109 protein-coding genes, 11 pseudogenes and 1 riboswitch (1 of these 121 cut by a window edge) are annotated in these 99,541 nt (G+C 41.7%); of the genes and pseudogenes, 18 read left to right on the top strand and 102 right to left on the bottom strand.

Features of this window, described 5'->3' with window-relative positions; genetic code table 11:
• Positions 1–366, top strand: a 366-nt coding sequence (locus BLT91_RS04590) for a transposase (protein WP_141224926.1), incomplete at its 5' end; no start/stop codon positions are given.
• 180 nt (positions 367–546) lie between these two features.
• Here BLT91_RS04590 and BLT91_RS04585 read toward each other — a convergent pair.
• From BLT91_RS04585 to BLT91_RS04575, 3 genes are all read right to left on the bottom strand, one after another.
• A complete protein-coding gene (locus tag BLT91_RS04585) occupies positions 547–984 on the bottom strand; it encodes a hypothetical protein (protein WP_090817102.1) in 438 nt (145 codons plus the stop codon).
• Between the two features lie 235 nt (positions 985–1,219).
• The gene (locus BLT91_RS04580) at positions 1,220–1,636 is read right to left on the bottom strand and encodes a hypothetical protein (RefSeq protein ID WP_141224925.1); all 417 of its coding nucleotides are present in this window, start codon (positions 1,634–1,636) and stop codon (positions 1,220–1,222) included.
• A 124-nt stretch (positions 1,637–1,760) separates the two neighbouring features.
• Positions 1,761–2,123 carry a hypothetical protein gene (locus BLT91_RS04575; protein WP_090817096.1) on the bottom strand — a complete coding sequence of 121 codons (363 nt, stop codon included), beginning with the start codon at positions 2,121–2,123 and terminating at the stop codon, positions 1,761–1,763.
• A gap of 274 nt (positions 2,124–2,397) precedes the next feature.
• Here BLT91_RS04575 and BLT91_RS04570 point away from each other — a divergent pair.
• A pseudogene (locus tag BLT91_RS04570) lies at positions 2,398–2,828 on the top strand (transposase); the annotation flags it as partial.
• A gap of 323 nt (positions 2,829–3,151) precedes the next feature.
• Here BLT91_RS04570 and BLT91_RS30560 read toward each other — a convergent pair.
• From BLT91_RS30560 to BLT91_RS04555, 4 genes are all read right to left on the bottom strand, one after another.
• A complete protein-coding gene (locus BLT91_RS30560) occupies positions 3,152–3,586 on the bottom strand; it encodes a hypothetical protein (protein WP_141224924.1) in 435 nt (144 codons plus the stop codon).
• Positions 3,587–4,655: 1,069 nt separating this feature from the next.
• Positions 4,656–5,771 carry a hypothetical protein gene (locus BLT91_RS04565; RefSeq protein WP_090817093.1) on the bottom strand — a complete coding sequence of 372 codons (1,116 nt, stop codon included), beginning with the start codon at positions 5,769–5,771 and terminating at the stop codon, positions 4,656–4,658.
• Between the two features lie 703 nt (positions 5,772–6,474).
• Positions 6,475–6,915 (bottom strand): GNAT family N-acetyltransferase, encoded by a 441-nt coding sequence (locus BLT91_RS04560; RefSeq protein ID WP_090817090.1) that lies wholly within the window; start codon positions 6,913–6,915, stop codon positions 6,475–6,477.
• 474 nt (positions 6,916–7,389) lie between these two features.
• Complete coding sequence (locus BLT91_RS04555; protein ID WP_090817086.1) at positions 7,390–9,192, bottom strand: S53 family peptidase; 1,803 nt, start codon at positions 9,190–9,192, stop codon at positions 7,390–7,392.
• 1,767 nt (positions 9,193–10,959) lie between these two features.
• Between BLT91_RS04555 and BLT91_RS04545 the strand changes: the two genes are divergently transcribed.
• The gene (locus BLT91_RS04545; RefSeq protein WP_090817080.1) at positions 10,960–11,346 is read left to right on the top strand and encodes a hypothetical protein; all 387 of its coding nucleotides are present in this window, start codon (positions 10,960–10,962) and stop codon (positions 11,344–11,346) included.
• Positions 11,347–11,350: 4 nt separating this feature from the next.
• On the opposite strand, the pseudogene BLT91_RS04540 reads toward BLT91_RS04545, so the two are convergent.
• From BLT91_RS04540 to BLT91_RS33435, 9 genes and pseudogenes are all read right to left on the bottom strand, one after another.
• Positions 11,351–11,674 (bottom strand): annotated as a pseudogene (locus BLT91_RS04540) (NAD(P)H-dependent oxidoreductase); the annotation flags it as partial.
• 954 nt (positions 11,675–12,628) lie between these two features.
• A complete protein-coding gene (locus BLT91_RS04535; protein ID WP_090817077.1) occupies positions 12,629–13,450 on the bottom strand; it encodes an SDR family oxidoreductase in 822 nt (273 codons plus the stop codon).
• 251 nt (positions 13,451–13,701) lie between these two features.
• Positions 13,702–13,893, bottom strand: a complete 192-nt coding sequence (locus tag BLT91_RS32630) for a MerR family transcriptional regulator (protein ID WP_254776780.1) — start codon at positions 13,891–13,893, stop codon at positions 13,702–13,704.
• Positions 13,894–13,905: 12 nt separating this feature from the next.
• A complete protein-coding gene (locus tag BLT91_RS32625) occupies positions 13,906–14,001 on the bottom strand; it encodes a MerR family DNA-binding transcriptional regulator (protein ID WP_254776779.1) in 96 nt (31 codons plus the stop codon).
• A 291-nt stretch (positions 14,002–14,292) separates the two neighbouring features.
• Positions 14,293–14,655 carry an NAD-dependent epimerase/dehydratase family protein gene (locus BLT91_RS32265; protein ID WP_217635178.1) on the bottom strand — a complete coding sequence of 121 codons (363 nt, stop codon included), beginning with the start codon at positions 14,653–14,655 and terminating at the stop codon, positions 14,293–14,295.
• A 29-nt stretch (positions 14,656–14,684) separates the two neighbouring features.
• Complete coding sequence (locus BLT91_RS32260; protein WP_217635177.1) at positions 14,685–15,212, bottom strand: NAD-dependent epimerase/dehydratase family protein; 528 nt, start codon at positions 15,210–15,212, stop codon at positions 14,685–14,687.
• Positions 15,213–15,250: 38 nt separating this feature from the next.
• Positions 15,251–16,198: an aldo/keto reductase gene (locus BLT91_RS04520; RefSeq protein WP_090817074.1), complete on the bottom strand. Its 948-nt coding sequence runs from the start codon at positions 16,196–16,198 to the stop codon at positions 15,251–15,253.
• Positions 16,199–16,508: 310 nt separating this feature from the next.
• Positions 16,509–16,628, bottom strand: a pseudogene (locus BLT91_RS30555) (hypothetical protein); the annotation flags it as partial.
• Positions 16,621–16,746, bottom strand: coding sequence for a hypothetical protein (locus BLT91_RS33435; protein ID WP_302847455.1), 126 nt, complete (start codon positions 16,744–16,746; stop codon positions 16,621–16,623). The gene BLT91_RS33435 and the pseudogene BLT91_RS30555, both read right to left, overlap by 8 nt.
• Before the next feature lie 125 nt (positions 16,747–16,871).
• Here BLT91_RS33435 and BLT91_RS04515 point away from each other — a divergent pair, with 125 nt between their 5' ends.
• On the top strand, positions 16,872–17,360 hold the full coding sequence (locus BLT91_RS04515; RefSeq protein ID WP_090817071.1) for a LysM peptidoglycan-binding domain-containing protein: 489 nt from the start codon (positions 16,872–16,874) through the stop codon (positions 17,358–17,360).
• Positions 17,361–17,446: 86 nt separating this feature from the next.
• On the opposite strand, the gene BLT91_RS04510 is transcribed toward BLT91_RS04515, so the two are convergent.
• The 7 genes from BLT91_RS04510 to BLT91_RS04485 form a co-directional block, all read right to left on the bottom strand.
• Complete coding sequence (locus tag BLT91_RS04510; RefSeq protein WP_090817069.1) at positions 17,447–17,704, bottom strand: hypothetical protein; 258 nt, start codon at positions 17,702–17,704, stop codon at positions 17,447–17,449.
• A gap of 647 nt (positions 17,705–18,351) precedes the next feature.
• On the bottom strand, positions 18,352–18,666 hold the full coding sequence (locus BLT91_RS04505) for an MATE family efflux transporter (protein ID WP_090817066.1): 315 nt from the start codon (positions 18,664–18,666) through the stop codon (positions 18,352–18,354).
• Positions 18,636–18,902: an MATE family efflux transporter gene (locus tag BLT91_RS04500; protein ID WP_090817063.1), complete on the bottom strand. Its 267-nt coding sequence runs from the start codon at positions 18,900–18,902 to the stop codon at positions 18,636–18,638. Before BLT91_RS04500 ends, BLT91_RS04505 begins: the two co-directional genes overlap by 31 nt.
• 166 nt (positions 18,903–19,068) lie before the next feature.
• A complete protein-coding gene (locus BLT91_RS30550) occupies positions 19,069–19,251 on the bottom strand; it encodes a hypothetical protein (protein ID WP_141224923.1) in 183 nt (60 codons plus the stop codon).
• The gene (locus BLT91_RS04495; RefSeq protein WP_090817060.1) at positions 19,251–19,592 is read right to left on the bottom strand and encodes an MATE family efflux transporter; all 342 of its coding nucleotides are present in this window, start codon (positions 19,590–19,592) and stop codon (positions 19,251–19,253) included. The genes BLT91_RS30550 and BLT91_RS04495 overlap by 1 nt, the downstream gene beginning before the upstream one ends.
• A 22-nt stretch (positions 19,593–19,614) precedes the next feature.
• Entirely contained in the window at positions 19,615–20,013 is a 399-nt protein-coding gene (locus BLT91_RS04490; protein WP_175532080.1) for a YkvA family protein, read from the bottom strand.
• A 28-nt stretch (positions 20,014–20,041) separates the two neighbouring features.
• Positions 20,042–20,599, bottom strand: coding sequence for a Chromate resistance protein ChrB (locus BLT91_RS04485; protein WP_090817057.1), 558 nt, complete (start codon positions 20,597–20,599; stop codon positions 20,042–20,044).
• Between the two features lie 136 nt (positions 20,600–20,735).
• On the opposite strand from BLT91_RS04485, the gene BLT91_RS04480 reads away from it, so the two are divergent.
• Positions 20,736–21,332, top strand: a complete 597-nt coding sequence (locus BLT91_RS04480) for a DedA family protein (RefSeq protein ID WP_090817055.1) — start codon at positions 20,736–20,738, stop codon at positions 21,330–21,332.
• Positions 21,333–21,404: 72 nt separating this feature from the next.
• On the opposite strand, the pseudogene BLT91_RS04475 reads toward BLT91_RS04480, so the two are convergent.
• The 8 genes and pseudogenes from BLT91_RS04475 to BLT91_RS04445 form a co-directional block, all read right to left on the bottom strand.
• A pseudogene (locus BLT91_RS04475) lies at positions 21,405–21,656 on the bottom strand (YmaF family protein); the annotation flags it as partial.
• 690 nt (positions 21,657–22,346) lie between these two features.
• Positions 22,347–22,865 carry a GNAT family N-acetyltransferase gene (locus tag BLT91_RS04470; RefSeq protein WP_090817053.1) on the bottom strand — a complete coding sequence of 173 codons (519 nt, stop codon included), beginning with the start codon at positions 22,863–22,865 and terminating at the stop codon, positions 22,347–22,349.
• Positions 22,866–23,135: 270 nt separating this feature from the next.
• A pseudogene (locus tag BLT91_RS04465) lies at positions 23,136–23,507 on the bottom strand (cytochrome c biogenesis CcdA family protein); the annotation flags it as partial.
• Between the two features lie 393 nt (positions 23,508–23,900).
• A complete protein-coding gene (locus tag BLT91_RS04460; protein WP_175532079.1) occupies positions 23,901–25,961 on the bottom strand; it encodes a stalk domain-containing protein in 2,061 nt (686 codons plus the stop codon).
• A gap of 612 nt (positions 25,962–26,573) precedes the next feature.
• Positions 26,574–27,446 (bottom strand): sugar phosphate isomerase/epimerase family protein, encoded by an 873-nt coding sequence (locus BLT91_RS04455; protein ID WP_090817044.1) that lies wholly within the window; start codon positions 27,444–27,446, stop codon positions 26,574–26,576.
• A gap of 203 nt (positions 27,447–27,649) precedes the next feature.
• Positions 27,650–28,387: an alpha/beta hydrolase gene (locus BLT91_RS04450; RefSeq protein WP_090817040.1), complete on the bottom strand. Its 738-nt coding sequence runs from the start codon at positions 28,385–28,387 to the stop codon at positions 27,650–27,652.
• A gap of 63 nt (positions 28,388–28,450) precedes the next feature.
• Entirely contained in the window at positions 28,451–28,609 is a 159-nt protein-coding gene (locus tag BLT91_RS32255; protein WP_217635176.1) for a hypothetical protein, read from the bottom strand.
• 714 nt (positions 28,610–29,323) lie between these two features.
• Positions 29,324–29,758 carry a hypothetical protein gene (locus BLT91_RS04445; RefSeq protein WP_090817037.1) on the bottom strand — a complete coding sequence of 145 codons (435 nt, stop codon included), beginning with the start codon at positions 29,756–29,758 and terminating at the stop codon, positions 29,324–29,326.
• Positions 29,759–30,024: 266 nt separating this feature from the next.
• Here BLT91_RS04445 and BLT91_RS32620 point away from each other — a divergent pair, with 266 nt between their 5' ends.
• A complete protein-coding gene (locus BLT91_RS32620) occupies positions 30,025–30,111 on the top strand; it encodes a sporulation protein YjcZ (protein ID WP_141224929.1) in 87 nt (28 codons plus the stop codon).
• 127 nt (positions 30,112–30,238) lie between these two features.
• Here the strand turns inward: BLT91_RS32620 and BLT91_RS32615 are convergent, their stop codons facing one another.
• Positions 30,239–30,352, bottom strand: a complete 114-nt coding sequence (locus BLT91_RS32615; protein WP_090817034.1) for a sporulation protein YjcZ — start codon at positions 30,350–30,352, stop codon at positions 30,239–30,241.
• Between the two features lie 604 nt (positions 30,353–30,956).
• Between BLT91_RS32615 and BLT91_RS04435 the strand changes: the two genes are divergently transcribed.
• Together BLT91_RS04435 and BLT91_RS04430 are read left to right on the top strand one after the other, a co-directional pair.
• On the top strand, positions 30,957–31,295 hold the full coding sequence (locus BLT91_RS04435; protein ID WP_090817032.1) for a hypothetical protein: 339 nt from the start codon (positions 30,957–30,959) through the stop codon (positions 31,293–31,295).
• A 498-nt stretch (positions 31,296–31,793) separates the two neighbouring features.
• A complete protein-coding gene (locus BLT91_RS04430; protein WP_090817029.1) occupies positions 31,794–32,111 on the top strand; it encodes an NIPSNAP family protein in 318 nt (105 codons plus the stop codon).
• 190 nt (positions 32,112–32,301) lie between these two features.
• Here the strand turns inward: BLT91_RS04430 and BLT91_RS04425 are convergent, their stop codons facing one another.
• The 22 genes and pseudogenes from BLT91_RS04425 to BLT91_RS04335 form a co-directional block, all read right to left on the bottom strand.
• Positions 32,302–33,420 carry an NADH:flavin oxidoreductase gene (locus tag BLT91_RS04425; protein ID WP_090817026.1) on the bottom strand — a complete coding sequence of 373 codons (1,119 nt, stop codon included), beginning with the start codon at positions 33,418–33,420 and terminating at the stop codon, positions 32,302–32,304.
• Positions 33,421–33,873: 453 nt separating this feature from the next.
• The gene (locus BLT91_RS04420; protein ID WP_090817024.1) at positions 33,874–34,716 is read right to left on the bottom strand and encodes an RMD1 family protein; all 843 of its coding nucleotides are present in this window, start codon (positions 34,714–34,716) and stop codon (positions 33,874–33,876) included.
• A gap of 157 nt (positions 34,717–34,873) precedes the next feature.
• Positions 34,874–35,341, bottom strand: a complete 468-nt coding sequence (locus BLT91_RS04415; RefSeq protein ID WP_090817021.1) for a GNAT family N-acetyltransferase — start codon at positions 35,339–35,341, stop codon at positions 34,874–34,876.
• 241 nt (positions 35,342–35,582) lie between these two features.
• A complete protein-coding gene (locus BLT91_RS04410) occupies positions 35,583–36,083 on the bottom strand; it encodes a hypothetical protein (protein ID WP_090817018.1) in 501 nt (166 codons plus the stop codon).
• Between the two features lie 349 nt (positions 36,084–36,432).
• Complete coding sequence (locus tag BLT91_RS04405) at positions 36,433–36,888, bottom strand: hypothetical protein (RefSeq protein WP_090817015.1); 456 nt, start codon at positions 36,886–36,888, stop codon at positions 36,433–36,435.
• Between the two features lie 311 nt (positions 36,889–37,199).
• On the bottom strand, positions 37,200–37,406 hold the full coding sequence (locus BLT91_RS04400; protein ID WP_090817012.1) for an aspartyl-phosphate phosphatase Spo0E family protein: 207 nt from the start codon (positions 37,404–37,406) through the stop codon (positions 37,200–37,202).
• 286 nt (positions 37,407–37,692) lie between these two features.
• Positions 37,693–37,821 (bottom strand): hypothetical protein, encoded by a 129-nt coding sequence (locus BLT91_RS33430; protein WP_302847451.1) that lies wholly within the window; start codon positions 37,819–37,821, stop codon positions 37,693–37,695.
• Positions 37,822–38,010: 189 nt separating this feature from the next.
• A complete protein-coding gene (locus tag BLT91_RS04395) occupies positions 38,011–38,667 on the bottom strand; it encodes a YheC/YheD family protein (RefSeq protein ID WP_090817009.1) in 657 nt (218 codons plus the stop codon).
• A 274-nt stretch (positions 38,668–38,941) separates the two neighbouring features.
• Positions 38,942–39,439 (bottom strand): DinB family protein, encoded by a 498-nt coding sequence (locus BLT91_RS04390; protein WP_090817007.1) that lies wholly within the window; start codon positions 39,437–39,439, stop codon positions 38,942–38,944.
• A 98-nt stretch (positions 39,440–39,537) separates the two neighbouring features.
• A pseudogene (locus BLT91_RS32610) lies at positions 39,538–39,657 on the bottom strand (cell wall hydrolase); the annotation flags it as partial.
• A 42-nt stretch (positions 39,658–39,699) separates the two neighbouring features.
• Entirely contained in the window at positions 39,700–40,485 is a 786-nt protein-coding gene (locus BLT91_RS04380; RefSeq protein WP_090817004.1) for a phytanoyl-CoA dioxygenase family protein, read from the bottom strand.
• A 30-nt stretch (positions 40,486–40,515) separates the two neighbouring features.
• Entirely contained in the window at positions 40,516–41,703 is a 1,188-nt protein-coding gene (locus BLT91_RS04375) for a GntR family transcriptional regulator (protein ID WP_090817002.1), read from the bottom strand.
• A complete protein-coding gene (locus BLT91_RS04370) occupies positions 41,669–42,877 on the bottom strand; it encodes a trans-sulfuration enzyme family protein (RefSeq protein WP_090817000.1) in 1,209 nt (402 codons plus the stop codon). Before BLT91_RS04370 ends, BLT91_RS04375 begins: the two co-directional genes overlap by 35 nt.
• Positions 42,877–43,707, bottom strand: a complete 831-nt coding sequence (locus tag BLT91_RS04365; protein WP_090816997.1) for a carbohydrate ABC transporter permease — start codon at positions 43,705–43,707, stop codon at positions 42,877–42,879. The genes BLT91_RS04370 and BLT91_RS04365 overlap by 1 nt, the downstream gene beginning before the upstream one ends.
• The gene (locus BLT91_RS04360; protein ID WP_175532077.1) at positions 43,708–44,589 is read right to left on the bottom strand and encodes a carbohydrate ABC transporter permease; all 882 of its coding nucleotides are present in this window, start codon (positions 44,587–44,589) and stop codon (positions 43,708–43,710) included.
• Positions 44,590–44,647: 58 nt separating this feature from the next.
• Positions 44,648–46,024, bottom strand: coding sequence for an ABC transporter substrate-binding protein (locus tag BLT91_RS04355; protein ID WP_254776777.1), 1,377 nt, complete (start codon positions 46,022–46,024; stop codon positions 44,648–44,650).
• 108 nt (positions 46,025–46,132) lie between these two features.
• Positions 46,133–46,266 (bottom strand): annotated as a pseudogene (locus tag BLT91_RS32605) (ATP-binding protein); the annotation flags it as partial.
• Between the two features lie 6 nt (positions 46,267–46,272).
• A pseudogene (locus BLT91_RS04350) lies at positions 46,273–46,530 on the bottom strand (PAS domain S-box protein); the annotation flags it as partial.
• Between the two features lie 179 nt (positions 46,531–46,709).
• The gene (locus BLT91_RS04345) at positions 46,710–47,672 is read right to left on the bottom strand and encodes a S8 family peptidase (protein WP_090816990.1); all 963 of its coding nucleotides are present in this window, start codon (positions 47,670–47,672) and stop codon (positions 46,710–46,712) included.
• Between the two features lie 284 nt (positions 47,673–47,956).
• Positions 47,957–48,040, bottom strand: a complete 84-nt coding sequence (locus BLT91_RS33800; RefSeq protein ID WP_368086773.1) for a putative holin-like toxin — start codon at positions 48,038–48,040, stop codon at positions 47,957–47,959.
• A gap of 210 nt (positions 48,041–48,250) precedes the next feature.
• Positions 48,251–48,331, bottom strand: a riboswitch (cyclic di-GMP riboswitch).
• Between the two features lie 340 nt (positions 48,332–48,671).
• Positions 48,672–49,184, bottom strand: a complete 513-nt coding sequence (locus tag BLT91_RS04340; RefSeq protein ID WP_090816987.1) for a type VI secretion system tube protein Hcp — start codon at positions 49,182–49,184, stop codon at positions 48,672–48,674.
• Between the two features lie 44 nt (positions 49,185–49,228).
• Entirely contained in the window at positions 49,229–50,497 is a 1,269-nt protein-coding gene (locus BLT91_RS04335) for an ATP-binding protein (RefSeq protein ID WP_090816983.1), read from the bottom strand.
• Between the two features lie 372 nt (positions 50,498–50,869).
• Between BLT91_RS04335 and BLT91_RS04330 the strand changes: the two genes are divergently transcribed.
• Positions 50,870–52,294: an aminotransferase-like domain-containing protein gene (locus BLT91_RS04330; RefSeq protein ID WP_302847450.1), complete on the top strand. Its 1,425-nt coding sequence runs from the start codon at positions 50,870–50,872 to the stop codon at positions 52,292–52,294.
• A gap of 95 nt (positions 52,295–52,389) precedes the next feature.
• Here the strand turns inward: BLT91_RS04330 and BLT91_RS04325 are convergent, their stop codons facing one another.
• From BLT91_RS04325 to BLT91_RS31265, 5 genes are all read right to left on the bottom strand, one after another.
• On the bottom strand, positions 52,390–52,953 hold the full coding sequence (locus BLT91_RS04325) for a TetR/AcrR family transcriptional regulator (protein ID WP_090816980.1): 564 nt from the start codon (positions 52,951–52,953) through the stop codon (positions 52,390–52,392).
• A gap of 178 nt (positions 52,954–53,131) precedes the next feature.
• Complete coding sequence (locus tag BLT91_RS04320) at positions 53,132–53,824, bottom strand: NAD(P)H-dependent oxidoreductase (RefSeq protein ID WP_090816977.1); 693 nt, start codon at positions 53,822–53,824, stop codon at positions 53,132–53,134.
• A 245-nt stretch (positions 53,825–54,069) separates the two neighbouring features.
• Positions 54,070–54,711: an NAD(P)H-dependent oxidoreductase gene (locus tag BLT91_RS04310; protein WP_090816972.1), complete on the bottom strand. Its 642-nt coding sequence runs from the start codon at positions 54,709–54,711 to the stop codon at positions 54,070–54,072.
• Positions 54,712–54,953: 242 nt separating this feature from the next.
• The gene (locus tag BLT91_RS04305; RefSeq protein WP_090816969.1) at positions 54,954–55,172 is read right to left on the bottom strand and encodes a hypothetical protein; all 219 of its coding nucleotides are present in this window, start codon (positions 55,170–55,172) and stop codon (positions 54,954–54,956) included.
• A 6-nt stretch (positions 55,173–55,178) separates the two neighbouring features.
• The gene (locus BLT91_RS31265) at positions 55,179–55,373 is read right to left on the bottom strand and encodes a hypothetical protein (RefSeq protein WP_175532076.1); all 195 of its coding nucleotides are present in this window, start codon (positions 55,371–55,373) and stop codon (positions 55,179–55,181) included.
• Between the two features lie 213 nt (positions 55,374–55,586).
• Between BLT91_RS31265 and BLT91_RS04300 the strand changes: the two are divergent.
• Positions 55,587–55,822: pseudogene (locus BLT91_RS04300) on the top strand (spore germination protein); the annotation flags it as partial.
• A gap of 330 nt (positions 55,823–56,152) precedes the next feature.
• On the top strand, positions 56,153–56,908 hold the full coding sequence (locus BLT91_RS04295; protein WP_090816966.1) for a GTP cyclohydrolase II: 756 nt from the start codon (positions 56,153–56,155) through the stop codon (positions 56,906–56,908).
• 132 nt (positions 56,909–57,040) lie between these two features.
• On the opposite strand, the gene BLT91_RS04290 is transcribed toward BLT91_RS04295, so the two are convergent.
• Complete coding sequence (locus BLT91_RS04290) at positions 57,041–57,622, bottom strand: CBO0543 family protein (RefSeq protein WP_175532075.1); 582 nt, start codon at positions 57,620–57,622, stop codon at positions 57,041–57,043.
• Between the two features lie 175 nt (positions 57,623–57,797).
• Between BLT91_RS04290 and BLT91_RS04285 the strand changes: the two genes are divergently transcribed.
• Positions 57,798–59,129 carry an MFS transporter gene (locus BLT91_RS04285; RefSeq protein WP_090816963.1) on the top strand — a complete coding sequence of 444 codons (1,332 nt, stop codon included), beginning with the start codon at positions 57,798–57,800 and terminating at the stop codon, positions 59,127–59,129.
• A gap of 175 nt (positions 59,130–59,304) precedes the next feature.
• Here BLT91_RS04285 and BLT91_RS04280 read toward each other — a convergent pair whose 3' ends face one another.
• The 3 genes from BLT91_RS04280 to BLT91_RS04270 form a co-directional block, all read right to left on the bottom strand.
• Positions 59,305–60,285: an aldo/keto reductase gene (locus tag BLT91_RS04280; protein ID WP_090816960.1), complete on the bottom strand. Its 981-nt coding sequence runs from the start codon at positions 60,283–60,285 to the stop codon at positions 59,305–59,307.
• Positions 60,286–60,527: 242 nt separating this feature from the next.
• Positions 60,528–61,343, bottom strand: a complete 816-nt coding sequence (locus tag BLT91_RS04275; RefSeq protein ID WP_175532074.1) for a nicotianamine synthase family protein — start codon at positions 61,341–61,343, stop codon at positions 60,528–60,530.
• A 223-nt stretch (positions 61,344–61,566) separates the two neighbouring features.
• Positions 61,567–61,824, bottom strand: a complete 258-nt coding sequence (locus tag BLT91_RS04270) for a hypothetical protein (protein ID WP_090816952.1) — start codon at positions 61,822–61,824, stop codon at positions 61,567–61,569.
• A gap of 512 nt (positions 61,825–62,336) precedes the next feature.
• On the opposite strand from BLT91_RS04270, the gene BLT91_RS04265 reads away from it, so the two are divergent.
• On the top strand, positions 62,337–63,173 hold the full coding sequence (locus BLT91_RS04265) for a DUF2935 domain-containing protein (RefSeq protein WP_090817306.1): 837 nt from the start codon (positions 62,337–62,339) through the stop codon (positions 63,171–63,173).
• A gap of 132 nt (positions 63,174–63,305) precedes the next feature.
• Here the strand turns inward: BLT91_RS04265 and BLT91_RS31260 are convergent, their stop codons facing one another.
• From BLT91_RS31260 to BLT91_RS04230, 8 genes are read right to left on the bottom strand one after another with little or no spacing between them, the layout of a single operon-like run.
• Positions 63,306–63,479 (bottom strand): hypothetical protein, encoded by a 174-nt coding sequence (locus BLT91_RS31260; protein WP_175532073.1) that lies wholly within the window; start codon positions 63,477–63,479, stop codon positions 63,306–63,308.
• 14 nt (positions 63,480–63,493) lie between these two features.
• On the bottom strand, positions 63,494–64,576 hold the full coding sequence (locus BLT91_RS04260; protein ID WP_090816949.1) for a GerAB/ArcD/ProY family transporter: 1,083 nt from the start codon (positions 64,574–64,576) through the stop codon (positions 63,494–63,496).
• A 4-nt stretch (positions 64,577–64,580) separates the two neighbouring features.
• The gene (locus BLT91_RS04255; RefSeq protein WP_090816946.1) at positions 64,581–65,681 is read right to left on the bottom strand and encodes a GerAB/ArcD/ProY family transporter; all 1,101 of its coding nucleotides are present in this window, start codon (positions 65,679–65,681) and stop codon (positions 64,581–64,583) included.
• 4 nt (positions 65,682–65,685) lie between these two features.
• Positions 65,686–66,783 carry a GerAB/ArcD/ProY family transporter gene (locus tag BLT91_RS04250; protein ID WP_090816943.1) on the bottom strand — a complete coding sequence of 366 codons (1,098 nt, stop codon included), beginning with the start codon at positions 66,781–66,783 and terminating at the stop codon, positions 65,686–65,688.
• Positions 66,784–66,799: 16 nt separating this feature from the next.
• Complete coding sequence (locus BLT91_RS04245) at positions 66,800–67,033, bottom strand: hypothetical protein (protein ID WP_090816940.1); 234 nt, start codon at positions 67,031–67,033, stop codon at positions 66,800–66,802.
• 6 nt (positions 67,034–67,039) lie between these two features.
• Positions 67,040–68,260 carry a Ger(x)C family spore germination protein gene (locus BLT91_RS04240; RefSeq protein WP_217635174.1) on the bottom strand — a complete coding sequence of 407 codons (1,221 nt, stop codon included), beginning with the start codon at positions 68,258–68,260 and terminating at the stop codon, positions 67,040–67,042.
• Positions 68,261–68,292: 32 nt separating this feature from the next.
• On the bottom strand, positions 68,293–69,870 hold the full coding sequence (locus tag BLT91_RS04235) for a spore germination protein (RefSeq protein WP_090816937.1): 1,578 nt from the start codon (positions 69,868–69,870) through the stop codon (positions 68,293–68,295).
• Positions 69,871–69,914: 44 nt separating this feature from the next.
• The gene (locus BLT91_RS04230) at positions 69,915–70,238 is read right to left on the bottom strand and encodes an aldo/keto reductase (protein WP_090816934.1); all 324 of its coding nucleotides are present in this window, start codon (positions 70,236–70,238) and stop codon (positions 69,915–69,917) included.
• Between the two features lie 181 nt (positions 70,239–70,419).
• Here BLT91_RS04230 and BLT91_RS04225 point away from each other — a divergent pair, with 181 nt between their 5' ends.
• Entirely contained in the window at positions 70,420–71,913 is a 1,494-nt protein-coding gene (locus BLT91_RS04225) for a peptide MFS transporter (RefSeq protein WP_090816931.1), read from the top strand.
• A 349-nt stretch (positions 71,914–72,262) separates the two neighbouring features.
• On the opposite strand, the gene BLT91_RS04220 is transcribed toward BLT91_RS04225, so the two are convergent.
• Entirely contained in the window at positions 72,263–72,466 is a 204-nt protein-coding gene (locus BLT91_RS04220) for a hypothetical protein (RefSeq protein ID WP_090816928.1), read from the bottom strand.
• 212 nt (positions 72,467–72,678) lie between these two features.
• Here BLT91_RS04220 and BLT91_RS31255 point away from each other — a divergent pair, with 212 nt between their 5' ends.
• Positions 72,679–72,843 (top strand): hypothetical protein, encoded by a 165-nt coding sequence (locus BLT91_RS31255; RefSeq protein WP_175532071.1) that lies wholly within the window; start codon positions 72,679–72,681, stop codon positions 72,841–72,843.
• Positions 72,844–73,011: 168 nt separating this feature from the next.
• On the opposite strand, the gene BLT91_RS04215 is transcribed toward BLT91_RS31255, so the two are convergent.
• The 8 genes from BLT91_RS04215 to BLT91_RS04180 form a co-directional block, all read right to left on the bottom strand.
• The gene (locus tag BLT91_RS04215; RefSeq protein ID WP_090816925.1) at positions 73,012–73,566 is read right to left on the bottom strand and encodes a GNAT family N-acetyltransferase; all 555 of its coding nucleotides are present in this window, start codon (positions 73,564–73,566) and stop codon (positions 73,012–73,014) included.
• 197 nt (positions 73,567–73,763) lie between these two features.
• Entirely contained in the window at positions 73,764–73,967 is a 204-nt protein-coding gene (locus BLT91_RS31250) for a hypothetical protein (RefSeq protein WP_090816922.1), read from the bottom strand.
• 97 nt (positions 73,968–74,064) lie between these two features.
• Positions 74,065–74,865, bottom strand: coding sequence for a pyruvate, water dikinase regulatory protein (locus BLT91_RS04205; RefSeq protein WP_090816919.1), 801 nt, complete (start codon positions 74,863–74,865; stop codon positions 74,065–74,067).
• A gap of 13 nt (positions 74,866–74,878) precedes the next feature.
• The gene (locus tag BLT91_RS04200) at positions 74,879–75,487 is read right to left on the bottom strand and encodes a helix-turn-helix transcriptional regulator (protein WP_090816916.1); all 609 of its coding nucleotides are present in this window, start codon (positions 75,485–75,487) and stop codon (positions 74,879–74,881) included.
• A gap of 80 nt (positions 75,488–75,567) precedes the next feature.
• Positions 75,568–78,249: a pyruvate, phosphate dikinase gene (gene ppdK / locus BLT91_RS04195; protein ID WP_090817299.1), complete on the bottom strand. Its 2,682-nt coding sequence runs from the start codon at positions 78,247–78,249 to the stop codon at positions 75,568–75,570.
• Complete coding sequence (locus tag BLT91_RS04190; RefSeq protein WP_090816913.1) at positions 78,249–78,425, bottom strand: GapA-binding peptide SR1P; 177 nt, start codon at positions 78,423–78,425, stop codon at positions 78,249–78,251. Before BLT91_RS04190 ends, ppdK begins: the two co-directional genes overlap by 1 nt.
• On the bottom strand, positions 78,404–79,459 hold the full coding sequence (gene gap, locus BLT91_RS04185; protein WP_090816910.1) for a type I glyceraldehyde-3-phosphate dehydrogenase: 1,056 nt from the start codon (positions 79,457–79,459) through the stop codon (positions 78,404–78,406). Before gap ends, BLT91_RS04190 begins: the two co-directional genes overlap by 22 nt.
• A gap of 411 nt (positions 79,460–79,870) precedes the next feature.
• Positions 79,871–80,950: a glycoside hydrolase family 172 protein gene (locus tag BLT91_RS04180; RefSeq protein WP_090816907.1), complete on the bottom strand. Its 1,080-nt coding sequence runs from the start codon at positions 80,948–80,950 to the stop codon at positions 79,871–79,873.
• Positions 80,951–81,159: 209 nt separating this feature from the next.
• Here BLT91_RS04180 and BLT91_RS04175 point away from each other — a divergent pair, with 209 nt between their 5' ends.
• The gene (locus BLT91_RS04175) at positions 81,160–81,786 is read left to right on the top strand and encodes a C40 family peptidase (protein WP_175532070.1); all 627 of its coding nucleotides are present in this window, start codon (positions 81,160–81,162) and stop codon (positions 81,784–81,786) included.
• Between the two features lie 55 nt (positions 81,787–81,841).
• Here the strand turns inward: BLT91_RS04175 and BLT91_RS04170 are convergent, their stop codons facing one another.
• On the bottom strand, positions 81,842–82,765 hold the full coding sequence (locus tag BLT91_RS04170) for a S66 peptidase family protein (protein WP_090816902.1): 924 nt from the start codon (positions 82,763–82,765) through the stop codon (positions 81,842–81,844).
• 282 nt (positions 82,766–83,047) lie between these two features.
• On the opposite strand from BLT91_RS04170, the gene BLT91_RS04165 reads away from it, so the two are divergent.
• Positions 83,048–83,284, top strand: a complete 237-nt coding sequence (locus BLT91_RS04165) for a hypothetical protein (RefSeq protein ID WP_090816898.1) — start codon at positions 83,048–83,050, stop codon at positions 83,282–83,284.
• A gap of 17 nt (positions 83,285–83,301) precedes the next feature.
• Positions 83,302–83,676, top strand: coding sequence for a hypothetical protein (locus tag BLT91_RS04160; protein ID WP_090816895.1), 375 nt, complete (start codon positions 83,302–83,304; stop codon positions 83,674–83,676).
• A gap of 256 nt (positions 83,677–83,932) precedes the next feature.
• Here the strand turns inward: BLT91_RS04160 and BLT91_RS32600 are convergent.
• From BLT91_RS32600 to icmF, 21 genes and pseudogenes are all read right to left on the bottom strand, one after another.
• Positions 83,933–84,025: pseudogene (locus tag BLT91_RS32600) on the bottom strand (GrpB family protein); the annotation flags it as partial.
• Between the two features lie 285 nt (positions 84,026–84,310).
• A complete protein-coding gene (locus BLT91_RS32250; RefSeq protein WP_090816889.1) occupies positions 84,311–84,535 on the bottom strand; it encodes a hypothetical protein in 225 nt (74 codons plus the stop codon).
• A 1-nt stretch (position 84,536) separates the two neighbouring features.
• Entirely contained in the window at positions 84,537–84,644 is a 108-nt protein-coding gene (locus BLT91_RS33795) for a hypothetical protein (RefSeq protein WP_368086772.1), read from the bottom strand.
• Positions 84,645–84,760: 116 nt separating this feature from the next.
• Positions 84,761–85,240: an AAC(3) family N-acetyltransferase gene (locus BLT91_RS04140; protein ID WP_254776775.1), complete on the bottom strand. Its 480-nt coding sequence runs from the start codon at positions 85,238–85,240 to the stop codon at positions 84,761–84,763.
• On the bottom strand, positions 85,227–85,442 hold the full coding sequence (locus BLT91_RS32590; protein ID WP_254776774.1) for an AAC(3) family N-acetyltransferase: 216 nt from the start codon (positions 85,440–85,442) through the stop codon (positions 85,227–85,229). The genes BLT91_RS04140 and BLT91_RS32590 overlap by 14 nt, the downstream gene beginning before the upstream one ends.
• 26 nt (positions 85,443–85,468) lie before the next feature.
• Entirely contained in the window at positions 85,469–85,933 is a 465-nt protein-coding gene (locus tag BLT91_RS04135; RefSeq protein ID WP_090816883.1) for a YdeI/OmpD-associated family protein, read from the bottom strand.
• Positions 85,934–86,246: 313 nt separating this feature from the next.
• Complete coding sequence (locus BLT91_RS04130) at positions 86,247–86,444, bottom strand: hypothetical protein (protein WP_090816880.1); 198 nt, start codon at positions 86,442–86,444, stop codon at positions 86,247–86,249.
• A 126-nt stretch (positions 86,445–86,570) separates the two neighbouring features.
• Positions 86,571–86,831 (bottom strand): hypothetical protein, encoded by a 261-nt coding sequence (locus BLT91_RS04125; protein ID WP_090816877.1) that lies wholly within the window; start codon positions 86,829–86,831, stop codon positions 86,571–86,573.
• A gap of 124 nt (positions 86,832–86,955) precedes the next feature.
• Positions 86,956–87,345 carry a hypothetical protein gene (locus tag BLT91_RS04120; protein ID WP_090816874.1) on the bottom strand — a complete coding sequence of 130 codons (390 nt, stop codon included), beginning with the start codon at positions 87,343–87,345 and terminating at the stop codon, positions 86,956–86,958.
• A gap of 13 nt (positions 87,346–87,358) precedes the next feature.
• Positions 87,359–88,402: a rod shape-determining protein gene (locus BLT91_RS04115; protein ID WP_090816871.1), complete on the bottom strand. Its 1,044-nt coding sequence runs from the start codon at positions 88,400–88,402 to the stop codon at positions 87,359–87,361.
• Between the two features lie 174 nt (positions 88,403–88,576).
• Positions 88,577–89,485, bottom strand: coding sequence for an S-layer homology domain-containing protein (locus tag BLT91_RS04110; protein ID WP_090816868.1), 909 nt, complete (start codon positions 89,483–89,485; stop codon positions 88,577–88,579).
• A 134-nt stretch (positions 89,486–89,619) separates the two neighbouring features.
• Complete coding sequence (locus BLT91_RS04105; protein ID WP_090816865.1) at positions 89,620–89,955, bottom strand: GNAT family N-acetyltransferase; 336 nt, start codon at positions 89,953–89,955, stop codon at positions 89,620–89,622.
• Positions 89,948–90,352 (bottom strand): HIT family protein, encoded by a 405-nt coding sequence (locus BLT91_RS04100; RefSeq protein ID WP_090816863.1) that lies wholly within the window; start codon positions 90,350–90,352, stop codon positions 89,948–89,950. The genes BLT91_RS04105 and BLT91_RS04100 overlap by 8 nt, the downstream gene beginning before the upstream one ends.
• A complete protein-coding gene (locus tag BLT91_RS04095; protein WP_090816860.1) occupies positions 90,339–90,563 on the bottom strand; it encodes a hypothetical protein in 225 nt (74 codons plus the stop codon). Before BLT91_RS04095 ends, BLT91_RS04100 begins: the two co-directional genes overlap by 14 nt.
• Positions 90,545–91,402, bottom strand: a complete 858-nt coding sequence (locus BLT91_RS33425; protein ID WP_090816857.1) for a GNAT family N-acetyltransferase — start codon at positions 91,400–91,402, stop codon at positions 90,545–90,547. Before BLT91_RS33425 ends, BLT91_RS04095 begins: the two co-directional genes overlap by 19 nt.
• A 192-nt stretch (positions 91,403–91,594) precedes the next feature.
• Positions 91,595–92,452: a 3-hydroxybutyryl-CoA dehydrogenase gene (locus tag BLT91_RS04085; RefSeq protein WP_090817296.1), complete on the bottom strand. Its 858-nt coding sequence runs from the start codon at positions 92,450–92,452 to the stop codon at positions 91,595–91,597.
• 26 nt (positions 92,453–92,478) lie between these two features.
• Positions 92,479–93,657 (bottom strand): acetyl-CoA C-acetyltransferase, encoded by a 1,179-nt coding sequence (locus BLT91_RS04080; RefSeq protein WP_090816854.1) that lies wholly within the window; start codon positions 93,655–93,657, stop codon positions 92,479–92,481.
• A gap of 20 nt (positions 93,658–93,677) precedes the next feature.
• Positions 93,678–94,355, bottom strand: a pseudogene (locus tag BLT91_RS04075) (dihydrolipoamide acetyltransferase family protein); the annotation flags it as partial.
• A 67-nt stretch (positions 94,356–94,422) separates the two neighbouring features.
• Entirely contained in the window at positions 94,423–95,403 is a 981-nt protein-coding gene (locus BLT91_RS04070) for an alpha-ketoacid dehydrogenase subunit beta (RefSeq protein ID WP_090817293.1), read from the bottom strand.
• 1 nt (position 95,404) lies between these two features.
• Positions 95,405–96,415 (bottom strand): thiamine pyrophosphate-dependent dehydrogenase E1 component subunit alpha, encoded by a 1,011-nt coding sequence (locus tag BLT91_RS04065; protein WP_090816847.1) that lies wholly within the window; start codon positions 96,413–96,415, stop codon positions 95,405–95,407.
• A gap of 21 nt (positions 96,416–96,436) precedes the next feature.
• On the bottom strand, positions 96,437–99,541 hold the 3' portion of the coding sequence (gene icmF / locus BLT91_RS04060) for a fused isobutyryl-CoA mutase/GTPase IcmF (RefSeq protein ID WP_254776773.1). The gene runs 168 nt beyond the window's last position; the window shows 3,105 of its 3,273 coding nt (coding positions 169–3,273); its start codon lies off the right edge, out of view — the gene reads right to left on this strand; the stop codon is at positions 96,437–96,439.

The following is a 99,541-nucleotide window of genomic DNA, read 5'->3' as shown; positions in this document are numbered from 1 at the left end:
ATACCCGGGATTGGTACTAAAATTGCTGCAACAATTTTAGCTGAGATCGGGGAAATCGATCGGTTCAATCACGCAAAGAAACTTGTTGCCTTTGCTGGTATAGATCCAAGTGTTTTTTCCTCAGGCAAGTTTACAGCAACCATAAATAAAATAACTAAGCACGGTTCCAGGAGGCTTCGTACTGCCCTATATCAAGCTGTACGATGTGGTATTCGTAGTAATAGAAATAAAAAACTAAGAGCTTATTATGATAAAAAGCGTGCTGAAGGAAAGCTGTTCAAAGTAGCGATAATTGCTTGTGTGAATAAACTCATCCACTGGATTTTTGCCATCTTGACTACTAAGGAAGCGTTCCGTTTAGAGTAAGCAGCAAGAAATAGAAATATATGGAATGTCTTTCCGTGCTTTATGGGACGGTTCTTTCCCATGCACTTTTTTAAGTATACCACTTCATGAATCCGCCATTAATAATTAAATATTGACAAGCTATTAGCTGGAATAGCTCAACGCCCAGTAGGACATTTGTATAAAATATATTACAAACATTCATTTATACATATACCACGGAATCCACCCTTTTTCTTTACTCTTAGTAACAAAGAATATTCCAGAGGATGCACTTCCACTGGGTAAAAACTTAGGGAATTGTAACTTAACAATCCACGATTTTTCTCCTACATCTTCACCACAACGATTGATTGCCATTCTATAATAAACTTCATCAAATCCAACCAGTAGCGGTAATGCGTTAGCTTCTTTAACCACCCAAACATCATATCCCACATCGCCGTATACTTCTGGAACGATATCTTTTAATGCCTTGAGGAGTTCTTCTTTATCTTTAGATGAAGTTTCCATCAAATCGGCTACTTTTGGGCATTTGGGAGTTATATAATTATATGGAGAAGGTTGCTCTGCAAATCCATGTGCTCCTGATACCGTACATAACCAAAATAATACTGTAATTACTAAAAAATTTTTCAACAGTTGATCACCTCAAGGTCGTTTTTCCTACTATTTTCCCACGTTAAAATAAATTTAAATCAGATTATGTACAAAACCCCGAAGAAGCAAAAGGAGCTGCCGCGGCAGCTCCTTCATCGTTTGTATGGAGTCCTTTATTCAACTAACGTTCTGCGTTAGCTTAACGAACAATTTGATTAAAACTAATATTAACAGCTTCATCAAAAGTGTATTTAAGATAATTCTTTGCGTATTCTCAAAATTCATTTACTTTTATCCAAGTCGAATTGTCCGTACTAATTGTGCCATTCGTTCTTTCAGCAATTAATATAGCAGACCTATAAAAAGCCCTTTTATCTACAAACAAGGCGTCTTCATCGACATCAATTATGATTAGTCTTTTATTTTGAAATTCAAAATTGATGTGTTCAAATGACTTTGGAATACCATCACTCCAGCGTTTATCATCAATCCATTTATCCCATGACAACGTTAACGAATTAAATTCTTGAAGGTCTAATGCATGAGATACACTCAATGCTTTCTCCCACATTGCCTTTTTTATCTCGTCACGACTTGGCAAGGTATTTGCATTTTTAATACTTATAAATAATTGCATATCAGTTCCCCTTAAAAACCAATTATCCAACATTGCTACTCGCAAATATTCCATACAAAATTCCATTATGCTGCCCGATAGTTGAGTGGAGCGACAGAAACGAAAAACAAGCGATGGATCGGTTCCAGCGCCGCGTTAACGTTTACCGTTAATTGAATAACTTGTTGCAGAAATCACCTTAATTGCCTTGTATTAAATCATTTTTAGCTAAATCGAAGGCTACTGCGATTTTAATCTGGAACGTTTTACTAAGTCCCTTCATCCAATTCTCAATTGGATACACATCTACTATCGGAGCAATTGTTTTATCATAACGGTCCAGCTCAATCTTAATAACTGAGTGAGTATCTACAAGAAAGCTAATGATATCCTCACCTTGTTCGGGTGTCCAAGATAAAACGTGTGCAGTCTTCATCGCGGGAAATGTCTCTCTAATTATATTTAAAAACCTACACATGGATATATCATTGAACAAATGAGATTTTGATGCCATTAATTGTTCTCGATATGCCTGTTCAGTCAAAGTCCCTTTGAGTTTCATATGGTGCCTGCTTTCCTTAAAGATGCGACCCATTCGCGATTACGGTTAATTAACTTTGCCCTTTTATATTCAAGGTAGGCACCACGCAATCCTGCCCGTTAACGTAACGAAGCTGCCGATCGTTCCGGCAGCTTCGTCATTCAACTATAGTTTCCGTTAGAATTCCTGTGGAACGAATAATTTGGACTTTGAATAAAAAAGAGCGCTCCTGTACGATGGGAGTACGTAACGGGTCTACAGCCCTTAAAATCCCACATCAGGAGTTCGCTCTACTATGAAGTTTAAGTCACAATACAAACAAAATCAACTCATTGAAAACATTACCGTTAATCACCTTGTTGTCGGTGTAGATATCGCTCAGGAGACCCACGTTGCTAGAGCCGTTAACTTCCGTGGTATTGCTTTGGGTAATCCATTGGAATTTAGTAATGATGAAGTGGGCTTCCTGGCTTTCGATCGATGGATCAGAGACTTGCTAGCTTCGTACAAGCTAAACAAGATGATGGTCGGTATGGAGCCGACAGGCCACTATTGACTCAGCCTTGCTCATTGGCTTAAAGATAAATAGATTGAAGCTGTACTTGTTAACCCTCACCTGGTCAAGAAGAACAAAGAAAACCGCGACAATACACGATCTAAAAGTGACAAAAGGATGCGCTTGTAATTGCAGACATGGTCAAAAACGGCTATTATTCACCTGTCCGTTTCCATTCCGGCAATTAATGGGACTATGTTCTTGTCACCCGACACTAATTTTTTGTGGTGTCTCCCTCTAACGACACAAATGTTCAGACTTAAATGACATAAATGTTGGGACATTCAATACTCTTGTTATCTGATAATAAAGTTGTTTAAAATAGCTGCTATAAATGCAGTAAACCCGGCTTGGGTTACGGCCGGGTTAGAAATAAAGTTGTTTAAAACGGCATTTAACTAATTTAATTAACATGCGGGACTTCAATGAGCTAAAGACTAATCCCCGATTCATATTGACCGAGGATTCCCGTTAACTAGTAAAGGTATGGCATTTACCTATATACATAACAAGAGCAATATGGATGGAGTCCATAAAAATAGTGTGGGTAATATCCAAATGCCGGTGGATAGTACACTGGATTATGACCGGGATTAAAACCCGGATTATGACTGTGCGGAGTCGTCGGCGTCACTGGCTGCGTCGGTTGCAACATTTGTGTCATCTGTAGAATTTGCTGTGGCGTAAGCTGAACTCCTGGGGCTAAATGTAATGGTATTGCACTAGGTATGTGAAATGGAGCGGTTGGCGTAACTGGAGCGGTTGGCACGGCGGGTTGGGCTGGAGGCACCGCCCATGGCAATAACAGCGCGCCCGGGATCGGACCACCCGGTGCAGCTAGTCCCAATCCTTCCAATTCGGCGATGGTAAGTGACCTATTTAACGTATTTTCGTTTTTTTCCACGGAATTCATCCTCTCGGTTTTCATACTGTGTAACTCACACATATACTATGCTTTTGATGGGTTAACGTAACGGGTACAGCCGCCTATTTGGGCGGATTGCGTTAATTGATTTACTCCAAAACTGCAACGGGGGCTTTATTGCAGTAAACTGCGCATTTAGTTGAGCGATCTGGCCAATTTTTAAACAACTTTATTTTAAATTCAACAACTTTATTATCAGACAACAACTCTTCTGTTTTGATCAATTAAATAAAACAAATGCCACCCTACGTTTTCAACGTGGGTGGCATTTGTTTGCCCAGTTTTCCAGCTACTCGATATTATAAACTCTTCTGTAAGTATTTTGATTTTTAATCCATATATGCGTGGTTTGCGAGATTACGAGAATCAGTCCGCAGCCAGCCCGACCGCTACGGTCGTGGCAACGAGTATGTGTTGGAGCCGATCCGCCTGCACAGTGGACCCTCCTTCAGGCTTTACGTCTTCTTACCTCTCGGATCAGCGAAAATTGGATCGTTTTTTCTAAATCTTGCGTAGCCATAGCCATTGCTATGTGGTGAATGCCATACCACTCCATAGTTTCACGTCCTTTATCGATATGTTCGGAGCGCGCAAATATTTCAATATCAGTATAAGTTACGTACACGGAGAAGTCTGTCGATTGAAGATCTTCTTTCTCTTAAGAGGATCAGCTTGAGTCGGACGCCAAATGTTTAGCTTCCGCAACCAAGCCGAATTTAACGCTTCTTGGCTTATTCTGCCCGTTACTTCAATAAAAAAAGGAACAGTTCCTGGCCCGCGGCAGCTTGGTAAGATATATTCTCTTTTTATACGCTCATATAAGATGATATACAAGCTTTGCACTGTGATATATACGGGTAGCGAATAGTAAATTTGCCAGCCAGTATAATGAAAAACGCCTACTTTTACCGTTACCCCTTTTACCTTCGGATCCAGAAAAATGTAAGATTGACGTACGAAAAACGGTTATACGAAGAGATCGCCTTGAAAGTGCCACCACCGTACATGCAAGTCCGCAAACGGTAACATCCACGAACATCTGGGCGAGGGGATCCTGTATATTTCCTCCTTATCACGTTCGAGTAGGCAGCATAACCGACGGCAAAATCGTCTCCGGAGTCATATGCTCCCGCGATCCGGACCACGGTGCAGGTACCGCCACGACAAAGTCGGCTAGCCTATAAGCGAGATACTCGTATTGGAGCCGCCATCCGACGAATTCCTCCCAAACCTCCTCCAAAGACCGATCAATCGGGAAGCCGGATCGTTCGAGTTGATCGATGCCATATTTGAATTCCTCAAAGGCAAGAGAGACTAATGGAATAGCTCCTTTATCCATTCCCGCACGCTTTGATCCACCGATCATTATTTCATGCGAGTTTGTCAAGGTTCGCATGCAAGTTATTCCGGCTCGCAAGCATTGTTTAGCCTGTGGCGGAGCCGAGGGAGGGTCCAACACGAGATAAAGCGATGCGGCGTCCATCATGGCAAGCAGGCTCACAACCCATGAATTCATTTTATTCGGCGAACGGAAGACCTTCAGCCAAGGATAGCTTACATGGGATTCGGTTATATCCGCCGCCCAAATTTCCCAAGCGGCAAACAGTTCGGGCAGGGTACGCATTTGCCCTTCTCTATAATGGTGCGCAAGGATGCCGGGGCCCCAAGCTATGCGTCGAGTACGGATTCCTAGCGCAGTAACGAGCGTTTCTCTTCGATTATAAGCGCTGTATAGCGTAGGAAGATATCCGATCTGCAGAGCAACTGTGATCATCCCGGACGCGGCGGCGGCAAAAGACAATAACATGGGAAGCCCCCGCGGCGCCTGAAAAATACCAAGGGTAAAAAAAGAGGACCCCGCCAGTTCCAGCGCTGCCATAAAATCTTTGTCAATAAGCGGCCACAGCATTAAGGCATAGCCGAGAATAAACAGCCCCATCCAAGTTACCAAGTTGGTCAACAGCGCCAATGGACCAAGATAAGAAAGCAGGCGGTCCTTATGCTCGTAACTAGAAGTCCGGTAGGTGAGCACTTTGAACAAGTACCGGATTCCCTCCCCCGTGGTAATCGAAATGCGTGATTTCACACGGCGGGTCAAAATCAACGTGTCGATAATGCTGCCTATTGTCGTTATAACAATGTACAATCCGAGAAGGAATGAGGGCAAGCGGACGAGGGCGTACAACATAAAGCACGGCTCCTTTGTGCTCTTTCGATGGATTTCCATCCTTTTAGCTTGGATCAATTCGACTTTCCTATACCATATTTAACAACACTATTATCACAAATGAGAAGACAGTCGATCAATTGCGGCCAGTTGCCTAGCACGACGAAACAATAAATTCTTTCAACTATGCTGCTGGCTGTAATTGTAGTATTAGACTGGATATGCTGTTCTCATGCAGATTATTGATTTTCAAAATCGTTAGACTTTGTATATGTGTTTTAGACACATTTCCTAAATTGAAATAGTGGCAACCTCGGTCGAGAAAATAAAGTCTTAGACTGCCGCTGGGTTTTTAACTATAGTGTCCCGTTAGCGAAATGAACTCACCATTTCCACTCCTTAAAAAAAGTCCATCCGCCATTATTTCGAGCAAAAATTGACTTACACTTTTTGCATGAAGGATATTTCGGATTATCTAAAACGAGTTTAGTTGTACATTAGGCGTAACCACATTTTGGACAACTTGATTCATATCTTTTCGAAATTTCATCTATTACTCCTCGGGGCATTTTCTTATTACCTAAATCTTAACATACTTATTCCAACTATCCTGCCTTGTTAGCTGAATAAGCCGCCGAGTGAATAATGTGGCAGCCTAGGTAGTACAATATTATGGAGCTACCGTTATCCGTTAGCTCAATCATCAGGTCCTGGACAAAGAACTTTAACGGTACATTTGGACAAACCACATTTTAAAACCATGTTTCTCATAAAAACGAATTATTTTTTGCCACTGCTTACTAGCTGAATAAACGATAGACCGAGTTATACCATTTAGTTCCGCTGTTTGGAGAAGTTTGTCGACCATCATATGTCCAACATTTTCATTTCGATAATCTGGATGAGCGTACACCTCATCGATTTCAAGGTAACGCTCACCTTTCTCGATTACAGCCAACCCATCGCTTTCATGAATGCTGCCAGTTATATAACCTACAACTTCAGAATTGATTTCTGCAACCCAGAAGTACTCTCCAATATTGTTCCTTAACAATTCTACAGTATTTGCTCCCAACCCGTAAGTTATAGCCTCAGCCACCCATAATTCAGAAAGTTTAGCCACTTTTGAAAGGTCGTTTTCAGTTGCTTTTCTTATAGTAACCATTTATATTCACCGCCAATATTTACACGAACTCATGGTTAATTTTCATTGTAGTTTAATCTTGCTTCAACAAACGTTTTTTGAACCCTAATGGATGGTTAACTGAAAAAATCTGCCCGTTAGCGTAGTAAGGCTATCAGAAAAATGAATCGTTAACTGCCGTTCCATCCTTACTCGCGATTATGCGCATATGTTTGTGTCGTAAAACGATTATGCACATATGTTTGTGTCGCCGGAAAGGAATCAATATATGTTGAGAAACAAATTTGGTCCCTTTTACGACACAAATGTATTCCCATTGAATAATGCGACATAAATATAGTCCCATTTATTTATAATAACGGTCTGTACAGTTAAAAAACACGGAACCTACGATAAAACGAATGGAATCATGAAAAGCCAGACGAGAATGATTTCTCTTCTGGCATTTTGTACATACCGATTTGTTGGCAATCACCGAAATTCAATACATTGGAGTTAGTTCGCGTTTGCCAAGTAATTCACCACGCTGGAAACGTCAGGTGTACCCAATCCAGTCGCATCATCCCAGCCTGGGCCAGCCTGGAGTGAAGAGTCAGCTCCCATCAAGACATTCCATGGCTTTGCATTACCTCCCGGGAAAAGGGGTGCCCAAAAGAAGTAGGATAAGTTATCATGTTGCACATCATGGAATGTAGATGTATTCATCGAATACAACAGTGGATTGATGAACGGCAAAGGACTGCCCGTTTTTTGCATGTGCCCTTGGTTGGCAAGTGCACAAATGGCTGCCCACTGTGGTGCAGCGTCGCTTGTTCCACCCCAACCATTTTTGACAACACCGTTTTGGACTATTGAAAAACCTGTAAAGGGGTCGGAGTTAAATGCTACATCAGGAAGCTGACGGTGTGATATGGTGCTGTCTAGTCCCTGAACACCAGTCTGCCAACTTGGCTTAGCAAAGACGTTACTCACACCGCCGCCTGTGCCCATCCAAAATGCATTCTTTGGCAACTGTAAGATTCCACCAGCCCATCTATTGGTCGCACCCCACTCGAATTCATTCTGATAGGAGTTATCACTATTCGTGAACAATGATGTACCACCCACTGCGATCACATTTGGGTCGGATGCGGGGAATGAGACATCCGTTTGTCCAAGCTGTTTTGAAAAGTCACCGTCATCACCCGATGAAACAAATACGTTGATGCCTTCAGCGGCTCCTTGAGCAAACATTTGATCCACCGCATGTTTCTGTGAGGTAGAAATATATTCCTCCGGCATTCCCCATGATAGCGATATCTGGTTTGCCAACTCTTTGTCGATCAACTTATTTACAGCAATAAACAGTGAATTACCATCATCTTTCGTTACAACCAACAAAATCTTTGCACCAGGTGCAACAGCGTGCGCCAACTCGACGTCCATGCTTGTTTCGCCGGCCCAATCGGCTGCAACGCTGCTGTTAACGGGCTGCTTTGCTTGTCCTGGTGGAGGAGACATGACCTCTAAATTAAGCGGTTCATCTGCACCGAACGCCCCTTGCTCTACTTTTTGATTGTACGTTTGTAAATCTGACTGAATCGTCGGACTACCGTATGCATCAACAATGGCAATGGTTTGTCCCGCTCCATCAAGCCCACTTTTGTATACTGGTGAAAAGTTATAAGCCTGTTGAATTTTTGCACTGTTGTTACCATCAAAGAAATTGCTTGGTTTCCCCTGGCCGATTGTTAAGTCGGTACCTTCAGTTGACTTAATCATCGGTTTCGCAGTGGCCAATTGGTTCACCCCGGAGGTTCCGGCTAAATGATTGGCAAGTGGACCTGTGACATGATAATCTGTCGTGTTCGCCAAAAAGGTGTTGCCGCTGCTGTCCTGAAACTGATGAATGTCAGTCCCAAGAACAGACTCAATTTGCGCAACTGTTCCAGACGCGTCAATCACTAGATTATTATCCGTTGTTCCGTTAACGATTAGTCCAGCATTTTGCAATTGATTCACTACTGCGTGATAGTCGTTCCCTTTTGGAGAGAACTGGGAGTGAAACTGCGCAGCCGTTAGTTTTTTATGACTCGCAAGGACTTGGTCTAACTGATTTTTATTTTGTAATTGCATGTAAAAGTTCACATTTAATGTCGCATCTGGAGATGCTTCACCTAAGTCAGTAAAGTTGGAAATCCCAGGAGTGGCACTTTCTGGGATAACTGTCGTACTTTGAGCGAAACTAGGTATGGCAAATGAACCGCCTAATGCCAATGCCACACACATTGCACTGGACAATACATATTTCTTTTTCATATGTCTTCCTCACTTTTCATCAATTATTTTGTTTTGATCGCGGGCTAATTAAATCTTCAATAAAAACGTTTATTCTAGGTGTTTTTTGAATTTCATTGCTGAAGAAGATCGGTGTACTTAGTAGAGAAATTTCATAAAAACATTGGCAAGTACTTCCGGGAAATCTTCAGCTAGGATTGAACAGACAATATATTCCTTTACTGTCAATTTTTACGAACACTTTACTCATCATATCACCTCCTTTTTTCCAATAAACAGAAAAATCAAATCTATTTACTCCTCATATAACCTCCTTATTTTCCAATAAACAGAAAAATCAAATCTATTTTTCGAATTAATTAAATATTTTAACAATACACTTGTTCCATGAATATACTTTATTACCATATAAACTCCAATGGGTATTCAGAATCATCTTTACATGTCGTTTTTTGTATACTTCGGTTTAATCAGGTACCAGTTTAAGCAACTCCTAATGAGTTATTTGTCGTTCTCGGATAAAAAAAGCTAATTATGAAGGAATTAGAGTAATTTTTTTTCTTAATGTACGTTTTTCGGGTTGTTGGCGGTATCTTTATTTAGGTTTTGTCAACATTTCCATAGCTCACGCTCTGAGCAGAAAAGGAGTATATTACTGTCGTATCGATAGAAAGGGAGTACATTTGTGTCAAAATATTACGACACAAATGTACTCCCTTTAATGCAATAAATGGCTCAGTTACAATAATTTAAAAAGGACTATGTTTGTGTCGCTGCACAATATACGACCTATCCCCTTTGATGGAATGATTCCTTGATCCAATAATTTTTTAACCAATTGCCGTTTATTTATCAAAGAATCGGAAGGAAATTTTTGAATGTATTTTTTCATGATTAATCAGCGGTAAACCTTATCGTAATTGATAATCGGTGCAAGATATTTTTTAATTGCGTTCGGCGATGACTGGTATGAGGTTACTTCCATTTTGTTGCAAAGGATCCCTTTTTGAGACTTAGCTATCTTTATAACATAGCCATTACCTAAATCGTAAACAACGCGCGTTGCGCCGGATCCAAAAATTTTTTCCCTCTTATCATCCTTTTCATGTAGTCATTCATTTTAATCAAGGTGTCATTTCTTGCGGATTTTAATGACAGTATATTATAAATGATCTGATTGGTTTTGGACTTAACGGGAAATTGGGTACCTGTTACCAGTGTTGGGCTGCGGAAAAATAAAGAATTGATGATAGCCTTAACGTACAACTTGTCCATGCCAAATAGCTTCCATATTCACCTTATGAAGGGTACCAAAATATGGAGGTGCAAACGTTTTTGAGCAGCTGCCTTAAATGTAAATGCCATGCTGTCATTTATAACCAAGATTATTCAACCCTCATTTATAGGTTCCTTGCTAAACTTGAGTCTATTCGTTTGCCCGATACATGTGCAAACTATATGTCTATGTTATCCGCGCTGACTGTAACGGCAAGTTTTTGGGCCATCCTTTGCGGGATGGCCCTTTCTTTGAGCGCTTTCTTCAACTATCGTTCACCGTTAGCCTACCATGCCTCTCGCAAGGCACCACGAATAATTAAAAATCTTCTAAGTGCTTTGTTCCAATAATCTTGGTGTTGTGAGTACCTGATGCTAAAAAATTGTCGCCCTAATAACCTACTGCTTCCAAGCCCGTTTTATGAAAATCTGCATTTACACTGACACAATATCCATACCGATTTCTTGAACAAGCATAAGATAAATTGAATCTTATTGTAAAGGAGAACAAATATGAACCTCAATGCCACGCTTATCGCATGGAACGCGGGTGCGCTGAACTACAGCGTTGCTGGCGTCACGCAGACGTCGATCGTCGTGGGGACGACGACCACGCACCTTGCAGCGCTCAATCACTACCCCAACGATCCAATTCTTCCAATCGTCACGCGTTGGAACGCACTCATCGAGGCGACCAAGGGACCGTCGACCTTCGGTCAGACGAACCTCGACCTCCCAAACACCTTCAGCGGGATTACAGGTGAGCTTGCGACCGCCGGTGCAAACATGCAGATCCATATTGAACCCCACAGCAATATCGTAGCCTCTCTCCGCCCTATTCCTGTTATTCCACCAAATCCAATAAAATCAATAAATAATCTTCTCAAAGAAAGCACTTGAATGATTAATGGTGCTTTCTTTTGTTTAAAAATCCCTGTTTTGAAAACCTACCGATACTTATTATTTTATTGAAGGTTTTCCCCGCAACGCATATAGAATCAATGTATGCTTTCATAACTGGTGGGAAAGAAAAATTCCACATTGGATTAACAAATACATATTTATCTGCAGCAACAAATTGGTCTACCAGTTCACCTAGACGACTTACTTTCGTTTTTTCTTCTGTGCTCAACTGATTAAAATGAGTGCCAGAACTTAATTTTCCCCATCCGCTAAATACATCTGCATCAATTTGCGGGATATTTACTTGATAAAGATCAAGATGCAAACTTGGTATTGATACAACAGAAAAATATAGACCGTAAGGTAACGACCAAACAAATACGATATACATTAAGATTCGATTTTTCAAAAATGAGGTAATGATGCCTAAAAATGCAGGAAAAATCAACATAATAAACATGGATGGCTAACGGGGCAATTTAGTTGAAGAAAATATTTTATTATTTCCATAATAATACAAGACGTGGTTAACATAGTGTTTTATAACGGACTAAAATATATAAAAGTGATGCCATTATACTTAAAAATTTCTATACTAATCTCTAATACCTTTTATGGTTTGAATTCCTATTCCTTAATGTGTAAATAACATTCTATAAAGGGGCTGGCTGCTTTGAATAGAAATAAAAAAATGCCTCTAATCATTTCCTTGTGTATCTCCTTATTAATAGTTCTTATTGTGAACGCAATCCTACATATTAAAATATACATTGTGTATAGCTCAGGTATTGGTTCTTTATTAATTATAGGAGTAATAATTTTAGCTATTATTATTCTTTACCTCAAAGGTTAAAAATAACGAAGATTTTATGAAGTTTGAGAAAGTGCATGTTAAACTAACCTGCCCGTCCCTCGGTTTTAATGGTTTATCTAACGTATACTCACTCATTCGCAGGATTTCATCACCTTGAAAATAACGATCGCTCCCCTCAAAATGTCATTCCTCTCGAAACACTGGAACGTATGCGGGTGGATACAATCGGCGACTACCGTGCCTTTATCCTTGGACATTTCCAGAATGCAAAAAGTACCGAGATAAGAAAGCTATCTACGGGCAAGAGCCGCCGACGGAGCAAGTAACTTACAAGCGCCGAAAATCGACCGGTAAGGACGAAGCGGATCTGGAACGTTTGCCGATTGAGAACGTGACCTAGGTCTGGGGCTATTGACGTTTACGTTTAAAGAGATTCCTAAGTAAACTGGAGAATCAAAAAAATATTTATTGGTTTAGTTTGCTGCGCATAAAATCGATAAAATCTTGATCGCTCAGCTCTTGTCTAGCCTTCACCAATGATTCCACATTGCCTGCAATGATATAACGAAGCTGGTTTTTGCCGTCTGTTGCAGCTTCGTAAACTACCTTCGCGACATCTTCAGACGTCGTACTTCGACTGCCTACAAGCGAAGCGAACAAGGCGCCAGTGTGAATTAAGAATGTGTTATACGGCTCAGACTCACCTGGTGTGGCTTTCATTTGAGCAGAGACATGATGAAAATTGCTTTGGAAGCCGCCCGGTTCAACAAGCTTTACGTAGATGTTTTGTGATGCAAGTTCATATGACAAAGCTTCAGAAAAGCCTTCAAGTGCAAATTTACTGCTGCTGTATACGGACATCGTAGGAAGACCAATGAGTCCCCCGCAAGAACTAATATTGATTATTGTGCCTCCGTTATTCGCTCTAAAATGTGGGAGGATTGCACGAATGACATCCATCAGACCAAATACATTGGTTTCATATTGGCTAATGATTTGTTCGCGGCTGACAGCTTCAAACAATCCATACTGACCGTAACCTGCACTGTTGACTAAAGTGTCAATCTGACCAAAACGATCGATTCCCCTTTGAATAGCGGTGGCTATACTATCGTGATCCAACACGTCCAACCTTGTGACAATAACATTTTGTAGCTCGTTCAGTTCCGATTCTTTTTCAGGTGCCCGCATGGTCGCAATGACATTCCAGCCTTTCGAAGCAAACATCTTTACAGCTTCGCGGCCAAGGCCAGAGGATGTTCCGGTAATTAATGTGGTCCTCTTCATTAAGTAGTCTCCTCTGATCATAGTTTGTTATCGGATTCACTAAACCATTAAACGCCTTAAAGTTCACTTTAACGCAATGAGAAGTATATTCGTTTGTTGTCTGACAAGCTAATCTGCCAATTTCCCTTGGGGTTAAAAAAGTCCGCATAAGCTGCGGTTTTTTTAATTGGCTTGATCGGATGTCATGTCAAATTCTGATTTAGCGTCTATATTTCCTTTTTGAATTGATTCATATTTCGATAACTTATAGTTTACGGCTTCAAATGCTTCATCCAACTCCATCTGCCTTTCTCGAGAATGGCTTTTCTCTCGGATATGGTTGAATCGCCTTGAACAGCTAAATTTACAATATTTCTTAAAGCGGCTACAGACATACCCGTCACACGAAAACAAGTCATTAATTTGATCCAATCCAGATCTTTTTGCTTAAAAGCGCGGTTCACATGCTCATCCCTTTAGATATCGGGGAGCAGTCCTTCTTTTTCATAGTATCGAATCGTATATGGGGGAATCCCAAGTTTTTCTGAAACTTCTTTAATAGAAAATCCCACATAAACACCTCCCTTTTGACATGGTTTTTCAACAAGCCTTACTTGCAGTCAACAACCTGTTAACATCGAGAAAGTATCCGTTTCTAGAATCTTACACCTTAAAGTATACTTTAAGTCAAGAATTTATGAAGTGATTTATGAATGGCAAAAGCCGAATCTCCCATTCCCAGCCTTTCTCTTGATAGGAAAACAGAATCTATTGAAGACCGCAAGGCACAATTTGCTTACTTTTAAACCGGAACGTCCCAAGTAGCTGTATTTCATCTGTATCTCCTCCAGTAATTTTTTCGATTACATTCCCCACCAAGGCAGATTAGCATAAGGATAATGGTTAACATTACCTTCTTTACAAGCAGCATAAAACTCAGGAAAGTTATAATTCGGTTTGTATCCTAACCTTTCTTTTGCCTTATCAATCGACCAATAGGTGTAGCCCCACTTCCGCAAAAGATTTTCCGGGTCTTCATCGTGCTGCACCATTAGTTCGGCAAAGCCGAGAAAACGCTCCTCTACAAGCGCCAAAGGTTCTTTTCGCCATCTGGCAAACTCATTCTCCGAAAAAGGAATGTCTGCCATAATGTTGAAGGCATCAAAATCAATCGCGGTGTTTTCCAGTCCAAGCATGAAAGCTTGCGCCACATCACGGTCATCCACTCCGCCCTTCAGCAAACGGATCCCATAATTTATAAAGCTTTCGGGAACAAACATACCAAGACGGTAAGCGATCGACTGAATGTGTCCTTTCGGCTGTAAAATTGTGCGATTTGCTCGCACAACACTTTACTTTCCCCGTAAAAATCACCTGCCAGCAGAGGAAGATTTTCCGTCACCTCAGCGAAGCTATCCGGAACTTCACGAATACTTTCGCCATAAACGCCCATTGTGCTGCATAATAAGACTTTAGATACTCCTTTTTGCCTGGCCGCTTCATAGACGTTATAGGTCCCTTGTACATTAAGACTCCAAAAATCATCCCGCTTATATTTCGAGAGATGGATCCCATGCAGAGCGGCTGCATGAACGATTGCATCCACGCCTTCACAAGCATTCAAAACATCCGTTTGGTTGGTTATATCCCCTTGGATAAACGGATATGAGGTTTCTATGCTGCGGTAATCCATCATGATCGGTTCGTGCCCTCTTTCCGACAAAGCGGGTGCGAGAACTCGACCCAGATTTCCGCCTGCGCCGGTTATTAGTACTTTCATCATGCACTTCCTTTCTACGGATAAAGTCTTTCTCCTTCGATTTAGATTAAAGCCGGTGATGGAGAAAACTGATCAATTAATTTATACTCCTCTTCGGAAAGCAGAGGCCTTACTGAAGCTTCCACATTGTCCGCAACTTGAGCAGGCGTTTTGGCACCAGGAATGGCTACGGAAACGGCAGGATGGGATAATACAAAACGCAGCGCAGCCTGTCCCATAGTTTGATTCGCTTTTTCTAAAATACGCAAACGCTCCACTTTGTTCAAGTTGTCCTTGAACCATTGCTCGTTTGGCCAATTTTTTCGGACATCGCCCTCCGGGAACGTTGTTTCCAGGTTGAACTTTCCGGTTAATAATCCCATTCGGAGCGGCCCGCGAACAACAACGGCGATTCCATTCTCCTGCAAATAAGGTAGGACTTCCTTCTCCGTTGAACGATTGAGTATGCTGTAGTCCAACTGAACGGTGTCGATCCCACCCTCACGGTTGAAATGCTTGATATAGTCAAAATTTTCGGTAGAGACACCTACTGCTCTAACTTTTCCGTCTTGCTTTAATTTTTCGAAAGCCCGGATAAATGCTTCGGTTTCCTCATATTTATCCCACCAAAGATGGCAAAAGTAAACATCGATGTAATCGGTTTCGAGCCGGCGCAGGCTTGCATCGCATGCCTCAATAATCTTCTCGGGCCGATCATAGACAGGCTCTCGTTTTGGGTCCCGATGGTGTCCCATCAATCCGCCCTTTGTAGATACTACAACCTGATCTCTTCTGCCTTTTATGACTTTAGCGACCAACGTTTCGCTGTGCCCCGAACCATAAACATCGGCTGTATCAATGAAATTTACTCCCAAATCAAGTGCTTTCTCCATCGCTGCAATCGAAGTGGCAGCTTCCACCGGGCCCCAAGCATCACCGCCAATAGCCCATGCACCGAATCCTACTTCCGATACATCAAAGTTTAATTTGCCAAATTTCCTATAATTCATCACATTTATACCTCCAATTTTGTTAAGTGGTAGTACCGTGATCTAAATAGATCTTAGTATACCGGTCAGAAACCTGTAAAGTACGCACTTCTTGTTTACTTGGTTACCTGGAGGTTAGGGACAAAATAAACCGAAGAATCTTTGCATAACAAAAGCAGTCTAAAACTGGATTACAAAGTTTTAGACTGCTTCGTTTCACCCCTTCTTTTCAGTGTGTCGTAAAACGATATTCTATTTTGTTAGATTCTCCATAAACTCTCTGAGTATTTTTGCTTATTTATTATTTGTCTATCGATCATATTAAAAATTTTTCATAAGTATGATCCTCGAAACTCTGGATTAATTCGCCATGGCTGCGTGAAGTTTCGATGGAAATTACGTATGCATCCAAAGCACGAATGGAATCAATAATGTCATGAAATTCACAGTAGCTTGGATCTGAGGAAAAAGGTGTCATTGACTGCTCTTGTGATCGCAACAATTTCCTCGAGCTTCTCTTCAGCAAAAGCTAATGCATTCTTAATAAAAGTTGTCCGTGTCTCGTTCAAAACCAAGGTCCTCCGACCACGGCAAATGAGCCCATATTTTCATCTAACTACGAACCTGTTATGACAAATCACCATATAATACCATGGTCAAATGACTAATTTATCATTACTGGAGGGCAACACATATGGAACGTGCTTTTGGTGGTTTTGGACAGCCAACTTTCTTTAACCCGTTTTTTACTCCTTTTGTTAATCCTTTTATTTTCCCACGCCGCAGATTTATTCCATTTTTCTTCCTTTCACCTTTTTTCTTTCCGTTTTTTAGAGGGGAAGACGACCGTGATGGCACTTATTTTTCTCAGCATACAATTAAAGATGGAGATACGATGGGGAAGCTGGCTCAGACGTACAATGTTCCTGGGCCGATTCTTGAGGTAGTGAACCCGCATATTCAAAATCTTAATGTCTTAGCACCGGGGAGCATTATTTATATTCCACGTATGGATAAGATGTATTGTCATAAGATGTATCTGGAACAAGAAGCACCTGAAACTGGCGCTCCCTCACCGATGTACCCGACACAACAAACGATGCCCTATACAGGAACACCTTCCCATATGTACCCAGGGCAACAAATGCCGCCTTACTCTTACACTGGCACACAACAACGTTGACCTGGCAAAGATGCTTGAGAGCCGAGGGTATGACCCGCCACGGCTCTTTTTTTTCGAGTTCGAAAGCGAGATTCAGCCTGTTAATATCATGGACATGGAAAACGGAAAATATCTAGGATGATACCAATCGGAATTCGAATCGTAATAAATACTCTGTCAATTCCGCTAAAAACCCGTAACCGAATGGTGGATAACCCTATACTTCGTAAACATCCTATAAAAGTGCCGAATAAAGTTTGAACAACAACAATTCTACCAACTAATCCCGTGGAAATATTTTTAATTCTTCTTTGTGTTTTCAAAGGCACTCTTCTTGATGTACTTAAATTATACTCTTTAGCCATTCGTCTCGCTCCTTTATGGCGAATATAAAAAGCATGTTCATAATGATGTTTGACTCACAACAACAGTCTATGGGGAGGAGCCCTAGGTGCGCACGGCATTTACCCAATTTTCCAAATGCAAATCATGGTTTTTTTCACTTTAAGGTCTTACCGTAAATTTTATGTTCATAAGCCCGTCCAATCGGGCTTCATTCATTTTTCATAATTCTAGGTGACACATTTGTTGGCAATTGAGGAGTCTCCCGTTCCTCTTTAAGACCCCCAAAAAGGTAAAGATGCCCCGCGTTTTTTAATACAGCGGCTGCCATCTATTAGACCTATACATTAGGCGTAATAGCCTGCTTCATAAGAAATGGTTGAAACAATGTGAAATAGATAGAACCAAGATCGTAGCAGTTAAAGTATGAAGACCTTGTGTAGCTCATACTTTCTCCCCCTTTCCATCAATATATATCATACTATGAAACTAATTATCCAGATGTTGGACATTTGAATCATTAAAAGCCATTCGAGCAGCTTCTGACTCGAATGGCTTTAAGTAGTTAATATAGTGCTTGATTGCCTCTCAAACTTTCTTAAATAAATCAATATAGGCACTAATGCATAGTGCAAACTTCTAAATCCGCTACATCATTTAGGGAGCATAATTAATTTTTGTCTTTTCCTATAGCGCATAAACCCAAGTGCCAAGTAAAGATATAAACGCCAAGCGTACGACCCCCCCAGATACCAAGTGTTGTTACAATCATAGGATATTTGCTGTTACCTCCTGCTTGGATGGCTGAAGTATCCACTAAAGAGGATGCTAAAAACGGTTGTGAAAGCGTGTCAATAGCAAGCACAATCAACAACAAGTGAATCACATGACTGTTATCCGTAAACAATGAACCAATCCAAGGCGAAAAAACACAAATCAAGGCGGTTAACAACGTCATAGAAACAGAAGATTGGAATAGCTCCATCGTCTGTAGGATTGTACATCAGAATTATTTTTGCTTCCGATTGCCTGACCTATAGTTACGCTGGCTGCAATAGCAAATCCTGAACCAATAGTTGAAGCGAAAACAGTCAATGTCCCTGCAATATTATGTGCGGCATATACATCAACACCCATTCTTACAATGAGACCAAAATACACAACTTGTCCAAGTCTCATGGACAATCGTTCAAAGGACACAGGAATAGCGAATTTCAACATGTTTAATAAGAATAATGCCTGTATTTTAAGATCTTCTTTAAGTAACGAAATTGCTTCGATGTTCCTTGACTTCCGCCATAGACGTAAGACGCATACAGACGAGCAAGCACCATAGCCCCTGCTGCACCTGCTAAACCAAAGACAGATATAAATCCAATTCCAAAAATCAGAACGTAGTTAAAAATAACGTCACTTTCATTTCTAGTCCGACGTTAAGAGGAGTTCTCGTATCTCCTGTGGCGCGAAACGCTGCCGATTGAGCAGTGAACAATGCTATCAGCGGGGAAATACCTAGCACGATACGGAAATAAGGTAAAGCTATCTCTTGCAGTTCTCCATAAGCCCCCATTACGTGTAAAAGAGGTACAGCAAAAATGATCGACCCATTGCGACCAATAAACCAATAACAAAAGCAACCACGAAACCATGCCAAACAGCAGAACGTCCTTGTTCCAAGTTCTTAGCACCAACGGCTCGGGATAAATAAACCGATATTGCTGTTGAAACAGCAGTAAAGACGCCAAGGTACGTCATGCTATAAATATTTGTCACTCCAACGGCGTTTATGGCAAGCAGTCCGAGTCTCGCAATAAAAAATGAGTCAACCACGCCCAAGAGGCTTTGTAAATAAGCTTCACCAATCGCTGGTAATGCAATGGCAAAGACGCGCTTAGCAGGAATAGGAACCATATCCTTCTCCTTTGAACAAACCTTATGTGAAAAATTTATAGCAGACGTTTCCAATCCAAATCGCTAATAAAATCCAAATAATAATGAATAATGCACCTGTCACCCAATTTCTTGGCTTTCTGTTCTTACGTAGTTCCTCCGCTTTTACTCTACAATCTTCAATAACTGATGCAGGAATCATTTTAAACGCAATCGTTATTCCTAGGGGAACGATAATTAAATCATCAAGATAACCTAAGACAGGAATAAAATCAGGAATTAAATCTATCGGGCTAAAAGCGTACGCAACAACCAAAATCGTAAATAGCTTCGCATACCACGGTACCCTCGGGTCTTTATAAGCCAGGTATAATACAAAAATGTTTCGTTTTATCTCTCTTGCCTTATTCTTCGCTCTTTCCAGCACCTTCGCTTCTCCCATAATTGCCTCCGATACTATCGAATTAATCTTATGTAATTTCCCCTTCAACATTACCTTCCGTAGCATAAACACTTTCTATAAATTCGCCAAATTTTTGTTCGCATTCATCTAGCAATTGTTTCGCCTGTAAAGAATTTGGACAAGAGAAAAAATCTCTTTTCACGATTTTTTTATGCCATCTTTTCAGTTTACCGATCTCAGCTTCATTCTCTTCAACTTCATGGTAGGTAAACTTTCCTTTCCTTGTTTCTGTCTCTATTTCATTTAAAAAGTTTTTACAGCCCTCCAATAATTCTTCATATTCCGCTATTCGCTGCTTATTAAAAAGCTTAAGAAGCTGTTCTTCTGTTTCTGCTGTAAATTTATTTACCTCAAGAAGAAGCGCTTCGCCTTCACTTGATTCAATGAGCTTTTTTATGGATTGTATTTTCTTTGTTACTTCTACAGTATCTGGGGCAACACAAACGGACTGCTGAATATAAACGACACCAAGCGCTTTCAATGTGCGCCAAACTCGTACTCGAATGGTGGATGGTTCATTAGGTACTTTATAAGAGAAAACAATCCATGAACTGTCCTTATCCAAAGAAAACCAGCCCCCTAGTTGTTTTTTGATGATTTCAGATTATCATTCACAATATAATAATGCAACGCATGTTTCATTTTAATCAGGGAATGTTAATATTAGACAAAATTTTTTCGTTGAAAGTAGAGGGATATCGATGGCTCATTTAGGTTGGCTTATTACCCGTTATGGTTATATAGGTATTTTTTCTGCTTTAGCTCTTGGTATTGTGGGATTGCCTGTGCCGGACGAAGTGCTATTGACCTACGTAGGATACAATGTATTTCAGGGGAAAATGATGTATCTATTTGCTTTGGTTAGTGCCTTTTTAGGCGCAGTTACAGGGATTTCAATCAGTTATGCCATTGGTTTAAAATTGGGATTACCATTCCTAAAAAAATTTGGACCCAAAATACATATCACCCCAGGGAGAATTGAATACACACAAAATCTTTTTGAAAAATATGGAAATGTTATGCTCATCGTAGGTTATTTTATTCCGGGAGTTCGACATCTCACTGCCTACATAGCGGGAATTTCACACATGGACCTTCGGAAATTTATGATATTTTCCTACAGCGGTGCGTTTTTGTGGAGTATTACGTTCATAAGCCTGGGGCATGAATTGGGGGAACGGTGGTTTCTGGTCGAAGAGTATATCCATCGATACGGGTTTTATAGCTTTGCTCTTATAATTCTATTGATATTAGGGGCTATTGCTTATTTTAAATTAAGGCGCACGAGAGCAAAATAATTGAGAGGGGAAAAAGGTTCCCCCATTGGTTTGGTAGAGGACCTTGTTTTGTATAAAATATGAATGAAAAGCTTAGCAAACCTCATTTCCTGTGGTGCCTCTGTAATTATGAGTTTGTGGGTGCATTCCATTTAAAGTTGTATACCCTTCAAAATAATGAACATGCCCTCCTGTGGGAAGATCAATTGCAGGACCCGTTACTCCATCAATAATATGAGTGTGGCCGTCATTCAATGAAGTAACCGTATGGTAACGATGAATATGAGGGACTCCAGTCGGAGTTGGTTCAGTAACGCCAACGTATTCATGTACATTCCCGTCGTTGTCTAGAGGTTTGACATAAGCACCAGTACTAGTGACGGATTCTTGTAATTAGTCTTCTTGCTTCTTGTCATTAGTTTGCACACTACTTTTTTTTCTTTAGCAACATTAGATTGCTTATACCAAGGATTAATTAAATTTTTTTCATATAAGGTAATTATGTAAGTACACCATTGATCTGCAAGACCACGACCAAACCAAAACTGGCTGTGGTCTTTGTTTAAACCATTGTATAAGCATAACTGTCCCCCTCAAATAATTAGGTAATTATAATATCTCCATTAAATCCTTATTCTGCTGCTCCTCCAAGATTTTACATAAGCACAAAAATCACAAATGGCTTTCATAAATGGGCTATGACACACTACAAATCTTGCACACAAATGACAGACTGAAGCACAGTTAGAAGTTTAATTTGGTGGCTTCGTGAATAAGTATCTGGTCTGTGAAGTAATGAATGAACGGTATGTTCACACGTTTCAGCACAGTCGTGAAGCATCTTTAACATTTCAGGCATCATTGTTTGAGTCGGCAATTAAAACACTCCTTTAAGAAACAAATAATTTGACCTTAACAACGTATTCAATATGCTAATGTCCTGATATAAAGGCAAATGCCTAAAATTACTTTTATTCAAACAGCGAATTCTCACTTATCCTTCAGAGGGCTATGACTATCCTAGAATTCCCCGTCTCATGTTGTCTTGGTGAGATCCATGCGCCAGTCATTGCATTGCATGATGTTCCCCGGTGGGTACTCGAAGGCGCACTCGCCGATGAACAAGAAGTCGAGCTTCCTGCAAATTGCGTTTGACGCGGGATTGTCGACGGACGGGAATGCGTGAATGTACCTGTGTTTCTGCTCTGCGCTGGCACTTGAGATGGCAGCCGCGGTAGCTGCAGCCGCTATGCCTCTGCCCTGGAAGGGTGGCAAGACGCCCCAGCCGATCTCGTATATTGTCTCATCCTGCCAGATGCGTTCCCAGTACCCGATGTTACCGACCGCTTCGAGATCAGGGAGCAGGACGATGCTGAACATACGACCAGTCCCCTTCCCGCCGATCTCAAGGTACCGCTTGTGGCGTGCGATGATCTGCTCCTCGCTCTCCGGACCTCCCAGGTGTTCTAGCATCTCCGGTGCATTCAGGCGATAAAGTAGAGCAAGGTCGGCATCTGCCCATGGCTCAATCCGTACGTTCATTCGATTTCGCATCTCTTTCACTCCTATAAATGGAATCACGTCATTTCGTATTCATACCTAAAAAGGAACATATGTTCCCAATTAATTATAGCACCAATTCCTCGATGTGTCATTAAGAAGGAGAACTATTCTGCCCTTAGGACGCTCCCGCGCCTACGCTTGGGTTACGTTCTCCACATTCTATTACCAATTTTATATTAAAGCTCATACGCGTGTAGCATGTAGTTCTTCAAATAAACCAATAAACTCGGACTAAGCACTAAGAAAATACTTTATTTCAGTCTAATACCAACCTGCAGAATAAGTAATTCCAACGACAAAAGACCCCAGATAACCAGCAGGTTTATTTTGAAGCTGAAATCTCTTCTCTTTCATTATCAGTTGAGGCTTAAATATGCCAACCATGACTAGCCCCATAACAAAAATAAGAACTCCACCTATTTGGCTAATAAACTGTTGATTGGAAGAAAACAATTTACCCAACCAACTTGCCGATAATACAAGGGCAATAAAGATGATCGAAAATCCTAACATAAAGAGCAATGTATGAATGAGGGCATTTCGTTTAATTAGCCCCTTACCTTGTTTAACATCTTGAACGGACACTCCCGTTATGTAAGAAAGAAACGAAGGATACAGTGGCAAACAACAGGATAAGACAAAAGTGGTTGCATAACAAAAAAAGCCTTGCTAAGCAAGGACTCTATTGCAACCTATTTTAGTTCATCGTACACTTTTGGAGCCAACATTACAATTGCGTTCTAAATATGATTTTAATTATCTAAAAAATCTTCGATCTGTTGAGTAGTCAAAGTTTCTTCCAAAACAGCTAGTGGAACGTCTGCCACTCTTCCAACCATGGAAGATCTTCCGTTTTGTCATTCATACGTTGATACATTTTTTGCTTCGTCTCGTGATCCATTGATAATCACTCTGGATTTCCTGGTATAGAACTATAGTTCTCCAGTTAGCACAAATAAACTTGTGCCACGAAAACGGTTGCCATTGAATGTACGGGTTTGCTGCACCTTTATTCCTAGAAACCTTTTAGGTAAACAGATATTTCAGAAATTGCAGGATTTTTGCCAAGAAACACATATTACCTACTTTTGTGAACGTAATCGATCCGGGGGAATCAGACTTCAAGATTTTCACTGTACGGGTCGTTCCATCCCATTCTACTTTGCCGCCAAGAGCTTCACCGACAAAACGGACAGGCGCCATCGTGTTACCGTTGACTAACTCGGCGGGCGTTTCCTGATAAACGGTTTCACCGTCCCTCTCCGCGACCTGATCGCCTATTCGGAAACGAATGACAATTCCGTTCTTGCTCCCAGTAGCCATCATATTTGTCTGATCCCACGTTACCTGTGCTCCAATTGCTTCGAAAATAGTACGTATTGGAACAAGCGTTCTGCCTTCACGGATAATTAGCGGCTGCTCAGCACGGAGTTCGTTTCCATCGATGTCAACGGAGACATCAGATGACAAAGTGATGATCTTCGTGTTCACCTGCTTACCGGCCTGATCGTAGACGTTTACTTGGAGCTTCGATCCTTCTGGTACATCTCCCGCGTTCAGCTCGAGGCTGTATGGAGCATGGGTTTGTGATTTTATGGCACTTCCATTCAGCATATACTCCACTTTACCGATGAATACCTCGGGAATACGAATGTACGGTACGATCCGCACTTGCTTGCGGAAACGTACATCATTCTCCGCTTTCATGTACCCGATCTGCACATCAGGTTTAGCTCCTGTTTCGATTTTGTCGAGATAATATGAATTGGAGATGATAGATTTATAAGCTGCCAACATCAAAGGATCGTCACGGAGTAAATAGTCGTTGAGTGATTCCCTTGTCGTCATATTCTGGTTAAAATAGGTTATCGCCTTGACACGCGGGTACTTTTTCGGAATCACTTCATACAGTCGATCTAGGTTCTCAACCGCCCAGTCGGTATGTGATTTACCATCTCGGTTCGTCTTGTGTGCCACACCGGTTTCGCTGATCATGATCGGCTTCCGGTCTGCATACAGCCGGTATACCTCATCGAGACGTTCGACCGGGCTTGTACCGTATTCTGGAAGCGCAGGCTGGCCGTCCCTGTACGGCATAGTATACATGTTAATCCCGACCCAATCCACAAATGAGTCTCCGGGATAATAGGTGGACATCGAATAACGCGGTACGTCATTCGGACTCCAAACCATCGCAACGTTCGGTGCTTCCTCCTTCATCACTTTCGAGATCAGGCGAAACTTTTCGATATACTTCTCCGTGTCGCCATGCCAGACCACCCAATTTCCATTCATCTCGCTGGCAAATCGGAGAAAAATGGGAATGCCAACCGACTTTGCATCCCTAGCCCACTTGCGAAGATGGCTATCGTCCTTCACTTCATCGAGCCCGTTGGACGGTTCTAGCGCAATCTGGATGCCGGTACCAGCGCCAGCCTTTTTTGCGTTATCCGCATAACGTTTCGGGAAATCGCCGTCATATGGCGAGTAGGCAAGATAAATCGCATGGTTCTTGCCGTAGATCGATTTGGACAAATAAAAATTGTTCCCCATCCCGGGATCAGTTTCCGAATACATGCCGAGATAAAGTCCCGACTCGGGTTCGAATTTGGCCAACTTTCCTTGTTTCGAGGTTGACACATTCTCGATATATACCGGATTATCTGTCGAGACGTAGATATCAAGCGTCATGCTGAGCTCCTGAGCACGATACCAATCTTCGGCACCCCAATCATTGCCGGCATTCAACCAGTAATTGTTCTCTATCTCGTAATAATGGACTGCATTCGAGTAATCTTTAACGGATTCGTAATACTTACCGAGTTGTTTCGAATAAAGGGCGGCATTCGTCCAACCACCAATGGTGCCTTCATTGGCAAAATGTTCAACGAGCCTTGCCAAGAGCGGTGCTGCTTCATTCATTTTACCTTCATCGGCCGTCCTATTCGCTTTCATTTCCAAATCCCACCAGCTGTCGGCATTTACAAGCGTCGGTACCGAGGTCAAAGTTATGGTCGAGGTCAAAACGAGCAGAAAAATTTTCTTCAGCTTAAAGATCAATATTCTCTTACTATGAAATTGGATCATGTCATTCATCCTTCTTTCTGAAAAACTCATTACTTCTAACGACACAATTTGATCGGATAGGTACGTTTGTATAAGCTCCTCATCCAAAAATAAAGAGGCTATACTGAGCCACTTTCATTTATATAATTTCTATTATAATAATAAGTTGTTTCGTCGGATTCTGGTATATTTTGGTTTCAAGTGTTGGATTAACCTCCGAAAACTTAAATGAAAATAAGCAGACTGCCGACGGCAGCTGCTTTGTAAACTAAACACTTCTTTTTTTAACTATTGTTTTCCGTTAGAATTCCTGTAGATGGATTATTTTCGGCTTTGTAAAACAACGAGCGCCTCAGTACGATGGAAGTCCGCTACGGGTCAAAAAGCCCTTTGATTCCATCATCCAGGAGGACGCTCTACAATGAAGTTTAAATCACAAGCTTAGCAAAATCAATATGCTTCCAAGTATGTTCTTTTGAGATATCGAAATAACTATCAGTTCCATTTTGATCTCTGGATAGAGCTTCACAGTCTTTATGTGCAAAAAAAGGGTACGCCAGAAAGACAGCGCACCCTACCTTCATAAAGCTAGTCCCACAACTATCAAAATTCTACTGGGTAAACAATTTGCTATTATGTCTCTAGCCAAAAACGACGCAAATTATCCATTGCTATTTTCGAAGCGGCTTTGCATTCTTCCATACCTTCGAACTCTACAGTAATGTTGCCGTCATAGCCTGACTGCTTGATCAGCTTAACGATTTTACGGATCGGGATGTCTCCATGTCCGACGATTGCTCCCCGCAGGAAGTTCCCGTGAGCGGTTTTGAACCAGACTCCGTCTCCGGGATGCTCGTCGTACGGGCGGAAGTAAAAGTCTTTGAAGTGAATTAGGGAAGCGTACGGCAAGTTTTTCATAACGCCGATGATCGGATTTTCGTCCACGCACATAAAGTTGCCGATATCCAGTGTAGTCTTAAAGTTGGGGCGGTCAACTGCCTGAAGGACGCGCTGGACGCGGTCGCTCGCCTGCACACTGAACCCGTGGTTCTCGATCGTAGTCGTGATGCCGAATTGCTCGGCATAGTCGGCAATGATCCGGCTGCCTTTGATGATCAGAGGCAAGCTGTTCTCGAACCATTGGATTGTCATCTTCTCCGGAGGAATCGTAAAGGCCGTCACGTCATGCCGCATATGCTTCACGCCTAAGCGGCGCACGATATCGACATGCTGCTTGACGCGCTTCATCTCTTCCTCGAACGCCTCTTCCGTCTCCTGGATGAAGTCGGCGGGCATCGAGTAGTTGGATAATTCAATGCCTACAAACGCAGCTTTCTCCCGGATCGCATCCGCCAACGCGGGATTGTCGATAAGTGTGTACCCGTACGGCACCATTTCCATATGCTCGCCGCCGTTGTCCGCGATCCACTGAACAGCGTCCAGGACGGTCATTTCCCCGCTTTTTAATGCGTTCAATAAACTGTACGTGCTGAGACCGATTTTCATTGTTATCACCTCATGGGAATAATAGGAAATAAATACTTCGGGTTACCTCTCATGCAACTCAAGCTCGATCACTGTGTCGATTATGAAAATTACCTATCGGAAATTTTTCAGTCACCTCGCGAAATCGCTTCCATTTATCTCTTTGAAGTATTCGCCATGTGATTAAACTATCCTGCCTGTTGTTATACTGCTCTCGTTTTCCGTTAGCGTAGCGGTAGCGAGGTCTTATCAAGAAACTCCTTGATCTTCTGCAACATACCAAGTGTGATCTGGTGATTCACTCTCGGGTACTCAATCAATTGGATATGATCTGCAGGTTTACCCTCATTTGACATAGCATTCACGAAATATCTCTGGCTATCGATAGGAATTGAAGTATCATCTTGGCAATGAAGAAGCAATAATGGCTTTTCTGGATTCAATCGAATATTGGAAAGCGGATCATTTTGTTGTAAATTATCTTTGTCGTTTGCTTCCATTGGATTCAAACCGAGCTTTTCGCGATACAGCTCTTCAAATTGAACCCAAGCACAAGACCCATTAATAACAATTGCGGAGTGAACCTTTTGATGTTTAGCATAGGTACCAGCAGTAATAAAACCACCTGTTGAGTGACCAGTCAAAGTAATCAGAGTATCACTATTTTTTGACAGCTCAGATACGATTACTTCTGCTTCTTGTACACCTTGAAAAACGACAGGCCAAAAATGGGCTTGTAACGTTGTTACATCAAAATAATTAAGGCTTCCACGCTCTCCATGGCAAGGTAGTTCCGGTATTATCACTCTATATTGCCAATTTGATATCATTGATGCAAAGAACTTATAGCTTTCCATCGTAGATTCCCATCCGTGATACAATACAACTTGGCCTACCGGTTCGGATGCAGGGTGAAGAACGATGCTAGGCACTCCACAAATATAGCGATATTCATGTTCCATTTGGTTGTCTCCTGTGTTTGTATGCTTCTGTACACTGAATAAAACTCGTCACTACTAGCTATTTTATAAAAATAATCTCTTCCAGAAAGAAAATCCACTAATTGTAAGTTTCTTATTATTAAACCTGTTTCCTCTAAAACTTCCATCTTGTCTATGCTGTAACATGATTTCATCATGTTCATTTAAGATAATAACAACAGCTCCTGGTAAAATAAATTTCATCTCCCCGCATGGAAAATCCACCCATTATTTTATGATATTATATGGTTCGTTCAATCGTAAACATAACACAACTTCTCGTTCAGCAGAATATCGTTCCTACGTTTCAGCGGCTGGGAATGCTTCGAAAAACGATCGATAAATAAAAAAATCCCCATTTAACGGGGACTCCAATACGACTATGTTTGTGTCGTTTACCGGTTCTATATACTAAGCAATATGTTTATATGCCACGTTATACAAGTCCAATGAAAGGGGAAATATTGTCATAGTATACAGAGTAATAAAATTCATTAAATAAGTTGATATAATATGGGATTAGCAGTAGAAGGATTTCGTCATAATGCAGCAGCTGTTTTAGTTCTCTTCATTCTTTTGGTTATTGTATCTGTGTGTTTTGCATGGTAACCTAATCGATTCAGTAAAGAAAGGGCTCCTGGTGAATTTGCCTAGCTAGGGACCTTTTTTTTGGTAATTGAGTTTGAATTCCTATTTTTCTTCTTGACTCTCACGTTGTCTTCTGGATCAATCTTCTACATATCCCTCAATTAATTATGAGATTTTCAATAGTTATTGCCTCAAACCGTATGTTTCTCTTTTTGGTTGTTGATTTCATACTCTTTATTTTCAACCAATTTTTGCACTCCGTTTCTTGCCTTGTTTGCATCATTTAAATCAAACTGCCCCAACCAACTCTAATGTCCCTCCAATCGCTTTTCATTCGTTTCGCATGATCACTTCGTGGTAGCCATCATCAGCATTTTGTTTTCGTATTTTAATTTCTAAAAGATCCGCTTTCACAAAGGCCCTTCCACTTGTGGAATGGACAAGCGTCGGCAATTTAATAACTTGTTCTTTGTTTCCAGGCAAACCTTCCAGTTTCACATCACTAGTGCTGGCGAGCACCCTTAAACGTTTTAGATTTATTGTTTCCGGAGCCCTTATTTTAACGATAATGTAATGATCCGTCTCAGAAGTAACTATCTGAAGATCTTCTTGTGTTATCTTTCCATACGCATTTAAGACAAGCTGCATATAATTTTGAATCCATTCTGGATTATTTAATTGATCTAAGGGCATATAAGGCATTTTCCCTCTAAATAATTGCTCAAAATCAAAAAAATTATTAGGATTGCTGTTATTCTGATTCATTCATCATTACCTCCATCCTAAGTTAGAGTATTCAGGCAGTCGAAATAAAGTGAGAGGCATAGGCGAACTTTCCCCTACAATTATTATATTCTTAACATTTTTTAAAATTAGGACTCATAACGTTTACGAACTTCCGCAATAGTCATATCCAATCTTCTTCCATTACTATATGTAGCACCCATATTTGACTTTAGTATAGCAAATGTCCAAACAACTAATAAATTAGTTTCATAGAATGATATATCTTATGGAAAGGGGGAGAAAGTATGAGCTTTGTAGGACTTCATACTTCTACTGCTACGATCTTAGTTCTTTTCATCCTTCTCGTTATTATTACTCGTATGGTTTGGTAATTAAAAATGAAGCTACTTGTTTTTCTCATTTACACAGTCAACGAAGCATAAACTAATGAAATTGGCTAATAATGAGTAAGAAACCTAGAAGATAGTTTCTAGGCTTTCTTTGTGTTTTAAAGGAATATTAAATTACAAAAGCTGTTGTGATGATTACCAAAAGAATAAAAAGAACCAAGATAAATGTGACGTTGCGGCCATAACCATAACCATAACCTTCACCATAACCTACTGAGCTCATGTTTACTCATTCCTCTCGGTGATTTTTCACTACGGTATAATTATACGTTCGGTACTTAGTGCTTGCTTGGACGTATGCCACTGGGGGCAACCGCCGAAGAAAAGCGCACACGCGTATCCGTCGAGAAAACCGCGTAGCTATTTTTGCCGATTGCTATTAGCGACTTTGTATGATCGGCTTCGACGAAATCATAGCCAGTGTTATTTTTAACGAAATAATCAGGGAACACAGACTAATCAGCCTACTTGAAGATGAAATGAGTATCAAATTGGGTATCTACCTAGTGCGGAACCATCAACTTAAACGTATATTGATATTGCCAACATACACACACTCACACTCACACTCACTCGTTACCCTCATTTTAAACTTTAAGCCTAGTGGGGATTTGCTTTTTCATTTAATCTTAAACTGAAATACTGTTTTCAGGGTTCTTTAATAACAATAATTTAGCCTTCTACTCGTTGTATACGGCTTAAACGATTAAACGATCATGACATAATAATCAATATGGGCGGAACTGAAAAGGTCATATATCCAATCACCTAATAACTACTGACATATGATAAAACTAGATTTTATCTTGAAGGAGGTAACGGATCAGGTGGAGAGGATATTTCCGATTTGCGAGGCAACTATAATGCCTTACGTAGGAAGGCCAGTTTGCGCAGTATTACATGATGGAACGCATTATTACGGGACTATTGAGGGAATTGATGGCGATCGATTGATTATTAACGGCTATATTGGAGAACAGGGTGAAGTTGAAACATACGCTTTGAATAACAATCAGTCCATCAAAAAACAGTCCGTCAAGAAAGCCAAGCAAGTAAAAACATCTGCTTTTTTACCTGGTTTCGGTTTTGAAAGATTTTTCTTTCCACTTGCAGCACTTGCGTTCTTATTTGCCATACCCTTTCTTGGGTTCCCGTTTTTCATTTAATTAAATAAGTAAGTAAATTCTTAGTTTCGCCTTACATCTGTAGGAAGCTTTCTGGAACCGGCTAGATGGTAAGTAAACAAGAAAGACGGCGGCCATTATTGGCTTCCGTCTTTCTTGTTTACTTATTCAATGAGTTCTGATAATGTTATCCTCATTTCTGTGATTATGGCCACTCCTATTAGACATTTGACCATGTATTATATGGGCTTCTGTCATAACCGTTTGTAGTTAGATGTAAAATAGGCTTGTCGGATCCCATTAAAAACGCGGTTTGGTACAAACATGATTCTTTTGAACAAAATCATGGATTTTATTCATAGGTCAATCAGAAGAGACTAGGTATATATGATGAAAAGGCATGCGAGGTGCCTTACTCGCGCTCGATACAAAGTGCTTGATGGACGTATGCCACAAATTCCCCTATGTGACGAAGAATAATGGTAAAATAATTCTCAGAACGCACAATATTCACAATTTTTCGGAAGCGAGGGAATAGACATGCTATACGAATTGCGTATTTATACGATGCATGCGGGGAGAATGGATGCGATTCTGCATCGTTTCGGCCAGCACACGCTCGGTATTTTCGAGCGGCTGGGGATGAAGGTGTACGATTTTTGGATCGATCAGACGGGGCTTCCGAAGCTGTATTACGTGATGGAATATAAGGATATGGAAGAACGGCAGCGGCAGTGGGATTCGTTCCGGCAAGATCCGGAATGGATCGAGGTGAAGCTCAAATCCGAGGAAAATGGACCTATTGTAGAAAAGCTCGAGGAGATATTCATGAAGCGTGCCGAGTTTTTTACTCGGTAGCGTGGTTGGCACTTGCTTTGTGGTGGTGAATACAGGAACGGAGCCTCGCAGGCTAGCTGTCGGGCTCCGTTTTTGGTTTTAGGAATTTATTGGTAACGAAAATAGAACGTGTAAAAGAGCCATCGAAATGGCTTCCTCTATTGCAGCTATATCTTTAGTAGTGCTGAAAAGCTGTTTCAGCTTTGATTCTTTAATACAATTTCTTCAATACTTCCGTATTGAAAGGCACGAGTTCATCCCATCGTCCATCACGCACTTTGTCAGCCCACGCTGGGTCAACCAGTAAGGCGCGGCCAATCGCCACAAGGTCAAATTCCTCATGATCCAATCGGACAAGAAGTTCGTTAATGTCTGCCACACCGGCACTATTCCCTTTAAATGCACCCAGGAATTCAGCATCGAGCCCAATCGATCCCACCGTGATCGTTGGTTTGCCAGTCAACTTCTTAACCCATCCCGCAAAGTTAAGGCTTGAACCTTCGAATTCAGGTTCCCAAAAGCGGCGAGTCGAGCAATGGAAAATATCAACGCCTGCTTCCACCAGGGGCGCCAAGAATTGGGCCAGCGACTCTGGAGTTGCCGCCAGTTTCGCATCGTATTGGGAAGATTTCCATTGTGACATCCGTAAAATAATCGGGAAATCAGGACCAATCGCAAGACGGCATGCTTTAATAATCTCAACAGCAAAACGAGTGCGCGCTATCATGTTGCCGCCATAATCGTCGCTGCGTTGGTTTGTTCTCTCCCAGAAAAATTGATCTATCAAGTAGCCATGCGCGCCATGAAGCTCAATCCCGTCAAAACCAATTCTCTTGGCATCGGCTGCCGCTTGCGCAAACGCTTTAACGATGGAGTCTATCTCTGATTGCGTCATTGGTTCATTGACCTTATCACCGTTAAGATTGAGACCAGAGGGTCCGATGGAGAGGGCTTCCGGATTCGGTTGCGATCCGTTCGCGCGCGTCATCCCGACGTGCCATAACTGCGGTACGATTCGACCTCCCGCCTCGTGAACTGCCGCTGCTACTTTAGCCCAGCCCTCAAGGGCTTCCTCGCCGTGAAAGTTAGGCACGTTAGGATCCCCCGTTGCCGCGGGATGATTGATCAATGTCCCTTCAGTTACGATTAGGCCAACACCGTTCTCCGCCCGACGTTTGTAGTAAGCCGCAACATCAGGTCCTGGCACTCCGCCCGGTGAAAAGCTTCGAGTCATCGGAGCCATTACGATTCGGTTAGACAATTTCAGATTTCCTAAAGAAAAGGGTTTGAACAGGGAATCTACGGCTTGCGATTTGTTATGTTTTTCCATTCGATAACCTCCATTGTGTTATATGCTCTTCTCGTCGCGCCGATATTAAGTCCATTGGCAATGTCGATTTGATTCAAGTAGCCCGGACTTCTGTATTTTTAACCAAATATTCCTGGCAACATTGTATCTAACCCTTCTCGCATGACGAGTTGTTCAGATTTGTGGATTATCCGGTTGAACGGGGATTAACATTTTCACCCCCCATTCTTTGTTTTAATTCGATTATTATCGAATAAAAGAAATATAGCACGGAGTATGGTAAAAATGCAATCATTTCTAGGAGAAGTAACCCATTACACTGTTCTAAAACATAAAAAAATCCCCATTTGACTGGTCTCCAATACGCCTATGTTTGTGTCGTCTGACATGCAGTCAGTCTTAGCATTTTCCTTTTGTGCTGGCACGGAACACTACTGATGTCCTAACGTACGTTATTGTTCTCTTTCTCCTTTTCTAATGTGAGGGAATCCAACCAATGATTTGTAGTATCGTTAAGACCACCTCAATAACAATAAGAATCACAACGATCCATTCGACGAAAAGCCCTCGGATGGAATGACTGATATTTGAAAAACCCTCCAAGATGTGGTATAAAATGTCCGTTTTGCTTTTAAGTATTTTAAATCGATCGTTCAATTCAAAAAAATCCATCATCCCAACGTAAAATTCGCTTGCCGTACTGTTGGTCCAAGTCAAATCAGGTTTATCCAAGATCATAATATAGGCAAGGGTGTTATATTCGTGACGTACAATTTTTGCGGTCGTTCTTGCCAATTCTTTGTTGCCAACACGTAGTTTTCCTTTTTCAAGCCGGTCTATCATAATTTCGAGGCTATCATGAATTTTCCCAAGTTGTTCTTCTATCTTCTCAAGAGCTACCGATTTGGCAAGGACGGTGGAGATTAATTCGGGGTAAAAGGATTCATACTTAGCTACCATTACATACTTGTCAGTTAACTCCATGCTATCGATTTCCTCGATGTGAAGGCTGTAATCGTCCGTGTATCTGTCGGCAGGTTGGAGTTCAATATCAGGCTCGAATGATTGGATGAATTTCAAAAAGCCAGTTATCTCATCCATGTGAGTGTGATTAACAAAGACAACGCTTCCGAAAGAAAACACTAACACTTGTTGTAGTGAGTCTATATCTTTATTAAGGATCGATGTAAGAATATCGCCTCTTAGAATTAAGGGTTGTTCCCATGTGTATTTTTTGGGAATTCCGCAGTGGATGGCGATTTTGTTCAGATCAATTTCATTTGTGATTGCCAAAGCCTTAAAAGTAATATCTTTCATTTTCTTCACTCATCTGCTTTCAAAAGTCATGCTAACTATTCTTGACAGAAAAAGCGGGCTTCAATCCTCATGATTAATAAAAAGAGAGGCAAATTGGCACCCTTCGTCTACAGCCTGTGTAAGTTAATGAAACTCTCGTTTCTCGTTAGTTAACAATTCAAGAAAATTTCTCTGATAATTCTTTCCCCATACAAATACTATCATTACTATTTACATACGGTTCATATTTTTCAATTTGTTCATAACCTAATTTCTTATATAATGATATTGCTTCAGGTTGATTTATCCCGGTTTCCAAAATTGCACTATTTCTCCCTTCTTCTATTGCCCATTTTTCAAGTTCTATTAGTATTGATTTGGCTATACCCTTTCCCCTTACTTCTTCTTTTACATACATTCTTTTAATTTCGACTATAGTTTTATTTCCAATTTCCCTAAAACAGCCACAACCAACAGCTCTGTCATCATCATAAGCAACAATAACTTTTGCATCTAATTTGACTACATTAAACGCAGTAAAATTTTGTTGTGTTTCTGGATATCTATTCCACAAATCTTTATCCAGCAATTCTATTAAACTACAAAAATCAGGATTTTCTGCAGAAGTTCTTCTTATGCTAATCATTTTAAATCAACCTCCATATTTTGTTTTCTTCAATGTTTAACCATTATTTTTCTTTCCCTAATAATACCACATGCTGAAAAATAGGATTGCTTGGGTCTGAATCAATCATTGCGTAACTTTAATCTGCCTGTTAACTTAGTATTGAAATACCATACTCTCAATCGTTACTCAAACATAAAAAAACAGCCTCGGGGGGCTGTTTACACGTTTCCTTATTTAAGGCCGGGCAGGCTGCTTATCCTCATTTAATCGGAATGGAATTCAGGGAAATAAGGATGATTGCTATTGGAATTGATAGTACATACGTAATCAATGGTATCTTAGAATGAAGCCGAAGAAGAATGAACATGAGAATGTTAAATAAAAACGAGTCAAATAATGTCCATCCATGGAGATATGTAAATGTGCCGGTGTGTAATAATACCCATTCATTTGCCGTGTAAATACAAATCCACACAATGGTCCACCAAGTCGATATAAAATGACCACTAGGATATCTTCCCAAAAAGATTAATACAGTGCTTGCGAATACAATGAGCTCCCCTGCTACACATATAAGTTCGTTTTTAAGTGGCCACGTAGGGACAAGTGTCCAGAGTCGATGAGTACAAGTGACATAATAGTAAAGTACGTCGCCAAGAATAAAATAAAGAATGGTTGCATGATACTTGCTCCAGTTTCTCCAGTCTCCCCAACGTAAAGCCGCCAGTATCCAAGTACTTACCCCAATGATTTCAGCCATTATTTTCTCCTCATAAACAAAAGTATTTTGAATCTATCTATATTTGGGTAATAAATATCCAGCTATCAAAACCTTTTTATTTTCTTCTAAATTGTTCCCAAACTAGTAGGTTTTATGCGCAAAACCTCGGGGCTGATGCTGGACTGGCTCGTCTGGATTCTCATTACAGATGAGTGTTGGTACTGGAAGATTGGCCTGAAATGGAGAACAGACCCGCAACGTTTCGCTAGCGGCCAAACCATTTATCGAATATGTTGAGCTTTCATCTTCGTAATGCTTTGTGAGAAGCGATATATGAGAACATTTATGCAAATACCGTTTCTTTCGGTCAATTATTTTACTCGCTCTCTTATCCCGAACGGCGACATTTTTTTTTGTATTGGTGCACATTTATTTGTGACAAAGTCCGGATGGCTTTATTTAGATCGGAAACATAGACGAAGATTCTGTTACTCTCTCCCGCATACATGGCTATAACCTTTACCTTGCACCAAAGGGCTCCAAATATAGCTTTGAGTGCTCCGGGAACTCCGGGCGTGATTTTGCGGATTTGACAAACTTTCGCTTCATGCAACTTGACACCACTTGATGCCAATACTTTTCTCACGATGCGAAGATCATTAGCACTTTCCACATCGGCAGATCCGGCCACGAGTCGGACCAAATTCAGACGGTTGCTTTTCTTGGATTGGACAAAACCTGTAATGTTGACATGTGCTCCGGAGATACCGGATAAAATGCAACTAAGTGTGCGATCCTGTGTGTAAAAAGTAAATTGCGTCCGGATGAAAAAACTGAAACTCAATACAATCACCTCGTATTATTATTTTTTATGGTTCAGCCCATGCGATATATACAATAGTATCCTTAATGATCCGAAGAAATGGTAATGTTATACGTTCTTATTTCTAAGGATAAAAAAAACAACATGACGGAAATTGCCGTCATGTTGAATGATATGTAAGAAGCCTGCAGCAGCTGTAACACTCCAAACATTGAAGCAGCCCCTAGAGCAATTCAATATTGGATATTAGTTAAAAGAACGCCGAGATGGCCTCTTTTGTTTTCTTTATATGGCAAGGGAAATTACAGTAATTAAACATCTAGATTCTTGTTTTACAAGGAGACGACTAAAGATAAATGCTGATTACTTGATACTCGTGAAAGTAATCTCATTTTTTGCCTTTGATACAAAATAATATAGTCGTCTAATTTTTGACTTATTGCTACTACTTTTTCATCAGTAAGACTTCCATGTAAAAATGCTTTTTCTATCATTTCAAAGCGCAATGCTTCGATTATTTCTTCTAGTAATAGTTCCATTTTATCTATCACATCAATTCTGTTTCAATATGGTAGGTAAATTATAAAACAAATTGTTTGTAAAAGGTTGTAAATATTTGTCGTTAAAATTGTGACAAATATGTGAAATTTCATTTCAAACTGATGTAGTTATTTCGATTTTTTGTTTCGTACAAGAGGACAAAATGTACGAACCGATTGGTATACAATAAACTGTGTATTTCTAATTGCATAACAAAAAAAGGAACCCACTTGCCAATCGGGCCATGGGTTCAAGTTTCTAGACATTCTATAAATTGTTGTATTATCAATCTTCTCTAAATTCACCTTCTTCTATTTCCCCATTGAGCTGGTTGGCATAATCGCGCATCAGATCGTAATCCTCATTGCCGTCGTTTTCCAGCATCGTATCAGCTTCTGGTTTATTTGATTTCACTAAGTTATTTTTCTCAATCTGTATTTTGCCCACCCCTTCCTAAGAATAGGATTTCCCATATAGGGATTGTTATCCATTTTAAATAAAGTCGCTTTAGTATTAGAACTTTTAGTATTAGAACTATTCTACTGACGTAGAAAAGTATGAAATATTTATAATTCTGTTTGTGGATACGACGAAGTCGTCTCTCTAATGAGGCTTCGTATTTACTTCAAAAATCCACACGTTTCCCTGTTTGTCGATACCGAAATCGTAACCGAGCATTCCGATGCCAGGATAGCGTGACTCTAGCAGCCTCGTACACGTACGGGCGACTCCGCACATCGTATCGATTTTGGATTTGACCTGCGAAACAGGGAATGTACGCCGCAGCGCATATGTCCCACCAAGCAGCGTGCCTCCTCTGCAAAGGTTGGTGACGAACAGCCCCGGTCGCGCCAATCGGCCAACAACTGCTCGGATTATCCAAGACCGACCTGCTTTTGCTAGTTTGACGCGATAATCCACTGGCCTTCCGTCGATGGTGGCTAAGTGAATGCCCTGCTGCAGCATAAATGGACGGTTCTGACGTATACGGTTTAACGCGGAAAATAACCCTTTCCAAGTGCGGAACGTTCTTTTCGTCTCGGAGTTGTGCAGCAAGTAACCGTTGCTTGTTTTTTGGATTTTCACTACGCCGCTTCCCCCGGTTCCAATGATCGGCTTTGCCACGACAAATAAATATTGGCGCAGCATTACCTGAAGGTTCGAAGCGCTAAAGCGGCGCATGTCAGGAATATGCTTGGCAACGCCAGCATGCCGTAATAGGACAGCGAATTTCGACCATTTATTAGCAATCAGACGCATGTAAGATTCCTCCTCCCGTACATGCCTTCCTCTATGTTAAAATATTCCTCTACAGACAGAAGGGATCGAGACAATCTACCCAAGTTCAGAAAATTTTCTTCTAATCTATAACACCTCTATAATACAAGGTATAGTGGCATAAAATATAGCTATTCCAGTGGCGGAGGATTAGCTTTCATAGAAAATTTTTTTAAAAAAACGGCTCTGTTCGCATCGTTTGCGAAAGAGCCGTTCTTCGTTGTTTATAGAATTCCTAGAAACAGTTGTCTATCTTCTATGCGGGATAGCCTCCACCGGGAGGTGGCCAAGCGCCGAACAGACGGCGAAGCAGAATAATTTCTCCAAGATGGTACGAATTATGGGAAGCAATATTGCGCAAAATGCCCGCTTTTGTTTCCGTTGGAAAATGGATTAAGGTTTCATCAAGCTGCATACTTTCTGCATAGCTAATGGCCTTATCAATTCCTAGTAGAAATTGTTTGATCACCAACTGCCATTCGGCTTCACTTCCAGGTTCGCCCTCACTCGGCCAGCTTTCCGCGACACTTGAAGGTAATTGAGGTTTGCCTCCATCCAAGTAGGTTAACAAAAAGTTCTGCCAATAGCTCATATGTTTCAATAACTGGTAGATCGTAAAGGGTACACCCTCCATGCGTTTGCCTGCTATCTCAACAGTAATATCCGGCAACGCACGAGCTATGGGAATATGTCCTCGTTCGCCTACTAAAGATTTTACAAGCGTTTGGCTAAAAGCTCGATTCGATTCCGACATTCATATTTTCTCCTTTAAACAAGTGTATACCGATTAGAATAACAGATTATACGAAATAGGAAAAGGAGCCTTTCGGCTCCGAAATGTTCACATTTGTTTTAATACGTATTATAAATGTTTTCGCACTCTGCTCCTGTTGGTTGATATAAACAATGCTTTTTATAACGTCCTACGAAAGGCTGATTATACCAAGTAGGAGGACAATCTCCAGGAGGTCTATGTGTTAGTGTCATAATAGGTTCTCGCCGAATGAGCACTATTTAATTTTCATTCACGAATTCGGCAGGATAACTTGCTCCGAAGGGCGCGTCCGGTCTTGAAAATTGTCCCATGAGATAGCGGCGAGTAGGAGTTGTACGTTCTAGGAACTCTTTATTATTCTCGAAACGATCTGAACATCGAACCCATGGTGGACTATAAATATAGTGCATCGTATAACGGTCGTAATTACCATCATGCGCGAATGTCCGGTGCCAAACGGCATTATGAAAAAATAACACCGATCCCGCCGGTGCACAGATCACATGACCGATCGGAACGTTATCCTTGGCTGTTCGAATCGCATCCGGAAGCTGAACTTGGCTTCTATGGCTTCCTGGGATCAGTTCCATATTTCCGGTTCTAGGAACGGACTGATCTGTCAATAAGAAGGAAGCTCGCAATTGAATCAATGGGATCGGATAGCCGAGTTTATTAAAGTTGTACGCACCTGATCCGTCCTGATGCCAACCTCCCATCCCGCCGAAGGCCGGCTGTTTGGTACACCATGCGGACTGTAAAATGAATCGATCTCCGTAAAGCGCCCTGACTTTAGGCAATACTGCCGGATGATCGATCAATCGCTCTAAGGCCAATTCCGTTTCATAGCCTTTTCCCACCTGCGCCCAACCACTTGTGCCGGCTGACTCATGTAAGCGGATGGATGCCTCTAGGCATTCATTCACTTCCTCTTCTGAGAGTACGTTTGGAATAATAATATAGCCCCATGACTCAAACATAAACCGATCGAGCTCCGTAAATTCTCCTGGACTGGAAAAAGGATTCATGGTATACATCCTCCTTGTCTATGCAAATGATTATTCTTTTGCCGATATTGCTCCAGTGGATTCCCCTAACACTAAGGCCGACTTTACGATCAATTTATTGGGCTCGGTCAACCTCTCCTGGTTCCTTAGCAGCTTAAGAAGAAGTTCAGCTGATTTTGTCCCAATTTCCTCCTCGAACTGGTCAATATGGGTGAATGCAGGTTTACCATCAAGCTCTAACGAAGGATTGTCGTACGTAATAATAGAGAGGTCGCGCGGTACATGAATACCTAAATTTTTAACAATACCGGCTACATACATGCCCAACTTCAAATTCAATGTAATGTACGCGGTCGCTGTGCGGTTCTTGATGTAGTGATATAACGGGTGCCTATCGGTAGGGATCATATCTGCCGCATGAAAATCAGTCACAATCAACGCCGGGTTAATCATCGAACCTTTTTGTTTCAGTGCTTCCATATATCCGCGAATCCGCTCGTCGACGGTCACCGTGTTGATCGGAATATCTGAACAAATCGCGATGTCCCTATGTCCTAGCTCCCACAGGTGGTTGACCGCCAATTGAGCACTCATCCAGTTATCAGAACAGACACAATGAGTTTCAAAACCTGGCAAGTAGCGATCAATGAGCACGAACGGAAATTGCCGCAGTTTCAATACCAAGATTTCTTCGTTGTACGTTTCCGCATCAATTGGAAAAATAATAAGTCCCACGGCCCCGCTCTTAATCAGCTCCTGAATCGCTTCCTTTTCCCTCTCCTTGCTATTGTGGGTTAGAACAATCGACACATAATAATCGGAGTCCTCCAGAGCTGAATAGATTCCCCTTATTAGTCGAATTGCAAAGAAATCCTCCAATAAGGGCAGAACGAAACCAATTAGTTTGCGGGAGGAAGAGCGCTCGCCATGAGCTTTTACATGCATAACGTCAAGCTGTTTATTCTCCGGAATTTCATCTTCTTTCACGCGAAATTCGGAGCTAACGAAGCTGCCTCTCCCTGGAATCCGGTAAATCCATCCGTCTTTCGCCAGCTGGGTAAGCGCATTGGATACCGTCATTCGACTGACGCCGAATTGCTCCATCAGCTGCTTCTCCGTTGGGAATTTACTGTTTTCCTCCATATAGCCTGCATGTATCATCTGCTTAAAATGCTCTTGAATTTGCAAATACAGCGGTTGTCGTTCATCCGTTCTGGTTGAAACTCGGATTCTGCTCATATAGCTCCCCCTCAGAAGGGCTAATTGCAACACATCGCCATGCTTCATCCAGATCCCGAATTAAATCATCCGGGTCCTCTGTACCGATATAGAGTCGAACAAGAGAACAAGATCGCTGATCACTGTTGTTTAAGGCATTTACATTGATTAAACTTTCAAATCCGCCCCAGCTGGCTCCAATCCGGAAATATTGCAGACGGTCCGCCCAGGCCCTTAATTTGACAACCGGTACATTGGATTCGAACGAAAATAAACTGCCGTACCCGGACATCTGAGTGCGAGCCATTTCATGCTGAGGGTGGTTCGTTAACCCTGGATGGTTGACCTTGACGACAAAATATTGCCCGCATAAATATTCGGCGACCTTTAGTCCACTCATTTCATGCCGCTGCATCCGAAGCGGCAGCGTACGCAGTCCTCGCGTTACCAATCCCGCTGTCTGTGGCGTCATGATGCCGCCGAACAACATGTATTCGGTCGACATGAGCGGGTCCATTAATCGTTTGGAGCCGACAACGACGCCCCCTACGCAATCGCTATGCCCGGAAATGTACTTCGTAATCGAATGGACGACGAGACCGACACCCATTGTGAGCGGATTTTGATAACAAGGTGTCGCCCAAGAGTTGTCGAGGATCGTTTCCGCTCCTATGCTTAGAGCTAACTCTGCACAACCTCGGATGTCCTGCAGCTGAAACATCATACTTGTCGGGCTCTCCAAATACAGTAATTTGGTATTCGGACGAACTGCACTTTTCCAATTTTCCAATGAGCTGCCGTCGACAAAGGTTGTTTCGATCCCGAACTTTTGCAAGTAGACGCCTAGAAATTCCCGTGTCGGTCCGTACGCTTGATGCGTGCAAATCACATGGTCACCCTGTTTAACTATCGACATAATCGCAGCCGAAATCGCAGCCATTCCGGATGAAAAGCACTTGGCCCTTTCCCCATGCTCCAGCTGTGCAAGCTTGTCCTCCAGGTACCGCACTGTAGGATTATTGCCTCTGGAATACACAAAGTTTTCTTGCTCTTCCAGCCTTGCCAAGTTGAATTGCTCATACGTATCGAACGAGAACAAACTCGTCTGATAGATGGGAACATTGATGGAGCCATGATGGCGATCATCGTGCGCATCATGCGCCACTATGGAGTAAATCTTCTCCTTTGCGCTCATTACCCTTTCACCGCCCCTTGGGTTAATCCCTCCACAATAAATCGCTGTGCAAGGGCAAACAAAATGATAGTCGGGAGTACGGACAGCACAGTTCCGGCGGACATGGAGCCCCAATCAACATTAAACTTGAGGATAAAAGAATTCATCGCCACCGGCAGCGTCTTTAACGATTCGTTGTCGATAAACATGACGGCCAAGAATAGCTCGTTCCAGTTCTGGACGAAGGCAAAAATGAACATAGAGGAAATGCCTGGCAGCATGATGGGGATGATGACTCGTATCAGCGCGGACCACTGAGAACAACCGTCGATCATCGCCGCCTCCTCCAAATTGGATGGAATTCGCTGAAAAAAGCCTCGCAGCATAATCGTGGAGAAAGGTATTAAAATAACGGTATACATGAGGATCAATGAAATTCGATGATTAAGCAGATGCATGTTTGACATCATCATATAAAGCGGAGCAAGAGCGATGAAGCCTGGAAGCATCTGCGTTACAAAGAAACCGAGCATGATTTGTTTGTGACCGCGAAACCGAAATCGCGCAAGTACATATGCGCTGCAAATGGCGATCACGATTACGATCAGCGCCGAAGAAATCGAAACGAGAAGGCTGTTGGCAATATACACATTAAACTTGGACACTTTGAAAATGTTAACGTAATTTTGCAGCGTGAATTGCTCAGGCCAGTAATGAACGGGATAACTGAAAATTTCCTTTTGCGGCTTTAACGAGGTGATGACAATCCAATATAACGGAAACACCATAATGACTAAGTAAAAGGAAAGAAAGGCAACCTTCATGATTCGATACCCGTAATTTCGTTTCATTTAGAAGTCACCTACCTTCTCGGACTTAGTTACCATCAAATAAAACAAGGTGTACAAAAACAACATGACGATCATGATGACGCCAACCGCCGATGCAGACCCATAATCTCCATCATATATAATTTTGTTGAGCATGAAGGAGGACAAAATATGCGTAGCCCCTCCAGGGCCGCCATTCGTCATACCGTAAATGAGCGTTGGATCGTTGAAGATCCAAATGACCCGCAGCAGCGTTGTGGCTATAATTGTTGGCATAATGTACGGAATCGTTACATAGAGCAGCTTGCGATAACCGTTTGCACCGTCTATGCTCGCTGCTTCGTACAGCTCTGAGGGAATAGATTGCAGCGCAGCCAGCAGCATAATGGTAAAGAAGGCTATTCCATACCATACATTAGCGATGATGACGGAGGACATCGCCCATTTCGGATCTGATAAGAAACCAATCCGATCTTCAATAATGCCTAAACGCAATAAGAGATCGTTGATGACACCGATTTGAGAGTTAAATAACCATTTCCAAATAAGACCGATCAGGAAGCCTGATAAAGCCCACGGATAAAAAATAAAGCCTTGGTACACGCCTCGTCCCCAGAATTTCTTGTTCAGAAACAGCGCCAAGATAAACCCCAACATAAATTGCATGATCAAGGAGATAAATACCCAATAGGCGCTGTTTTTCAATGCGGCAAGAAATTGATGGTCTCGAAACGCATCGACAAAGTTTTGCATTCCAACAAAGTGTACCTGCTTCAGATTAAACAGCTTGTAATTTTGAAAAGCCATTACCACCCCCTTGAAGAAGGGATAGTACGTAAAAAAGACCACAAGCAGCAATGCGGGCAGTAAGCTGGAGAGAATGAATTTTTGCCGAGCACTCACGATTAACACCTCCCGGTAAGAAAATAGCGGCAGGCGATGAGCGCCCGCCGCATCCAACTTATTTTTTCATTCCCGCTTTCTGATCCACCCAAAATTTATCCCATTCCTTCAGTAGGTCGTCAGATGATCTCTTATCCAGCAAATAAGATTGCTGACCTTTCATGCTCAATTCTCCCCAGGTCCCGTTGCCTGGGTATTTGAATGGCGGTGTAAAGTTGACAAAGGTATCCGCTTTGGCGGTCATATCCAGTAGTGTCTTATAAGGACCTGTTTGGAAGAACGCATCAGAGGTCGCCGAAGTATGAATCGGGATCGTGCCGATTTGTTTGGAAAATCCCGTATTTTCTTTCGGACTTGAGAGATAAGATATCAATTTCCAAGCTTCGTTCTTATTTTTGGAATTCGCCGTTACGCCCCATCCTGCAGCCCCAGTACTGACCAGCGATTTGCCGTTAGGTCCGAGTGGCATAGCTGCAGTCTCTAGCGTTTTGGGGTCCATTTTGTCCTGAAGCACATTAATGACGTCAGGATCCTGGAGTAAAATTCCCGTTACTCCTGAGGTAAAGGCTTGAACCTGATCCTGGAATCCCCAGTTGATGGAGTCCGGCGGCGACGCCTCTTTATAAAGCTTCTTATACAGTTCCAACGCCTGTTTAGCTTCAGCAGTGCTGTACACCGTCTTGCTGTCCTTCGTAAACGGTGCATCGTCGAGATTCATCACTTTGTCGTTATAATCATAAATCATATGGTCGAAGTTACCGCTTGCTCCCGGACCTCCGCGGAATGAGAATCCGTACCGGTTTTGCTTCGGATCGGTTAACTTTTTGGCAGCATCGACCAGCTCTTCCCACGTCTTCGGTGCAGATAATCCCTTGGCTTCAAACCAGTCTTTTCGATAAAACATTTGTCTTTGATATAAGGCGTTAGCGATAAAGTAAAGTTTGCCATTATTCGAACCTACAACTTTGGACGTACCAGAGAGTGTTTTACTATCTGCCCAGCTTGATGCGTATGTATCCAACGGCTCCAGATAACCGTTATTGACGTACTCGGCAATGTTCAGGTCCCGAACCTCGAGTATGTCGAGTTCTTGCTTGGCGGCTAGCATCGTTCTGATTTTATTGTCCGCTTGATCAAACGGCGGAGAAATGAGTTCTACTTTGATGTTTGGATTGTCCTTCTGAAACCGAGCTATGGCATCTTGAAGCAGTTTGGTGCGTTCTGGACTCGTTAAACTTTCAATCATCTGAAGCGTTACTTGTTTTGCGGGAGGCTCGGTGCTCTTCCCGCTATCGCTAGTCGCTGGTGTGCTCCCGACCGGCGTCGCTGTATTGCCGGAGCTTCCGCTCCCATTTCCACTACACCCTGCTAAGGTACCCAATAACATGACTCCGGCTAGCATAGTTGTCCATCCTTTGACCACAGCTGCCCCCATATCGTACGCCCTCCCCAATTTTGTTATATTCATCTATATTGTCTTAATTAATAAGATATGTCTTATTGATTGTGCGCGGATCATTAAATTATATGTTCTTGTTCACTTACGTTCTTCTGAGATTCCACATCCTTCGTCAATAAAACGAATAATAATTTTATTCTCCTCTATCTTCATTTGAATAACAATGTTCCCCCCTTCTGGCATCGCCTCAATCGCATTTTTAAGTTTAATTCCACGTAGTCTCCTTCTTTATGTGTAATGATGACTTCGATGTTGTTTGATTCGCCTTTTACCGACTTTTCAAAATGATGCAGCGTTTTCTTTTGGTCTGGAGCGACAATGAAGTGAAAAAAGGTTTGATTAAGAAGCTCCTCCTTCTGATAACCAGTTATGTTTTCAGTAGCTGGATTAATTTTAATCATGCGTCCGTTTAGATCTAATGAAAAAATGGCATCGGGATTATTATCAACAAGCGACTTATAACTCTGCTCCCTTTCTTCCAATTATTTAAAAAACTAATTAGTTTTTTATTCCATTCCCTTTTTTATCGCTGTTCTTGTTCTAAAATACATTTTTCCGGCTTAATATCAAACACCGCCTATATTTAATATGCCGGTCACCATGATATAGGCGGCCGGCATTTATCTTGCATTTGTTTTCCATTAATTGGATTGTTTGATAATCATATGCTCAGCAATTTAGCGACAAATTGTTGATTAAATATTTCTGACAATTCGTCCATTACATTTAAATACACTAATCCATTGCCTTCAAGCTTTGGAGAATTCCCTAATGGTACCGTTCTTTTTATTAATTGGGCATAAAGCTCGCGCTCTGTAAGTTTCCGTTCAAAACTTGTATTGACAAGAACTTTAATCAGAGCCATTGCTCCGGCAACATGTGGGGTAGCCATGGAGGTTCCGCTTAATGTAGCATATTTTCCATTTAAATAGGTTGATAAAATTTTCTCGCCAGGACCCACTAAGTCTACTTCATTGTTTGAATTTGAAAAATTTGAAGAGTGTCTCTCCAAGTCAATTGCACCTACGCTTATTACTTCATTATAACAACCTGGAAAGTCAAACTCATCAGTTGAATCAACGCCATCACCTTGATTACCTGCTGCACAAATCACAACAATGTTGTGGGTAACAGCTTTTTGAATTGCTTCATGTAGTTCAGGAAGATCTTCTGGACCGCCAAGAGACATAGAGATAATATCAGCTTTTTGTTCTATTGCATAGTTAATCCCATTAATAATCCATTCGTATTGACCAGAACCATTTTTATCAAGAACCTTGATAATGAGCAGATTTGCCTCAGGTGCTACACCTACGACACCATTATTGTTTTGTGTGGCAGCGATCGTCCCTGCAACATGGGTTCCATGGCCATTGTAATCGTTGTATACATTATTTTTCCCTCCATCATCGTTCGTGAAATTTATTCCGCCGACAATCCGTTCTTTTAAGTCAGGGTGAGTCATATCACAGCCAGTATCTAATATGGCGACCGTTATGCCCTTCCCTTTTGTTTGATTCCAGAATTTTGGGGCCTGAATCATTTCCACCCCTTTGGGAATTTCATTGACCTTCTCTGCCTGTTCATGCACTTGAAACGGAATTACATGTACTTTTCGCTCCATTTTTATTACCTCCTATATATGATTAAATTAAAAATTGAAGCCAAAATTGTGATGTTATCTAATATTTAAACAATTCTGAATTTGATGTTGATCGGACTGTTATACCTATGCTATTATTCGAAGAGAACATTTTTTAATTTATAGTTGTATTTCTGAAAAAAAAAAACAAGAGTGCTACCAACACTCCTGTTTTTTAGATACATTGGCTTTGGGGACCTCCTGGGCTAATGGTTCACAAATGCCTACCTGATCGTATAGCGGCGAAAGGTAGGTTTCTTAATGTATTAATGTACTCTTATTAAGACTAAAGCGATGAAGGTTAACAATGCCAGCAGGAAACTCCCAAATTGTAGAATCAACTTTATCATTTCATCTGGTTTCACCTTTTCCCTCCTCCTTCCTGTCGAAAGGGAGATCCGGGTGGCCTAGTATCTAACAAAAGTGTCTACAAAGAGTAAAATGAAAAGGTAAAATTTACGATTTTGTGTGCATAAACGAACAGAATTAAACGATTTTTTATTAATCTAACTTGAAAATAGGACCCAAGGAGTTTTTTAGACAGAAAAAGCCTACCCTAATTTGGTAGCTGGCTGGCATAGTTTCCCTTAGCCCCTGTAGCTTTGCGTCACCGCCTTTTAACGGTTTTGCCATAATCTTGGGTAGACTTCTATTTACTGTAAACCTATTATATTCCTAATCATTAAATAATTATATAGGGAGATAGACACATTATAGATTGTAAGTGCATACAATGAATTTGTCGAACATAATCAAGAAATGCAATTTAACTTGGAAAATCATCATTTCCTCTAGTCCTAAAGCATAGTATTTTTATCCCAGATATGCGAATATCTTCCGTTAGCCCCAAATCATCAATAATTAAATGCAACTTAACCTTTTTCTTAATGAGCATAAGCGATGAAAATCCAGAACGTAAAATGGTCAACCAAAAATATATGGCTGACCTCATAATTGTACTATTCTAATGAAGTGCTTAACTTATTTCTTCTCGTTCTTCATGAAGTCCCAGCCGCCTGTAATCGTATTTGTTGGTTTCCCATCTGGTCCTACTGCTGTGTATATAAAGTTAATTGCTCCATAATTCAACTCAATGGTTTCATCTGAATTATTTAAGTTAAATTTACCCACGCTAATCTTATCTAAATCAATAGTTATCACCGGTAACGTTTCTTTGCCAGACTTTAAAAACACAATTTGGCCTTTATCTATGGTTTTTCCCATGACCATATCCATAAACAAAGGTATGGATGAAATATCAAAATTTTTATTGATAGCAATAGCTTTCCGAACTGCTTTTCCCGCACCAGCCCCGCCGCCTAAACTGCCTGCCGTAGAACTATTTTCGACCTCGAAAGAAACATCTTGAATCTGAATCCATTTTTCATATCCTTTCGTTACGGATTCACCGGGAATCCCATTCAATTTCAGAAACATATTGTAACCAGTACTTGCTGCAGCTGCGGGTACAACGCTGAAAGCTAGCATAAACATACCATTTTGTAAATAACGCTTTAGCCAACTGTCGCATTACATGCTTACGATCCTGAAGACAATGGAAACGATATTTCGAATACGGTCCCCTTACCCATTTCACTCGCTATTTTTATTTTTCCCTTCATAGCTCTGATTAGACTGAATGATACCATAGTTCCTAGTCCAGTTCCTTTTTCTTTAGTAGAAAAATACGGGGTTCCAAGCCTACTAATTTGTTCTTCTGACATACCAATGCCATTATCGCTAATGGTTACTACAATCTTGTTTTTTTGTTCGGATAGTTTGATGTCTAACACCCCGCCGTTATTAGACATCGCTTCAATAGCGTTTTTACCAATGTTGATAAGCGACTGTCGCAGTTTATATCTGTCTCCAAGAATAAACATTCGCCCATCACATAATAATGACACATCCATTTTTACATTATTATAATTCGCAAATGTTAAAAGGACATTGGATACATATTGAACTTCAACCTTCAAATTGATTTTTTCTATTTTTTCTGGTTCAGGTTTCGCAATTGATAAATAATCAGTAATAATCATTTGCGCCCGATCTAATTCCTCAAGGGATATTTTTTGGTAAAATTCTTTTTTTTCTTGGTCTAAATTCGGTGCTCCGATTAATTGGATAAAGCCTCTTACTGACGTAAGCGGATTTCGTATTTCATGCGCAACTGAGGCCGCCATCTCACTAACGATTTTAATTTTCTCTCCCCTAATTGCTTCTTCTTGCATATGAAAATATTTTTGTAGAAATTCTATTAAATAAATAAATACTGCAATAACAACACCTTGCAGAATGTATGTTTTTATTGTTATTAATACATGCGTTGCTAAAAGATCAAAGTTATTAACTAATGACAGATACATAACAAAAGTTAAGAATTTTATTAAAGAACAAATAATTACTGCAGAGATAATTTTTTGAATTAAATTTAATTGCTTATACCTTTTTAAAAGTAGTGCAACTAATACTATCGTTGGGATAATTGACATCGCATAGATTAAATTGTTTGGATTTCCTAAAAAATATCGACACAAAATAAGTGTTATATAAAGAAACACCGACACATAAATACCGCCATATAAGGAACCCACAAGTAATGGTATTGATCGGAAATCATAAATCAGGCCATTTAAATTAACAGGAAAAGACATAGCGAATACGATGGCAAAAGAGAAAAAAATGTATATTAATATGCTGTAAATTTTGGTTTTACTCTGAGATTTATATGTGTACGGATATGCAACCAGGGGAGCAAAAATTAAAAAGATATTCAATAAAAAGTCTTTGAAGAAATTAATCATGAAGTCACCTTCGCTTTAATTTATTTTCTATGAACGAAGAAACTGTTCTTATGACTCAATTCGGTATTTTTTTTCGGATTCCTTTAAAAAAGTTTCTTTTTTCACTCTCTCACTGCTGAATAGGCTGCCGAAATTATTTGCTGACAGCCTAGATGTATTTATTCGACTCTTGTTATCTATTAGCGAAGTAACTAACAAACGGAAAAAGGAGCCTCTACTCCGCCTGGCTAGCTCCATCACAAACGATTCTTGTTAGAGGAAATAAAAAGCATCGACACCTATTCATACATAGCATGGAATAGAACAGATTCATGATAACAGAACAAATTACTGGGGTTTGATATATAATAAGTGAATTAGGGAGGACGAGTTGTGAAGAATAAGCAAACGAAAGATGCCAAATTTCTTTTTAGACAAGCATACGATTATATGGTAACCAGGATCGAGCGCGGTGAGTGGAAAGCTCATGACAAACTCCCTTCGATTAGGCTTCTCGCCCAAGAGCTCCGGATACACCGGCTTACCGTTTTTCGAGCGTATCAGATGCTGAAACAAAACGAGAAGGCCTATGTAAAGGAGAAATCGGGTTATTATGTAAGTCCAGTCTCTACAGAATATGTTGTATCCGAACATACAGAGGGGCACCCCATCACCGCTTCCGGCAACTTGAAAAACTCCTTATCTGAAATTCAACAGATATCCGTTGTCTATCAATTTTCCCAAGCACTGATCGATCCTAATTTGCTGCCGAATCTTTACCTATCCGAACATGTTAAAAAAGTTTTCGACATCTATCCGAAATTAATGGGAACCTACTCTAGCGCACAAGGGGACGAGGAGCTTCGTGAATTCCTTTGCGGCTATATGTATCGACACCACAGTCTCCAGCTTACCGTAAATGATCTTTTGATTACGACGGGAGGGCAACAGGCGATTGACTTAATTTCCCGGGTATACATCAGACCGATGGATGCCATCTTGGTAGAAAGACCGACGTATAGTGCTGCACTCGATATATTCCGTCAACAGGGTGCACGGTTTATACCTGTCGACATTTACCCCGATGGCTATGATCTGGAAAAAGTTGAAATGCTCATGCTTCAGCACCGGCCCCGAATTTTTTATATGAATCCTACCTTTCATAATCCGACAGGGTATACGGTTCCCGCGGCTCAACGTAAACAGCTAGTCGAATTGGCTGAGCGGTATCGCTGTTTACTAGTAGAAGATGATGCGATACACGAAATGTATTTTGATCAGCCGCCCCCTCAGCCAATGATTACTTACGATACAGATGGGTGGGTTGTGTATCTCCGCAGCTTTAGTAAATATGTGGCGCCCGGACTACGTATATGCACTGTCATTGGCCAACCATCCGTGATAAGGCCTCTTATTACCGCAAAGTCTTTGGCTGACAACGGAACACCACTCGTCAATCAGAAAATTTTTCTACACTATTTCAAGTCAGAAAGGATGAAGCAACATTTGGAGAAGCTGCGCATCGCCCTTCAAATTAGAAAAGAAATTGTGGAGGAGGAGTTGACTACTACTGAATGGAAATGGGTCAGTCCAAAGGGTGGCTTCAATTTGTGGCTCAAGCTTCCTGAAGCGCTTCCTGTGGAAGAGTTTTTAGACGAATGCGTCAGGCAATCTATCTCTTTTGTTCCGGGGATGATCTGTGATCCGCTCAGAGAGCTTCGATCTTGGATCCGTTTAAGCTATTCATTCATCAATGAAGGGCAATTGCGGGATGGAGTCAGGAGACTGACAGAAATTGCTCAACGCTATAAGGAGTAAAGGGACAGCATCCCATATGGAGTAACTATCCTGATGTTTTCGTTTTATTCAATTTGGATATTTAAAGGAATGATCGTTCCGTAATAAAGCAAAAATTATCTAAGAAACTTCAACGACATACTAACGATATTATCTAGCGTTTGACGATCAGAAATCACAGCAGTAACAGAAATACCGTGCATCACATTTACAAGATATTCGGATAAGGCCCTTAAGTTGGGATTGCCTTTAATTTCACCATTATTTAATGCGCGTGTTAATAACTGATAGAATGGTCTTTCGTTTTTTGACATGTTTGAACGGACGCGGTCTGAAACATCGGAATGAGCGGTCATCTCCAAAGAAGCATTCACCATTAAACAACTCCGCGGTATATGAAGTTCAATTACTTTATTAAAAAAACGGAATAACAAGTCTTTTGCAGTTCCTTTTTCATAAAGAATAGGAACTAAGCATTCATTGGCTTGATCTTCATATTTATCTAAAGCAACTAGATACAAGTCCTTTTTACTCCCAAATGTCTCATAAATACTACTGCGACTAAGTCTTAGCACATCGACAAGATCCTGCATCGAGCTTCCTTCATATCCTTTTTCCCAAAAAACTTCCATTGCGTTCTCTATCGCTTTGTCGATATCAAAGTTATTGTTTCTGGACATTTTGATCATCCCCTGTTACTAATTAGCTAAATTAAGATGAAGTTATCCTCTTTTTTTCTCTTTACTTATTCCAAAAAGAACTCGTTTATTCGATGAAAACCCCTTATCGCAATTAATACGATAAGGGGTTCACTCTAGCATTTAAGTCAGCTTTAAATAAAGATATTCAAAATGATGATTAGAATCTTTTAGCAACTTCTCGTGCCTTTTGGATAGCTTTTTCTTTAATCACTTGTGCTTGATCAGGAGCTGCAGCCATACCTTCAACAAAGATAGCTTCAAAGCTAGGTACTCCAAGGAACTTCATAATGATGTCTAAGTGACGATGCCCCATTTCAAAGTCAGCAAAATCTGAGCCTGGAGACAACACACTTCCACTTGCTTGAATGTGTACTGCTTTTTTACTGTCCAACAAGCCAACAGGACCTTTTCCTGAGATATAACTAAAGGTTTTACCTGCAACACAGATGGAGTCGATGTATGCTTTCATGACAGGTGGGAATGAAAAGTTCCACGTCGGATTCGCAAATACGTATTTATCGGCTGCCACAAATTGATCTACCAGTTCACCGAGACGACCTACTTTTGCTTTCTCGCTACTTGTCAATTGATCAAAAGCAGTACCTGATCCCAATTTGCCCCAGCCACTGAGAACATCAGCATCAATGTGAGGGATACCCATTTTATATAGATCAAGATGAATCACTTCATCATTTGGATTCGCAGCGCGGTAAGCCTCTACAAATTCTTTTCCCACTGCTAAGCTATATGATGTTTTATCATCGTGTGGATGGGCTGTAATGTAGAGCACCGTTTCACTTTTTACTTTATTTTTATTTGAGCCAAATACTTTTTTCAAAATTTCAAACATAACATTACACTCCTTCTATATTAGTTTTTATCACTTCTGGAAAATTGGTATGATCGTATTGATTACAAGTGGGTTTTCTTAGTACCGCTTCGTTAATAAAGGGTTCAAACCAAATCTGGAATCCTTCCATGTCTGGCTTCTGTTCAACTATATTACCTCCAGCGAATTCTCCGATTCCTTGTTGGTTCGGCGGCATAATCCTAATTTCTATAAGCTTTACTTTTTTTAATAATGCTAGTTAAGAATTAGAATTTTATCGCCAGCTCGCGAGCTTTTTGGATAGCCTTTTCTTTAATCACTGGCGCTTGGTCGGGAGCTGCAGCCATACCTTCAACAAAAATAGTTTCCAAGCTTGGCACTCCAAGGAACTTCATAATGACTTCTAAGTGGCGATGACCGATTTCAAAGCCAGCAAAATCTGAACCCGGAGACAATACGCTTCCGCTTGCTTGAATGTGTACCCCTTTTTTACTGCCTAACAAGCCAACAGGGCCTTTTCCTGAGATATAACTAAAGGTTTTACCTGCAACACAGATGGAGTCGATGTATGCTTTCATGACAGGCGGGAATGAAAAGTTCCATGTCGGATTCGCAAATATATATTTATCGGCTGCCACAAATTGATCTACTAGTTCACCGAGACGACCTACTTTTGCTTTCTCTGAACTGGTCAATTGATCAAAAGCAGTGCCTGATCCCAATTTGCCCCAACCGCTTAAAACATCAGCATCAATTTGAGGGATATCCATTTTATATAAATCAAGATGAATCACTTCATCATTAGGATTAACCGCGCGATAAGCCTCTACAAATTCTTTTCCTACTGCCAAGCTATAAGATGTTTCGTTATCGCTTGGATTGGCTGTGATATATAATACTGTTGCCATTATTAATCTACCCCTTTATATTAGTTTTTTGGGAATGATCGTTCCATCTTAGAACAAAAAAATATGCGAGCAACGGTTATTTTACTGCCTCAAATTAATTAATTAATTAAGTAACTTACAATTTGTATGTTACTATAATTCATTTCATATTGTCAAATTACTTTTTATATAAAAATAATTTTTTAAAGAATATAAAATAGCCTCCATTTTATGGGGGCTTCGCACGTTGTTGAATCATCCTCTTAACGAATTTTGCAGGTATTGCGGCCAAGCATTTGATTAATGGCACATTTTTGCGACAGCCCAGTAATAAGGAAGGGAGGCGCGATTAAGTGATGGTAAGGGTATCGGTTCCATCCTCGGTCATCATAACAAGAAACCGGAATGGCCAATGCCACGCACAGCTGTGCAATCCATGCAGAAGCTTCATATTCGCTCTCTATGAGAATGCTGGACATCATAAGAGGTCAGCACTCCTCGCCATTGACCCGATACAGAGTGACTTCTCTTCCGCTGCCGCAGATTCTATACATTCTTACGGTTCCTTCCAGAATTAAACCGGCATACTCCAGGAACTGGCCCTCCTCAATTACATGGCTGGGCTGCAGTTCTAATATGGTTATTCCCTCTTCGCTCCAGTCCTGTACGGAAATATCGGACAAGCTAGGAAAGAGCGAAACAATACCAATAAGGGGTATAAGAAATCTCCTTGCAGGAAAATATATAGAAAAATCATCTCATATTCTGAGAATTCATTAGGTACAATCTTATCGGATGTTCGATTCTATTGCTGAAGGTTCGATCGACACAGTAACTTTCACGATGGAAAAGAGAGTTCTAATCAATTAGTCAAACAACATTTCGCTAAAGTTTGCTCTATCGAAACCGCGATTCATATAAAAATATTGTTGAGGTAAAGGATTGCGCGAAGCAGGTGTTCGTTTGCCGAAAGCAGTCGGATCTGCAATCTGTATGGTTGGGGCCTTGGTTATCGGGCAAGCCGCGGTACAGGCAAGAATAGTATCTGCTCCTATGGTGATCATCGTCCATGACAGAAATCGCTTCTTTTGTCATTCCTCGTTACAACATGGGCATCGCCTTTCGGATACTTCTTGGATTCGATTTTCTTTTTGAATGAATTCTACTTAGGCACTGGCTTTGACCAATATGAGAACGGTAATCCCTACGAAAACCTTTGAGAGGGTTGCGGTACAGGGCAATCTTACTTTATTTAGACAAGTTCGGGTAAAAATTTATTTGAAAGAATTCTGTTTATGCAGCAAAAATTATCCAGAAAAATAACCATCCCTTGAATTGATGAAGATCCCCTATCCGCTTGAGAAAATGCAGGCAATGGCTGTATTTAAAATACGTTCGGATCCGTTCGAAAATAGTTTAAGCAAAGAGTAACTTGAATAACAAGTCTAGGAGGAGTTAGCAGATGTCTATGACGCAATCACTAAACCCGAAAGTTATGATGTTTTTGAAAGAAAAGGTTAAATTAATTAAAACCAATAATAAAGTCATTTATTTGGTTGGCCCGATTAAATTACCTGTTAGTTTATTTGAGGAAACCGTTCAGTTTCAATGGTACTGCTGGTTGAATTGCAAAGAGGTTGCGGAAAACTTCGAACGAATTATTGATAAATTATCCTCCGCTAATTTGGCTGAAATACAGCAGTCCAGCGTCTTGATTCATGGAGACTTCGAGTCCGCAGATGACGCATTGATCCGTATGCACTCGATTTGCCATACGGGAGATATCTTTGGATCCAAACGCTGCGATTGCGGATTTCAGCTCAAAACGGCCATGAAAGAAATTGCTAAACACGGGACTGGAGCCTTGTTTTACTTAGCTAACCATGAGGGAAGAGGGATCGGTCTATTTAGTAAAGCGCTAGCTTACATTTTACAAGAGAACGGATTCGACACCGTAGATGCGAACTTGAAGCTGGGTTTTGTCGACGACTCACGCAACTATAGCGATGCAATCTATGTTCTCAAAGAACTGCGAACGAAGCCAGTTAAGGTAATGACCAATAATCCCAAAAAGTTGGAAGCATTGAAACAAGCAGGAATGAACATCGCTGAACGTGTGGAGCTATGGGGAGACGTCTCGGAGTATAATCAGAATTATTTGAAAACGAAGATTACACGTTCTGGACATTTGGAAGGCGAAGGCTGCTGTAATGACTAATCCTAAGTTCTATATGTGATTGACCATTCAGTTCATAAAAAGGGATCTCCCTCTAATTTCAAACAAACGGGGACATCCCATTCCAACGAATGCAAATAGTATAGTAGAATGCTCAATAATAATTTCTCTATCTTACTGGATTTGTGCATAGTTATCATTTGGCAGTCGGTGTTTAACCGTACTTGTCAAGAGCACAGGTGAAGGCATCTTGATGTGTGATCGTTCCTCGATGGATTTTCCTCCTATTAAATCTCTCTCAGGCATAATCCTTCTTAATAAACCTACAAATCCTCTTACCGTAAACATTGTAAAATTAATTGACACAAATGTGTGAAGAACTGACCAGGATTTCCATTTAAACAAGCCCGTTTTCTTCTCTAAAAACCATTGAAGCAAAGACATCGGCCCACTGAAATATAGACTTCTCGTTATCATTTCAAGTGGTTTACTCTGATAGGTCCATCTTACCCAAACTACGCTTAAAAGTGGATAGAATAACAAATCGTACAAAATATTAGTATCAAATACTTTGGCAAAAGGACGAACGGGGTACGAGATCTTCCCTTTTTTAATAATGAATGAATCTAGTGAACTTGATAAAACGCATTTCGAAAAGAAAACGGTCAGATACATGAGCAAATTATTACGTTTAAAAATGAATGGGGCAGCGGCTAATGATGAAACAAATAAAATTCGCAATAATAACTTTTCCAAAAAGATATTCCCCCCTTTCTTGCTTGCTTCATTATCTCTAGTGTGGATAAAAAACATTCTATTATTCATGTAAAGAATGGTCAGCGAAACAAAGAAACATAACCTGCTCTTTTTTAGTCTGACCAACATTTGTATAAGGGATCGATATATCTCAAGTTAGACAGGGTGGTCACGGATGAACGATAAAATTGTAATGCCGGTATGGACAATTGGCTTGTTTATCGTTGTAATGAATACGACGATGTTTAATGTTTCTATCCCTAGTATTATGCAAGACCTTGGTATCACTGCGGATCTTGGATCGTGGGTGATTTCAAGCTACTCCATCGGGTATGCCTTATCAACGGTTATTTACAGCAGGCTCTCAGATATCGTGCCGATTCGCAAGCTGCTGACCGTGGGGCTCTTGGTGCTAGGACTTTCATCCGTTTTCGGATTGTTTGCTCGAGATTTCAATGCTTTACTTATCGCTCGTATTCTTCAATCCGCAGGAGCAGGGGTAATGGCCGGTCTTGGTCTGGTTCTGGCCAGTAGATATGTTCCTATTGAAAAACGAGGCTCAGCCATTGCCATGATTTCTGCAGGGAGTGCTATGGCCTTCGGGCTCGGTCCGATCGTTGGCGGCTTGATTAGCGAATATTTAGGTTGGAACGGCTTGTTTACTATTACTTGTCTGGTTCTGGTCATTCTTCCCGTTCTTGTACGTCTGCTTCCCAAAGAAAATGCGGCAGCCTTCCGATTCGATATCCTGGGTGCTCTCTTAACAATCGTCAACGCAGCTACTTTGTTGTTAGCAGTGACGCAAGTTTCTGGTGCATGGCTGGCCATCAGTTGTCTTTCCTTGCTTGTTCATGCTTGGCACTTGAACCGATCGAACGATACATTCATTAACCCTGAACTTCTGACCAATCCAGCATATTGTAAGCTCGTCACAATCGGGTTTTGTATCTTAGTGTTGAACCTTGGCAATTTATTTCTAATGCCATTGGTGTTGGCCAAGGTATTCGATCAATCGGCCATGGTGATTGGCTTGACGATTGCGCCAGGGGCCATTTTGTCGGCCTTCCTGACACGCTTCGTTGGCCGATGGATAGATCGGTACGGTAATCTGCGGTTTTTACTAATTGGACATTGTATATTATCTCTGGTGATGATTGCATTTTATACCGCTCTTGGCGCTTCGCCACTCGTTATACTTCTTGGATATCTTTGTTTCTCGCCTGCTTTTTCAGCAACGATTGCTTCTTTAAACAATGAGACGTCGCGTATTCTTCCCAAATCATTAATTGGCTCCGGTATGGGACTTATGCAGCTTATCCAATTTTTCGGGGGTTCAATTTCGGTTGCGGTTTGTGGAATACTGCTCGAAGTTCAAAAGAAAACGCCTCTTATTTATTCATACAAACACGTGTATGTCGTTTTATTTTTGATTGGTCTGAGTTCTCTGGGCATGTTGCTGTGGTACAAGCTTACTTCACCTAGGGTAGTTTCCTACGGAGACAAATGATAATAATTACAAACCTCCTAGGTATAGCGCGGCTTTTTAGAAATCAAAAAGAAGCAACGGTGGTTGCTTCTGATTTGGTGATTATGTTCCACTACCTGAGTTGGAGTTGATTCCGAATGATGAATTAAAGCCAATTCATCCCAATTCGGGTGAATTGGCTTTTGTTATTATTCTATTACCAAGCGTATGCCTTTGGAGCTTCTCCCCCCGGACCAGGGAAGATTTCATCTAACTTTTTCAACGTGGATTCATTAAGCTTAATTTCAACAACACGCAGTGTATTTTGGAATTGTTCTAAAGTACGCGGACCAATAATCGGTGCTGTCATTGCAGGGTGGACAAGCGTCCATGCTAATGCCACATTCGCTTCACTCTCACCAAGTTCCTTGCATAAAGTGGAGAAAGCCTCAAGCTGAGCGCGATACTTTTCTACCCTTTCAGGGTTGCTCGCTCTTTTAGAGCCCTTTATCGGCTTTAAGGCATTGCCACCTAGCAGGCCACCATCCAGTGGACTCCATGCGATTACACCAATCCCCAGTTCCTCAGCCGCTGGCAGCACTTCAAGCTCAGGCAGCCTGCATAGCAAGCTGTATTTGTGCTGCTCAGACACGAGGCCAAGAAGATGGCGGGATTTGGCTTCATATTGCGCTTTCACCAAATCGCGTCCCGCAAAGTTGCTAGAGCCGACGTAACCTATCTTCCCTTGATAAACCGGAACTTGAAAAGCTTCCCAAAGCTCATCCCAAGATACATTTCGATCCACATGGTGCATTTGATAAAGTTCAATATGATCCGTTTGAAGGCGACGTAATGACGCGTCCAAGTGACGGCGAAGCTTGTAAGCGGATAGTCCACCCTCCCGGTTCGGTCCGTCGTTTATATCATGCATATCTCCATAGAACTTGGTAGCTAGAATCGTTTTCTCTCTCCGACCACCGCCTTGTGCGAACCAGCGACCGATAATCTCCTCAGTACGTCCCGCATTCTCACCCCAACCGTAAATATTTGCCGTATCAAAAAAATTGATTCCGGCATCCAATGCGGCATCCATGATTCGATAGGCTTCTTTTTCCTCAGTATCTACACCGAAGTTCATTGTTCCAAGGCATAATTTGCTTACTTTTAAACCCGAACGTCCCAAGTAACTGTATTTCATCGCGATCTCCTCCAAGAGTTTATGTAGGCAAAGCTTATTCCATTACAAAACGATATCCGCTTTTTCATTTCTCCACCATCATCATACCTAATTCCGCGGCGCTTCAAAAGTACGCACTTTTCCTTTACCTAGTAGACTGAGGGTAATCTACTTACCTGAAGGTTAGTACTAATTATTTTATCTTGCAACCCCCTATGTCGTTAATAATCGAGGAAAGCTAGTTATCATTAGTGGTGTCCTTTTCAATAATGAGTTATCGTCTTCTTTTCTTTTTGTGACGTAGATTTCTCTAAGATGATTATGTCGTAAATAGGGTTCCAAACGATAAGTTTCCTCTGATGCCAGTCGCCTGACAAATCGCAATCGAATGGATAATTGAATAAGGATTTTACACCATTTCCATATCGCAACATAATTTTGACATCATTCTTGATCAATTCTTTTAATTGATCAAGCACCTCAATTTTGTTTTCGACCAGTGAAGCGATAATGATATGAGTTGTTTCCTTCAGAAAGGTAAGAGTGATCAGTTCCTCGCCGGAGAAACTAACCATAGTCTCTATATCGAAAGCTTTCGCTACATGACTGGCTAAAAAGACTGCTTCCGGATCGATATCAACTCCCATCACTTTCGCTCCGAATTCTTTAGCTATTGTTAGAGCCGAAACTGGAAATGCACCTGATCCGATAAAAAGAACTTTTGAATGGTAGTCAATGCCAAAACTTATCAAATCATCTTTCACCGATTGAATGATTGTTGTGAGATATTTATTTACATTCATTTCATTGCGAGATATGCATTTCGATTGATGCTTTTCCACATTGCATAGGGCCTCTATGGCTGCTTCTCTTAATCGCTTTGCTTGCCTTTGAACATCTTCATCTCGCCCCCAAGCAATCCATTGACGTATAGTTTCCTCCCTTACCATTAATTCGCAAAGCTCATCCAATTTGATTTTGAGAATTTCGTAACCGTCGCAGTACACTCGAGAATAATTCGTTAACTCTTTAATTTCACATTCAAGCAGCCTCAAAGACAACAAGAATTCAAACTTCAACCTCATATCGCCCTCCATCATATCTCATTAAGTAATGTGCTGTTGGTAATATCTATTAGCATTGCTCCTCTTTAAGAAGCATTTAATATTTGGGGAAATTCAGCAATGAGCGCCGCCAATTTGTAAGAAGATAATCGGGATGGTATGTATTTTTTCAAAGGATCACTCTAGGAAATGAGAAAGGAGCCGCATTGGCTCCTTTCTTTGATTGATATTTGACTCGTCACGGGCAAGGAAAACGGAAGATATCAATAATGATGCCAATTGGAATTCGAATCGTGATAAATAATCTGTCAATCCCGCTAAAAATCCGTAATCGGATAGTGTTACGCCCAACACTTAATAAACATCCTGTAAAAGTATTAAATAGTGTTCGAACAACAACAACTCTACCAATCAAACCAGGGGAAATATTTCTAATCCTTTGTTGTGTTTTCATAGGCACTCTTCGAGCAGTGGTCAGATGGAATTCTTTAGACATTCATCGCTCTCCTTTGTTCAATATTTTTAGAATTAGAACTTCTTTTTCTCAAAATGCATCCCATTGGTAGGAGGCAGTATCCCGCGTACCAACATTTTTTGTGATGTTTGACTCACAACAACAGTCTATGGTGAAACACCTTAATTGCACACGGCATTTACCTAGGTTCATACACGAACAGGTCATTCTTGGTGCAGAAATAACAGAAGAACAATTGAGCTCATTAATACTAAGCAGAGCCTAGTTATTTCCTAAGTTGGGGAAACTGCAGGGTGTAATAGTACTTAAAGCGTATCGTTAGAATAACAAAAAGCTTCACCTAGCAGAGGACTGTTAGATGAAGCTTTTTTAGATCATTATAATTTCAGCAGTGAGTACATCATTCAGTGGAAATCAATCAATCATTTGTTCAACCCGAACACTTTGCTTCGCAAATAATAAAAGCTGAAAACTTTAGTTAGTTGTCCTATTTTCTTGATATTTGGCATACACTCCTCTTCAAATTATTATACATGTGGTATCAACTATTTGTGAGGAGAGTGTACGAATTGTCAAATGAGTTCGTTATGCGGTCACTGGATGAGATCCGATTCTGGTCACGTATTATGAAAGAACATTCCTTATTTCTAAAACTCGGATTTCGTTGTGAGGATACCCAACTAATCCAAGAAGCAAATCAATTTTATAGTATTTTTGAGCAAATTGAAGGTAAAGCGCATTCATTTACCGAAATAACTGACCCTGAACAAATCAGACGCTTTAACATGGAAGTACATTCGGCTGTATCTCACATTTGGGCTTTTAAAAGAAAGGTTCTTGGACTAATCATACAATGTAAACTTCCTGGTGGAAACAATTTACCTTTGTTAGTAGATCATACAAGTCGAGAGGCAAATTATTTCAGAAATCGATTAGAGGAATTAAATTCAGGAAGATTAGAACCGCTACCCGATGCGATTATAGATGAAAATGTATTCTTTTTGCGAATAATGGCTGATCATGCAAAGTTCATAGGACATCTCCTCGACCCATCAGAACGAAAGCTAGTGGAACAAGCACGAAACTTTAGTCAAGATTTTGACCAACTTCTATTTCAGGCCGTTGATTTAAGTGGTATGCGCCCGCAATCACAAACACAGCCACTTCTTGGCCAATTCCTTGACCAGAACCGAGTTTCAGTCGTTTCTCTCCGCGATTTTAAAAAGACTGCAAAAGAATTAATCGATGCTTGTCGCATTAAAAGTATCATTCATCCTTTACTCGCCGACCACGTGTTTCGTGAAGCGGAGAGATTTCTTGTCATCATTGATATGTTTGAAAGAAGTTTAACAGGAAATCAAGCCCGATAATAAACAAATTACAAAAGTCCATCCTCAATGGTTAAAATTTTTATGGCCGCGCCGGAGATCCGTCGGGAATACGGGATAGCGTCCACTCCGGCAGATGGTTATGACAGGGATAGAGCGATGTCATACTCTCATCTACATCGACGCCAAACCAGGCTTTTCATTCACATAAACATACCCTTTTCGCACCACTGGACAGCCCGGAAACACTTCGCGCATTTTATGGGAATATTCACTCCACTCCTGGACGCCAAAATTCGGGCTGCTCAAGTCGAGATGAATGCTTGTGACGCGCGAGAATCTGCTCATCCAGTGCCTTCTATTCAAAGGGCTCGAATTTTTCCTACCATAAACAATAGTCCCGGAAGCACTACTCCAAAAAAAACGGCATATGGAATAAAAATTAGGGTGTCCCATCTTTGCATATAAGTAATGCTAGGATAAACAACAAGGGAATATAGGACCACTAGCATTCCACATGGAAACACAATAGAACGATATTGGGATAATTGAAATAGCTGCGCAAGCCCGACTACAAAACCATAAAAATATAGAGATAACTTGAAGTAAATGGAAATAACCCAAAATGCGGCTACGCTAGACTCTACACGCATAATAAAATGTCCCACGCTTATTTTTTTAGCTAACGAATAGCCGGGATAAAGCAACCTTTCGGTAGTACCAGGACCGAGTACAGATATACACATAAGTGTGATTCCAATCATAAAGACACCTCCAATGAAGGATGCTTTTATAAAACCCAGTTCTGCCCGTTCACGATTATCAATTTGCGTTGGGTAGATCACAAAAAATACGATCAACGTGAATGTTGCTGTAGCGATCATCGATAAAGCAGCGTGAGTTAATGGCTTTATTCCAGCTTCAAATACGGGTTGCAGGTTTTTCATTTCAATTTGCGGGGAAATAAAAAAAATCAAGAACAAAAACAGCAAAATAATATAAGGGAACAACACTTCTGCCGCCCGAGCTAGTGTTTCCAAACCTAATTTCACCCCCATGATGACAATGACGGCGAAAAGTACGTTAATAAATTGAATAGGCGTTTCCGGCATGATTTGGATATTCATAAAATTTCCGACATAGGACAGCAGCGTCGATGCACCTATGAAGCAGAAGAATACAAACAAAATGTTAAGTAGGTTACCCAACCATTTTCCCAGCACGATTTTTGAGTAATCAATCCAGTTATACCCACCCATTTGTCGACCGAGTCGGACATAAAATAGCGTGATACACGTGCTTACAATTGTTCCTATCACGGATGCTATCCATGCATCCTGTTTGGCATCTGCAGCCAAACCAGCAGGAATAACAAGTATGGTTGTACCCACGCTATATAAAATGACAAGCAGCTTGAACTGGCGTGCACTAATCTTCTCGTTCATAGGATCACCCTTTCGAATCGAGGGATTGTGAACGGATTTTTCCAACCACAAACAGTAGGGCTGGAATTACTACTCCCATAAATATGGCATAAGGAATAAACACTTTATCATCCCATTCATGCATGTAAGTGACATTGGGATATACAACAAGGGAATATACGACGATTAGCATGCCGCAAGGAAACACAATCGAACGATATTGGGTTAATTGACATAGCTGCCCAAGCCCTGTTACAAAACCATAAAAATATAGAGATGTCTTGAAGTATATGGCTAGGATCCAAAATGCGGCCACGCTAGACTCCACACGATCAACAAAATGTCCGACGCTAATTATTTTAGCTAATTCATAACTGGGATAAACCAGCCTTTTGGTAGTATCGAAACCAAGTACGGTTACACACATAAACGTAATCCCAATCATGAAGATACCGCCAACGAAGGATGCTTTTATAAAGCCATGTTCAGCCCGCTCAGGGGTATCGATTTGAAATGGGTAAATCATGAACATTACAATTAATGGGAATGTGGCTATGACGAGCATCGATAAAACACCGTGGGTCAATGGCTTTACTCCTGTTTCAAACAGGGGTCTAAGATTATTGAAATCCATTTCGGGGGAAATAAAAACAAGTAAGAACAAAAACAGCAAAACAATATAAGGGAAAAACACTTCAGCCGCTCGCGCAAGTGTTTCCACACCTAACCTCACCCCCATGACTACGATTAGGGCGAACAGGATATTAATAAATTCAATGGGTGTCTCCGGCATGATTTGGGTATTCATAAAATTCCCGATATAAAACAGCAGAGTCGATGCACCTATGAAGCAGAAAAATACAAATAAAACGTTGAGGAAGTTTCCCAACCACTTTCCCAGCACTATTTTCGAATAGTCGATCCAGTTGTGCTCACCCAATTGCCGTCCCATTAAGACATAAAATTTGGTGAAACACATCCCTATGATAGTTCCTATCACCGCCGCGATCCAGGCATCCTGTTTCGCGTCTGCAGCCAAACCAGAAGGAATAACAAGTATCGTTGTTCCTATACTAAATAAAATGACGAGCAGTTTGAACTGGCGTGCACTAATTTTTTCTTTCATAGGATCACCCTTTCAAACCTAAACCGCGTAATTTTGCGGTTATGAGCAGTAAAACAGGTAGAACGAATCCATAACAAAATGCAAAAGGCGGCCAGGACTGTGAAGCGAAGTTTTGGAAATAGGTAATATTCGGATAAACAAGTATGGATAATGAAACGATCAGCATACCTAAGGGTAATGTTAGCGGTTTATATTCCGTAAGACGAAAGGTCTGGGATAGCCCAAGTGTAGCAGCGTAGAAACATAAAGTTAATTTAAAATAAATGGTGAGAAACCAAATTCCAGCAACGATGACCTCCAATCGTTCCAAAAATTTACCTACATTAATCTTTTTGGCTAAAATATAGGTTGGGTAAATTTGGCGAGTTGTAATATCTACTCCCATGACAAGCACGGACAGTGCGGTCAACAAGAATAAAACAACTCCCGCGATTAAAACTCCTATGACGAAAGTCTTTCCAATGGATTTTATATGATTGGCGCATGGTAATATCATTAGCAGAACAATCAATTCCAGAAACGGCGTCCCGACAAAATGATAGGTCGCAAGTATAATGTGTTTAACCCCATTCTCACCAATGGGTTGTATATGCTTTAGTTTAATTAATGGGACCAGCGTTATCCCAATGATGAATATGAAGAGCATTAACCAAGGGAAGAATACTTCTCCCGCTCTTGCGATGGTCTCAATACCAAGTCGGATACCTATCACGGAGATCGATAAGAAAATGATATGAATAAATTGGATGGGTGTATCCGGTATAATCATCGAAGTCATAAAATCGCCGATATTTCTCAAGACTAACGAAGCTAAAAGCAAGAAGAAGAAACAAGTCAATAAAGAAACTATTTTACCTAGCCATTTCCCGAGGATGATTTCATTCATGTGAACAAGCGTGGATTCGGGAAATCGAGCCCCAAGCTTTTGATAGAGATACACTAATCCTATTCCTACAACAATTCCTAGTATGGAAGCCATCCAAGCATCTTGACGAGCCTCCCCTGTCAACATCGATGGACTAATTAAGATCGAACTGCCAATGGTGAAGAAAATAACGAGAATGGTAAATTGTCTACTTCCGATTTTTTCCTTAATAAACATAGACACACCCCCTTTTTCATTTCAAAATGGCTGAAATCATCTCTCCCGCTGGTTTAAATACAAAAGCAATCCAATCCAAAGGGTTGGGAATTTTCATATTCATAGCCTGTGCACACCCGATACTAAGAGCCAGTCCCAATATGACAAAAAAGGCCAGAAGATCCTTCAACTTCTTTGTTTTTAATAAGGAAGGCACTTCAATGCCAACTATGATTAACGTCAGTGTAATAATGCCTATAATGGACCACATTAGGAGCTACTCCTTTAACTCGGTTGCTATCGAATTATTGACCGTGCCCAATCGACGTATTTTAATATTTGGATTAATTTTCACTTCGACTTGTTTGTATCCTTCTCTCTCCCATGTATCTTTTACTTTATTCCAATATTTGGGATCAGAACGATGAATGGCTTCACCAAAACCAAAAACGTCTGATTTCAATTGGGTTTGTCCTTTTCGTATAGCTTGTTCGATCATAGTCTTAACATCTTTTTCTATTAATTTTTCCAACTCATCAATGGTTTGATTTTTCGTCAAATCTATATCGCATTGAACATCACCAACGTTTACTTCTCCTCGCAGGTTTAATGTTATGTGAGGTGTTCCTTCTACAACGCTGCCTTTCTGCTTGGCAACTACTCGGATCAATTCCACCGCTAAATTACCCTTTCCCTTTGGACATTTCACCTCAATTACGGTACTTTTCACCTTATCCTGGGTGTAATTGTAGCCTTTACTCTCGTTTTCGTTCAACCAACCGATGAGTTTATCTTTTTTAAAGACTGCTAATCCAGAATAAATAAGAACCGGTGAACTATTTACCTTCTCCATGGCTGATTTTTTGCTGCCAAGTTCGGGATCACCTTCGATTCTTATGCCGGTTAATACGGCTTCTTTGGCTCCTTTACTTAATATATTTGAAATCAGGTCTTCCAAAGTCACCTTTCCCGTTGCTGCCCAGAACTTTTGAGCCAATTCTAAAGAGGAGAACAATTGATTTGCAGGAATTTTCTCTAGCGGTGTTAACACTTTGACGATTTGTTCGGCTCGAACATCTCGCGCTATGACAATGAAATAATCCGTTCTGAGTTCATGGTTTCTCGATAAAAAGTCCAAGACGGGGCTAATCCCTTCTTTCGCCAAACCCTCACCGATAATAACCATTCGTAATTGAGCCAAGTAAATTCTACGATTTAGTTTCATGGTTAATTTACGCAGCGCTTCAAGAAGAGTCTCCCCTTGAGATGTATAGGTCGTAACGGGTGTGCCGAATCCTGATTTGTTTTTGGACGCAATTTCACCTGAATTCACCAATTGAACGGTTAAGTCGTATTCTCCATCACTCTTATCAATCGCCAAGGCTACCGTGATGCTTAGTTCATTTAATTCCCTACGACTCCAGCAACCGCTTATCATAGGAATAATCATAACAAACAAACTTAGCAGAACTGCCGTTCTGACCATCTTATTGTTCATGTAATTCTCCTTGGACCAAAAAGGATTTCCCGTTACTTTGGTTTTGGTGTTGGCGGATTGTTCTCGCGGACTACATTTTTTTGACTGATTAGCCTCGGACGTGAATACAACGCCCATTGCGGCAAACGGAAGATGGAATCTTTTTGATCTGCCAAATTAAAAGGACCAAACGGGCTTAAATAAGGGATGCCAAATGAACGTAAGCTGCACAGATGCAGAACAATAGCAATTAACCCTACAGTTATGCCGAATAAACCAAAAGAGGCTGCAAGCAGCATGACGGGAAAGCGAAGCATACGTACAGCGATCCCCATACTGAATGATGGAAAAACAAAGTTAGAGATGGCCGTTAAAGAAACAACAATAACCATCGATGGGGACACCAAACCAGCCTCTACCGCCGCTTGTCCTATTACCAAAGTTCCAACGATAGAAACGGCCTGTCCGATCGATTTGGGCAATCTTAGGCCCGCTTCTCTCAATATTTCAAATGTGACTTCCATCAATAATGCTTCGATAAACGCGGGAAAGGGAACGCCTTCTCGCGCAGCTATAAGGCCTATTAAGAGTTGAGGAGGAAGCAATTCCTGATGAAAGGTGGTGACAGCTATATAAAGCGAAGGTGCTAGTAAAGAAATGAAGAAGCATAAAAAACGCAGCATGCGAAGCAAAGTGGCAAAATCCGCACGCTGGTAATAGTCTTCGGAAGCTTGAAAAAATTGGGTAAATAAAGCTGGAACCGTCAAAACGAACGGAGTTCCATCGACAAATATAGCAACCCTTCCCTCTAGTACTTGGGAGGATATGGAATCAGGTCTCTCCGTATTATACACAGTTGGAAAAAATGTAAAGGTTTCGTCTTGGATCAACTCCTCAATATTTCCGCTTTCAAATATCGCATCAATATCAATACGACCCACCCTTCTACGAACTTCCTCCAAAACTTTATCAGTCACAATGCCATTCATGTACATAAGCGCAACTTCGGTCTTGCTAATTCTTCCAACTTGGATGGTTTCCATCCACAAATTAGGGTCTTTTATTCTCCGGCGAACAAGAGCTGTATTGGTGCGAATGTTTTCGGTGAAACCGTCCCGCGGACCCCTGACAACAGATTGAGCATTGGGTTCTTCTACATTGCGTTCGTTCCACTTCCGAGTGTTTAGAAGGAGTCCTTGTTCAGATCCTTGGAATAACATCGCCGTATCCCCGGACAATACGGATGTATAGAGCTGTTGAAGTTCCGTTACTACACTAATTTCACCGATACTTAAAGATTTTTTTTGTAATAGTTGTATCATCTGATCAGTCAAAATGTCGTTTGCCTCTAATTTGGCTTGACGGATCTCGATCATGACACTTTCCAACAAATGGGTCACGTCAGCTAAACCATCTGTATATATGATTGCCGACTCTATACTTGCAGCCTCACCAAGCTGAATTTCCCGTATAATAATGTCGGGGCTTGGACCAAATGTGCGTTTGATTTCCTCAAGACTTTGCTGGAGGCTCAGTTTTAGAGGCGTGATAATTTGTGTTTGTACAGGCTGTTGTTTCTTGTCGTTTGACTTTTTTAGCAATTTTTGCAATACATTTTTCAAATTACCCATATTTACTGTGCCTTTCTCCATCGTTTGTTGGTTAGGTTACCCAATTATTTGATTGTTATCCTCCTGGCTTCTAAGGTAAGATGATGCGTAAACTGGGCGCACCAAGAATAAAGGCACCTCTCTCGAGGCACCTTTTCCGACAAATATTGATAAGCTTTTTCACTTTTTATTAATTTAATTTGGCCCCTGATATGATCTCTCACCTTATCGTGGTAAAAGTTTTGAAGACGTTCCAACTCCTCTGTCCTAAACATTGGAACATGAATTGTACCGAGGTTATCTTCTATCTGACATTCGTTTTTGAATCCTGGAATCATACAGGTAATGTTCGGATTGTCCAGAACCCAGCGCATCGAGGCCTTTGCCATGTTTCCATGGCCTTCCTCAACCGTCTATACGCTCACACCGTAATGCCTTTTTATTGTATTAAAAGTTTATAACTCATTCATCATGGGAATATCTAACTACTGGGGATTCATTGTTTGATCAACTTCCAAAGCTGCCCAAAATGAGACTCTTAACGAGACTATATACAAAGGAGATTACTTTATGTCAGATGTAACAAAGCAGAAAATTGTCTCGAGTGTCCCTCAACAAGGTTTTTTAGGACACCCTAAGGGATTATTCACTCTATTCTTCACAGAGTTTTGGGAGCGTTTCTCCTATTATGGAATGAGAGCAATTCTTGTTTTCTATATGTATTATGAAATATCAAAAGGCGGACTGGGAATTGAAGAAAACACTGCTCTTGCCATTATGTCGATCTATGGGTCACTTGTATATATGTCCGGAATTATTGGCGGCTGGCTGTCAGATCGAATTTTCGGGAATTCAAAAGCTGTATTTTATGGTGGAATATTGATTATGCTAGGTCATATTGTTTTAGCAATACCAGGAAGCGTGACACTGTTCTTTGTTTCTATGTTCCTGATCGTGTTAGGTACTGGATTGCTAAAGCCTAATGTATCCAGCGTTGTAGGTGAAATTTATAGTGAAGAAGATAATCGACGTGATGCAGGATTTAGCATTTTCTATATGGGAATTAACCTTGGAGGATTCCTTGCTCCATTAATAATCGGAACAGTTGGGATGAAATATAATTTCCACTTAGGCTTTGGTATTGCTGCTATTGGTATGTTTCTAGGATTGGTAGTGTTTATTTTTACTAGGAAAAAAAATCTTGGTCTTGCCGGCACTTTTGTTGTAAATCCACTCTCACCAACTGAAAAGAAAAAAGTGTTAACTTGGATTAGTTTGGGTGCTGTTTTAATCATTGCTTTAATTGCTATTACAATTCCAATGGGTCTCCTTACATTTAAGACCTTTAAAGCTGTTATAGGAATTCTTGGGATTCTAATTCCAACCCTCTATTTCTTTGTCATGTACCGCAGTCCTAAAACAACAGCCATAGAGCGTTCAAGAATTATAGCTTATATTCCATTATTTATTGCTTCCGTTATGTTTTGGGCTATTGAAGAACAGGGATCAACTATCCTTGCCAATTATGCAGATCGGCGTACACAGTTAAATTTTGCTGGATTTCATATTTCACCTGCTTGGTTCCAATCGTTAAACCCGTTATTTATTATCATTTTCGCACCGTTATTTGCCTGGTTATGGGTAAAACTCGGAGATCGTCAGCCATCGGTCCCTAAAAAATTCTCTTTGGGCTTATTGTTTGCTGGCTTATCATTCCTTGTCATTCTTTTACCAGCATACTTTGGCGGCAAAAACTCATTGGTTAACCCACTATGGCTCGTACTTAGTTATTTCATTGTTGTGCTCGGGGAATTATGTTTATCTCCTGTAGGACTTTCTGCTACTACCAAATTAGCGCCTGCTGCCTTCTTGGCACAAACAATGAGTTTATGGTTCTTATCAAACGCTGCTGCCCAAGCAATTAATGCACAGATAGTTAAATTCTATACACCTAACACCGAAATGGCCTACTTCGGAGTCATTGGAGCAATTGCCTTGTTCCTTAGTTTGGTCCTCTACCTACTTACTCCAAAAATTCAGGGTTATATGAAGGGTGTACGATAGTGTCCAGGTACTTTAGCGCCACAACGGGCAGTCATCGGGTATTTATTGCTTCGATATGAGCGCTAGCGAAAAGGGCTGCCACATGACAGCCCTTTCAGTATCTCAATCGATCCCTTAAGTATTAACGTACTTTTCTTTTTCTACGGTGAAAAACGAACCATGCGATTCCGATGATACCGGCCGCGAGCAGTGCACTAAAAAAAATGATGTAGCTCAAGTGAAAAAGACTAATGTAACTCCCTCCTTATAAGAACAACTACACACATATAAGATGAATCGGAAACGCTAAATTATGTATGGTTGCCATTATTATGTATGAATAGCTGGTGGTTCTTCTTTTTCATGTCCTTCAAAACATTCTATTTGGCTCAGGAAAGCCATGAGAAGCGATTGAAATCATCCTCCATGAATCTTCCCCAGTCACTGAATCAAACTCACTATAAGCAGCATCCTCATGAATGTCACAGGCATGCAATTCATAGTCTACATTTCCAATTCGAAATGTCGCTTCTCCACCGCAATAAGAACATGTCGCCGAATTTACTTTTCCCATACAAATTATCACCCACCGTTCAAATCCGTCATATAATGATCAGAATGCCACCTTCCTGCCATTTCCATACTCAGAACTCATTCTTCGTTACTTTTTCTCGAGGCATCAACCATATCGTTTGATCATAAATTATTAATATAAATAAAGCGCTTCCGAGTCATTGATAAGGAGAATTTGTAGGAGACACATGTATAAATAAGGAGTTGATGTTCATGTTCAATCCAAAAGAATGGACCAAGCAGCTGGTAACCATTCATGGCAAAGTAAGAATCATCTACATCAACGAATACACTGGACTTCCAAAGCTTCGTTGTACTTTCACAAAAGAGCAGCAGAAAGCGCTAGAACGTGAACACAGAAAGTTATCACTTTCGTAAATAGATGGAATCGTAATCCGAGTGCGGTTTCTTCATCTGATAGGACGCTATTGAAGCGTTCTTTTTTCAGTTTGTCAGATAGGAACATTCTTTTTAGAAAATGAAAAGAACTCCTTCCGGAGTCCTCTTCGTATTCGTCAAAGCTCCTTTGCCACCTGGACAGAATCGTCATTTCACAAATTTATACATGTGTATTACGTCAATGTAACTATTGGGTCCAATTTTTATTTGCTTTATCCGTTTCCCTTCTTCGATAAAACCGAGATTTTTATAAAGTCTAATAGCATTCATATTTGTGGAGAAGACCTCGAGACCTATTTTTTCAATACTGGGGTGCTCTACTGCCCAATTAAGTAAAGAAATAAGGAGCATTTTCCCAATACCTCTACCCCTCCATTCATTCGAAATCATCATCCCAAATTCACCAATATGTGAGCGCCTTTCTAAGGATGGGGTATGAAAGATTATCCAACCAATAACTTCATTCTTAACTTCCGCAACAAGAAATAATTCTTTCGGGTTTTCTGATATCTTTTGAATGTTTTCTTGATAATGAAATTCTGTATTACGAAATTCATGAGAGGTGGTAATGACATATTCATTTTCCGCTATAACTGACCGCTGAATATTTAGTGCACTTAAAGCATCGTGATTATTAGCCGAACGGACGATTACAGTTTCGCCAGATTTCAATGTTGTCTCAATATTTTGTATAATAGCCATTTATTCTCCCTCCTAAAATAATGCCTCAAAATAATTATTATAGAAATTAAATATCTTGAAAACATCTTCAAGAATGAATCTATTTTCCGTCTTGGGATGGAGTACTTTCCATTCTAATGCCCGTCAACAACAAGACTGAACAAGCAAAAAAAGACTCACAGCAAAAGCTGAGAGTCTAATTTACATATTTTTTGGCGTTAGTAAGATGTCCACGCACCATGAAAAGCAGGTCCTGGAACACCCGTCGATTCCGTTGTCATACCAATTTCACCCCATAAACCTGCATATTTAATAAACGTCTGGCTGTTTAAAGGGTAGCTTAATTCACCAACGTTAATGACACTGTTTTTCGTATTCCATGCTGTTCCGGCAGAGGTTGAATCCGCAGGCAGGGGGCTCATTCTTGGGTGTTGAAAATATGTAAAAAAGCCTGATTTCTCAAGCTTTCTCAGATTTTATTATGTAGGATTAATCCATCCTGTTATTTAAGTCTCAGTATTACATGGCGTCCAATATGATGCCAGCCGTTTCCTCTATTGCTTTTTCAGTAACATCGATAACGGTACATCCAAGCTGCTTATATAAGCCGAATGCATATTCCAGCTCTTCCGCCACTCTTTCTAATGCAGAATATTTAGCGCCAAATGGCAGTCCTACTGCCTTCAGCCGTTCTGTACGGATCTTAACAAGCTGATCAGCGCTCATCGTCAAGCCGATCAATTTGCTTTTGTTAAGCGTAAACAAGCCTTGCGGCGGCTTTACTTCCGGCACTAACGGATAGTTGGCTACTTTATACCCTTTATGCGCCAAAAAAATACTTAGCGGTGTTTTCGACGTCCTTGAAACGCCTAAAAGAACAATATGGGCTTGTTTCAAAGCACTTGTGTCTTTACCGTCATCGCTTTTTACAGCAAACTCGATCGCTTCGACCCGTTTATAATACTCTTCGTCCATTTGGTGCAGCAATCCGGCTTTCCTTTTGGGAGAATCCTTGAAAGTATCAATGAAAGCTTGCATGACAGGACCTAGAATGTCTATGCTAGTCACATTTAAGCGAATAGCTTCTTGACGCATCATCTCTCTTAACTCCGGAAGAACAAGCGTGTAGACAACAAAACTGCCCAGTCGAGAAGCCTCCTCCATCATATTTCGGATTTCTTCCTCCGTACGCAAGCTTCCAAAACGCCTTATTTGAACTTGACTCGCGTTAAACTGACGAATTGTTGCTTGAACGACGGTGTTTGCCGTTTCCCCAACCGAGTCTGAGCAAACGAATATCGTATGGACTTTCTCCTCCACCCGTGAATCCCTCCTAATTCGCAGCTACTTCCAACAGTAGTTTGGTCATGGTTGTTTTTGTTATTCTTCCGATAACTTCATCCTGGTCTTGTTCAGAGTCCATTCTCACAACTGGCAGGCTGTCAACTTGATGGAAAATCATTTTTCGCGCCGCATCAATGATGTGGTCCTCTGGACTTACGGTAACGATATTCGGATGTCTCGTCATCACAAGACTAATTGGCATGGAAGGAGCACCAGCATTGCCTAACGTTACCTTTAACAAATCTTTTCTAGAGACAATACCAACTAATGCCCGATTAGCACTCACAATCATCAGAGTACCTACATTCTCTAGAAATAGAGAGACAACCGCATCATTCACCGTGGCTGTTTCTTGAAGGACGACAGGAACACCCATGACGTCCTTTACTTTAATTCCTTCAATCTTCTTGTAGGGTGATTCCTCATGCTCCAACGTTTTACCGAGGAAATAACCAACCTTAGGCTTTGCGTCCAGATATCCTAGCATGACTAGCAGAGCAAGGTCGGAACGAATGGTAGGACGAGCGATTCCAAGCATTTCTGCTAGGCTTTCTCCGGTAATCGGAGCATGTTTTTTTACGTGTTCAATGATTTCCATTTGGCGGGATGTAAGTTCTATCGTGTTTCCCTCCCTGAACTTTCATGATCCTCCCTATTTTAACCGATTTTCTCGCTGCATCAAATAGCTTGGGCTACTTTCCGCTCATCGAGAACACCATGTAGAATGAACGCTTGTGCTGCGGCTATTCGAGCTAAAGGAATTCGGTAAGGGGAACAGCTAACGTAATCCAATCCGGTCAAGTGGCAAAAGAAAATCGACTCTTTATCTCCGCCGTGCTCCCCGCATATGCCAGTTTTTAGAGACGGCTTAACGAGTCTTCCCGCATTTACGGCTAAGTCAATCAATTGTCCGACTCCTTCCGTATCTAGCACTTGAAACGGATTGTGCGGCAGAAGCTTTTGATCGACATAATGGGTTAGAAATTTCCCTTCTGCATCATCCCGGCTGTACCCAAACGTCATTTGCGTTAAGTCATTTGTGCCAAATGAGAAGAAATCGGCATGAGCCACAATTTGGCGCGCAGTCAGAGCGGCACGTGGTACCTCTATCATGGTCCCAACCTTGTACGGACAATCTCGAAGTTTGTCTTTGCCCAGCACTTGTTCCGCAACAAACTCAACAAGCTCTCTTAATATTTTCAGTTCATTGGCATGGCCTACGAGCGGAATCATAATTTCCGGAAGAACTCGGATGCCTCTGTCGATACAACCAGAAGCTGCGCGGAAAATAGCTTCTATCTGCATATCATAAATCTCCGGATATACAATTCCCAATCTGCAACCCCTCTGTCCTAGCATAGGGTTAGCCTCATGAAGAGCTTGCACTTTGCGGAGAAGGTGAGCTACCTCATCTCTTTCCATGTCTGATCCACCTTGATCATAAATCAGCTGTGCATGTCTTCTTTGCAGATCTTCGAGGTTGGGTAAAAACTCATGCAAAGGCGGGTCCAGCAACCGGATCGTTACCGGAAGACCGTCCATTTCCTCGAACATTCCTTCAAAATCCGACTGCTGCATGGGAAGCAGCTGCGCAAGTGCCAGCAAGCGTTCCTCCTTGTTATCCGCCAGAATCATTCGTTGAACAACAGGCAGACGAGTTGGTGAGAAAAACATATGCTCTGTTCGGCATAGCCCGATCCCTTCTGCTCCTAATTGTCTCGCGATTTTCGCATCGTGCGGATTATCCGCATTGGCGTAAACTTTCAGCGTACGAATATCATCTGCCCACTTCAGCATTACGAGAAGTTCATCCGTCATCCTGGCTTCATGTAAAGGCATGGCACCGATAATAACACGCCCGCTTGCGCCATCCAGAGTAATCCAATCACCTTCTTTTACGACCCTGCTTCCAGCAAACATCCGCTTCTCGTCAAGCACGATTCGGATGTCTTCGCAGCCGCATACGCAAGGTTTGCCCATTCCCCTTGCTACAACAGCGGCATGGCTCGTCATCCCTCCGCGGCTCGTGAGCACGCCTTCCGAAGCGATCACGCCATGAATATCTTCCGGCGTCGTTTCGTTTCTTGCTAGAATAACCGTCTTGCCGGCACGGCTCCATTCTGCAGCGGTGTCTGCGTCAAATACTAGCTGTCCAACCGCAGCGCCCGGCGAAGCAGGAAGTCCTTTTGCCAATACATCCTTTACTGCCTCTTCATCGATACCTCTGTGTAGAAGCTGATCAAGATGCGACACTTCGATTCGCTCAACAGCTTCCTGCTTAGACAATAAACCTTCATGGACCAAATCGACGGCAATCTTGAGCGCGGCTTGGGCGTTACGTTTACCATTTCGTGTTTGCAGCAGGTAAAGCTTATTATTTTCCACCGTAAACTCGATGTCTTGCATATCTTTGTAATGCTTTTCCAACTGCTTGGAAGCTTGGAACAACTGCTCGTAAATCTCGGGCATTTCGTTTTTCAGTGCAGCAATCGCCAGCGGCGTTCTTATACCTGCTACCACATCTTCCCCCTGTGCATTGATCAGGTATTCACCAAAAAAAGTATTCTCTCCCGTGGAAGGATTTCTCGTAAACACAACGCCTGTGCCGCAGTTGCCGCCCATGTTGCCAAATACCATGCTCTGCACGTTGACGGCTGTCCCCTGTTCATCCGGAATCCGATTTATTTTCCGGTAAATCTGAGCTCGTTGATTGTTCCAAGACTTGAATACGGCTTCAACGGCCATACGCAACTGCTCGTATACATGCTGTGGAAAAGCAAGGCCTGTTTTAGTCAGAATGCATTGTTTGTATTCTTCGATAAGCACCTTCCAGCCCCCAGCTGTAACATCCTGATCTTGCCTCACGCCTTCTTTCTCTTTCAAACGGTGCAGCAGCTGCTCGAAATGGTAGGCTTCAATGCCCAGTACCACGTTTCCAAACATCTGCATCAAACGACGGTAGCAGTCGTATGCAAATCTTTCATTGCTTGTAAGCGTTGCCAATCCCTGTACGGTAACATCGTTGAGACCGAGATTCAAAATCGTATCCATCATACCCGGCATCGAAGATACAGAACCGGAACGTACTGAAACGAGAAGCGGATTATTTGCATCTCCGAACGTTTGTCCCTTCTGTTTCTCTAACTGCTTGAGAGCTGCTGCGACTTGTTCAAGCAGTTCATCTGAGATCCGATTACCAACCTTAAAGAAAGCTAGGCAAGCCTCGGTCGTGATGGTGAAACCCGGTGGTACGGGAAGTCCGGCACGTGTCATCTCAGCGAGATTGGCTCCCTTTCCTCCCAGTAAAGCTTTCATTGAAGCATTTCCTTCTTGAAAGGGTACCACTTGTTTCTGTGTCATCATTTGTTTTCCTCCTTATTTTTTTCTATACATGTGATTGAATTACACAAACTATAAAATTTCTTATATCCGTCAGTTGGCAGCGTTGCAATCACTTCATTACACGATTTACAAATGATAACACCAAGATCATACCGATGAATGGCCGCCAATTTTACATGGTTTGTGTTAGACATTTCGCGTCCCCCTTTATTTGCGTACTTTCCGCACGAGAAATATAAGATACTAAATCAATGACTCGGTTTGCGTAACCCCACTCGTTGTCATACCATGCGAGCAGCTTAATTTGATCTTCCTGCGTCATAATACTAAGACCGTCAATGATAGCGGATTTGTCATTTCCAATATAATCTGCAGAAACTAGCGGCAATTCATTGTAGTCCACAAACGTTCCTATTTGCCCGGCAATCGCCTGTTTGATGGCAAGTTTTACTTCATCAACTTTTACTTTTCGGCCGACTACCACTTGAAGATCCAGCAGTGAAACGTCCTGTGTCGGCACACGAACGGAGACGCCTTGAATATGAGATGCGAGATGAGGAATAACATCGATAAGCGCCTTGCCCACTCCAGTCGAAGTCGGAATAATAGAATTCGTACATGCTCTGGCGCGACGAAGATCTTTATGCGGGTTATCCATATGATTTTGATCATTCGTGAAAGCATGCACCGTTGTCATCCACCCCTGTTTAACACTAAAAGCCTTATCTAGAATTTGTAAAATAGGTGCGATACAGTTGGTTGTACAGGAAGCTGCGGATAGTAAGCGATGCTGCTTGGGATCATACCGATCTTCATTCACTCCCATAACAACAGTCAGGTCCATGTTCGTACCCGGTGCAGTAATCAAAACCTTCTTTGCTCCAGCAAATAAATGTCGTTCAGCACCATGCCGATGATTGAACTTTCCGGTTGCATCTACGACCAATTCAACACCATAGTCCTCCCATGGCAGTAAATCGGGTTCTCTTTCACAGGTGACGAAAATCCGCTGTCCGTTAATCTTGATGAAGTTGTCATTTAACACTTCGATTTTCGCGTCCCATGTGCCATGAACCGAATCATATTTCAACAAATGGGCCAACATATGAATGGGGCTTGTTGAGTTGATTACTTTTACTTCGAAAACCTGTTGCTGTTCAGACAATGCTTTTCTCAAACACAGTCTACCTATTCGTCCTGTCCCACTAATTCCAACTCGCATCTCCATTCTCCTAACCCTTATTTAGTATGTCATAAATGTATCACATCAATATATAATGCACAATATATAATTTCATTAACATAACAAAATCGTTATTCGCCCTTGTCTTAGGACATAAAATTTATATAATACATCATATATACGTCGAATAAACTCATACTCGATAAGTATGAGTTTATTCGACATTATGGACTCGCACCGATGTAACAGTAGGGATTTCAATCGAAATAAGAAAGAATAGGAGACGTGTTTGGAACAGCTGCTTTCGTTTTCACCGGGATTACACTTGAAATCTTTATTAAAGGGGGGCAGAATTACCTGCCCCCCCATTTTATTTCTCTTTTATCAAGCCTTGCTTTTCCAAAACAGGCATACGCTCCACCAGCATAACTCTCTTTTTTCCTGTGAGCTGGCTTATTAAACGACCTCCAGATCGTCTCTCGTCCCCAGTTCTGGATTCGGACAATGCGGCTCAACTTGGTACCAGAAAGCTGTCGACGCAATATCGTCGCGCAGTGGATAATAACGCCCGTTCGAATGCCATCCAAGTGCTTGGATGGTGACCCGCAGATCGTCCTCAAACCGGATGGGATCCATGATATGCCAGCGGTACATACCGAAGCGCTGGTTCGCTTTGTACAAACCGTCGGGCTTTATGTGCTGGTGCATCCCGAGGAACGGTGTGGAATAAGTCACATACTGGCCGTTCATATCCCAGTTCCAGGCGCCTCCGAAATAGTCCTCTGTTCCCGTGCCGCAGATCGTAGGGAAATCTTGGTCGCCGTCGAGGTAAAATTTTATTTCTCCTTCTCCCCACCAATGGTTGCTGTTGACCTGCCAAGCTAAATATGTTCCGACGAATTGACCCTGTCCTTTTACACCGTCGAGAATCGTATGTACCTCCTTGAATTGGAGCGGATTGCTGCGTCGCCACTGTGCGTGAAAATACGCCATATCGGCTGGAACGTCGGTTAGTGTGTAATCGATCTGATAATAAAGAACCGAGCTTTCGGATCCAATGTTTTCCATCATGATTTTTGCCTTGCCGCGAAAAGGCATCTCCCAGTAGCTGTTGAAGCCGTTAGCTGGGTTAACCGATACCGGAAGCGAATTAACAAGGCTGCGCTCACACCAGCCGTTACAAAAAAAGTCGCCGACCGGCACACGCACGGAAGGCGTCTCCTCGTCGTCCCAATACAGGTTCAAAATCAGTGAGCGCCAGGTCTCCACAGGACACGTAAGCCAAATATGTTGGATGACGCCAGGGCCGTCAATTTCCGCCATTGTAAACGCGGTTCCGGCCTTTACCATGACCGAAGGCGAAATTTTCCATCCGGGGCCGAGATCACGGGCGCAATTCGCACCTGTCCCTTCCGCAGCCATGCCGCCCTTGCCCTTCTCACCTGTGAAGTTTTCCGGGCTGATGGAGCGCGACCTCGCATTCGAAATTCGTGCCAAGTTGCCTAGCCCCATCCCAATCCCATTAAATGCAGTCATATTCATGCCTCCTTATATAGGTTCAATATTTCAACGCAAAGTGATAGTCTCCTTTGCTTGTACCTCTATTGTAAATCTTATGTATGTAATCCTTTACATATTTTCGTTTCTGTAGCTCCCAACATATATCCATAATTTGTTTATATTCTCTATTTATTCATTTTGATAGAATGTTTATGAAACAACATAAAACTTCTAGGAGGAAATACATGAGAAAGATTGTTCTTTCAACAGTATTGGCTACAAGTCTATTATTCGGAGGAATTGCTACTGCAGCATCGTCAAATCAATACATTGCTACAGATTCTGACACGTTTTGGACCATTTCACAGAAGTTTAATGTTAAACTATCCGACCTTATTGCAACGAATCCACAAGTAAATCAGCAAAATATTTACGCAGGTGTTGTTATTAATCTTCCTGTTCAGGCTTCTAAAAAACAGAATTGGGAAGTAAAAGCAGATGCCATCATAGCTACAGGAATGAAACAGCTTGGAACTCCATATGTCTTTGGAGGTAACACGCCAAATGTAGCTTTTGACTGCTCAGGTTTTGTACAATATGCATTTAATCAAAACGGTTTTGACCTTCTTCATTCCGCCGTATTGTTAAGTCAATTAGGAACGCCTGTAGAGAAAAGCAATCTTCGTAAAGGAGACCTTGTATTTTTACAAGGGACTTATACGAGTGGTGTTTCCCATGTAGGAATCTATCTTGGAAATAACAAAGTTCTTCATGCAGGCACCATGGGGACGAGAGAAGTAAAAATTAGCACTTTTTTTGGTACCCCCTATTATGATTCGCATTACTGGGGTGCACGTCGTTTAATTAACTAAGAATGAAAAAAGCCGGTTTATACCGGCTTTTTTTCGTTCTGGACAACTGTACAAGTTAGGCTTTGACCGTTGGTTCAAGTACTGTGAGCGTGCTATTGTAAGTATCGAGGTTTACACTCGCTCCTATCGGGATTGCTGCTTTATAAGAGCCATGGGCTGTACTTAAGTTTGTCATAAGGGGCTTACCTAAAGGTAAAATTAAGTAGTTTATCAAATCATTATAAGAAGTAGAGTATGATATGGAGCAATTCGTACATTGCCCCATCACCACCCCGATACAATCTTGAAATTTACCCGCCATAATTAATTGAGTCAAATATCGGTATATCGCATTCGTGGGTTCATGTGTCTCTTCTAAAACCAAAATTTTTCCTGCGGTATCAACTTCGTATGGAGTCCCCAGTGTACCAATAAACGATGTCAGATTCCCTCCGATTATTGGACCGCTTACATTTCCTTTGACTAGGCTGGTCAGCTGCATGCCAGGTGGATTTTGAATCACTCTTGGACTTGTAAGGGTTGTTGTTGCTGAATAAAATTGGTTGAAATTATAAGCTGGTGTATTCGTGTTGAAATCGATTAATAATAGACTTTGAAAAGTAATTAAATCGGAAATTTGGTACAGGATATTTAATAGGATCGTAATGTCACTATATCCAGTTACAATTTTTGGATTGTTTTTAATAAATCTATAGTCCAGGTACGGCAAAATATCTTTGACCCCTGTCCCTCCTCTAGAAGGCAAGATCATTTTCACATTACGATTTTCAAACATACTCATAAGATCTCCTGCGCGTTGCTGAGCGGTTGAAGCAACAATACCTCCATAAGAATATACATATTTCCCCACAATTACCTTGTATCCCATATTTTCAAGTGTACTAATTCTTGAATCAATGATACTGGCGTCGAGTGGACTTCCTAAAGTTACAATTCCTATGGTATCCCCAATATTTAATTTCGGGGGTTTTATAGCCATAAATATGCCTCCTATTTAAGACATAGTATTTATACATGGATGACAATTTGTTATCTCTCTGTTGCCTTATATGCGCCAAACAAACAAATTATACGTCTTACTTTTCCACATAGGCACGCGGAACTTATCCAGAAAGTGATGACTGCGGATTCTTTTACAACTATTTAATTCAATGGACCCCAATCTTCATCATTAAAGGTTACAATACGACAACGGTTTTCGAGCGACATTGTAGTCCAAATCCGTTAATCTATGAAAAAAGATTCATAGGAGGGCTAATCTATGCTTCAAAACTTAGAACTATGTGCAACGGGTTTGTTAATTATTGGTATAATGTTTTATCTTTGTATAGATATAATCAAAAAGAACAAAATCATTAATCATCCAATTCATATACAAGAAGAGGAATCCATCAGAGTTATTTACCCGCAGTATATCGACTGCAGCCGGAACATTATTCATTCACTTCTTCCAAAAGATTATCTTTTTACGGAAGGGCATCTCAGTGAGATTCATTAATTTAAGGAGGCCGTACTGTGGCATACAAGGTAATCAGTGACGAAGAGTTGATGCTGCTGCTGTCCCCAAATAAAGAAAATGAACAATCAGAGAAGCCGAAGCTCACCATGAAATTATTATATGAGCTTATAAAGAAGCTTAAGCAAGAGAACATTATGCTTTCCAAGCGTGTAGACGAATTGGAACAGCAATTGGATTTGTTGCATCAGATTCGAGCAGAAGTGGCCACCACCCTAGAACTGCCGGTTCTCATCGAACCCGGAATACCAGCTGTGATGGAAGCAGATCTCGACTACGGCCTCCCGCAAACCATCCTAATCCCCCGATCCCAACGTCATCCTTCTCAAAATAAAAAGTCCTTTTGGGCCTTTTTGTTTCGTGTCAGTACCTGAATAAGTAGACTACATTATTAGTCATCTATTCTTTATTTCGGATATTTGAAACGATATGGTTCATCGCGGCGGCACGCCAGTTGTGATGGTTTTCACCACTTCTTACATACCATTTTATTACAAATGAAAAAGGAGCTTTGCCGCGAAGCTAGCTCCTCCACTATAATTCTCGGTTAATTCATTTCTGATTTCTCACTATCTTCAATATATTGTTTACAAAATTCGTTTTACCTAATTCCATCCACAAAGTATTTCACCCATCCCATGGAACAAATTCATCCTTTCTTCCAATGGCCTCTCTCCCCGTAAAACTCTAATTTTCTTGATGGAAATAACCCATTTTCTCTAAACCTTTAACTTGGCTCATAATTATCCCCCTCTCAAAACTTCTTATGGATGAGGCATCAATTCGATCGTATCTCGGTTTATAGCCCAAAAAACAAAGGGCAAGCATCCATTTATTAGTTTCACACATAGGTTGTTGTATCAAATTTAGGAGGAGATTGTTCAATGGGTTACACTCACCAACAACACCTTTATCCCAATCCGCACCATCCGTATATGCATCCACATATGCATCCATACATGCATCCGCATCACCCCCATCATCCGCACCCATACCATCATCCTGTAATTATTTATCCGGGATATCCATATCATCACCCGTATTACCACGGAATGCCTCATCATGGCATGCATGGTGGACATTGGCAGGGCGGTCACAGCCATCATGGAATGAATATGCATCATCATGATCAAAGTCATATGCATGATGGTTATAGAGGAAACGATCACAAGTGAATTTGCTACCGGAGTCGCGCGATTTTATTGTGTGACTCTTTTCTAACCGTATTGGCATTTTAACCATGCCTCATCACTTGCCGTTGATCCCGATACTCCTGCGGACTTACGCCTTCCCTCTCCTTGAATACACGGCTGAGATGCTTCGTATTCTCAAAATCAGCCATTTCGCATATATCGTCGCAGCTAAGGCGATCAAGCTGACGATCGGCAAGCACCATAAAGTAGTTAAGGCCTTACTCATAAGCCATCAAAACGCCGTCATTTTAGATTGAATCTGTTCTTATGCAACAAAATCCTCATCGGAATTATAAGCATAGTCATCAAACCATTTCCACACTCTTTTTTTGTCCTCTGTTATTGCAGCTCCAAATTTTTTTGTTGGCATTTTTTCATTTAATGCCTCAGCAAGATGAAAGCTTGTACAAGAACTAAAGCTGACACCTAACAAAAGTACCTTGGCATTTAATTCATACAATTTTCCTAAAGGAGAATTCATCCCAAATTGAGGGGATAGCTGATGATTATCTATAACCGTTTTTGCATATTTTCCACTTGCAGAAAAAGACACTTGCGGATGGGAGGACCGAAATGATTCTGGTAAAGTTCTAAATAACTCTGCAATTCGTCCCATCCCCCTTGTTGGCGTAAGATCTATATCAAAGGAAGGCATGCTTTCATATATCTTTTCTCTCCACTCCTTTGGAACTGGAGGATTATTCCATTCTGCTGGATCAGAAATTTCTCCGCTATGAGAGGGCATTACTAAGGTCGCTCTCCCCTACAGCTTGTTTAAGAGCCATTAATACAGCTTGAGCGCCTCCGCAAACCCACCCTAAGCTGGAAAGAGAAGAATGTACTAATAATATATCCCCATTTCTAACGCCAAGTTTTAATAAATCGTTATATAAAGAATCTACAGTATTCATATTTATGGTTAATTCAATTGTTCTTAGTTCACTCAATATACTCATCTCCATTAGCCGAAATACTATTTTAAGCTTAATCCCTCGGTCAACCTCTCTACCGCCTTCATAATTCGGGAACTGCGCGTTTCCGCCTTCTTTGCACCCTCTATCCAATCCACATATTCCTTACGTCGAGAATAAGACATCTGGTCAAAGTGGTTACGTGCCTGCTCTTGTACTTGCAAAGCAGAATTAAAGTCGTCAGGTATGGCTACCTCCCGTAATCCTTCATCCTTCTCCAACCAAACGGTTATTAGATCACCTGCAGTTGATCCTATCTCCTTACGTATATCACCGTTAACAACTAGAATATGGCGCTCATTTCCCTGGGCCATCAGTGAACTACGAAAGGGTACACCATTAATTTCTCCTTTTACCGGGACCCGACCCTTAATGCCAAACTTCTCCTCTACAGAAATAGGGCACTCCACATAGGTCCATGTTCCTGGGGCATCCGGTTGGTATAATTTAGCTTGAAATGTAATCATTTAAGACACCTCTATTTGAATTTTTCTTCAACAAGTTTCATATAATTACATAATATTTATTATGTAAACTTATTTCAATATCGACACTACGTTATTGAGAAAATAATTGGTCAATCTGTTCCTTTCCCCAAAGGCATTGCCAATCCCTGCATGATAAATATAAATTTCCAATTTATTCCTACGAAAAGAATCAGCCATCTCGTTTAAAAAGATGGCTGATTCTAGTTCAAGCGCAGTTATTTTGGAATTTGCACCGTTACGTTGTCAATCTGAACCGTCGCGTTATCGTCTAACCACATCTTCATGCGGAAGTCTACTTTAAGACTTCCGGAAGGAAGATCCGATCCGCTACCCCTGAGCCGTATAGCATATGACCCGGCGAATGCTCCAGCGGATTGGCATACCAACCATCAGGGGCAGCCGCACCCGTATTATGCCCGAAGTCACGTTCCGCTTCGAAAACACGGTTCGTATAATTCCCAGACACATGGATAGCAATCTGAGTCTCCAATCCATTGTAGATGCCTTCATAATCGCGTCTCCACTTTGCAGTACTTGCATGATGCCACCGGATCCGACCGTTAGGACATTGCTTTCTTGTACAACAGACCAGCTCGCATCTGTTGTCAAATTAATTTTAGTTATATGTAATCTTCAAACCTAACTCCTCTGCACGGGTTAGCGCTCCATCAGAAAATTTAGGCTTCTTATACTTTTCTTCAAATTCTTCTTTAGCTAGTGGGACCCAATTAAAATCTTTTTTCTGATATATCCATGTTTTGTTACCCCAATCGACATGTATGGTCCGATTCGCAACCTTTTTAACAACGCCTATCTCGATAATAACACCGGTTTTACCGAATATTTTGGCACAGTATTTGTTAAGCATTTCGTTCACAATGACACCCCATTTCTCTATACCTCATTCTCTATTCTCTTATAAAACACAGGTTAATGCAACTTTGCGACCAAACGTTCTACGCAAAAAAGACACCAATTATGGTGTCTATGATGCTTAACTTTTAACCAATGATATGGCTAGATCTTAGTGAACTTTTGATACTTGAGGCAATTTCAAAAGACTCTTCATCTACTTGAAATTCATCTCGAAAGGAATCGCCAAATATTTTATTGATGGCTTTGCTGAGTGAATGAGTGTCCAAATCCGTTAGATGTTTTGTCATATAAATAGTTAGGGTTCGGGTTTCACCGTCATACTCATCAGCAGGACCATCCATAGCTAATAGCTTAATGGGATCCCATGTATCAATATGGTGTTTCACGACCTCTATGATCGGTGTAGGGTCATAAGGAAGTGAGCTCAAATACGTATTTTCTTTGAAAATTTCCTTTTTGATACTCCAAAGCATATAATTCATTTTCGTTTGTTCAGATACTGCTCTAAATTTCAATGGAAAAGCCTCCTTATTGGACGCTTTCACGATCTTCGATTATCAGCTTGCTAGACCGCTCAATTATCGACCCATTGAAGTTTAGCATTTTCCCTGTACCTTCAGCAATACACTCCATCGGGTTCTCTGCAAGATGAACGGGAACGCCCAAGTCTTGCTGCAGGCGCTTATCCAATCCTTCCAGCAATGCGCCTCCGCCACATAACAGGATGCCCTGTTCCATCACGTCACCGGCTAGTTCCGGTGGACATTTCTCCATCGCCAGGCGTATGCATTCCACAATCGATTTTATAAAATCATCCAGAATCTCGAAAGTTTCACTTGATGAAATCGATATACTACGAGGTAAACCTTCCATGAGGTCACGCCCTCTGATGTCCATCCGAACCTCTTTCACAGGTTTTACAACTGCTGCGACATTCTTCTTGATGTCCTCGGCGGTCCGTTCTCCAATGACCATATTGTAAGTTTTCTTCACGTATTCCATAATATCCTGATCAATCGACATCCCTCCACGACGAACCGTCTCACTTACGACAATTCCTCCAAGAGAGATAATAGCTACTTGACTTGTCCCTCCGCCGATATCAAGGACCATACTTCCAATTGGCTCAGCAACAGGAAGACCAGCGCCCATAGCCGCAGCTAAAGGTTCCTCGATCGTGACGGATCTCCTTGCTCCTTTATGTACAATCATTTCTTCAACGGCTCGTTTTTGTACATTCGTTATCCCACAAGGTACGGATATCAGGACATGGAAGCTGCGGAACCAATGATAACTTCTTTTTATTTTGCCAATAAAATATTTAAGCATCGCTAAGGTCATATCAAAATTAGCAATAACGCCGTCCTTTAAGGGATAGATGACCTCCACATTAGCTGGCGTTCTTCCAATCATGTTATAGGCTTCTTGGCCAAAAGCTTTGATTTCCCCTGTATCCGTTTGAATGGCGACGACAGATGGCTCTTGCAGAACAATACCTTTTCTTTGTTGATAAATAAGTGTATTACAGGTGCCCAAATCAACACCAAACAGTTCTTCCAATCTCTTTAACATGACTCGCTCCTTCTCGCTGTTCAATAGACGGTGCCCATAGTAGCGTGTATATTAGTTGATTATGACTTAACTGCATCTTTATACTTGTTCGCATGCAGCGGCCATTCTCGGGGGGTATACGAAAAAGTGCTGCTCACCTTAATGGTAAGCAGCACACATAAATAAGCTATTAAATTAGTTTGCTACTGCTGATTCAGTAACTGCTTTATAAGCAGATGAAACGTAAGTTACGGCTTTCGCTTCCGTCATCACATCAGCATACATCGTGTCCGGTTTTGGATCTTGCAGGGTATACGTAATCACCGCTTGACCGTTTTGATCAAATCGAACGCTTTGAATGGCGATACTGTAACCTGGGTTTGGTTTTACGCCTCTGGACAGCGTTACTTTATTGACATCGTCGTTTACTTTTTCCACAGTTACAGCTACTTCTTCTACGGGTACTGGTGGTTTCTCAGTATGACTTTCCAAGACGCGAACTGCGTTATAAACCCACCTTGCTGCTTCGCCACGAGTGAGTTCAGCCTTCGGATTAAACTTGCCATCCTTGTCTAGCTGCTCAATTTTATAAAGCAGCAGTCGTTGTAAAGCGCCTTGATAATCGACTGTGATCTGATCCTCATCTTTGATTGGGATAACCATTTTCACTAATGGAAAATGTCCCTTCTTTTCCAAAGCACTCACGAGCAAATATCCAAATTGTTCACGAGTAATTGTAGCGTTCGGGTTAACATCCTTCGGTAGGTCCAAACCTTTGTAATGCGCAATAATAAAAGCATCCGCATACCAAGCATCATTCGGAACATTCGTATAAAAGTCAGTAGCTAACGGTTGTCTAAAAAAACGCAGCAGATCTAGGTTCAAATTCATGCCTTTTACAATCATTTGCACGCTTTGGGCATAGCTAATTTTTCCTTTTGGAACGAAATGGTCCTGATCTACCCCACTAACAATGCCACGTTCTTGTAAAGCAGACACCGCAGCTTCTTGTCCTTCCTCAACATCCTTAAAAGCGAAGGCCGTGCTAAAAGTCAAACTGCTTACAAGTGCTGTTGTTAAAGTTAAAGCTGCTAGTTTTTTCAAAGTTAGTACTCTCCTTTTAGTAGATTATCTTACTACATCCTCTTAACGTTACGTACGTGATAAATGTTTCAGTGGTAAAAAAAAAAGCCACAGGCTTCGCCCTTCGCCCCAGCTTATTTTCATAATTCTATAAATTAGATCAGTTTATAATAAAAAATAGTAGCATCCAAACTACCATCTGCTGACTGAGCAATGTTCGGAATACGCCCCGCTTCCATATAACCGAGAGATCTATATAAGATATTGGACAGATCACCTGCTCTGGTATCTAATATTAACAAACTTCTGCCTTCCATTTTTGCTCTGTTTTCTAGGGTAACCATTAATGCTTTCGCGATACCTTTTTTTCGAAAAGGTGGCAAAAAACCGATAGAAGCCCCATCTTCAACGATGTCTATTAAGAGATCTGATAGTTCTTCTAATACATTATCTTCTAAAGAATTAATTTCAATGATTTCATGATCATTCATGTGTTATCTCCTTTTTACCGACTCGCTTGTTATCCGGACTCTTTATCCAATTCCTAATTCCTTTACCTGCATAGGTTTCATCTACGTATCTGGGAATAACATGTAAATGTGAATGAAAAATATGCTGACCTCCGACACTCCCACAGTTCCAGCCAACATTATAACCATCCGGTTTATGTATTTTATCTATTTCTTTCTTAGCTTCTTTCATCAATTCATAAGTGGAGAGCCATTCTTCTTCCGTTAAATCAAACACCGTTTCTCGATGTTCTTTTGGAATGATGATTCCTGATCCTTCAATTTCAGGATTTATTAATTGTAAATAAAAGCAATGCTTGTTCTCCAAAATTATTTTCTGATTTTCAAAACTGATATTGCAATATTCACAGTTGTTCATATGAACCACCATTCTGTCCACGGGAATCTCTTTTTATTGTTTTGTTCATTTCAACCCACTCACTTAAATAAGGTACATGGTCCAGGATTTGAGGTTCATCCTCTAAAAATGATATGAGTTCTAGGCTATTCCCGTCAGGGTCATTGAAATAGATACTTGCAGATAACATTTGACGATTTTTATTTTTAGGATTTAAATCAGGACTAAACAATGTGTCATCTTCTCCTCGTTCATAATTTCCTCAAATCCTAAAGTCTTATAAAACTCACCAGCAACCGGGTTATCCGTCTTTAATAACAGTTTTCGATAATGTTTTTTAGCCTTGTTTATGACCGCTTCTGTCATTTTCCTTCCGATTCCATGTCTCCGAAATTCCTTCATGATATAAAGTCTCCTAACCCTTCCTATCCCTTCTCCAAAGTACGGATCTTGGTTTAATCCACAAATTCCTATGACTCTATTATTTACTCGGCATTCAAACAGCGCTTCACCTTCGTTATTAAACTTATTAATTCCAGCAATGTAGTCATTTATTAATCTATGAATATGCCTAAATCCCTCTTCAGCGCTCTCCGTTAATAATTCGGAAAGCTCTTCAGGAATCAAAACTTTCACTTCTTTTATTTCAAAGTTATTTTTTTTAATGTGATTCAATATTCTTTCCTTTGTTTCTTCCAAGCGATTTTTATTGTTATTCTTATCTTCTGGCTCTACCCAAGCAAAACCATCTGCTTCATATCTAGGAAATACATGCATATGGTAATGTTGCAGATCATTAAATTTACCTCCGTTTTGAATGATCGTTACTCCATCTGGCTTATAGATATCTTTAATAATCTTCGATAGTTTAGATGACGCTTTCAGGATTGCTGCTGCTGTTATGTCGTCTAGTTCATCTAAATCTAAGTAATGTTTCTTAGGCAGTAGTAATAAATGACCTTCATTCATCGGGGCAATATCCAGGAAACAAGTAATCACTTCATCTTCGTAAATAACGTGTGTGATTACTTCACCATTGGCTAATTTACATCCCAAGCAATCGCTACTCATAATTTGCTCCTCATCATGATCCTGGTAATAATAGCTTCAGGCTAAGCTCTTTCCGGCATAAATTTATTTATGTTACTTTCCTAAGTTTTAATTCAATAAATCCCATAATATCCCTGCTATCTTCCTCCTTCTGATTTAAAAAATCAAAAAGGACAGCCCCAAAGTAAAGTGACTGTCCATTTCTAATGTTTTTCACACATTGTACTGATAAAACCCCTGCCCAGATTTGCGCCCCAAACGCCCAGCTTTTACGTACTTCCGCAGCAATGGACATGGACGATATTTCGGATCCTTAAAGCCATCGTAAAGTATTTCCATAATAGATAGACATGTATCCAATCCGATGAAATCCGCCAACTCCAGGGGCCCCAAAGGATGATTCATGCCGAGCTTCATCACTTTATCAACCGATTCCACAGAAGCTACGCCTTCATATACGGTAAAGACAGCTTCGTTAATCATCGGCATCAAGATACGATTAGAGACGAACCCAGGAAAGTCCTTCACTTCTACGGGGGTTTTGCCCATTTTTTCACTCAGCTGGTAGATCACTTCGAACACTTCCTGCGAGGTTTCTAAACCACGGATGACCTCAACCAAAGGCATAACCGGAACGGGGTTCATGAAATGCATCCCGATGACTTGAGAAGGCCGCCCCGTCACAGCTGCAATCTCAGAAATGGGGAGCGATGAAGTATTCGTGGCCAAAATGACCTCAGGCGGGCATATACCATCCAACCTGTGGAATAACAAAACCTTCAATGCCATATTTTCTGAAATTGCTTCTATGACAAGATCCGCTTGCTCCGCTTGTTCTACAAACTCGGTAGGCCGAATTCGACTCAGAATTTCTGCCTTCCTTTCTTCCGTGAGCTTCCCTTTTTCCACACTTCTACTTAGTTGTTTGTTAATCGACATCAAACCTCTGTCAAGAAGCTCCGCGGAAATATCATGCAGGAGCACATTCATGTCTGAAGAAGCCGCCACCTGTACAATCCCGCTTCCCATTTGCCCTGCACCGACGACCATGATGGTCTTTATGTTATTCATACGGTCTCCTCCCTCTTCAGACATTCTTAACCATCCACACGCAAGAGAATGGCGTCACCCTGAGCAGCACCGCTGCAAATCGCGGCTATTCCGTACCCCCCCCCTATTCGGCGCAGCTCATGGATTAATGTAAGTATGATACGGGTACCGCTGGCTCCAATGGGATGCCCGAGTGCAATAGCTCCCCCATTAACGTTGACTACCTCCGGATTCCAACCAAGTAATCTACCGCTGGTCAACATGACCGCAGCAAATGCTTCATTCACTTCAAACCTGTCGATTTGCTCAAGTGACATAGACGTTTGACGCAAAAGCTTTTGAATCGCCAAAGATGGCGTGGTTGCGATGTAAGGCGCTCTTTCCCCCACGGCTGCATGGCCGATTATGGTAGCAAGCGGCCTTATCCCTTGAGACAGGGCCTTTTCTTTGGACATAACGACCATGGCAGCCGCTCCATCATTGACGCCGGGTGCATTTCCTGCCGTTATCGTTCCGTCCTTCACAACTGCAGGTAGTGCGGCAAGCTTTTCAAGACTCGCGTCTGCTCGCGGACCTTCGTCTTGATCAACCTCCACCTTTCCATGTTTACTTTCGATGGCAAGAGGGACGATTTCCTCAGCAAAATAGCCTTTATTCTTCGCCTCAATAGCTCGTAAATGGCTGCGAAGAGCCCACTCATCCTGCGCCCCGCGGCTTATTCCGAATTCTGCGGCAACTAGGCTGCCATGAACGATCATAGGCACGTTGTGAAATGAGCACATGAGACCATCATGAATCATCAGATCAACGACGTTCTGATCCCCCATACGTGCTCCCCATCGGGTGCTCGGCAGCAAAAAGGGGGCATTGCTCATGCTCTCCATCCCGCCTGCTACAATCGTATCGGCATCCCCTGAACGGATGATTTGATCTGCCAATGTAACACTACGCAGCCCGGAAGCACACACTTTATTAATCGTCTCCGTCGTTACGCTCCAGTCCAGGCCAGCCAAACGAGCTGCCTGACGTGATGGTATTTGTCCAGTACCACCTTGCAGCACCATCCCCATGACCACTTCGTCAATGTCTCCCGGTTCAAGGGTAGAACGTTTGATCGCTTCTTTGATTGCAGTTCCACCAAGCACAACAGCCGGGACTTCTTTCAAGGTGCCTCCAAATTTACCGAAAGGGGTTCGAGCACCACCTACAATCACAGTTTCCCTCATTGGTTAATCCTCCATTGTTCTCAATAGATGACCGTATCTTGATCATATTTTTCCAAATAATCCTTTACCCGCTGCATGAAGCGCCCACAAATCATCCCGTCCAAAACCCGATGATCAAACGAAAGGCAAAGATTGACCATCGACCGAATCGCTATCATCTCCTGAATAACCACGGGTTTACGAACAATCGATTCAAAAGTAAGCATAGCAGCCTGCGGATAATTGATGATGGGATAGGAAAGAACGGATCCAAATGAGCCGGTATTATTGAATGTAAATGAACCTCCTTGCATATCGGAAAGCAACAATGATCCGCTTTTTGCCCGCTTGACCAATTCATACAGCTCAATTGCTAATCCTGCAACGGATTTACGATCCGCTTTATGAATGACGGGTGTTACGACGGAATCCTCGGAACCAACAGCGATAGAAAGATTGATATCCTTTTTGACAATGATGCCCCCCGAAGCCCATGACGAATTAAGCTGTGGAAACTCCTTCAAGGCATTCACAATCGGTTTCAATACAAAAGGGCTGATCGAAAGCGGAACGCCCTCTTTCCTCATAAAGGTATCTTTCAGACTTTGTCGCAAAGCGACGAGATTACTGACATCCACTTCAATCATCAACCAAGCATGGGGAATTTCAGAGACGCTCTGCTGCATACGTGAAGCAATCTTGCTTCTCATTGGGGTTACAGCATGAATCTGATCACCTGGTTGATTAGTACCAAGCTCCTCGTTTTGCGCCATACCCATCCTCCTTTTAGATTTCCGCTAATTGGCGCATGGCTTCTTTCACGGTGTCGACATTCGGCAGGTAAAATTTCTCCAATGTTGGCGCCATGCCCGCAGCGGGAACATCCGGAGGGCAGCATCGCATAATGGGCGCATCAAGTTCGTACAGCAGGTGTTCCGCTATAAGTGCCGATATTTCCGCACCGATTCCTCCTGTCTTATTATCCTCGTGGACAATCAAGATTTTTCCGGTTTTTGCCGCAGCCTCATAAATAGCGGGCTTATCGAGGGGATGAAGCGTCCGCAGATCTAGTACCTGTGTGCTAATCCCATCTAGCTCCAGCTCCGCTGAAGCTTTAAGCGCAAAATGAACCGACAAACCGTAGGCAATAACCGTGATATCAGTACCTTCTCGCCGGGTGACTGCCTTGCCGATGGGTACGATATAATCATCTGCTGGCACCTCATCGGAAACAGAGAGATAACATTTCTTATGCTCGAAAAATAGGACAGGATCATCGTCCCTCACCGCTGCTTTCAGCAATCCCTTGGCGTCATAAGCTGTGGACGGTGCTACAATTTTGAGTCCTGGCGTGCCGAAAAAGACCGATTCTGGACACTGCGAGTGATACAGCCCGCCTCCGCCTGTCGCCCCGTAAGGGGCACGTATCACAATCGGACAATGCCAGTCGTTATTGGAACGATAACGGATTTTAGCAGCTTCGTTTATGATTTGGTTAGCCGCAGGGAAAATAAAATCGGCAAACTGGATTTCCGCAATCGGCCTCATGCCGACCAGTGCGGCTCCAATCGCAACCCCCACGATGGCAGATTCAGAAAGCGGCGTATCGAGGACTCTCAGCTCACCAAACCGGTCTCGCATGCCCTTCGTCGCATTCAAAACGCCGCCCTTTCCGATATCCTCCCCAAGAACAAAAACGTGCTCATCCCGCTCCATTTCCTCCGTCATCGCAGAACGTATGGCTTCTAGGTATGTTAGAATTGGCATCTCAAGTATCACCCCCATCTTCAGCGTAAACATGCCTCAGCACGTCCTCCGGAGCGGGATAAGGAGACTTTTCAGCATATTTCGTTGCCTCATTCACTTCTTTCTTAATGCTCTCATTCAGCGCTCGGTCTAACTCTTCACTGAGCACGTCGCTCTCCATCAAATAGCGACGGAATCGCTGAAAGCCATCCTGCTCCTTATGATATTCGACCTCTTCCTTCGTTCTGTACAGCATATCGTCATCAGCCGTGGAGTGAGGCGGGATCCGATACATCATGGCTTCGATCAATGTCGGTCCGTAACCGCGAACGGCACGTTCCCTAGCTTCTTTGACCGCACGATACACCTCCAATGCATCATTTCCGTCAACGCGCTGACCTGGGAAGCCATACCCCGCTGCACGATCGACAACACGCCCGGCCACTTGTCGATGCACAGGAATCGAAATCGCATACTGATTGTTCTCGCACAGGAAGATCACAGGCAGCTTGAAAACCCCAGCGAAATTGAAGGCTTCGTGCACATCCCCTTGATTGCTGGAGCCTTCACCGAATGTGACGATTGCGACATGATCTTCCTTTCGCATCGTTGCCTTCAATGCGATGCCAACTGCATGTAAAACTTGTGTGGCAACGGGGCTCGATCCCGAAACGATATGAAGCTTCTTGTAGCCAAAATGCCCCGGCATTTGCCTCCCTCCATTGAGATCTTCCGCTTTAGACAACGCCGCTAGCATAAGCTCCTGAATCGTCATGCCAACCGTAAGAATTAATCCGTAATCCCGGTAATAAGGGAGAAAATAGTCATGCTGTTTATCTAACGCAAAAGCTGCTGCTACCTGTGTTGCTTCTTGACCGATACCGGAAATGTGAAAAGCGATTTTGCCTGATCGTTGAAGCTGCGTAGCACGTTCATCATACTTTCTCGCTTTGAGCATAAAGGTATACATCATCAGCACCTGTTCATCTGTTAAACCGAGCTGATGATGTTTGTTGACGTGCTGAGAAGACATAGCAACTCCTCCTCTCTTCTTTTACATATTTCTGCGATATTGCCCGCCTACCTGATAAAGTGCTCGGGTAATTTGCCCTAGACTTGCTACTTTGACCGTATCCATCAATTCAGCAAAAATGTTGCCACCCTCCAGTGTCACTTGCTGCAGTTTGGCTAAAGCCGTGGGTGAATCTCCTTGGTTTCGCTTAAGGAACTCCCTGAGATTGTTGATTTGCTGCTCTTTTTCCATTACCGTTGCTCGCGCTAGCGGAATATTCAAGTCCTCTCCATTTGGAGGATTAGGATTAAGGAACGTATTCACCCCAATAATGGGCAGCTCGCCATGATGTTTTTTCATTTCATACAGCATCGATTCATTCTGGATTTTACCCCTTTGATACTGAGATTCCATGGCTCCCAGCACGCCGCCCCTCTCACTAATGCGTTCTAATTCTTGTAAAACGGCCTCCTCGACCAAATCGGTCAATTCCTCAATGATGAACGAGCCCTGCAGCATGTTTTCGTTTTTAACAAAACCAAGCTCCTTCGTGATAATCAATTGAATGGCCATCGCTCGGCGTACGGATTCTTCCGTTGGCGTCGTAATCGCCTCATCATAAGAGTTCGTATGAAGCGAGTTGCAGTTGTCAAGAAGCGCCATAAGGGCCTGCAATGTAGTACGGATATCATTAAAATCAATTTCCTGCGCATGAAGAGAACGACCCGACGTTTGGATATGATATTTCAGCTTTTGGCTGCGTTCATTAGCCTTGTATTTGATCTTCATAACCGTAGCCCAAATTCGGCGTGCCACCCGTCCAATCACCGTATATTCCGGATCCAGCCCATTGCTGAAGAAGAAAGACAGATTCGGCGCGAAATCGTCGATAGACATTCCCCGAGACAAATAATACTCGACGTAAGTAAACCCGTTAGCCAGTGTAAAAGCGAGCTGTGAGATCGGATTCGCACCTGCCTCGGCGATGTGATAGCCTGAGATAGAAACCGAGTAATAATTACGGACCTCATGATCGATAAAATATTGCTGAATATCGCCCATCATCCGTAGTGCAAACTCCGTTGAAAAAATGCACGTATTCTGCCCCTGATCCTCCTTTAAAATGTCAGCCTGAACTGTCCCTCTCACTGATTTCAGCGTTACCCGTCGGATCTCGTCTGCTTCCTTCGAAGTTGGTGTTCTCTCATGCTCTTGCGCGAAGCGCTGCAGCTGAAAATCAATCGCCGTATTCATATACATCGCCAGAATAATCGGAGCTGGACCATTGATCGTCATGGAAACCGATGTCATCGGATCGCACAAATCGAAACCGGAATACAGCTTTTTCATATCATCCAGTGTGCAAATACTAACGCCACTTTCACCGATTTTGCCAAAAATGTCCTGCCGCTCATCTGGATCTTCCCCATACAAAGTAACAGAGTCGAATGCGGTACTAAGACGCTTTGCCCGATCGTTTTGTGACAAATAATGAAAACGCAGGTTGGTTCGTTCTGGTGTTCCCTCCCCTGCAAACTGGCGTTTGGGGTCTTCCTCCGTTCGTTTGAAAGGAAATACACCTGCTGTATACGGAAATTCCCCAGGGACATTTTCACGATATAACCAGCGGATGAGATCGCCCGCATCATGGAATTTTGGCAAGCTGACCTTTGGGATGTCAAGCCCCGATAAGCTTGGCGTTGTTAGCTCCGTCACGTATTCTTTATCCCGTACTTGGGTAATGAGTGTTTTGCCGGTGTATTGCCTTTGAAGCTCCGGCCAATGGGCCAGCAGGTTGCGTGTTTCTTTTTGCATGCGATTCTCATAGTTCTTCTGGAGTGTTTGCAGCACAGTTTTACTTCCGTCGGCTCCAAGTTCCTGCTCAACAGCCATTATCGCTCCTTCGATACGGTAACAGGTACTTGCCAGTTCGGCTTCCCTTTCCGCGAACGCATGATAAGCCCGAACCGTTTGAGCGATTTCGCCTAAATAGCGTGTACGCTCAACCGGGATGATGACATGCGTCTTGCCATGAAGGCCAGATGAAAAGCCGTGTACCGGCCACTGCAAAGTGCATTTTCGGTTCAAAGTACGGATAAGAGCGGTGAATAAAGTATCTACGCCTACGTCGTTAAATTGACTGGCCATCGTTCCATAAACTGGCATGGTTTCATACGCATGGTCGAATAAACCATGATTTCTTTGAACTTGCTTCTTCACATCTCGAAGTGCGTCCTCCGAGCCTCTTCGATCGAATTTATTTATCGCAATCAGATCGGCGTAATCGAGCATATCAATCTTTTCTAACTGTGAGGGAGCGCCGAATTCGCTTGTCATCACATAGAGTGAAACATCAGCCAATTCTATGATTTGGTGATCTCCTTGACCTATTCCACTGGTTTCTACTAGAACGATATCAAATCCGGCCGTCTTCAAGACAGCAATTGCAGGGCTGAGAGCAACGGACAATTCGTTGCCCGATCCTCGCGTAGCCAGACTACGCATATACACACGGTCGTTATGAACAGCGTTCATGCGGATTCGATCCCCGAGCAAAGCCCCCCCGCTTCGCTGCTTGGTTGGATCGACCGATAGGATGGCTATCGTTTTATCCGGGTACTGACGCAGGAAACGCTGGACTAATTCGTCTGTTAAGGAGCTTTTACCCGCACCTCCCGTGCCGGTTATGCCAACAACTGGACATGAAGCTCCACTAGCTTGCATTTTACTTATTGCCTCTAGCAGGGAAGTCGATTCCTTGCAATCACAAGCCATTTCGGCTGCCGTAATGAAGCGGGCTATCGATCTGTGATCTTTATAATCCCCTAATTCGCTTGCTTCGTAACCGGGAACATAGCCGGAAACGGTACTAAAATCACACTCCTTCATCATGTAGTTAATCATCCCTTGCAGGCCAAGATCCCTTCCATCGTCCGGCGAAAAGAGTCGAGTAACGCCGTAGTCATGAAGCATGTTGATTTCCGAAGGAAGAATTACGCCCCCTCCGCCTCCGAAGATCTTAATATCGGGCGCCCCTTTTTTTCGCAATAAATCAATCATATAGGTGAAGAACTCGACATGCCCGCCTTGATACGATGAAACAGCAATCCCCTGTACGTCTTCCTGAATCGCTGCTTGCACAACCTC

The sequence above is a fragment of the Paenibacillus sp. yr247 genome (assembly GCF_900103825.1).
In the GTDB taxonomy this organism is placed as follows: domain Bacteria; phylum Bacillota; class Bacilli; order Paenibacillales; family NBRC-103111; genus Paenibacillus_E.
This window is presented reverse-complemented; position numbering and strand designations above follow the sequence as displayed.

Bases quoted from the DNA above. Each gene is read 5' to 3' on its own strand.
- ppdK (WP_090817299.1), bottom strand. From the start codon at position 78,249: ATGACACAGAAACAAGTGGTACCCTTTCAAGAAGGAAATGCTTCAATG.
- BLT91_RS04410 (WP_090817018.1), bottom strand. From the start codon at position 36,083: ATGGCTGAAATCATTGGGGTAAGTACTTGGATACTGGCGGCTTTACGT.
- BLT91_RS04335 (WP_090816983.1), bottom strand. From the start codon at position 50,497: ATGATTAATTTCTTCAAAGACTTTTTATTGAATATCTTTTTAATTTTT.
- BLT91_RS04305 (WP_090816969.1), bottom strand. From the start codon at position 55,172: ATGATGTCCAGCATTCTCATAGAGAGCGAATATGAAGCTTCTGCATGG.
- BLT91_RS04460 (WP_175532079.1), bottom strand. From the start codon at position 25,961: ATGATCCAATTTCATAGTAAGAGAATATTGATCTTTAAGCTGAAGAAA.
- BLT91_RS04480 (WP_090817055.1), top strand. From the start codon at position 20,736: ATGGCTCATTTAGGTTGGCTTATTACCCGTTATGGTTATATAGGTATT.
- BLT91_RS04165 (WP_090816898.1), top strand. From the start codon at position 83,048: ATGCTTCAAAACTTAGAACTATGTGCAACGGGTTTGTTAATTATTGGT.
- BLT91_RS04390 (WP_090817007.1), bottom strand. From the start codon at position 39,439: ATGTCGGAATCGAATCGAGCTTTTAGCCAAACGCTTGTAAAATCTTTA.
- BLT91_RS04415 (WP_090817021.1), bottom strand. From the start codon at position 35,341: ATGATTAGCATAAGAAGAACTTCTGCAGAAAATCCTGATTTTTGTAGT.
- BLT91_RS04500 (WP_090817063.1), bottom strand. From the start codon at position 18,902: ATGTTGAAATTCGCTATTCCTGTGTCCTTTGAACGATTGTCCATGAGA.
- BLT91_RS04340 (WP_090816987.1), bottom strand. From the start codon at position 49,184: ATGTTTATGCTAGCTTTCAGCGTTGTACCCGCAGCTGCAGCAAGTACT.
- BLT91_RS04235 (WP_090816937.1), bottom strand. From the start codon at position 69,870: ATGGGTAATTTGAAAAATGTATTGCAAAAATTGCTAAAAAAGTCAAAC.
- BLT91_RS04455 (WP_090817044.1), bottom strand. From the start codon at position 27,446: ATGAAAATCGGTCTCAGCACGTACAGTTTATTGAACGCATTAAAAAGC.
- BLT91_RS04100 (WP_090816863.1), bottom strand. From the start codon at position 90,352: ATGAACAACTGTGAATATTGCAATATCAGTTTTGAAAATCAGAAAATA.
- BLT91_RS04535 (WP_090817077.1), bottom strand. From the start codon at position 13,450: ATGAAGAGGACCACATTAATTACCGGAACATCCTCTGGCCTTGGCCGC.
- BLT91_RS04080 (WP_090816854.1), bottom strand. From the start codon at position 93,657: ATGAGGGAAACTGTGATTGTAGGTGGTGCTCGAACCCCTTTCGGTAAA.
- BLT91_RS33425 (WP_090816857.1), bottom strand. From the start codon at position 91,402: ATGAGTAGCGATTGCTTGGGATGTAAATTAGCCAATGGTGAAGTAATC.
- BLT91_RS04320 (WP_090816977.1), bottom strand. From the start codon at position 53,824: ATGTTTGAAATTTTGAAAAAAGTATTTGGCTCAAATAAAAATAAAGTA.
- BLT91_RS04270 (WP_090816952.1), bottom strand. From the start codon at position 61,824: ATGTCTAAAGAATTCCATCTGACCACTGCTCGAAGAGTGCCTATGAAA.
- BLT91_RS04220 (WP_090816928.1), bottom strand. From the start codon at position 72,466: ATGGGAAAAGTAAATTCGGCGACATGTTCTTATTGCGGTGGAGAAGCG.
- BLT91_RS04105 (WP_090816865.1), bottom strand. From the start codon at position 89,955: ATGAATGATCATGAAATCATTGAAATTAATTCTTTAGAAGATAATGTA.
- BLT91_RS31255 (WP_175532071.1), top strand. From the start codon at position 72,679: ATGTTCAATCCAAAAGAATGGACCAAGCAGCTGGTAACCATTCATGGC.
- BLT91_RS04580 (WP_141224925.1), bottom strand. From the start codon at position 1,636: ATGGAATATTTGCGAGTAGCAATGTTGGATAATTGGTTTTTAAGGGGA.
- BLT91_RS04425 (WP_090817026.1), bottom strand. From the start codon at position 33,420: ATGGAAAAACATAACAAATCGCAAGCCGTAGATTCCCTGTTCAAACCC.
- BLT91_RS04135 (WP_090816883.1), bottom strand. From the start codon at position 85,933: ATGATTACATTTCAAGCTAAATTATACCAACCGGATGCCCCAGGAACA.
- BLT91_RS04400 (WP_090817012.1), bottom strand. From the start codon at position 37,406: ATGGAACTATTACTAGAAGAAATAATCGAAGCATTGCGCTTTGAAATG.
- BLT91_RS04140 (WP_254776775.1), bottom strand. From the start codon at position 85,240: ATGCCCTCTCATAGCGGAGAAATTTCTGATCCAGCAGAATGGAATAAT.
- BLT91_RS04575 (WP_090817096.1), bottom strand. From the start codon at position 2,123: ATGAAACTCAAAGGGACTTTGACTGAACAGGCATATCGAGAACAATTA.
- BLT91_RS04515 (WP_090817071.1), top strand. From the start codon at position 16,872: ATGGAACGTGCTTTTGGTGGTTTTGGACAGCCAACTTTCTTTAACCCG.
- BLT91_RS32250 (WP_090816889.1), bottom strand. From the start codon at position 84,535: ATGCCAATACGGTTAGAAAAGAGTCACACAATAAAATCGCGCGACTCC.
- BLT91_RS32260 (WP_217635177.1), bottom strand. From the start codon at position 15,212: ATGATGAAAGTACTAATAACCGGCGCAGGCGGAAATCTGGGTCGAGTT.
- BLT91_RS32620 (WP_141224929.1), top strand. From the start codon at position 30,025: ATGAGCTTTGTAGGACTTCATACTTCTACTGCTACGATCTTAGTTCTT.
- BLT91_RS04115 (WP_090816871.1), bottom strand. From the start codon at position 88,402: ATGTTAAAGAGATTGGAAGAACTGTTTGGTGTTGATTTGGGCACCTGT.
- BLT91_RS04490 (WP_175532080.1), bottom strand. From the start codon at position 20,013: ATGGGAGAAGCGAAGGTGCTGGAAAGAGCGAAGAATAAGGCAAGAGAG.
- BLT91_RS04495 (WP_090817060.1), bottom strand. From the start codon at position 19,592: ATGGTTCCTATTCCTGCTAAGCGCGTCTTTGCCATTGCATTACCAGCG.
- BLT91_RS04065 (WP_090816847.1), bottom strand. From the start codon at position 96,415: ATGTCTTCTCAGCACGTCAACAAACATCATCAGCTCGGTTTAACAGAT.
- BLT91_RS04170 (WP_090816902.1), bottom strand. From the start codon at position 82,765: ATGGCTATAAAACCCCCGAAATTAAATATTGGGGATACCATAGGAATT.
- BLT91_RS04225 (WP_090816931.1), top strand. From the start codon at position 70,420: ATGTCAGATGTAACAAAGCAGAAAATTGTCTCGAGTGTCCCTCAACAA.
- BLT91_RS04295 (WP_090816966.1), top strand. From the start codon at position 56,153: ATGTCTATGACGCAATCACTAAACCCGAAAGTTATGATGTTTTTGAAA.
- BLT91_RS04345 (WP_090816990.1), bottom strand. From the start codon at position 47,672: ATGGAGCGAAAAGTACATGTAATTCCGTTTCAAGTGCATGAACAGGCA.
- BLT91_RS04175 (WP_175532070.1), top strand. From the start codon at position 81,160: ATGAGAAAGATTGTTCTTTCAACAGTATTGGCTACAAGTCTATTATTC.
- BLT91_RS04085 (WP_090817296.1), bottom strand. From the start codon at position 92,452: ATGAATAACATAAAGACCATCATGGTCGTCGGTGCAGGGCAAATGGGA.
- BLT91_RS31250 (WP_090816922.1), bottom strand. From the start codon at position 73,967: ATGAGCCCCCTGCCTGCGGATTCAACCTCTGCCGGAACAGCATGGAAT.
- BLT91_RS04180 (WP_090816907.1), bottom strand. From the start codon at position 80,950: ATGACTGCATTTAATGGGATTGGGATGGGGCTAGGCAACTTGGCACGA.
- BLT91_RS04470 (WP_090817053.1), bottom strand. From the start codon at position 22,865: ATGCGAAATCGAATGAACGTACGGATTGAGCCATGGGCAGATGCCGAC.
- BLT91_RS04215 (WP_090816925.1), bottom strand. From the start codon at position 73,566: ATGGCTATTATACAAAATATTGAGACAACATTGAAATCTGGCGAAACT.
- gap (WP_090816910.1), bottom strand. From the start codon at position 79,459: ATGGAGATGCGAGTTGGAATTAGTGGGACAGGACGAATAGGTAGACTG.
- BLT91_RS04505 (WP_090817066.1), bottom strand. From the start codon at position 18,666: ATGGAGCTATTCCAATCTTCTGTTTCTATGACGTTGTTAACCGCCTTG.
- BLT91_RS04545 (WP_090817080.1), top strand. From the start codon at position 10,960: ATGAACCTCAATGCCACGCTTATCGCATGGAACGCGGGTGCGCTGAAC.
- BLT91_RS04370 (WP_090817000.1), bottom strand. From the start codon at position 42,877: ATGAGCGCAAAGGAGAAGATTTACTCCATAGTGGCGCATGATGCGCAC.
- BLT91_RS04395 (WP_090817009.1), bottom strand. From the start codon at position 38,667: ATGCGTCTGATTGCTAATAAATGGTCGAAATTCGCTGTCCTATTACGG.
- BLT91_RS30560 (WP_141224924.1), bottom strand. From the start codon at position 3,586: ATGAAAACCGAGAGGATGAATTCCGTGGAAAAAAACGAAAATACGTTA.
- BLT91_RS04420 (WP_090817024.1), bottom strand. From the start codon at position 34,716: ATGAAAGATATTACTTTTAAGGCTTTGGCAATCACAAATGAAATTGAT.
- BLT91_RS04245 (WP_090816940.1), bottom strand. From the start codon at position 67,033: ATGTGGTCCATTATAGGCATTATTACACTGACGTTAATCATAGTTGGC.
- BLT91_RS32615 (WP_090817034.1), bottom strand. From the start codon at position 30,352: ATGAGCTCAGTAGGTTATGGTGAAGGTTATGGTTATGGTTATGGCCGC.
- BLT91_RS33800 (WP_368086773.1), bottom strand. From the start codon at position 48,040: ATGATAAAGTTGATTCTACAATTTGGGAGTTTCCTGCTGGCATTGTTA.
- BLT91_RS04450 (WP_090817040.1), bottom strand. From the start codon at position 28,387: ATGGAACATGAATATCGCTATATTTGTGGAGTGCCTAGCATCGTTCTT.
- BLT91_RS04070 (WP_090817293.1), bottom strand. From the start codon at position 95,403: ATGCCAATTCTAACATACCTAGAAGCCATACGTTCTGCGATGACGGAG.
- BLT91_RS04555 (WP_090817086.1), bottom strand. From the start codon at position 9,192: ATGAAAAAGAAATATGTATTGTCCAGTGCAATGTGTGTGGCATTGGCA.
- BLT91_RS30550 (WP_141224923.1), bottom strand. From the start codon at position 19,251: ATGGGGGCTTATGGAGAACTGCAAGAGATAGCTTTACCTTATTTCCGT.
- BLT91_RS32255 (WP_217635176.1), bottom strand. From the start codon at position 28,609: ATGAAATTTATTTTACCAGGAGCTGTTGTTATTATCTTAAATGAACAT.
- BLT91_RS04520 (WP_090817074.1), bottom strand. From the start codon at position 16,198: ATGAATTATAGGAAATTTGGCAAATTAAACTTTGATGTATCGGAAGTA.
- BLT91_RS04265 (WP_090817306.1), top strand. From the start codon at position 62,337: ATGTGGTATCAACTATTTGTGAGGAGAGTGTACGAATTGTCAAATGAG.
- BLT91_RS04260 (WP_090816949.1), bottom strand. From the start codon at position 64,576: ATGAACGAGAAGATTAGTGCACGCCAGTTCAAGCTGCTTGTCATTTTA.
- BLT91_RS04355 (WP_254776777.1), bottom strand. From the start codon at position 46,024: ATGGGGGCAGCTGTGGTCAAAGGATGGACAACTATGCTAGCCGGAGTC.
- BLT91_RS04285 (WP_090816963.1), top strand. From the start codon at position 57,798: ATGAACGATAAAATTGTAATGCCGGTATGGACAATTGGCTTGTTTATC.
- BLT91_RS04280 (WP_090816960.1), bottom strand. From the start codon at position 60,285: ATGAAATACAGTTACTTGGGACGTTCGGGTTTAAAAGTAAGCAAATTA.
- BLT91_RS04255 (WP_090816946.1), bottom strand. From the start codon at position 65,681: ATGAAAGAAAAAATTAGTGCACGCCAGTTCAAACTGCTCGTCATTTTA.
- BLT91_RS04445 (WP_090817037.1), bottom strand. From the start codon at position 29,758: ATGAATCAGAATAACAGCAATCCTAATAATTTTTTTGATTTTGAGCAA.
- BLT91_RS04380 (WP_090817004.1), bottom strand. From the start codon at position 40,485: ATGAATCCTTTTTCCAGTCCAGGAGAATTTACGGAGCTCGATCGGTTT.
- BLT91_RS04510 (WP_090817069.1), bottom strand. From the start codon at position 17,704: ATGGCTAAAGAGTATAATTTAAGTACATCAAGAAGAGTGCCTTTGAAA.
- BLT91_RS04250 (WP_090816943.1), bottom strand. From the start codon at position 66,783: ATGTTTATTAAGGAAAAAATCGGAAGTAGACAATTTACCATTCTCGTT.
- BLT91_RS04430 (WP_090817029.1), top strand. From the start codon at position 31,794: ATGCTATACGAATTGCGTATTTATACGATGCATGCGGGGAGAATGGAT.
- BLT91_RS04560 (WP_090817090.1), bottom strand. From the start codon at position 6,915: ATGGTTACTATAAGAAAAGCAACTGAAAACGACCTTTCAAAAGTGGCT.
- BLT91_RS04230 (WP_090816934.1), bottom strand. From the start codon at position 70,238: ATGGCAAAGGCCTCGATGCGCTGGGTTCTGGACAATCCGAACATTACC.
- BLT91_RS04240 (WP_217635174.1), bottom strand. From the start codon at position 68,260: ATGAACAATAAGATGGTCAGAACGGCAGTTCTGCTAAGTTTGTTTGTT.
- BLT91_RS04325 (WP_090816980.1), bottom strand. From the start codon at position 52,953: ATGTCCAGAAACAATAACTTTGATATCGACAAAGCGATAGAGAACGCA.
- BLT91_RS31260 (WP_175532073.1), bottom strand. From the start codon at position 63,479: ATGAGCAGATTCTCGCGCGTCACAAGCATTCATCTCGACTTGAGCAGC.
- BLT91_RS04375 (WP_090817002.1), bottom strand. From the start codon at position 41,703: ATGAGCAGAATCCGAGTTTCAACCAGAACGGATGAACGACAACCGCTG.
- BLT91_RS04200 (WP_090816916.1), bottom strand. From the start codon at position 75,487: ATGGAAATCATTGAACACGTAAAAAAACATGCTCCGATTACCGGAGAA.
- BLT91_RS04565 (WP_090817093.1), bottom strand. From the start codon at position 5,771: ATGTTGTACGCCCTCGTCCGCTTGCCCTCATTCCTTCTCGGATTGTAC.
- BLT91_RS04310 (WP_090816972.1), bottom strand. From the start codon at position 54,711: ATGGCAACAGTATTATATATCACAGCCAATCCAAGCGATAACGAAACA.
- BLT91_RS04190 (WP_090816913.1), bottom strand. From the start codon at position 78,425: ATGTCTAACACAAACCATGTAAAATTGGCGGCCATTCATCGGTATGAT.
- BLT91_RS04365 (WP_090816997.1), bottom strand. From the start codon at position 43,707: ATGAAACGAAATTACGGGTATCGAATCATGAAGGTTGCCTTTCTTTCC.
- BLT91_RS33795 (WP_368086772.1), bottom strand. From the start codon at position 84,644: ATGGCTGATTTTGAGAATACGAAGCATCTCAGCCGTGTATTCAAGGAG.